The 115,343-nt window shown below is 43.7% G+C and carries 109 protein-coding genes, 1 pseudogene and 1 riboswitch (1 of these 111 cut by a window edge); of the genes and pseudogenes, 50 read left to right on the top strand and 60 right to left on the bottom strand.

The window, feature by feature from the left end; genetic code table 11:
- From FTD44_RS14555 to kbl, 22 genes are all read right to left on the bottom strand, one after another.
- Positions 1-436, bottom strand: the 5' portion of a protein-coding gene (locus FTD44_RS14555) for a K(+)-transporting ATPase subunit C (protein ID WP_222167119.1). 131 nt of this gene lie to the left of the window's left edge; 436 of the gene's 567 nt are visible here — the first part of the coding sequence; it begins with the start codon at positions 434-436; its stop codon lies beyond the left edge, outside the window.
- Between the two features lie 18 nt (positions 437-454).
- Positions 455-2,497, bottom strand: coding sequence for a potassium-transporting ATPase subunit KdpB (gene kdpB / locus FTD44_RS14550; RefSeq protein ID WP_222167118.1), 2,043 nt, complete (start codon positions 2,495-2,497; stop codon positions 455-457).
- A gap of 46 nt (positions 2,498-2,543) precedes the next feature.
- Entirely contained in the window at positions 2,544-4,232 is a 1,689-nt protein-coding gene (kdpA, locus tag FTD44_RS14545) for a potassium-transporting ATPase subunit KdpA (RefSeq protein WP_222167117.1), read from the bottom strand.
- 42 nt (positions 4,233-4,274) lie between these two features.
- Entirely contained in the window at positions 4,275-4,325 is a 51-nt protein-coding gene (locus FTD44_RS16250) for a hypothetical protein (protein WP_394369746.1), read from the bottom strand.
- A gap of 128 nt (positions 4,326-4,453) precedes the next feature.
- A complete protein-coding gene (locus FTD44_RS14535; RefSeq protein ID WP_161971175.1) occupies positions 4,454-4,600 on the bottom strand; it encodes a hypothetical protein in 147 nt (48 codons plus the stop codon).
- A 179-nt stretch (positions 4,601-4,779) separates the two neighbouring features.
- Positions 4,780-6,120 carry a sigma-54-dependent transcriptional regulator gene (locus FTD44_RS14530; protein WP_222167116.1) on the bottom strand — a complete coding sequence of 447 codons (1,341 nt, stop codon included), beginning with the start codon at positions 6,118-6,120 and terminating at the stop codon, positions 4,780-4,782.
- A 222-nt stretch (positions 6,121-6,342) separates the two neighbouring features.
- Positions 6,343-6,909: a pentapeptide repeat-containing protein gene (locus tag FTD44_RS14525; protein ID WP_222167115.1), complete on the bottom strand. Its 567-nt coding sequence runs from the start codon at positions 6,907-6,909 to the stop codon at positions 6,343-6,345.
- A gap of 3 nt (positions 6,910-6,912) precedes the next feature.
- Positions 6,913-9,525, bottom strand: coding sequence for a DNA mismatch repair protein MutS (gene mutS, locus FTD44_RS14520; RefSeq protein WP_222167114.1), 2,613 nt, complete (start codon positions 9,523-9,525; stop codon positions 6,913-6,915).
- 228 nt (positions 9,526-9,753) lie between these two features.
- A complete protein-coding gene (locus FTD44_RS14515) occupies positions 9,754-10,509 on the bottom strand; it encodes a PPK2 family polyphosphate kinase (protein ID WP_129019491.1) in 756 nt (251 codons plus the stop codon).
- Positions 10,510-10,592: 83 nt separating this feature from the next.
- A complete protein-coding gene (locus FTD44_RS14510; protein WP_222167113.1) occupies positions 10,593-12,818 on the bottom strand; it encodes a hypothetical protein in 2,226 nt (741 codons plus the stop codon).
- Between the two features lie 237 nt (positions 12,819-13,055).
- On the bottom strand, positions 13,056-13,658 hold the full coding sequence (locus FTD44_RS14505; RefSeq protein ID WP_222167112.1) for a carboxypeptidase-like regulatory domain-containing protein: 603 nt from the start codon (positions 13,656-13,658) through the stop codon (positions 13,056-13,058).
- The gene (locus FTD44_RS14500) at positions 13,655-14,371 is read right to left on the bottom strand and encodes a peptidase associated/transthyretin-like domain-containing protein (RefSeq protein ID WP_222167111.1); all 717 of its coding nucleotides are present in this window, start codon (positions 14,369-14,371) and stop codon (positions 13,655-13,657) included. Before FTD44_RS14500 ends, FTD44_RS14505 begins: the two co-directional genes overlap by 4 nt.
- Positions 14,364-15,107, bottom strand: a complete 744-nt coding sequence (locus FTD44_RS14495; protein WP_222167110.1) for a carboxypeptidase-like regulatory domain-containing protein — start codon at positions 15,105-15,107, stop codon at positions 14,364-14,366. The genes FTD44_RS14500 and FTD44_RS14495 overlap by 8 nt, the downstream gene beginning before the upstream one ends.
- A gap of 80 nt (positions 15,108-15,187) precedes the next feature.
- Complete coding sequence (locus FTD44_RS14490) at positions 15,188-15,628, bottom strand: hypothetical protein (RefSeq protein ID WP_222167109.1); 441 nt, start codon at positions 15,626-15,628, stop codon at positions 15,188-15,190.
- A gap of 95 nt (positions 15,629-15,723) precedes the next feature.
- Positions 15,724-15,987, bottom strand: a complete 264-nt coding sequence (gene rpmA, locus FTD44_RS14485) for a 50S ribosomal protein L27 (protein ID WP_222167108.1) — start codon at positions 15,985-15,987, stop codon at positions 15,724-15,726.
- 50 nt (positions 15,988-16,037) lie between these two features.
- Positions 16,038-16,379, bottom strand: coding sequence for a 50S ribosomal protein L21 (gene rplU / locus FTD44_RS14480; protein ID WP_237559432.1), 342 nt, complete (start codon positions 16,377-16,379; stop codon positions 16,038-16,040).
- Between the two features lie 33 nt (positions 16,380-16,412).
- Entirely contained in the window at positions 16,413-17,450 is a 1,038-nt protein-coding gene (locus tag FTD44_RS14475) for a glycosyltransferase family 9 protein (RefSeq protein WP_222167107.1), read from the bottom strand.
- 82 nt (positions 17,451-17,532) lie between these two features.
- Positions 17,533-18,678 (bottom strand): PepSY-associated TM helix domain-containing protein, encoded by a 1,146-nt coding sequence (locus tag FTD44_RS14470; RefSeq protein ID WP_222167106.1) that lies wholly within the window; start codon positions 18,676-18,678, stop codon positions 17,533-17,535.
- Between the two features lie 2 nt (positions 18,679-18,680).
- Complete coding sequence (locus FTD44_RS14465) at positions 18,681-20,840, bottom strand: TonB-dependent siderophore receptor (RefSeq protein WP_222167105.1); 2,160 nt, start codon at positions 20,838-20,840, stop codon at positions 18,681-18,683.
- 279 nt (positions 20,841-21,119) lie between these two features.
- Positions 21,120-22,322, bottom strand: coding sequence for a thiolase family protein (locus FTD44_RS14460; RefSeq protein WP_222167104.1), 1,203 nt, complete (start codon positions 22,320-22,322; stop codon positions 21,120-21,122).
- A gap of 111 nt (positions 22,323-22,433) precedes the next feature.
- Positions 22,434-22,913, bottom strand: a complete 480-nt coding sequence (locus FTD44_RS14455) for a hypothetical protein (RefSeq protein ID WP_222167103.1) — start codon at positions 22,911-22,913, stop codon at positions 22,434-22,436.
- A gap of 4 nt (positions 22,914-22,917) precedes the next feature.
- On the bottom strand, positions 22,918-24,108 hold the full coding sequence (gene kbl / locus FTD44_RS14450; protein ID WP_222167102.1) for a glycine C-acetyltransferase: 1,191 nt from the start codon (positions 24,106-24,108) through the stop codon (positions 22,918-22,920).
- Positions 24,109-24,336: 228 nt separating this feature from the next.
- Between kbl and FTD44_RS14445 the strand changes: the two genes are divergently transcribed.
- On the top strand, positions 24,337-25,617 hold the full coding sequence (locus tag FTD44_RS14445; protein WP_222167101.1) for an OmpA family protein: 1,281 nt from the start codon (positions 24,337-24,339) through the stop codon (positions 25,615-25,617).
- Between the two features lie 62 nt (positions 25,618-25,679).
- Here the strand turns inward: FTD44_RS14445 and FTD44_RS14440 are convergent, their stop codons facing one another.
- Positions 25,680-26,153, bottom strand: a complete 474-nt coding sequence (locus tag FTD44_RS14440; RefSeq protein ID WP_222167100.1) for an LIC11966 family surface protein — start codon at positions 26,151-26,153, stop codon at positions 25,680-25,682.
- Positions 26,154-26,369: 216 nt separating this feature from the next.
- The gene (locus FTD44_RS14435) at positions 26,370-26,906 is read right to left on the bottom strand and encodes an LIC11966 family surface protein (protein WP_222167099.1); all 537 of its coding nucleotides are present in this window, start codon (positions 26,904-26,906) and stop codon (positions 26,370-26,372) included.
- Positions 26,907-27,022: 116 nt separating this feature from the next.
- Between FTD44_RS14435 and FTD44_RS14430 the strand changes: the two genes are divergently transcribed.
- Complete coding sequence (locus tag FTD44_RS14430) at positions 27,023-28,717, top strand: M23 family metallopeptidase (RefSeq protein WP_222167098.1); 1,695 nt, start codon at positions 27,023-27,025, stop codon at positions 28,715-28,717.
- An 8-nt stretch (positions 28,718-28,725) separates the two neighbouring features.
- On the opposite strand, the gene FTD44_RS14425 is transcribed toward FTD44_RS14430, so the two are convergent.
- From FTD44_RS14425 to FTD44_RS14405, 5 genes are all read right to left on the bottom strand, one after another.
- Positions 28,726-29,271: a hypothetical protein gene (locus FTD44_RS14425; RefSeq protein WP_222167097.1), complete on the bottom strand. Its 546-nt coding sequence runs from the start codon at positions 29,269-29,271 to the stop codon at positions 28,726-28,728.
- Between the two features lie 596 nt (positions 29,272-29,867).
- The gene (locus FTD44_RS14420) at positions 29,868-30,461 is read right to left on the bottom strand and encodes a hypothetical protein (protein ID WP_222167096.1); all 594 of its coding nucleotides are present in this window, start codon (positions 30,459-30,461) and stop codon (positions 29,868-29,870) included.
- 50 nt (positions 30,462-30,511) lie between these two features.
- Positions 30,512-31,120 carry a DUF4159 domain-containing protein gene (locus tag FTD44_RS14415; protein WP_222167095.1) on the bottom strand — a complete coding sequence of 203 codons (609 nt, stop codon included), beginning with the start codon at positions 31,118-31,120 and terminating at the stop codon, positions 30,512-30,514.
- A gap of 34 nt (positions 31,121-31,154) precedes the next feature.
- On the bottom strand, positions 31,155-31,871 hold the full coding sequence (locus FTD44_RS14410; RefSeq protein ID WP_222167094.1) for an RsmE family RNA methyltransferase: 717 nt from the start codon (positions 31,869-31,871) through the stop codon (positions 31,155-31,157).
- Positions 31,872-31,892: 21 nt separating this feature from the next.
- The gene (locus FTD44_RS14405) at positions 31,893-32,459 is read right to left on the bottom strand and encodes a hypothetical protein (RefSeq protein ID WP_222167093.1); all 567 of its coding nucleotides are present in this window, start codon (positions 32,457-32,459) and stop codon (positions 31,893-31,895) included.
- Positions 32,460-32,557: 98 nt separating this feature from the next.
- On the opposite strand from FTD44_RS14405, the gene FTD44_RS14400 reads away from it, so the two are divergent.
- Positions 32,558-33,277, top strand: a complete 720-nt coding sequence (locus tag FTD44_RS14400; RefSeq protein WP_222167092.1) for a DUF4476 domain-containing protein — start codon at positions 32,558-32,560, stop codon at positions 33,275-33,277.
- Between the two features lie 4 nt (positions 33,278-33,281).
- On the opposite strand, the gene FTD44_RS14395 is transcribed toward FTD44_RS14400, so the two are convergent.
- The 7 genes from FTD44_RS14395 to atpB form a co-directional block, all read right to left on the bottom strand.
- Positions 33,282-34,517 (bottom strand): BaiN/RdsA family NAD(P)/FAD-dependent oxidoreductase, encoded by a 1,236-nt coding sequence (locus FTD44_RS14395; protein WP_246625443.1) that lies wholly within the window; start codon positions 34,515-34,517, stop codon positions 33,282-33,284.
- Positions 34,518-34,537: 20 nt separating this feature from the next.
- Positions 34,538-35,833, bottom strand: a complete 1,296-nt coding sequence (gene hemL, locus FTD44_RS14390) for a glutamate-1-semialdehyde 2,1-aminomutase (RefSeq protein ID WP_222167091.1) — start codon at positions 35,831-35,833, stop codon at positions 34,538-34,540.
- A gap of 139 nt (positions 35,834-35,972) precedes the next feature.
- Positions 35,973-37,550 carry a F0F1 ATP synthase subunit alpha gene (atpA, locus tag FTD44_RS14385; RefSeq protein ID WP_222167090.1) on the bottom strand — a complete coding sequence of 526 codons (1,578 nt, stop codon included), beginning with the start codon at positions 37,548-37,550 and terminating at the stop codon, positions 35,973-35,975.
- Positions 37,551-37,604: 54 nt separating this feature from the next.
- Positions 37,605-38,165, bottom strand: a complete 561-nt coding sequence (gene atpH / locus FTD44_RS14380; RefSeq protein WP_222167089.1) for an ATP synthase F1 subunit delta — start codon at positions 38,163-38,165, stop codon at positions 37,605-37,607.
- A 26-nt stretch (positions 38,166-38,191) separates the two neighbouring features.
- A complete protein-coding gene (gene atpF / locus FTD44_RS14375) occupies positions 38,192-38,686 on the bottom strand; it encodes a F0F1 ATP synthase subunit B (protein ID WP_222167088.1) in 495 nt (164 codons plus the stop codon).
- Positions 38,687-38,814: 128 nt separating this feature from the next.
- Complete coding sequence (atpE, locus tag FTD44_RS14370) at positions 38,815-39,060, bottom strand: ATP synthase F0 subunit C (protein ID WP_129019520.1); 246 nt, start codon at positions 39,058-39,060, stop codon at positions 38,815-38,817.
- Positions 39,061-39,107: 47 nt separating this feature from the next.
- On the bottom strand, positions 39,108-40,301 hold the full coding sequence (gene atpB, locus FTD44_RS16110) for a F0F1 ATP synthase subunit A (RefSeq protein WP_222167087.1): 1,194 nt from the start codon (positions 40,299-40,301) through the stop codon (positions 39,108-39,110).
- A 353-nt stretch (positions 40,302-40,654) separates the two neighbouring features.
- On the opposite strand from atpB, the gene FTD44_RS14360 reads away from it, so the two are divergent.
- Entirely contained in the window at positions 40,655-44,119 is a 3,465-nt protein-coding gene (locus tag FTD44_RS14360; protein WP_222167086.1) for a BamA/TamA family outer membrane protein, read from the top strand.
- Between the two features lie 71 nt (positions 44,120-44,190).
- Here the strand turns inward: FTD44_RS14360 and FTD44_RS14355 are convergent, their stop codons facing one another.
- From FTD44_RS14355 to FTD44_RS14345, 3 genes are all read right to left on the bottom strand, one after another.
- Positions 44,191-44,886 (bottom strand): YjjG family noncanonical pyrimidine nucleotidase, encoded by a 696-nt coding sequence (locus FTD44_RS14355; RefSeq protein WP_222167085.1) that lies wholly within the window; start codon positions 44,884-44,886, stop codon positions 44,191-44,193.
- 13 nt (positions 44,887-44,899) lie between these two features.
- The gene (locus tag FTD44_RS14350) at positions 44,900-45,205 is read right to left on the bottom strand and encodes a DUF4286 family protein (protein ID WP_222167084.1); all 306 of its coding nucleotides are present in this window, start codon (positions 45,203-45,205) and stop codon (positions 44,900-44,902) included.
- Positions 45,206-45,324: 119 nt separating this feature from the next.
- Positions 45,325-45,759, bottom strand: a complete 435-nt coding sequence (locus FTD44_RS14345; RefSeq protein ID WP_222167083.1) for an Hsp20/alpha crystallin family protein — start codon at positions 45,757-45,759, stop codon at positions 45,325-45,327.
- A 405-nt stretch (positions 45,760-46,164) separates the two neighbouring features.
- Between FTD44_RS14345 and FTD44_RS14340 the strand changes: the two genes are divergently transcribed.
- Together FTD44_RS14340 and FTD44_RS14335 are read left to right on the top strand one after the other, a co-directional pair.
- A complete protein-coding gene (locus FTD44_RS14340; protein ID WP_222167082.1) occupies positions 46,165-48,159 on the top strand; it encodes a hypothetical protein in 1,995 nt (664 codons plus the stop codon).
- A gap of 49 nt (positions 48,160-48,208) precedes the next feature.
- Positions 48,209-48,835 (top strand): carbonic anhydrase, encoded by a 627-nt coding sequence (locus FTD44_RS14335; RefSeq protein WP_222167081.1) that lies wholly within the window; start codon positions 48,209-48,211, stop codon positions 48,833-48,835.
- Between the two features lie 77 nt (positions 48,836-48,912).
- Here FTD44_RS14335 and FTD44_RS14330 read toward each other — a convergent pair whose 3' ends face one another.
- Together FTD44_RS14330 and FTD44_RS14325 are read right to left on the bottom strand one after the other, a co-directional pair.
- A complete protein-coding gene (locus FTD44_RS14330; protein WP_222167080.1) occupies positions 48,913-50,010 on the bottom strand; it encodes a DUF4476 domain-containing protein in 1,098 nt (365 codons plus the stop codon).
- 9 nt (positions 50,011-50,019) lie between these two features.
- The gene (locus FTD44_RS14325; protein ID WP_222167079.1) at positions 50,020-50,520 is read right to left on the bottom strand and encodes a biotin/lipoyl-containing protein; all 501 of its coding nucleotides are present in this window, start codon (positions 50,518-50,520) and stop codon (positions 50,020-50,022) included.
- A 132-nt stretch (positions 50,521-50,652) separates the two neighbouring features.
- Here FTD44_RS14325 and FTD44_RS14320 point away from each other — a divergent pair, with 132 nt between their 5' ends.
- The 10 genes from FTD44_RS14320 to aspS all read left to right on the top strand — a co-directional run bounded on the left by FTD44_RS14320 (position 50,653) and on the right by aspS (position 59,597).
- A complete protein-coding gene (locus FTD44_RS14320) occupies positions 50,653-51,744 on the top strand; it encodes a class I SAM-dependent methyltransferase (protein WP_222167078.1) in 1,092 nt (363 codons plus the stop codon).
- A gap of 38 nt (positions 51,745-51,782) precedes the next feature.
- Positions 51,783-53,015, top strand: a complete 1,233-nt coding sequence (locus tag FTD44_RS14315; RefSeq protein ID WP_222167077.1) for an NAD(P)/FAD-dependent oxidoreductase — start codon at positions 51,783-51,785, stop codon at positions 53,013-53,015.
- 6 nt (positions 53,016-53,021) lie between these two features.
- Positions 53,022-53,615 (top strand): hypothetical protein, encoded by a 594-nt coding sequence (locus tag FTD44_RS14310; protein WP_222167076.1) that lies wholly within the window; start codon positions 53,022-53,024, stop codon positions 53,613-53,615.
- The gene (locus tag FTD44_RS14305; RefSeq protein ID WP_222167075.1) at positions 53,615-53,950 is read left to right on the top strand and encodes an MGMT family protein; all 336 of its coding nucleotides are present in this window, start codon (positions 53,615-53,617) and stop codon (positions 53,948-53,950) included. The genes FTD44_RS14310 and FTD44_RS14305 overlap by 1 nt, the downstream gene beginning before the upstream one ends.
- 111 nt (positions 53,951-54,061) lie before the next feature.
- Positions 54,062-54,238, top strand: a complete 177-nt coding sequence (locus tag FTD44_RS14300; protein ID WP_222167074.1) for a hypothetical protein — start codon at positions 54,062-54,064, stop codon at positions 54,236-54,238.
- Positions 54,239-54,272: 34 nt separating this feature from the next.
- Positions 54,273-54,872, top strand: a complete 600-nt coding sequence (locus tag FTD44_RS14295; RefSeq protein ID WP_222167073.1) for a hypothetical protein — start codon at positions 54,273-54,275, stop codon at positions 54,870-54,872.
- Positions 54,873-54,946: 74 nt separating this feature from the next.
- A complete protein-coding gene (locus tag FTD44_RS14290; RefSeq protein WP_129019533.1) occupies positions 54,947-55,165 on the top strand; it encodes a hypothetical protein in 219 nt (72 codons plus the stop codon).
- A gap of 149 nt (positions 55,166-55,314) precedes the next feature.
- On the top strand, positions 55,315-56,982 hold the full coding sequence (locus FTD44_RS14285) for a glutamine--tRNA ligase/YqeY domain fusion protein (protein WP_222167072.1): 1,668 nt from the start codon (positions 55,315-55,317) through the stop codon (positions 56,980-56,982).
- Between the two features lie 70 nt (positions 56,983-57,052).
- Positions 57,053-57,781: a 3-oxoacyl-ACP reductase FabG gene (gene fabG / locus FTD44_RS14280; protein ID WP_222167071.1), complete on the top strand. Its 729-nt coding sequence runs from the start codon at positions 57,053-57,055 to the stop codon at positions 57,779-57,781.
- A gap of 46 nt (positions 57,782-57,827) precedes the next feature.
- A complete protein-coding gene (gene aspS, locus FTD44_RS14275; RefSeq protein ID WP_222167070.1) occupies positions 57,828-59,597 on the top strand; it encodes an aspartate--tRNA ligase in 1,770 nt (589 codons plus the stop codon).
- A 162-nt stretch (positions 59,598-59,759) separates the two neighbouring features.
- Here aspS and FTD44_RS14270 read toward each other — a convergent pair whose 3' ends face one another.
- Together FTD44_RS14270 and FTD44_RS14265 are read right to left on the bottom strand one after the other, a co-directional pair.
- Positions 59,760-61,034, bottom strand: coding sequence for a hypothetical protein (locus tag FTD44_RS14270; RefSeq protein WP_222167069.1), 1,275 nt, complete (start codon positions 61,032-61,034; stop codon positions 59,760-59,762).
- 146 nt (positions 61,035-61,180) lie between these two features.
- On the bottom strand, positions 61,181-61,867 hold the full coding sequence (locus FTD44_RS14265; protein WP_222167068.1) for a hypothetical protein: 687 nt from the start codon (positions 61,865-61,867) through the stop codon (positions 61,181-61,183).
- A gap of 295 nt (positions 61,868-62,162) precedes the next feature.
- Here FTD44_RS14265 and kwaA point away from each other — a divergent pair, with 295 nt between their 5' ends.
- Together kwaA and kwaB are read left to right on the top strand one after the other, a co-directional pair.
- Entirely contained in the window at positions 62,163-62,747 is a 585-nt protein-coding gene (gene kwaA, locus FTD44_RS14260; RefSeq protein WP_222167067.1) for an anti-phage protein KwaA, read from the top strand.
- Positions 62,740-63,717 carry an anti-phage protein KwaB gene (kwaB, locus tag FTD44_RS14255; protein WP_222167066.1) on the top strand — a complete coding sequence of 326 codons (978 nt, stop codon included), beginning with the start codon at positions 62,740-62,742 and terminating at the stop codon, positions 63,715-63,717. Before kwaA ends, kwaB begins: the two co-directional genes overlap by 8 nt.
- 229 nt (positions 63,718-63,946) lie before the next feature.
- On the opposite strand, the gene FTD44_RS14250 is transcribed toward kwaB, so the two are convergent.
- Positions 63,947-64,504, bottom strand: a complete 558-nt coding sequence (locus FTD44_RS14250) for a hypothetical protein (RefSeq protein ID WP_222167065.1) — start codon at positions 64,502-64,504, stop codon at positions 63,947-63,949.
- Between the two features lie 640 nt (positions 64,505-65,144).
- Here FTD44_RS14250 and FTD44_RS14245 point away from each other — a divergent pair.
- From FTD44_RS14245 to FTD44_RS14235, 3 genes are all read left to right on the top strand, one after another.
- Positions 65,145-65,384: a DUF4287 domain-containing protein gene (locus FTD44_RS14245; protein WP_222167064.1), complete on the top strand. Its 240-nt coding sequence runs from the start codon at positions 65,145-65,147 to the stop codon at positions 65,382-65,384.
- A gap of 4 nt (positions 65,385-65,388) precedes the next feature.
- Entirely contained in the window at positions 65,389-66,087 is a 699-nt protein-coding gene (locus tag FTD44_RS14240) for a hypothetical protein (RefSeq protein ID WP_222167063.1), read from the top strand.
- Between the two features lie 848 nt (positions 66,088-66,935).
- Positions 66,936-68,381, top strand: coding sequence for a hypothetical protein (locus FTD44_RS14235; protein ID WP_222167062.1), 1,446 nt, complete (start codon positions 66,936-66,938; stop codon positions 68,379-68,381).
- 45 nt (positions 68,382-68,426) lie between these two features.
- Here FTD44_RS14235 and FTD44_RS14230 read toward each other — a convergent pair whose 3' ends face one another.
- Positions 68,427-68,840: an NUDIX hydrolase gene (locus FTD44_RS14230; protein WP_222167061.1), complete on the bottom strand. Its 414-nt coding sequence runs from the start codon at positions 68,838-68,840 to the stop codon at positions 68,427-68,429.
- A 213-nt stretch (positions 68,841-69,053) separates the two neighbouring features.
- Positions 69,054-69,198, top strand: a riboswitch (cobalamin riboswitch).
- A gap of 120 nt (positions 69,199-69,318) precedes the next feature.
- Here FTD44_RS14230 and FTD44_RS14225 point away from each other — a divergent pair.
- The 8 genes from FTD44_RS14225 (at position 69,319) to FTD44_RS14190 (ending at position 74,660) form a co-directional block, all read left to right on the top strand.
- Positions 69,319-70,293, top strand: coding sequence for a ribonucleotide-diphosphate reductase subunit beta (locus tag FTD44_RS14225; protein ID WP_222167060.1), 975 nt, complete (start codon positions 69,319-69,321; stop codon positions 70,291-70,293).
- 23 nt (positions 70,294-70,316) lie between these two features.
- Complete coding sequence (locus tag FTD44_RS14220; protein ID WP_222167059.1) at positions 70,317-70,709, top strand: acyl-CoA thioesterase; 393 nt, start codon at positions 70,317-70,319, stop codon at positions 70,707-70,709.
- 3 nt (positions 70,710-70,712) lie between these two features.
- A complete protein-coding gene (locus FTD44_RS14215) occupies positions 70,713-72,359 on the top strand; it encodes a ribonucleoside-diphosphate reductase subunit alpha (protein ID WP_222167058.1) in 1,647 nt (548 codons plus the stop codon).
- Positions 72,360-72,479: 120 nt separating this feature from the next.
- On the top strand, positions 72,480-73,073 hold the full coding sequence (locus FTD44_RS14210; protein WP_237559435.1) for a TetR/AcrR family transcriptional regulator: 594 nt from the start codon (positions 72,480-72,482) through the stop codon (positions 73,071-73,073).
- A gap of 68 nt (positions 73,074-73,141) precedes the next feature.
- Entirely contained in the window at positions 73,142-73,600 is a 459-nt protein-coding gene (locus FTD44_RS14205; protein ID WP_222167057.1) for a hypothetical protein, read from the top strand.
- A 3-nt stretch (positions 73,601-73,603) separates the two neighbouring features.
- The gene (locus tag FTD44_RS14200; RefSeq protein ID WP_222167056.1) at positions 73,604-73,909 is read left to right on the top strand and encodes a DUF3817 domain-containing protein; all 306 of its coding nucleotides are present in this window, start codon (positions 73,604-73,606) and stop codon (positions 73,907-73,909) included.
- Positions 73,906-74,274, top strand: a complete 369-nt coding sequence (locus FTD44_RS14195; RefSeq protein WP_246625441.1) for a rhodanese-like domain-containing protein — start codon at positions 73,906-73,908, stop codon at positions 74,272-74,274. Before FTD44_RS14200 ends, FTD44_RS14195 begins: the two co-directional genes overlap by 4 nt.
- A gap of 65 nt (positions 74,275-74,339) precedes the next feature.
- Positions 74,340-74,660: a hypothetical protein gene (locus FTD44_RS14190; protein ID WP_222167055.1), complete on the top strand. Its 321-nt coding sequence runs from the start codon at positions 74,340-74,342 to the stop codon at positions 74,658-74,660.
- A gap of 72 nt (positions 74,661-74,732) precedes the next feature.
- Here the strand turns inward: FTD44_RS14190 and tyrS are convergent, their stop codons facing one another.
- Entirely contained in the window at positions 74,733-76,016 is a 1,284-nt protein-coding gene (tyrS, locus tag FTD44_RS14185) for a tyrosine--tRNA ligase (RefSeq protein ID WP_222167054.1), read from the bottom strand.
- A 152-nt stretch (positions 76,017-76,168) separates the two neighbouring features.
- Between tyrS and FTD44_RS14180 the strand changes: the two genes are divergently transcribed.
- The 3 genes and pseudogenes from FTD44_RS14180 to rnr form a co-directional block, all read left to right on the top strand.
- Positions 76,169-77,359 (top strand): putative type IX sorting system protein PorV2, encoded by a 1,191-nt coding sequence (locus FTD44_RS14180; RefSeq protein ID WP_222167053.1) that lies wholly within the window; start codon positions 76,169-76,171, stop codon positions 77,357-77,359.
- A 12-nt stretch (positions 77,360-77,371) separates the two neighbouring features.
- Positions 77,372-82,384: a putative type IX secretion system sortase PorU2 gene (gene porU2, locus FTD44_RS14175; RefSeq protein WP_222167052.1), complete on the top strand. Its 5,013-nt coding sequence runs from the start codon at positions 77,372-77,374 to the stop codon at positions 82,382-82,384.
- 72 nt (positions 82,385-82,456) lie between these two features.
- A pseudogene (gene rnr, locus FTD44_RS14170) lies at positions 82,457-84,583 on the top strand (ribonuclease R); the annotation flags it as partial.
- 76 nt (positions 84,584-84,659) lie between these two features.
- Here rnr and FTD44_RS14165 read toward each other — a convergent pair.
- The 3 genes from FTD44_RS14165 to FTD44_RS14155 all read right to left on the bottom strand — a co-directional run bounded on the left by FTD44_RS14165 (position 84,660) and on the right by FTD44_RS14155 (position 87,808).
- Positions 84,660-84,848, bottom strand: coding sequence for a hypothetical protein (locus FTD44_RS14165; RefSeq protein ID WP_129019560.1), 189 nt, complete (start codon positions 84,846-84,848; stop codon positions 84,660-84,662).
- 102 nt (positions 84,849-84,950) lie between these two features.
- Positions 84,951-87,212 carry a zinc-dependent metalloprotease gene (locus FTD44_RS14160; RefSeq protein WP_222167050.1) on the bottom strand — a complete coding sequence of 754 codons (2,262 nt, stop codon included), beginning with the start codon at positions 87,210-87,212 and terminating at the stop codon, positions 84,951-84,953.
- A 26-nt stretch (positions 87,213-87,238) separates the two neighbouring features.
- A complete protein-coding gene (locus FTD44_RS14155) occupies positions 87,239-87,808 on the bottom strand; it encodes a hypothetical protein (protein ID WP_222167049.1) in 570 nt (189 codons plus the stop codon).
- Positions 87,809-88,013: 205 nt separating this feature from the next.
- On the opposite strand from FTD44_RS14155, the gene pheT reads away from it, so the two are divergent.
- The 6 genes from pheT (at position 88,014) to groL (ending at position 94,208) form a co-directional block, all read left to right on the top strand.
- On the top strand, positions 88,014-90,422 hold the full coding sequence (gene pheT, locus FTD44_RS14150; protein WP_222167048.1) for a phenylalanine--tRNA ligase subunit beta: 2,409 nt from the start codon (positions 88,014-88,016) through the stop codon (positions 90,420-90,422).
- Positions 90,423-90,441: 19 nt separating this feature from the next.
- Positions 90,442-90,696: a hypothetical protein gene (locus tag FTD44_RS14145; protein ID WP_222167047.1), complete on the top strand. Its 255-nt coding sequence runs from the start codon at positions 90,442-90,444 to the stop codon at positions 90,694-90,696.
- A 5-nt stretch (positions 90,697-90,701) separates the two neighbouring features.
- Positions 90,702-91,220 (top strand): DUF6452 family protein, encoded by a 519-nt coding sequence (locus FTD44_RS14140; RefSeq protein WP_222167046.1) that lies wholly within the window; start codon positions 90,702-90,704, stop codon positions 91,218-91,220.
- The gene (locus FTD44_RS14135; protein WP_222167045.1) at positions 91,220-92,005 is read left to right on the top strand and encodes a DUF6048 family protein; all 786 of its coding nucleotides are present in this window, start codon (positions 91,220-91,222) and stop codon (positions 92,003-92,005) included. The genes FTD44_RS14140 and FTD44_RS14135 overlap by 1 nt, the downstream gene beginning before the upstream one ends.
- A gap of 207 nt (positions 92,006-92,212) precedes the next feature.
- Entirely contained in the window at positions 92,213-92,500 is a 288-nt protein-coding gene (locus tag FTD44_RS14130) for a co-chaperone GroES (RefSeq protein WP_129019567.1), read from the top strand.
- A gap of 76 nt (positions 92,501-92,576) precedes the next feature.
- Positions 92,577-94,208 carry a chaperonin GroEL gene (gene groL, locus FTD44_RS14125; protein WP_222167044.1) on the top strand — a complete coding sequence of 544 codons (1,632 nt, stop codon included), beginning with the start codon at positions 92,577-92,579 and terminating at the stop codon, positions 94,206-94,208.
- Between the two features lie 55 nt (positions 94,209-94,263).
- Here the strand turns inward: groL and FTD44_RS14120 are convergent, their stop codons facing one another.
- A complete protein-coding gene (locus FTD44_RS14120; RefSeq protein ID WP_222167043.1) occupies positions 94,264-95,235 on the bottom strand; it encodes a c-type cytochrome in 972 nt (323 codons plus the stop codon).
- A 106-nt stretch (positions 95,236-95,341) separates the two neighbouring features.
- On the opposite strand from FTD44_RS14120, the gene FTD44_RS14115 reads away from it, so the two are divergent.
- Positions 95,342-96,592: a nucleoside permease gene (locus FTD44_RS14115; RefSeq protein ID WP_222167042.1), complete on the top strand. Its 1,251-nt coding sequence runs from the start codon at positions 95,342-95,344 to the stop codon at positions 96,590-96,592.
- A 19-nt stretch (positions 96,593-96,611) separates the two neighbouring features.
- The gene (locus FTD44_RS14110) at positions 96,612-97,250 is read left to right on the top strand and encodes an HD domain-containing protein (protein WP_222167041.1); all 639 of its coding nucleotides are present in this window, start codon (positions 96,612-96,614) and stop codon (positions 97,248-97,250) included.
- Positions 97,251-97,254: 4 nt separating this feature from the next.
- Here FTD44_RS14110 and FTD44_RS14105 read toward each other — a convergent pair whose 3' ends face one another.
- Together FTD44_RS14105 and FTD44_RS14100 are read right to left on the bottom strand one after the other, a co-directional pair.
- The gene (locus FTD44_RS14105; RefSeq protein ID WP_222167040.1) at positions 97,255-98,469 is read right to left on the bottom strand and encodes an anthranilate synthase component I family protein; all 1,215 of its coding nucleotides are present in this window, start codon (positions 98,467-98,469) and stop codon (positions 97,255-97,257) included.
- Positions 98,470-98,544: 75 nt separating this feature from the next.
- Positions 98,545-98,964 carry a hypothetical protein gene (locus FTD44_RS14100; protein ID WP_222167039.1) on the bottom strand — a complete coding sequence of 140 codons (420 nt, stop codon included), beginning with the start codon at positions 98,962-98,964 and terminating at the stop codon, positions 98,545-98,547.
- Between the two features lie 306 nt (positions 98,965-99,270).
- On the opposite strand from FTD44_RS14100, the gene FTD44_RS14095 reads away from it, so the two are divergent.
- The 3 genes from FTD44_RS14095 (at position 99,271) to FTD44_RS14085 (ending at position 102,649) form a co-directional block, all read left to right on the top strand.
- The gene (locus FTD44_RS14095) at positions 99,271-99,639 is read left to right on the top strand and encodes a T9SS type A sorting domain-containing protein (protein ID WP_222167038.1); all 369 of its coding nucleotides are present in this window, start codon (positions 99,271-99,273) and stop codon (positions 99,637-99,639) included.
- Between the two features lie 125 nt (positions 99,640-99,764).
- Positions 99,765-102,011 (top strand): RelA/SpoT family protein, encoded by a 2,247-nt coding sequence (locus tag FTD44_RS14090; protein ID WP_222167037.1) that lies wholly within the window; start codon positions 99,765-99,767, stop codon positions 102,009-102,011.
- Positions 102,012-102,016: 5 nt separating this feature from the next.
- On the top strand, positions 102,017-102,649 hold the full coding sequence (locus tag FTD44_RS14085; RefSeq protein ID WP_222167036.1) for a WbqC family protein: 633 nt from the start codon (positions 102,017-102,019) through the stop codon (positions 102,647-102,649).
- Between the two features lie 47 nt (positions 102,650-102,696).
- On the opposite strand, the gene FTD44_RS14080 is transcribed toward FTD44_RS14085, so the two are convergent.
- Entirely contained in the window at positions 102,697-103,980 is a 1,284-nt protein-coding gene (locus FTD44_RS14080; protein ID WP_222167035.1) for a hemolysin family protein, read from the bottom strand.
- A 159-nt stretch (positions 103,981-104,139) separates the two neighbouring features.
- On the opposite strand from FTD44_RS14080, the gene nusB reads away from it, so the two are divergent.
- The gene (nusB, locus tag FTD44_RS14075) at positions 104,140-105,084 is read left to right on the top strand and encodes a transcription antitermination factor NusB (RefSeq protein ID WP_222167034.1); all 945 of its coding nucleotides are present in this window, start codon (positions 104,140-104,142) and stop codon (positions 105,082-105,084) included.
- Between the two features lie 38 nt (positions 105,085-105,122).
- Complete coding sequence (locus tag FTD44_RS14070) at positions 105,123-105,608, top strand: hypothetical protein (RefSeq protein ID WP_222167033.1); 486 nt, start codon at positions 105,123-105,125, stop codon at positions 105,606-105,608.
- 355 nt (positions 105,609-105,963) lie between these two features.
- Here FTD44_RS14070 and FTD44_RS14065 read toward each other — a convergent pair whose 3' ends face one another.
- The 7 genes from FTD44_RS14065 to FTD44_RS14035 all read right to left on the bottom strand — a co-directional run bounded on the left by FTD44_RS14065 (position 105,964) and on the right by FTD44_RS14035 (position 110,258).
- Entirely contained in the window at positions 105,964-107,526 is a 1,563-nt protein-coding gene (locus tag FTD44_RS14065; RefSeq protein ID WP_222167032.1) for a M20/M25/M40 family metallo-hydrolase, read from the bottom strand.
- A 100-nt stretch (positions 107,527-107,626) separates the two neighbouring features.
- The gene (locus FTD44_RS14060; protein WP_222167031.1) at positions 107,627-107,872 is read right to left on the bottom strand and encodes a DUF6576 domain-containing protein; all 246 of its coding nucleotides are present in this window, start codon (positions 107,870-107,872) and stop codon (positions 107,627-107,629) included.
- Positions 107,873-108,008: 136 nt separating this feature from the next.
- Positions 108,009-108,179: a DUF4295 domain-containing protein gene (locus tag FTD44_RS14055; RefSeq protein ID WP_129019582.1), complete on the bottom strand. Its 171-nt coding sequence runs from the start codon at positions 108,177-108,179 to the stop codon at positions 108,009-108,011.
- Between the two features lie 45 nt (positions 108,180-108,224).
- Positions 108,225-108,407, bottom strand: a complete 183-nt coding sequence (rpmG, locus tag FTD44_RS14050) for a 50S ribosomal protein L33 (protein WP_129019583.1) — start codon at positions 108,405-108,407, stop codon at positions 108,225-108,227.
- Between the two features lie 32 nt (positions 108,408-108,439).
- The gene (gene rpmB / locus FTD44_RS14045) at positions 108,440-108,676 is read right to left on the bottom strand and encodes a 50S ribosomal protein L28 (RefSeq protein WP_129019584.1); all 237 of its coding nucleotides are present in this window, start codon (positions 108,674-108,676) and stop codon (positions 108,440-108,442) included.
- Positions 108,677-108,771: 95 nt separating this feature from the next.
- Positions 108,772-109,506 (bottom strand): bacillithiol biosynthesis deacetylase BshB1, encoded by a 735-nt coding sequence (gene bshB1, locus FTD44_RS14040; protein WP_222167030.1) that lies wholly within the window; start codon positions 109,504-109,506, stop codon positions 108,772-108,774.
- A 98-nt stretch (positions 109,507-109,604) separates the two neighbouring features.
- Positions 109,605-110,258: a DUF4294 domain-containing protein gene (locus FTD44_RS14035; protein WP_222167029.1), complete on the bottom strand. Its 654-nt coding sequence runs from the start codon at positions 110,256-110,258 to the stop codon at positions 109,605-109,607.
- A 177-nt stretch (positions 110,259-110,435) separates the two neighbouring features.
- On the opposite strand from FTD44_RS14035, the gene upp reads away from it, so the two are divergent.
- The 5 genes from upp to FTD44_RS14010 all read left to right on the top strand — a co-directional run bounded on the left by upp (position 110,436) and on the right by FTD44_RS14010 (position 115,260).
- Positions 110,436-111,089: a uracil phosphoribosyltransferase gene (gene upp / locus FTD44_RS14030; protein ID WP_129019587.1), complete on the top strand. Its 654-nt coding sequence runs from the start codon at positions 110,436-110,438 to the stop codon at positions 111,087-111,089.
- Between the two features lie 141 nt (positions 111,090-111,230).
- On the top strand, positions 111,231-112,286 hold the full coding sequence (locus tag FTD44_RS14025; RefSeq protein WP_222167028.1) for a PorP/SprF family type IX secretion system membrane protein: 1,056 nt from the start codon (positions 111,231-111,233) through the stop codon (positions 112,284-112,286).
- An 80-nt stretch (positions 112,287-112,366) separates the two neighbouring features.
- Positions 112,367-114,091 (top strand): M3 family oligoendopeptidase, encoded by a 1,725-nt coding sequence (locus FTD44_RS14020; RefSeq protein WP_222167027.1) that lies wholly within the window; start codon positions 112,367-112,369, stop codon positions 114,089-114,091.
- Between the two features lie 117 nt (positions 114,092-114,208).
- Positions 114,209-114,541: a PadR family transcriptional regulator gene (locus FTD44_RS14015; RefSeq protein WP_222167026.1), complete on the top strand. Its 333-nt coding sequence runs from the start codon at positions 114,209-114,211 to the stop codon at positions 114,539-114,541.
- Entirely contained in the window at positions 114,541-115,260 is a 720-nt protein-coding gene (locus tag FTD44_RS14010; RefSeq protein ID WP_222167025.1) for a hypothetical protein, read from the top strand. Before FTD44_RS14015 ends, FTD44_RS14010 begins: the two co-directional genes overlap by 1 nt.
- The last annotated feature ends 83 nt before the right edge of the window (positions 115,261-115,343 follow it).

Raw genomic sequence — 115,343 nt, 5'->3', positions numbered from 1 at the left:
TTCGTTTCGCGGCAATGCGGGGCACCTGTATTACAGCTGATGCGACAGAGATATCAGGATCTAATCCGCTGCCACTGGCGGTAACAAGATCAGCCGGAATATCATGCTTTTGCACACCCGGATTATACTTCAGGAAGGTATCTATTCTTCCCTGCACGATGTCCAGGTATTCAGGATTAGAAGGGCCTTTGTTGCTGCCGCCTGAGCCCGCGGCATTGTACCCTACAGCAGACGGACGGCCCTGGAAGTATTGCACTTCTGTAAAGGACTGACCTATGTTTCGATAATAATTGCGGCCCTGTGCAGTTATCTGTACCCCTTTGCCCTGTCCGGGAGCCATTTTGCCGAGGAGCCAGATACTTAAAGGATATAATACGGCACATACAATCAGCAGTACAATCGTGAGTCTTAAGGCCGGAAAAAAATATGTTTTCATGATATTAATGATAAAAAATTACAGGAATAGGGATACGAGCAGGTCTATCAGTTTGATACCGATAAAGGGAACAATAATCCCGCCCAGTCCGTAGATAAAAAGGTTTCTGCGTAATAAGGCTGATGCCCCGATCGGCTTATAGGCCACGCCTTTCAGCGCCAGTGGAATGAGCATAGGTATGATTATAGCATTGAAGATTACGGCAGAGAGTATGGCACTCTGTGGACTATGCAGCTGCATAATATTCAGGTGTTGCAATGCAGGAATAGCCGTAATAAACAGTGCCGGGATGATGGCAAAATACTTGGCTACATCATTGGCAATACTGAAGGTGGTTAAGGTACCGCGGGTCATGAGCAATTGCTTACCGATCTCTACTACTTCGATCAGTTTCGTAGGATCATTATCGAGGTCTACCATATTCCCGGCTTCTTTCGCCGCCTGGGTGCCACTGTTCATGGCTACGCCCACATCGGCCTGAGCCAGTGCCGGTGCATCATTGGTTCCATCGCCCATCATCGCCACCAGTCGGCCTGCCGCCTGTTCTTTTTTGATGTAGTTCATTTTATCTTCCGGTTTGGCCTCTGCGATGAAATCATCCACTCCGGCTTTTGCTGCAATGAATTTTGCTGTCAGCGGATTATCACCGGTAACCATTACTGTCTTGATTCCCATTTTACGCAAACGTTCAAAACGCTCCTGTATACCCGGTTTGATGATATCCTGCAATTCGATTACCCCCATTACCACGTTGTTTTCGGCTACTACTAATGGCGTACCGCCATTAGCGGCAATATGATTTACCCGTTCCTGGATCTCGGTCGGGAAGGGGTTTCCGGCTTGCATACAGATATTGCGAATGGCATCGGTAGCTCCTTTTCTGATCCTGTTGGTCCCGAAATTAATTCCGGAACTTCGGGTCTCTGCGGTGAAACCTACAAACTCAGGATGTTCAATTCCATATTGCAGAGGGTCTTTTCCGGCCAGCTCCAGTATAGATTTCCCTTCTGGTGTTTCATCGGCCATAGAACTCAAAACAGCAGCGCGGATCAGGGCTTCTTCCCCAATACCCGGAGCAGTATAAAAGTGCGTGGCCTTGCGGTTACCGATCGTAATGGTACCGGTTTTATCCAGTAGCAACACATCCACATCTCCGGCAGTTTCTACGGCACGGCCGCTTTTGGTAATCACATTGGCCCGCAAAGCACGGTCCATACCTGCTATACCAATGGCAGAGAGTAAACCACCGATCGTAGTCGGTATGAGGCAGACAAATAATGCGATAAAAGAGGCAATCGTGATCGGGGCTTGCGCATAGTCCGCAAAGGGTTTCAGGGTTACGGTTACAATGATAAATACCAGGGTAAAACCTGCCAGTAAAATGGTTAACGCAATTTCATTGGGTGTTTTCTGACGGGATGCTCCCTCTACCAGGGCAATCATTTTATCCAGAAAGCTTTCTCCGGGTGCTGCGGTCACTTTCACCATGATTTTATCTGAAAGTACTTTAGTACCACCGGTTACAGAACTTTTATCCCCGCCCGATTCACGGATTACGGGTGCAGATTCTCCGGTTATGGCGCTTTCATCAATAGTGGCAAGACCTTTAATGATCTCTCCGTCTGCAGGAATAATATCTCCGGCTTCGCAGAGAAATACATCTCCTTTTTTGAGTTGAGAAGAGGGAATGATTTTTACTTCATTGACAAAGATCTCCCCTACGGGTTGCACCCATTTGGCGGGTGTTTCTTCCCTTGTTTTTTTCAGACTGTCGGCCTGAGCCTTACCCCGGGCTTCTGCTATCGCTTCTGCGAAATTGGCAAACAGGAGGGTCAGGAATAAAACAAAGAATACGATGGCATTGTAGGCCAGGCTTCCCTGGGTATTATTCCCGGAAAGAATCCATATGCAGACCAGCAGCATGACTGCAGTACCGATCTCTACGGTAAACATTACCGGGTTACGCAGGAGTGTTTTAGGATTCAGCTTACGGAAAGCCGCTTTGAAAGCGGGTCCCAGTAAGGCTGCCTGGAATAATCCTTTATGTTGCGCGGTGTTCATGACGCTCGATTTAAATAGTATAATGATGAATAATTGCAGGTGTTCATTAAGGCATGGAGAAATGCTCGGCCAGCGGACCCAAAGCCAGTGTAGGAAAGAAGGACAATGCGGTGATGATCACAATAACGGCGAAGACCATCATACCAAATGTTCCGGTATCAGTACGCAGGGTACCATTTCCTTCAGGTATGTATTTCTTCTCTGCAAGCATGCCGGCAATCGCAACCGGACCTATGATAGGCAGGAAGCGGCCCAGCAGCAATACTATACCGGTCGCTATATTCCACCAGGGTGTATTATCTCCCAGCCCTTCAAACCCGCTGCCATTATTGGCTGCAGAGGAGGTAAATTCATACAGGATCTCGCTGAATCCGTGGTAGCCGGGATTGGCTACAGTGGCCCTTCCCAATGCAGGCATAGAGACCGTTAATGCGGTACCGGCAAGAATCAGCAGCGGATGCAGCAGGGCGATAATCATCGCGATTTTCATTTCGCGTGCTTCTATTTTCTTACCTAAAAATTCCGGTGTACGCCCTACCATTAGCCCGCTGATAAATACGGCCAGTATGATAAAGATGAAAAAGTTGAGCAGACCTACACCGCAGCCTCCGTAAAAGGCATTGATCATCATAGCCAGCATTTCATTCATACCGGAAAGCGGCATGGTACTATCATGCATGGCATTGACAGAGCCTGTGGAAATTACGGTAGTCACAATACTCCAGAAGCCACTGGCAGCGGCGCCGAAGCGGACTTCCTTACCTTCCATAGCCCCCATTGTACTGTTCAGGCCTCTGGCAGTCAATGCAGGATTCCCATTCATTTCCTGCACTACATTGGGTATCGCCAGCAGGAGAAAACCGATGGTCATTACGCCAAAGATCATCCAGGAAAGACGTCTGCGTTGTATAAAATACCCGAATGCAAAGATCATGGCGAGCGGTATAATCATCTGTCCCACCATCTCTGCCATATTGGTCAGGTAATTAGGGTTCTCTAACGGGTGTGCAGAGTTGGCTGCAAAGAAGCCTCCGCCATTGGTTCCGACATGTTTAATGCCTACAAAAGCGGCGGCAGGACCGGTAGAGACCGCTACGCTATCTCCCTGCAGACCGATCATTTCCTGCTTTCCTTCAAAGGTCATGGGTGTACCGTTGAAGAGTACAACTATAGCAAGGATGGAAGATAAGGGTAATAATATGCGGGTACAGGAACGGACAAAATAGGTATAAAAATTACCGAGCTGTGTGGTACTGCGGGCTTTAAAAGCTTTGAACAGTACTACTACTGCGGCCATGCCGGTAGTGGCACTGACAAACTGCAGGAACATCAGCCACATCTGGCTCAGGTAGCTCACCCCACTCTCTCCGGAGTAGTGCTGCAGGTTACAGTTGACCACAAAAGATATGCTGGTATTAAAGGCCAGATCGGCCGGCATATTGGGGTTATGGTCCGGGTTGAGGGGCAGCCATTGCTGGCACATCAGGATAACCATACTCATCAGTACCCAGATCAGGTTGATGGTGAGCATGACCATCATATGCTGCTTCCAGTTCATTTCCCGCCTGGCATCAATGCCGCTGATGCGGTACAGGAGCCGGTCCAGGGGATTAAAGAGAAAATCCATCTTCGTTTTTTCTCCGGCATATACCCTGGCTATGTATTTGCCCAGGGGCAGGGCGAGTAAAAGTGCGATCAGGAAGGTCGCGAGTATACCCATTATTTCAGTGTTCATAATTCAGGGGTTAAAGCAGCTAATGCTTATATCGTAATAATGTTAGAATCGTTCGGGTTTCAGCAATACATAACAGATGTATGCGAAGACCAGCAGGGATAAGATGAATAATGCGATCATCATGGTATTATATTTTTTCAAAAAAGCTAATGGCCTTAAACAGCAAGGCGAAGCAGAGGAGCAGACTCAGGAATAAAACCGGGCTAAGCATATAATGAATTTCAGGTGGAGAAAATTTGTGTGATCAATCCCAGTACAAATACCAGGCACCAGGCCAGGGCTATAATCCCTGCAAATGCATCTGCTGCGGGACCGGGTTTTAAAGGCCTGCGTTTTACCGCAGGAATAGAGTGTTTGACATGAATCATGTATTGTATTGTGTTTAGTACACTACAGTACATGCCAATACAATGCCAATAGCATTAAACAAAACACAAATAACTGAAAATCAATTTATTATAATTTTTCAGTCGATACAAACAATAAAAGAGCCTATCAAAATGATAGGCTCTTTCTCAGAATGAGATTGTTATACGGTAAAAGAAATCTAGGAGATCTTGTATTCTTCTATTTTACGGTAAAGGGTTGCAATACCGATGCCGAGCAGTCGGGCCGCTTCGGCCTTATTACCTTTAGTATGCTGCAATACTTTACGGATGTGCATTTCTTCTACATGACACAGTGCAAAACCGGATACTGATTTTGTTGCTGCTGTAGTGCTGTGTACAATTTCGTAGGGTAAGGTTGCGGCATCTAATACATCACTATCGGCAAGGATCACACTGCGCTCGATCACGTTTTTCAGTTCGCGGATATTTCCTTTCCATTGGTGCTGTTCCAATGCCTGTATATATGCTTCAGACAAACGGATGGTCCGTTTATTGATCTTGGCGGCAAAGGTTTCTGCATAGTGCGTAGCGATCTGTCCGATATCTTTCCTGCGCTCCTGAAGAGACGGTAATGGAATGGCAAATACCGACAGGCGGTAATAAAGGTCGGAGCGAAAAGTGCCTTCCTCAGCTGCCTGTTCCAGGTTACGGTTGGTTGCGGCGATAATGCGCACCGATACTTTAGTTGGGCTGGTATCTCCGACTTTAATAAACGTGCCGGTCTCCAGTACGCGTAATAGTTTGGCTTGCAGTGCAAGTTCCATCTCCCCTATTTCATCCAGGAAGAGCGTGCCCTGGTCAGCAGCTTCGAATAAGCCTTTCTTGTCTTTGAGTGCACCGGTAAAGGCTCCGGCCTTATATCCGAACAATTCGCTTTCCAGCAATTCTTTTCCGAATGCAGCACAGTTGATGGCTACAAATGGTTTATCACGGCGATCACTGTTGTAATGAATGGCCTGTGCAAAGACTTCTTTACCTGTGCCGGTTTCTCCGAGCAGTAGAACGGTAGTGTCGGTCTGAGAGACTTTTCGGGCCAGAGATATGGCATCGGCAATCTGTTTTGAGCTACCCAATATACTGTCAAAGGAATACTTCTTCCCTACCTGTGCCTCCAGCTGCTGCACGCGTTTGGCCAGTGCAACTTTATCCAGGGCTTTATTGACTAATGGTATGATACGATGCTGATCATCCCCTTTGGTAATATAATCAAATGCTCCGTTTTTGATCGCCTGCACCCCATCCGGTATATTGCCATAGGCAGTAAGCAGGATGACTTCAACCAGCGGGTATTGTTGCTTTATTTGTTCGCACAAAGCCACACCACTGGCATCGGGTAGCTTTACATCGCAAAGGATGACGTCAATATCGGCATGTGCCAGTTTATGCAGACCGCTCTTCGCATCACCTGCCTGCAGTACATTCATGCCTTCCAGGCCCAGTATACGGGCCATTAATTGTCTTACTTTTTCTTCGTCGTCTATAATGAGGAGGCTTGCCATTGCGGGAGATTAACGGCACAAATGTAAGCGGAAATTATATTGCAACATGCAAAAGCAAAAAGTTAAAAGTCTGAAAAAGGTGCCCTATGCTACTGATCTTTAGTGTTTCGAATGCCACTAAGGGAATGGCATACAATTGCCCGGAACAACCTCAGGTAGAAATGAATAGGCGCGAATATTCTTTCGGAACACTCGCGCCAGAAAAATATGTATACTTTATACTTAGCGGATCTTAATCTTGTATACTGCCAGTAGTCCGGGTAGATTATGCATGCTGAACACCGCATTTTTCAGCTGGTTCTTATTCGGATCCATAGCAATATTAATAGAGCTGCTCAGGTCTGCTTTCTCCAGGTTGGTCTGTTCAAAATGAGCCATGCGCAGGTCACAATCCCGGAATACAGAGCCTTTGAAATCGGCCCCGGTAAAGTCTGCCTCTGCCAGCGAGCAGGAGGTAAAATTAGTTTGCGGCAATTTCGTTTTGTAGAAGGATGTATGGTCCATAATACATTGTTCAAATGCGAGCGTCATCCCTATCGGGCTGCAGGATTCGAAATGCAGACCCAGCAATTTGCAGGACTCGAACTTTACTTTATGCAATACGGTTTGCACCAGTGTAGCCATACTCAGGTTGCAGGAGATAAATGTGCAATCGATAAACTTATAACCGTTCAATACCGCATTGCTGAACTCGCAGGAGCGGAAGGTGCAACCCTCATACTCGCCCTGCGGTATAACGCGCCAGTCAAATGTTTCCTGCTCGTAAATTTTATTGCTGAAATAATCCATTGCTTAATCCTGGTATACTTTTATGACGTTCTTCAATTCGTTCAGTTTCATCAATGCCTCTACCGGTGTGAGGGTATTGATATCGGTTTCAAACAAGAGCTCTTTGATCCTGTTGAGATCGGTAGACAGGCCATCGAAGATATTCAGCTGGAAGGTATCAGTATGAATCTGCTTCATCTTTTTACCCATTCCATTGTCTTTATTCTTCTCTTCCAGGATAGCCAGTATTTCATCGGCACGCTTGGTCAGGCCATTAGGCATACCGGCCATTTTAGCCACCTGTATACCAAAGCTATGACGGCTGCCGCCTGGCGCCAGCTTGCGCAGGAAGATAACCTTATTGCCCGTTTCTTTATGGGTGATGTGGTAGTTCTTTACGCCCTCCAGCTTATGTTCCAGCTCATTCAACTCATGATAGTGGGTTGCGAAAATCGTTTTTGCTTTGTTCGGATGCTGCTGTATAAATTCTACAATAGACCAGGCAATGGAAATACCATCGTAGGTACTGGTGCCCCGGCCAATCTCATCTAAGAGCACCAGGCTGCGGGTACTGAGGTTGTTGATAATACTTGCGGTCTCATTCATCTCCACCATAAAGGTCGACTCTCCCCCACTCAGGTTATCGGAGGCACCTACTCGCGTAAAGATTTTATCGGTCAGGCCGATAACGGCTTTGCCTGCAGGCACAAAACTACCCATATGTGCCATCAGCGTAATCAGGGCGGTCTGGCGCAGTAAGGCCGACTTACCACTCATATTGGGACCGGTAAGGATAATGATTTGTTGCGTCTCTTTATCGAGCAATACATCATTGTGTACATACTCTTCGCCCGGCGGCAAATGCTGCTCTATCACAGGGTGACGACCGGCTTTGATGTCCAGTACGGCGCTGTCTTCCATTTCGGGACGCACATAATTATGGCGTTTCGCAATAGTAGCCAGTGATTGCAGACAATCGATCTGTGCAATGATCTGCGCATTATGCTGCATGGTCTTTAAAGACAATTGTAATTTATCCAGCAGGAATTCATACAACTGCGATTCCAGTGCCAGTATTTTCTCTTCGGCACCTAATATCTTTTCTTCGTACGCTTTCAGTTCAGGTGTAATATAGCGCTCGGCATTGGCCAGCGTTTGCTTACGGATCCACTCTGCAGGTACTTTATCTTTATGCGTATTGGTCACTTCGAGGTAATAACCGAATACGTTATTGAAGGCAATTTTAAGGGAAGGGATGCCGGTTTTTGCGCTCTCTGTTTCCTGTATCTGTGCCAGGTACTCCTTGCCATGAAAGGCAATCTGGCGCAGGTTATCCAGTTCTTCATGCAGGCCATCACAGATTACATTTCCTTTCTGTATCGATACTGCAGGATCTTCTTTGATATACTCTTTGATGATGTCCTGTACGGATTGTGTTTCCTGTACAGACGACAGCAACTGTTGCACAGCAACACTCTGCTCTTGTTCTGCCAATGCTTTAATGGCATCGGTATGATGCAGGCTGCGGGCGAGCTGCACAACTTCACGCGGATTGATTTTTTTCAGGGGCACTTTGGCTACCAGGCGCTCAATATCTCCTATAGATTTGAGGTGCTGGCGAATCTCGTTATTCAGGTCTGTAGCAGTAAATAAAGCTTCGACCATATTATGGCGCTGACGAATCTGTTGCAGGTCTACCAAAGGGAATATCAGCCAGCGTTTGAGCATACGTGCCCCCATTGGGGTGATGGTCTCATCTATACTACCCAGGAGTGTATACCCGTTCTCTGACGGACTTTGCAATAATTCGAGATTACGTATGGTAAAGCGGTCCATCCATAAAAAGGCAGCGGCATTGATCTGCTGCAGCGTAGTAAGGTGCTGCAGGTGCGGATGTTCCGTATCTTTAAAATAGTGGAATGCGGCTCCGGCGGCAATGATTGCCGGTTGCCAGTCTTCTACTCCAAATCCTTTCAGGGACTGGGTTTCGAAATGCTTGGTCAGCAATTCATATGCATAATGATGCTGAAATATCCAATCTTCCAGCGCATAGGAATAGTACTTCTGATCCAGTTCTTCTCTGTATATTTTCTGCTTGCCTTTAGCGATCAGTACTTCTGAGGGCTGGAAACTTTGCAGGAGCTTGTCCATATACTCCAGATTGCCCTGGGCCACAAAACACTCTCCTGTAGAAATATCTATAAAGGCAATGCCGGAATCTTTATCGTCGATATGTACGGCAGCCAGAAAGTTGTTGGTCTTGTTATCCAGCAAGCGGTCATTGGTAGCAACACCCGGTGTAACCAGTTCTGTTACGCCGCGCTTTACAATACCCTTTACCGTTTTAGGATCTTCGAGCTGATCGCAGATGGCTACACGATAACCGGCCTTTACCAGCTTATGCAGGTAAGTGTCCAGCGCATGATGGGGAAAGCCTGCTAACTCTATAAAAGTTGCAGAACCATTTGCTCTTTTGGTAAGGGTTATACCCAATACTTTTGCAGCCACTACTGCATCGGAACCAAAAGTCTCATAAAAGTCTCCTACACGGAACAATAAAATAGCATCGGGATACCGGCTTTTAATCTCTCCGTGCTGTTTCATCAGCGGGGTTTCGCTTGCTGTTTTCTTTGCCATAATACGCTAACAAAAATACTATTTTGCTTACGGAATACGGGCTTAATTATACACATTTGTGCATATTCCTTTTTGTTTATTAAGGTCTTTTCCAGTGGTAGAAAATCCCTGTCCATATTGCAATCAGCGAACAGCCACATCAGGACACGATTACCCTTTGCCATAGCATCCTGAGAGGCCTGAGAGGCCTGAGAGGCCTGACAGAGCCGATTATATATAATCGCATTCCTATTTTTTCAATCCCGGATATTGCATTTTCAGGTCCTTCAGGGTCTTATGAATGATACTGGCTACAGTATGGCTTTTGTACCAGTTCTGATCGGAAGGGATGATATGCCAGGGCACATCATTGCAATGTGCAAATACGTCTTCATAATAATTCATATAGCGCTTCCAGCTTTGCGACTCTACAATATCATTGGCATTGTACTTCCACATTTTACTGGGCGCACTCATTCTTTCTTTCAGGCGGATCAATTGTTCCTCAGGCGATATATGCAGGTAAAACTTCAGGATTACAGTATTGTTATGCTCCTGCAACAGGGATTCAAAATGATTGATGGCTTTCATGCGTTTTGTGGCCAGCTCATCATCGCACCAGCCATGTACACGGGTTACCAGTACATCTTCGTAATGAGAGCGGTTGAATACATGTATCATGCCCCTGCCCGGTACTTTATTATGGATGCGCCAGAGGAAATCGTGCGATAATTCTTCTTCTGTAGGCACTTTAAAGGAATGCACCACTACACCGCTTGGATTGACATAGTTAAACACATCGCGTACCAGACCATCTTTACCGCTCGCATCCATACCCTGGATAATGATGAGCAGGCTGTGCTGATGCTCGGCATAGAGCAGGTTCTGCAATTCTTCTATCTCTTCCAGTATCTTAAACAGTTCCTTCTTGGTCTGATCTTTGCTGAGCCCTTCCGGAGCGCGTGTACTGATTTTGGAGAGCCTGATTTTATTGCTTTTAGCCATGGTATATTTTTCTCAGAAAGGTACAAAAAAAAGGTTCTGAATGCGAGACTCAGAACCTTTTTGTTTTGTTATTTAAAATGAGATTAACCTTCCTGGCTCAACTCCATCTTGCGGTAGGCTTTAATGAAGATCGCACCCAGGTTGCGGTTTGGTGGAATGTAATCACTGAACAGGTCTTTATCTCCTACAGATTTGGCAGAAAATTCTGTACCCAGGTTCTTCCACATCGCCAGCCAGTCTACATTCTCGCCTTTCAGTATGGGCGCATTCAGTTCTCTGATGATCGGCTCATTGATACGATAAGAACCTACCTGTTTGGTAGAAATAATATTGGCATCCGGTGCCTTGTCCAGTACATTGGCCAGGTTATGGAACCCGCCACAGGAGCCCAGCATCACGATTTTCACCTTTGGTGTCAGGTTCTTCAGAGAACCATCCAGGTGATAGCTGTGGCCGCGGTGGATGACAATGGTCGGATAGATCTCGTTGGCATCCAGGTAAGCGTATAATTTGTTTTGCGCCTCTTCATCCTTAGGCTCTTCCAGGGGACGATTGGCATAGATCACTGTTGGTTTACCTACAAGTGATGTAATCGTAATCCAGTCCGGATTGGACTCATCTATTTTCCAGTTTTTACTACGGAAATTGGTCAGGAAGCTGCCGTATGAAATCTTACCGTCTTCATCTCCGTAGAAGAATACCTGCTGTATTACTTTACCGTCTTTATCAACCAGGGAATTGTAATCTACAAAATTGATCGGCGGGATCTCGCTTACGCTTTCCTGCAGCTGTCCTGCATCGGAAGCATTATTAAAAATCGTACCCAGCAGACCGTATACGATCACCCCTTTTTCGCGATTATCTGCAGGGATGGATTTGTCTTTATATACGCGCTCGTAGTTGGACTTTACTTCGTCTTTCAGGAAGGTAATCAGCTCCGGGTTATTCAGGCTACCGAATGCATCGGCCACATCTACGGCATCGGCCAGTTCTTTACGGCCGCCATTCTCCAGGTTAGCTACAAAAGAGCGCATCAGTGTTGTTTTCTGATCCTCTGTCATGCTGGTCAGGAAGGTAGATAATGTATTATACCCCGCTGCCATACGGATAAAGGTACGGAAGTGAGACATGCGCACTTTCTCCAGCAGTTCATAACTTGAAGTTGTACCCATTTTAGCCATCATACGCTTAAAGATACCCAGGTAAGAGCTGGTATAAATTTCGTTGGTCTGACCGCCCAGGAGCATAAAGTAATACTCAGAAGGGTTAAAACCTTCTACAGACTTGAATCGCACTGCATCTGCCTTTTCATGCAATTCATTTACCGTACGCACATATTTCAGTGCGCGATAAGCAATCTCTTCATCTATAGCTACTTCAGACCAGGCTTTGCCAGATGTCTTCAGTTCTACCAGGCTTTTGAAATAAGCATCATCATTTTGCGCGATCTGATCGATCTGTGCAATGGTTTTGCTCCCGTCATTGATCTGGTTCAGGAAGGGCAATACTTTAAAAGGCTTCTTGGACTGGTCTACAATCTTTACAATCGTTTGTACCAGCTGATCCTTATTACGACGAATTACATTGGTATATTTTGAGGTAGGTGCTGCATAGCTCATAATGGTGCTTGGCGCCACTCTTGCTGCTGCTGCAATTACCGGATCGGCATATGATTCGCGGGAGAACTCGTTCAGGCGCTTGATCATCATTTCCGGCTGCTCTACTCCTATTTTTTCATACAGGAATGCCTTAGCCTCTGTGTTGTTTTCCAGCAGATCCAGATTCTCCAGTGTGTATATATTGGGATTAGCTTTTACAAACTCCAGTGCCTTACCTGCGACCTCTGCATTCATCAGCTCTTCGAAGTTTTTCATCAGGCGTTTATAATAGATCACATCCGGATCACCGCCCGTATAGGTACGGAAGCCATTGAGCCTGTCGGCCAATGCTCTTTCGTAGCGGATTTTATTGGCATGACTTGCCGTAGAATTTTCTATTTTGATCAGCAGTAATGGGGCATCTACCAGGAATGTCTGCGTCAGTACTTTAGACTTTACCGCGTCTTCCATAAATACTACTTTATCGGTAGCCCCATCTTTCGCATCAATACCTCTGATGGCCTGAGTTACCTTGCCGGCAAACATCTGGCGGTTCATTGGGATTGGTGCTATTAAGGTATCAATAACTGCAGGTTCATCTTTTTTCTTGTCTTTTTTCTTCTTGTCTTTGTCGGCAGCTACGGCAGGATGACTGGCTGCGGCAAACAGCAGGCAAAGGCCGATAGCTGATAAAGATTTTATATTAGGCATATATTCAGGAGTAATGTGAACTGTAAGCTGTAAAAATATCGTAATTCATACGTTTTACATCATAACAGGTTCATATTTTTCACTTTATTAACACCGGTGAGCCTTTCTGCTTCCAATCGGCATAATTGGCTTTGATCCAAGAATTCAATTCAATTTTACTCGCAGTCCTTGCAAAAAGATACGGGATCGGATAGGCATTCATAAAGGCTGCAACTTGTTCTGCATCCTTAAGACCGGTCAGTTGCTGCACAAGGGCTCTGTTATAAATAAATGCTTTAAACTGCTCTTGCTCCCAGGCATTAAACTGATCCTGGAATTTATATGCTTTCTTGCCCTTCCCGACCTTTTTCTCCAGTACACGGGATAACACACCCGGAAAAGTAAGATACGCTGTGGGCCTACTGCTGTCATAATGGTAAACATGGAATCGGGCTTAACGGAAATCATATCCGGACGGCGCGATAATATTTTCTCATATGCCTCCCTCCTGGAGATCGAATCACGCTGGTATACCGACAGTGCGGTTACACTAACTTCATCCAGTTCGGTCACCTGCTTTTTTAAATATATGGTCAGGCGTTCATCCGGCAATACTTTCAACTTCACCACCTTAGTCTGGAAGCCCAGTAACCTGACCTGTATCTCCTCTCCCGGCCTGGCATGTATTTCATAAAATCCTTTTGCCGAACTGACTGTTACATCCTGGGTTTTCAGATTCCGGATTTCGGCCCCTGCGAGTGCAGAGTCATTATCGAGTAATTTAATAAACCCCTTGATGTTCTGAGCTTTTACAGTACACAGGGTAAAGCAACACAACAGTAAAAGCAGTAGTCTTCTCATCTCTTGCTGCTTGTATAGTCCAGGTAATTGGCTTTTATCCAGCTTTTCAGTTCTGTTTCTTTTGCGGTCCTGGCCATCTGGACAGGTATCGGATAGGTATTCATGAAATAAGCACAACTATCGCCCTTCAAGCCCGTAATGCTTGCTACCAGCTCAGGAGTGTAGACTGTCTCTACAAACTTCTGTTCTTCCCATTTTGCAAAATTCTTCTGGAATTTCCATTTCTGCCGGGTCTTCGGCACCAGGTATTGCACCCAGGAGGAGAGGGGATTGGTAATGAGTATACCTACAGGTGTAATCACGACTTCAGCCTTATCTTTTTTACGGGCCAATGTAGGCCGGTACAGACTATCGCGGTACAGGGAGTCCCGCTGATAAGGGGTGAGTGCAGTTACATCTACCTCTGCCAGTGTGCCAATGCTGTACTGCACAATAATTCTCTGGTAAGAACTGAACATCTCTTCAGTTACCGTAAATACAGTTGATTCTACACCCAGGCGATTAATTTTGATGCGGTCTCCGGCTTTGGCTTCCAGGTTGAAAGCACCTTTTGCACCGGCCTGTGTGGCCATGTCTGTACGCAGATTGGTAAGGGTTACATAGGGTACCGGTTCTGATCTTTCCAGGTCCATTACTACCCCGCTCAGGGTTTTCTGTGCTCCTGCCTGAAGGGCTAGAAACAGTAGTATAATCAAAAGGAATAATCTATTCATCTTTCAATGCAGGTTGTGGGGTTACAGCGGGTATATGCGGTCCTTTTTTCCATTCGAGATAGTTATACTTGATCCACATCTTCAGTTCCAGTTCTGTGGCTGCACGGGCAAAGTCCGCGGGTATCGGGTAGGCATTCATAAAGTAGGCAAGCGTATCGCCGGTAAGCGGAACCACTGTGGCTACAAACTCTTTACTGTACCGTATATCTATAAATTTCTGGTTTTCCCAACCGGTATAATTCAGCTGAAAGTTTCGACGTTGCTTGGCTTTGCGCGATACCTTCTGTGCCAGAAAGCTCATCGGGTGAAAAACGGCTGCTCCTCCCGATACCCACTCCCTGGACAAGGCCTGCCCGTACAGGTTTCGGCGGGCAATAGAGTCTTTCTGGTATGGCGTCAGTCCGCTCACGACCACTTCGGAAAGCATGTTGCTAAAGGGTTCCAGGTATATATTGCGGAAGAAATCTCCTTTTTGTGTTGCAGGTATTTTCAGCCCAACATCCTGGTAGCCCAACAGGCGTACGCTTACAGAGTCTCCGGGCCGGACAGAGAGCCGGTACATCCCTTTGGCATCACTGATACTTACCGAACCGGAATTATTATTCGTGACTACAGCGCCTTCAATACCCAGACCTTCGTCATATACAGTACCATACATATGTTGCGCAAACGCGCCGGTGCTGTTACAAATAGCCAGTAGCAACACAAGGGTGTAAATCAGGTATCGGAGGGTCATATAATACATATAACGTACAAAATGCAAAAAAAATGCTATCCTGTTGCAGGATAGCATTTAAAAAAATGTAAAATTTAAAATTATTTCTTTTTCGCTACAGCTTTTTTAGGAGCGACTGCTTTTTTAGGAGCTGCTGCTTTCTTTGCTACGGCTTTTTTGGGAGCTGCTGCCTTCTTAGGTGCTGCTGCTTTTTTTGGTGCTGCTGCTTTCTTAGGAGCGGCGGCTTTTTTAGCTACAGCTTTCTTAGGAGCTGCTGCTTTTTTTGGTGCTACGGCCTTCTTAGGAGCCGCTGCTTTTTTAGCTACCGCTTTCTTAGGAGCGGCGGCTTTTTTAGCTACAGCCTTCTTAGGTGCTGCTGCTTTTTTAGCTACGGCTTTCTTAGGAGCCGCTGCTTTTTTGGGAGCTGCTGCCTTCTTAGGCGCTGCCGCTTTTTTAGCTACGGCTTTCTTAGGAGCCGCTGCTTTTTTCGGCGCAGCCTTCTTAGGCGCTGCTGCACTTGCAGTTTTTTTAGTAGTTGCCATACTTACAATTTTTGTGGGTTAGAAATAAAAAAAGTTCGACTTTTATATATTAAGTTCAAATATATGGCAATTATATTATTTAAGCAAATTTATGCTTAAGCTTCTGCAACCACTTCGCTAACAGATACCAAAGTTTTAGTTCTGGTTTTTCTGAATTCAACGATACCGTCGGTTAAAGCGTAGATAGTGAAATCTTTACCCAGACCTACGTTAGTACCAGGGTGGTATTGAGTACCACGTTGACGCAGAATGATGTTACCAGAGATGGCTGGTTGACCACCGAAAATTTTAACGCCTAAACGTTTGCTGCGAGAGTCGCGACCATTTTTTACGCTACCTTCACCTTTCTTATGTGCCATTGCTTAAGTTCTTTTAAATGTTAATACAAGTGTAGAAACCGGATCGCAAATTAAGCGATATCCAGGATCTTGATTTTAGTCAGCGATTGACGGTGACCGTTTAATTTTTGATATCCTTTACGGCGTTTTTTCTTGAAAATCAAGACTTTATCGCCTTTCTCATGACTAACGATTTCTGCTTTGATTACAGATTTAACCGCACTACCTACAGTAATATTACCTTCGGTTCCTGTCATTAAGACATCAGAAAATTCTACTTTATCGCCTTCGTTTCCGATAAGACGGTGTACATAAAGTTCATCGTTTTTAGCAACTCTGAACTGCTGTCCTGCTATTGTTACAACTGCAAACATGCTCCAAAAATTTTGCGCAAAATTAAACAAATATTTCATATCAACAAATTATTTTTGCATAAATCTGTTGATTTAATCTTTCCAGAACGACTGCACATCCGCTATAAGTTGTGCCACATCTATCTGGTTCATACAATTAAAATGTTTTTTCGGACATTGGTGAAATCCGATCTTACTGCAGGGACGGCAGGAAAGCCCGTTTACTTCCGATATGGTAAATAATGGACTTACCGTCGTCTGCAGGTTATTAGCCCCATAATAGGGAAACATTCCCAACCAGGGGGTGGTATTGCCCCACAAAGTTACCATTTTTTTCTGAAAGGCAGCTCCTATATGCATTAAACCTGTATCATTAGTCACCACTACCCTCGCCTTACGCACCAGATCGGCCGATTCTACAAGGTTGAATTTACCGCAGGCATCATATACTTTTACCGGGTCTACGGTCTTAATTTCCGCAGCCAGCGCTGCATCATCAGGGCCACCCAGCAATATAACCGGGTACGGACAGTCTTCAATAAATGCCCTCCATTTATCTGCAGGGAATTGTTTGGTTTCGAAAGATCCTCCGATCACACAGGCTACATAGCCCATCCAGTGCCCCATAGGAATATCTTCTCTTTTAGTCTCCTGTTCCGGCGCAATAAAGAAATCCAGCCCCAGGCCATCATTCACGACATTGAGGGGCTTTACAGCCTCGAAATAGCGCTCTACAATACTATTCGGCGGCAAAGTATTCCATTTAAAATTGGTATACAACCATTTCTGTACATTCAGTTTCGGGAAGGTATAGGTCCGGCGTACATTCAGGGCTTTCTTGACCCTAAGCGTGCGCAGGTTATGGTGCAGGTCAATTACCACGTCAAAATCTAGGGCTTTCAGCTCTGCAATATTCTGCTGCAGATCCTCGGACAATACATGGATATGGTCAATGTGCGGATTGCCCGCCAGTACACTCTTAAATTGTTTTTTAACCAAATAATGCAGTTCAGCATCGGGATACCTGCGCTTTACACTGCGTATAACCGGCGTGGTAAGCACTATATCTCCGATAGAAGAAAAGCGGATAATGAGTATTTTCTGAATGGGTCTGGACCGGGAAGCCTTCATAATCTGGTAAAAAAGAAGACAAAAGAAGCATAAAAAAACAGAATAGCCAAAAGACTATTCTGTTCCTGTTTTTGTTTGTTGTTTATTGACGAGCCTTTGCAGGCACGGTTTTCTTTTGTTTCTTTTTCCGGCCGATATATATCATGACTCCGGAAACGGGCAATGTTGCGATCAGCAGGCTCATGAAAAAGGCGAGCAACTTGCCGGGTATGCCCCAGATGCCTCCGGTATGGATATCATAGTTCATCCGCATTACTTTATCAGCCACCTTAGCATCTTTCTGGCGGCCGTAAACATGACCTACAGATAGTTCTGCTCCGCTGTACTGATCAAAGAAGCGGTAATCGGTTTTCCAGTACGTGCCAACCTCTGAATTGGTAGCGACTTCCATACTCGCACTGTCGCTGGCTGGTGGATGAAACTCTGCCGTGGCTATAGCCGGCTGGTTAAGGAATATTTTTCCGTACAGCTGATCGATCATAGGCGCATCACCCGATACCTGTCGGTTCTTTGCCGAAAGCGGCTCTTCATAAACCAGGCTTTTCTCCCCACCCATTATGGTATAATAGCCGTAGGCAAACCAGCGGAAACCCCATACCAATCCGGTAATTACAAAAACAAGGGCTACAAAAGAGGCATAGAAGCCTACAATATTGTGCAGGTCATAATTCTTGCGGCGCCACTTAGTGCTCTCTTTCCAGCGGAACCATACTCTTTGTTTCCAGGCAGCCCTGTTTTTCGGAAACCATAGAATGATACCGGAAATAACCATCACGAAAAAAATGAGGGTAAATATGGCTACAACCGGCTGACCAATAGTTGGGGGCAACCAGAGATAAAAGTGTCCGTCCAGTATAAAGCGGAAGAATCCTGCATTGCGGTCTACCACCTTCAATACTTCACCTGAATAGGGATTCAGGTATACGGCATAGTAATAGGTAGGTTCGTAATGGTAAAAGGTCGCTTCTACAGCACGGTCTTTAGCAAAATACTTCAGGGAGTGCAGGTCCTTGCCCGGTAATTGTGCCTGAGCAATGGGCAGGAGCTCTGTAGGTAATTTATACGCTTTATCTTCCTTCGCCACAAAGCGATATGGCTGCGTAGCATCCTGTATTTCTTCCTGGAAGGCATAAATGCACCCGGTAATGGCTATTATAAAAACTACAAGCCCGGATAATAATCCGAGCCATAAATGTAGTTTACGTATGAGTTTTTTGAATGGGCTCATTATTAGAATTTAAAGCTTACGCCCAGAGATAATGATCTGAGTTTTTGTGGTGTAACGGTAGACCAGCCTGCAAAATAGTGCTCGTTGGTCAGGTTATCCATTTTCAGATTCAGGGTATATCTTGGTGCATTATAAGCTATAGAAGCATTCATCACCACATAGCTTGGCAAGGTGAAGCTTCCTGTTGTAAATCTGTTCAGGGTATTGTACTCGCTTGCATAGTTAAGACCGAAACCTACAGAGAAGTGTTTCAGTTTACCTTCAGGCACTACATAGGTAGCCCAGAAGTTCAGCAGACTCTGCGGACCTGCATCTTCAGGACGTAATCCCAGATAGCCTGCCCCTTCTGTTTCTTTGGTTACTTTACTGTCATTGTAGCTATACCCGGCAATGATGTTCATACCTGCGATCGGATGTGCCAGTACACTGAATTCTACACCTTTACTGTATACCTCACCACCCTGGATGGAGTTGTTTACATTAGTGGGATCAGACATTACTTTGTTGCTTACACGGATATCGTAATAGCTCGCCGTCAGGGATACTTTCTGATCGAACAGGTTGGTTTTTACACCGAATTCCATCTGATTAGCCTGCTCCGGACTGAAGATCTTCATGTGTTTATTAGTACCATCCAGGTTGGCCACCTCAACAGGGTCTACGTTTACGAAACCATTCATATAGTTACCAAAGATCGATACTTTGTCCAGTACCGGTTGGTACACTAAACCAAATTTAGGAGACAGTGTAGTCTGATTTTTGATTTCTTCTGAGCTATATGCTGTAGGCATACCATTGAAGTTATCTACACGCAGACTCAGCATAGCTGCTAACTTCGGAGTGAAGTTGATGACGTCAGAAAAGTAAGCACTCAGGATGCGGGTATTTACGCTGGATACGGCTTCTGCTGAAGACAATAATGCGTTATCTACTGCAGGTGTAGTCAGGATAGCGCTGTCGATCTGGTTTTTCAGCGATACGGTACCATAACCTATCCAGCCGGTGCTGCTGTTGCGGATCTGCTTCTGCATATAATCCACACCCACTACTAAACGATTGCGTACGCTACCGATGTTGAAATCGCCCATAAAGTTCTGCTGAACGCCGGTTGCATTGGTAGAGCCATTACGACGGGAAATGTAGCGGGTAAACTCATCCCCGTTAGCGGCATCCCACAGGTATTGATAATAACCATTACTCTGGGTATTGCTGCGGGAAACGACGGTCTGCGATTTCCATTGTTTAGAGAATTCATACAACATCTGGGATTGCATACCGAAAGTCGGGGTTTTGATCGTCAGGTCGTTGCTGGTATATGATTTCTTATAGTTCGCTTCGAAAATGTCCATGCTATTGAAGGACAGCTGGCTGTAACGGCTCAGGAATACCATAGGGGCATTGGCGCTGGCACCGTTTTTAAATTCGGTGTTTACCAGGAAGGTCAGTTTATCGCTGGCAACGATCTTAACCGAAGGTGCGATAAAGAATGACTGGCTAAACCCTGCATCCTGGAAAGTATTTTCATACTGATAAGCGGTATTCAAACGTACAAATACGTTTTTGCCCACCGGAGCGTTCACATCTGCAGTGAAACGGCTCAGGCCATAGCTACCGGTAATATAGGACAATTCACCCCCAAATCTCTCGTATGGCTTTTTAGTATTTACATTGATCAGACCACCGTAAGAAATCAGATTACCACCGTATAATGTACCGGAAGGCCCTTTTACGACTTCGATATTCTCAACATTGGCCGGATCCAGACCACCGTTGGTAATGCTAGGCATCCCATTAACCAGAGAAGGTTGTACGGCAAAACCTCTCAAACTATAAAATTCAGCACCATCACCGCCACGACCAGTAGATTCCCATAAACGCATCACCCCTGTTGCATTTTTCAGTGCATCATTCATATTGGTTACCAGCTGATCTTTCAGTAAGGTCTTCGGAATGGTATTGTACACTTGTGGGTTTTCGAGATCTTTCAGGTCCAGCTTACCTACCGTTCTGCTTTCTGTAACACGGTAGCGATCCTGCGATACTTCTACCTCATCCAGTAAATGTTGTTTTACGGTATCCTGTGTTTCAGGAGCGACTTGTTGCTGTGCCTGTACAGCGATGGTGGTCATCGCCATACCCAGTGTTAGTGAAGTTACTTTCATTCTTAATGTATATATAGTTGTTATTCCGCCGCGAAATTATCGAGTACCGGAATGCCTCATAGTATAAAATCAGGAATGAAAATTATCAATTCGGGAATATCCTATGCTTATTTTACATTAAAATGACACCCTGTATGGATTGCCTATTGTTTATTATTCAAATTTATATTAAGGACGGTTATAAACACTTTCGCCAGTAGGCAGATCAATCCAAAATAGCAAGAGCTGCAGGAATATCCTGCAGCTCTTGCTATGCTTATCGTATTATTTTGTAACAGATTAATCTACTAATTCATACACAATCGCAGATCCCTGCCCTACTCCGATACACATGGTAGCCAGGCCGTATTTTACTTTTCTGCGTTTCATTTCGTGTAATAAGGTAGCCGTAATACGGGCACCACTACAACCTAAAGGATGGCCCAGTGCAATAGCACCGCCATTTACATTTACAATCTCAGGATTGATCTTCAGATCACGAACCACAGCCAGGGACTGTGACGCGAATGCTTCATTCAGCTCAGCCAGGCCAATGTCTTCAATCTTAAGACCCGCGCGCTGCAATGCTTTTTCTGTAGCCGGTACAGGACCGATACCCATTACTGCCGGGTCTACACCTGCTATAGCACGACCGATGATTTTTGCCAGTGGCTTCAAACCATATTTTTTCACTGCGTCTTCAGAAGCCAGCAATAAAGCTGCTGCTCCGTCATTGATCCCGCTGCTGTTCCCTGCAGTAACAGAACCTTCTTTAATGAAGGCTGGTTTTAATTCTGCCAGTTTTTCTTTCGGAGACAAGCGTGGATGCTCATCTTTATCGAATACCGCAGTCTTACCTTTTCCTAAATCTATAGTAACCGGAACCAGTTCATCGGCAAATTTACCTGCCTCATGCGCTTTCTGGTATTTCTCCTGGCTTTCGAAGGCAAACTGATCCTGCTCTTCACGGCTGATGTTCCATTGTTTGGCAACATTCTCCGCTGTTTCTCCCATTGTATACGGATGATACAATGCAGATAATTTCTTATTGATAAAACGCCAGCCCATAGTCGTATCAAACATCTGCTGGTTACGGCCGAATGCACCATCCGCTTTACCGATTACATAAGGGGCACGGCTCATGCTCTCTACCCCACCGGCAATGTATAATTCACCATCACCACACTGAATGGCACGGCTGGCATCCATAATGGATTGCAGACCGGAAGCACACAGACGGTTTACGGTATTCCCCCCAACGGTAATCGGCAGGCCGGCCAGTAAGGCAGACATGCGCGCTACGTTACGGTTATCTTCTCCGGATTGGTTAGCCGCTCCGGCAATCACATCTTCAATAGCATTTACATCGATTGAAGGGTTACGGGCAATCAGTGCTTTAATGACATCCGCCAGCAAATCATCCGGGCGAACAGCTGCCAGTGTACCACCATATTTACCAATCGGGGTACGCACTGCATCTACTATATATACGTTCTGAGACATTTCTATTTATTTTGAATTTATTATTTTTAAAAATTACCAGTTGTCGTTGGCTGCAGCTTTATCTTTTGTTGCAGCAGCTAATAAAGCTATTGCAAGTAATATTTTTTTTCATTAGTTCTTGATATATGCACTAAAATGGTTCTGCAGCACCTGGTCCAGCTCCTGCATGCGTTGGGTGCCGATCAGCAGTTTTTGTCCGTTTGTAAACTCCAGCTGCAGTCCCTGATTCCCTTTTACATTATAAGCCTTACCGTACTTACTGCCCATACCTTTTATACCCCAGCCACCGTATTCACTTATCGGGCTGTACTGACGCACGTAGGCTTTGTCAATATCTGCCCATGAAAATGTCTTTGGTTTAGGCAATAATGGAAAATAGTATACGGTAATCGCTTCAGTAGTGATCACCGTACGCATGGATACCAAAAGGATCAGGCTGAAAATAGCAATCGACAGCAACAGTGGCCACCAGTCATACCATGCCTGTGCTTCTTTTGAAAGTGTAACCACTTCCAGAACCAGTACAGGTACAATTCCGGCATAAAGCCACCATTGTGTAAAACGCTGTTTCTCGTCAAATAGCGGATTCATAATCTTATTTAATTACCCCCAGCTCTCTGCCCACTTTAGTGAAGGCAGCGATTGCTGTATCCAGGTGGTGGCGATCATGCGCAGCAGAAATCTGCACACGGATACGGGCCAGCCCTTTAGGTACAACCGGGAAGAAGAAGCCGATTACATAAATGCCTTCTTCCAGCAGTTTGGCCGCAAATTGTTGTGCCAGTACTGCATCATATAACATAATTGGAGCAATAGGGTGTGTGCCCGGCTTGATATCAAAACCGGCAGCAGTCATTTGCTCACGGAAGTACATTGTATTATTTTCCAGCTTATCGCGCAGCTCAGTTGTTTCGCTCAGCATATCCAGTACTGCAATAGAGGCACCTACTACTGATGGCGCTACTGTATTGGAGAACAGATATGGACGACTACGCTGACGCAGCATTTCAATTACCTCTTTTTTACCTGAAGTAAAACCACCGGATGCTCCACCCAGCGCTTTACCCAGCGTACCGGTAATAATATCTACACGGCCCATTACACCTTTCAGTTCATGCACCCCACGGCCGGTTTTACCCATAAAGCCTGAAGAGTGGCTTTCATCAATCATTACGATTGCATCATATTTATCGGCCAGGTCACAGATCTCATCCAAAGGAGCCAGGGTACCATCCATAGAGAATACGGAATCCGTAACGATAAAGCGGGTACGGGCATCTTTATGCGCGATCAGCTGTGCTTCCAGCTCAGCCATATCACAGTTTTTATAACGGGCTCTTTTAGCTTTACACAGGCGCACACCATCAATGATAGAGGCATGGTTCAGCTCATCAGAGATGATCACATCTTCTTCGTTCAGTAAAGGTTCAAACACACCGCCATTGGCATCGAAACAAGCTACGTACAAGATCGTGTCTTCAGTACCCAGGAAAGTTGCCAGTTTAGCTTCCAGCTCTTTATGAATGTCCTGTGTACCGCAGATAAAGCGTACAGAACTCATACCATAACCACGCTCATCGATGGTTTTCTTTGCTGCTTCTACTACCTTAGGGTCAGACGAAAGTCCTAAATAGTTATTGGCACAAAAGTTCAGCACTTTTTTGCCGTTCACCATGATCTCCGCACCTTGTACGGAATCAATTCTTCTTTCATTTTTAAACAAACCGGAAGTCTGGATATCGGACAATTCGTTTTGTAATCTGGAGTAGAATGCGCTGCTCGCCATAATGTATCTGGTATTTATTTGTTTGATTCGATTTAAAAGGCAAATCTAATAAATATCATGCAACCGGAAGCATTATATATACGCTTTAGATAAAATGCTGCACGACAACAAATTAAACTTAATTAACATATCATTAATCTCAATCATTATAACTTTCAGGTAAAAAACAGTTGCTTTGTTGTGTAACAAAATCCAAACCTTATTTTAAAACACTAAAAACCAGACAAAATGAACATTTTAGACATCGTAAAAAACTACCTTCCCGGCAACCTTGCCGCACAACTTTCCGCTAGCACCGGAGAAAACGAAACGGGCATTTCCAATGTGATTAAAGCCGCTATACCTGCGGTACTCAGTGGGCTGATCAACAAATCGTCCTCCGACTCCGGCGGCGTGCTGGACCTGGTCAAAAAAGCTGCAAACAGTGGTATACTATCCAACCTTGGTGGCCTGGCCGGCCGTAACGAGGTGACAACCGGCGGCGGATTTAATATCTGGTCTGCACTGCGTTCTTTATTTGGCGACAAACTGGAAGATATTATCAGTATGCTTGCAGGATTCGGAGGGGTAAAAACGAGTACAGCAGAACAGGCCCTGGGCGCGACTTCTGCTGCGGCATTAGGTGCAGTAGGAAAATATGCGGAAGATAAAAATATGGATGCTGCTGGTCTCTCCTCTTTCCTGGCGAGTCAGAAAGGCATTATCAGTTCCCTGGTTCCGGCCGGATTTGATTTCAGCAAAATCGGTTCCTGGTTGGGCATCGGTAGTCTGGGTACCGCAGCAGCAGCGGCGGTCAGCGAATTTACTGCTCCTCCTGCAGAACCTATTTCATATGCTGCCGCTACACAAAAGAAAGGCGGCAATAACTGGCTTGTTCCACTGGTGATCCTGGCTGCACTGGGCGGACTGATCTGGTGGATGACCAAAGATGGTTGTAACAAATCAACTACTGTAAGCAATACCAGCATGGATACAACGGTGACTACTGTTGCAGCTGATACCAATGCCGGTGCAACAACAACTGTTTCTGCCAAAGAAAGTGTGGTACTGACCCTGCCAAGCGGCGCCACTATCAATGCCTACAAAGGTGGTATTGAAGATCAGTTGATCCAGTTTATACAATCTGATGAATATAAAAATGCTGCCGATGATGAGGCGCTGAAAAATCGCTGGTTCAATTTCGATAACCTGAACTTTGAATTCGGCACCACAAAAATTACGGACAGCTCTAAAGTGCAGCTGAATAATATTGTGGCCATCCTGAAAGAATTCAAACAGGCCAATATTAAAATCGGAGCCTATACAGATAAGAAAGGCGATGATGCTGCTAACCTGAAGCTATCACAAGGTCGTGCTGATGCTGTAAAAGCTGCATTGGACAAAGCCGGTGTAAGCAGCCAGCTTAAAGGAGCAGAAGGTTACGGTGAAAAATTTGCAGCGGTTCCTGAAACAGAAAGTGATGAGGCCCGTGCTATTGACCGTAAAGTTGCGGTAAGACTGGTTAAGTAAGATTACTAACATACAATGAAAAGGCCCGGGTAAAACCCGGGCCTTTTCATTGTATGTATTTATTAATTAAGCTCTGCGCCATTCGCTTTGGCAAAGGCCTCTTGTGCCGATAAAAATTGTGCTTCCAGGGCCTTTATCCTGTTCATAATCTCTTCACGCCTGGCATCTGCAAGCGCTATGTCTGCCCCTACAGCTTTTTTACTCATCTTCACCGCAATGATTTCTTCATAGTCTTTTGCAAAAGCCGTTTTACAATATTGAATCATGTTTTTAAAGTGGGCTTTAAACCCTTTATCAACACCATTGACCTTCAGCTTGTCGACATTGGTCAGACAGACATCTGCATAGGCAACCAGCCCAGCTCTCCTGGCCTGCGCCAGAGCACTGTCATTCTTTGTCTTAGTCATCAGCTTCATTTGATCCATAAATCTTCGCTGCTCTCCTACAATGGCATCATTATATTCCTTTATATTCATTGGGCCGGAACAGGAGGCCAGGGTAATCGCACATAGTACAGGTAGAATAGTTTTTTTCATTTTTTCCGGTTTAATGTAGTGTTTGATTTCTCTGTAAAATTACCTGTTTACAGTATGTGTTGCATCTTCCCCGGCTACAATTTTATTAGTTTAGCACAACAAACCCATAGAAAGTCATTTATATATTAAATATTGATTTTTAAGCCTCGCAAAATGGACATAATTACAAAGAGGCCCGGATATATCCGGGCCTCTTTGTAATTATGTGTACCTGTTTTAATTTTCAGTTTCGCTATTGATCTTGTTGATCTGTTGCTGCAGTTCATTTTCCTGCACCTTCATATCATGCGCTTTGGCAAAGGCCATTTGTGCATCCTGGAATTCCTTGTCCACAGCACTTTCTGCAGTAGAGATTGCGTCTACTTTCTCCTGTACGCGCTGTGCATCGGATGCTTTTGCATTTTTATTAAAAGAAATCGCAATGATCTCTGTATAATCTTCCGACATTGTCTTTTTATAGAATTGCAGCAGTTTCTGATAACTGGCTTTCAACCCTTTATCATCTCCGCTATAAGAAAGTGTATGTGCATTTTTGATTGCAGCATCAACTATAGTAACCAGTTCTGCACGTTTTTGCTGTGCGTGCAGGCTATCTGAAGTCTGCATCACATTCACCAGTTCAAAAACGCTTTTAATAATCTTGCTTTGCTCTTCCACAATTTTATTATTGTAGTCTGTGGCCTTTTTCGAATCCAGGAAAGAGCAGGAAGCTACTGAAATCGCAGCGATGCATATAAGTGCAATCTTTTTCATTTTGTTATGTTTTAAAGTATTTAGATATATAATAGGGGTTAAATTTAGTGGATTAGGGAATACTTTGCAAATTAAATTACACTTACATTTGCTTTAACCTAAAAAAATCCGACATAATGAAAAACACGTGCCTGCTCTTCCTGTTGCTGTGGGGAAATATGAAAACCACTGCCCAGGACGCAGTACCTAAAGACTATTTTGCCAATCCATTAAAGATCCCGATGCAATTAGCCGGCAGCTTTGCCGAATGCCGCCCTAATCATTTTCATACCGGCATTGACCTCAAGACCAACAATCAGGAAAACCTTCCTGTACTCGCTGCTGCAGATGGCTTTATCAGCCGCATTTCCGTATCTCATGCAGGTTATGGCTATTGCCTGTACATGCAACACCCGAATGGCTATACCACTGTATACGGTCATCTGAACAAGTATATGCCCGAGGTAATGGCCTATGTAAAACAGCAACAGTATAAGCAACAGAAGTGGAATGTAGACCTGCAACTGAACAGCAAACAATTTGTATATAAAAAGGGTGCTCAGATCGCGTACAGCGGCAATACCGGTGGTTCAACAGCTCCTCACCTGCATTTCGAAATCAGGAATACCCGGACTGAACTGGTTATGGATCCGCTTTTATTCGGATTGCCCATCAAGGACAATATTGCTCCCAAAGCCGGTACACTGGCTTTTTATGATGCAGATAATTATTATGAGGCCTCTCCCCTGTTAGTATCCATAAAACCTCCGGTAAAAAAGAAGGGCGCAGCACCCGTCATTGATGTAGTCACGGTTCCTTATGCGCAAACGATGATCGGTATTGATGCCAAAGATTATATCAACGGCAGCAGTAACTGGCTGGGCATATCTTTCATGCAGCTATATTTCGATGAACGGCCTGTGGCTACGATACACAATACAGAACTGAACTTCGATAATAACCGAGCAGTGAATGCATATGCCGATTTCCGAACTTATTCCAACAAAGGGATATGGATGCATGGCCTGTACAAACTGCCCAATAACCCACTCGATGTCTATTCAGGTATGGTCAAAAATGGCTTGCTGGACATAGGTGACGGTAAGGTACATAACATCAAAATTGTGATACAGGATGCCTTCGGTAATACGACAACGGTAAACAAGCAAATTCAATACAAGGTCAAAGCGGGAGCAGTAGCCTGCCGCGGGCGGTTCAATGCCGGACAGCGACATTACTACAAGCATTACACCGGCAATATGTATTGTAACCTGCCTGCAAAAGTATTTTATGATGATGTATGCTTCACCGTAAAAGAAGTGCTGATGCCCGGCCAGTACTCCAGTCAGTTTGAAATACTGCGCCAGGCAGTACCCGCACATGATTATTTTGAACTGGGCCTGAAACTAATGAAGCCGGTGCCGGCAGCGCTCAGAGGCAAACTGATCTTTATGCACAAAATTCCTAAATCTAACCTGCCCGGCAGCAACAGCCAGGAAGCTCAGGCGGCAGAATGGAAAGATGGTTTTGCTATGGCTAAGGTCAGGAGCTTCGGTAGCTATAGTGTAGGCATTGATACTACTGCTCCGAAGATAGTACGGCTGAATGCAACGCAGAAGCAGTCTATACAATTCACCGTAACAGAAGAGAAAACTTCGATAGCCGCTGTGAAGGGCTATATCAATAACCAATGGGTTTGTTTTTCCAGGAAGGGCAATACTTATACGTATATACCGGATGAATACTGCCCTGCCGGAAAAAGTACAATCAGGCTTGTAGCTACAGATGAGAATGGTAATGAGTCGGTGTACTCAAGTACCTTTATGAAATAAAACAGCTATTACCTTTTGGTACGATGTATTTTAGGTTTCACTCTTGAAGGCGCTTTTACAGGAGTATCCGGGATGGCAATCAATCCTTGTATCACCGGTGGCGGCGCAACAGTATCTTTAACTGGTTTTGGACCGAGCGGTTTAGGACAGACGATCTTACCCATGACCATCGGATGCAAAGTATCTACCTGTGCTGTTTCAGGTGTCTGTGGCACTTGCTTGCCTGTTTTTTGTTGTGCATAACCACAAGAGGCAAACACAAATAACAGGGCTACCGTCGCGGCAATCTTTTTCCAATATGGCAATGCAGAACTTGCAATCACTGGTATTACTTCCAGGTGTGTATCTTCCGGCAATGCCGCCATCTGATCTACGCGCAAACGACCACAGGTGCTTTTATTTTGTTGTAAGTATTGCAGGATATCTTCTGTTTCCCAATTTGTAAAATCTACAACGGTTTTGCAACATTGTGCACAATGGCGACCGGTGAGATCAGGTGTCATGGCATTCCAGTCTTCATGACAAGGCTCGGCTATCTGCATCTGTGTATTCATAATTCTGTTCTTTAACCATATGATGCTGCCTTTTTATTTATTCCATAAAAGTTGGAAAAAAAATATGACTATTCGCATATTGACAACTATTTTGTTCGTCCTTTGGGCCGGTAACAGAATGATCAAATTGTCTTTGTGCTCATGAAGACAATTGCAGAGTATCACCATTTTGTACCGTTACACAAGCTTTGATCATTACCTTTCGAGAACCTCAGGGTAAGATACGTTCAGTTGCTGAGGCTCCGAAGCGCCAAGCAAAATGGCTATAGTTCTGATGAAAACAATATGTAATCCGTATAGAACAGATCGCTGAACCGGCCTTATAAATCCGGCGTTAAGAAAATCATTGGCTCGGTCGATCAAGTCGAAAACCACTGTCTGAGCGCAGCGAGTCTGGTTTGCGACCGGCCGACACATTGATTTTTAGCCAAGGATTTATACAGCCTTGATTTTTTGGCGCTACCTTTTGCATCAAGACAAAAGGTAGCAATATGTATAAATGGAAACTAAAAGAACAATCTAAGTCTTTATTCCTAAAAGCGAATACCCAGTATAAATTATTTCAGCCTAAGAAACAAAATACAACCAGGCAACAGTTATTCAGGGAAAGGGCCCATTTTTGAAGTATCAGTTGAGGGAGGCGGAGGAGCGGCCACCACTTCCGGCGGATCCGGAATCGAAATACCCCCCTGCACATAAGATTCATTGGGATAGACCACTTCAGCTGGTTTCGGCGGAGTAACCGGTCTGGGGAGGGCTTGTATGGAAGGCCCCTCTGGTACGGCTGGCGGCGGTATAGCCATCAGTTCTCCTACAATAGGCACTACAGCAGTATCTGTCTGTACTGCCGCAGTATGAACAGGTTCAGCCGCTGGATTGTTGCAAGAGGCAAATACAAACAACAACGCAATGACAGCAGCCATTTTCTTTATGTAAGACAGAGGGGATGCGGAGATCAGGGGAACGAGCTCCAGCCCCGGCTGTTGTACCGGAGTGAGCAACTGCTCTTTCCGCAGGCGACCACAGGCATTTGTATGTTGGCGCAGATAATGAAGAATATCTTCTGCTTCCCAACTCGTAAAATCGATTACTGTTTTACAGCAATGATCACAATGTCTCCCGCGGTCATTGGGGATCATTGCACTCCAGTCTTCATGACAGGGCTCGGCAATATACAGTTGCGTACTCATAGAATATGCTTTATTCTATAGAGCTGCATTTGCAATATTTCCACAAAAAATTATTGTGTGAATACGTACTGGAGAATGTTGGCACCCATTTGCAGTGCCTGCAAACGCTTCTCGGGGCTATCTTTATGCACTTCGGGATCTTCCCATCCGTCTCCCAGATCGCAGTCGTAGGAATAGAAACAGACCAGCCTGCCCTTATAGATCAGGCCATAGCCCTTTGGCTGTTTTCCATCATGCTCATGTATTTTAGGCAGCCCATTGGGAAACTGAAACTTCTGATGGTAAATAGGATGTGTAAACGGCAGTTCTACAAAGCTGAGTTCCGGGAATACTTTCTTCATCTCCGGGCGCACATAGGGGTCCAGCCCATAGTTATCATCTATATGCAGGAAACCTCCGGACTCCAGGTACAACCTCAGGTTGCGGGCTTCTTCATCTGTAAAGAAGATGCGTCCGTGACCGGTTGTATGCAGCATAGCATAGTTAAATATATCGGAGCTGCCCACAGCTACCTGCGCTTCGCGGGTATCCAGTTTTGTGCCAAGATTCTGGTTGCAGAATGCGGTAAGATTTTTAATTGCTGTAGGGTTGGCATACCAGTCTCCCCCGCCTCCGTAAACCAGGAGGCCGATACGCAATTGCTGCGCCAGTGCAGGCATACTGCAACATATTGTGAGGCACAAGGCCAGTATTCTAACCATAGTTTACGGCATTAAATATAGTGCATGCATATAAGCCGGCGGTTTCTGTTCTCAGCCGGTTTTGCCCAAGGCTTACCGGTTCCAGTCCTGCTTCCAGGCACAGGCTGATCTCTGCCGGTGTAAAATCGCCTTCCGGCCCGATCAGCATCAGGGTATCCTTACCTGCTTTCAGATGGGTAATATAAGACTTGCGTTCTTCGGTATCGATACAGTGGGCAATAAAACGCTGAGCTGTTGTAGTACTTTGCTGCAACAGTGCTTTCAGTTTTATCGAATCATGCAGCTGCGGCAGATAACATTGCTGAGACTGAAGCATTGCCGAAATCAGGATGCCTTGCAGGCGCTCCATCTTCAACTTATCCTTTTCTGTACGATCGGTGATGATAGGGTATATTTGTTCAATACCCATCTCCATCGCTTTCTCCAGCAACCATTCATTACGGCTGTTGTTTTTGGTAAAGGCAATACCCAATGCAAAGGCTACGGGGCGTGCCGGCAACTGTTCTACTTTAGTACAATGCACCATACAATGCTTACGTTCCGCCACGGTAATCACGGCTTCAATACGCAACCCTTTTCCATTGGTCAGTAATAGAGGCGCGCCTTCTTTCATACGCAATACCTGTACACAATGCTTGGAGGTCGCTTCATCCAGCGTATAGGCACCTTCCTTTGCGGGCAGATTTTCCTGGTAAAAAAACGGTAACATGAATAGGACTAATTTTCCGGCTTATTGAAACTTATACGTAATCACAACTTCTTTAGGATCGGACAGGAATGACTTTTCAGACTCCTGGATCACGATCTTATCTTTTACATAGTACGACAATTTCTGCTCCTTGGCATGAAAGCGGCCATTGTCGGCTGTTTCAATATAAATCATGCTGATCTTACGGGAAACATTATCATAGTTAATGGTAAACTTCTTTACAAAGAGATCCGGTTCCTTGGCCGTATAAGTCAGTACCGAAGCCTCCAGTATATTATCATCGAACTGGTTAAAATCATACCGCTCGAAGAACTTATTGTCACTGATATCGGCATCACAGAATATTTTGAAAACCGTATTCCAGTCTACCTTATCATAGCCTACCAGGCTTGAGTCTTTTTTACCATTTACAATGGTTGTTTTCTCAAACATATACGGCTGACCTTTGTACAGCTCGTACTGATCTGCTACAAACTGCTTTACGGAAAAGTAGGACTTATCCGGATCATAAGGCTCTTCTTCCTTCTTACATGCACTAAACGTAAGGCTGGCAAAGGAGCAGAGCAATAAAAGATATTTGTATGACATGGTGCAAATGTATGAAATACTAAAATGAATCAATATAAAATCGAAAACTGTATGTAACTTTTCATGGTTTTTACAGTCAAACATCAAATTTATTGAAAATGAAAAATATCACAGCACTGTTTTTGCTTCTTTTTCAAAGCCTGTTTGCCATTGCCCAGAATAACAAAAGCAACAGAAGTACTTTAAATATACATTTGAGCGACGGCGCTCCACTAATCGTTACCATAAACGACCGCAGTTTCAAAAAGGTAAATACACTTATTACGATTGCTGACCTGCCCCGTAAGCGCCACAATATACAGGTATATAAATTCAGGGCTTATGCAGACGGACAAGGCGGTAAAGCTGAACTGATGTACAGCGGCAATTTCAAAATAGACCCGGGATATACTTATGACTGTATTGTGGATGTAAACACGCGTAAGTTGTATATCAAAAAAATGACACCGGATATGAACAGTTATGTACCACCTCCCGCAGCACCGGCACCGGATTTCCGTAAAGATGTGCCCCTGGGCGCAAGCGGAGGCAAACAACTTGCCCCTGGCCTGTTCGAATTGAATAAGAAAATGGAAGCGGTAAAAGAGGATACTAAAAAATTACAGCTGGCTCAGGATTACATCGGCATGCATATGATCAACACTTCAGACTTACGCCAGATTGTTTCCTGGATTATGTTTGATGACAATAAAATGAAATTACTGAAAACAGCTTACCCATCTGTACAGGATAAGGAATTATATGCCGGGCTGAAGGATATCTTTACTATGCCGGCAACACAAAAAGAATTTGAGGACTACGCCCGTAGCCTGAAATAAAGACTTAAGATGCTGCAATGCTCTGGGCAGCGATAAAACCCGTTGTCCAGGCATTCTGAAAGTTAAACCCTCCGGTCACTCCATCGATATTAAGAATTTCTCCGGCGAAGTATATACCCTTTTGCAGTTTACTCTCCATCGTATTGCTATCCACTTCAGACAAGTCTATGCCTCCTGCAGTGACGAATTCTTCTTTAAAAGTCGTTTTACCTTTTACTTCAAATTCGGCGGCAGCAATATTTTTAACGAACCGGTTAAAGTCCTTTGCCGGAAGATCACCCCAACGCATATCAGCAGCTATACTGCTTTCCTGCATCATATACTCCCAGAGTCTTGCGGGTAAGCCAAGCCCTTGTGTATTCATCACTTTTTGTTGCGGATGCATCTGACGATACTCCAGCAGGTGCTGGCGCAGGGTTTCTTCATTGAACTGATTCAGCCAGTTGACCTGTATTTTAAACTGGTACTGCTGCTCTGCAAGATACAATGCACTATAAGCACTCAATTTCAGTACCGCAGGGCCACTCAGCCCCCAATGGGTTATCAGCAAAGGCCCGGATTGTTGCAGCTTAGTGCCATTGATGCGCACCTGTGCATCCGGCACACTCAGTCCCATAAATTGTGTAATCGGGTGTTTGGGAATATTGAAGGTAAACAGAGAGGGAACCGGCGGATTGATCTGATGTCCTAAAGGCTTGAGCCATTCAAACATATCCAGCTTAGGAAAACCACCGCTGGCAATCACTACTACGTCGGCAAATAGGGCCTCTCTTCCTTGTAATTGTATGGTATAGCCACCATCCGCAGCAGGACTTACCGACTGTACGGCATGCTGCATGCGCAGATCGACACCTTGCCGCTGCACTTCCTGCATCAGGCAATCAATGATGGTCTGCGACTCATCGGTGACCGGAAACATACGGTTATCGGCCTCCGTCTTCAGCACTACGCCACGCTGACGAAACCAGGCTATAGTATCCGGTACAAAAAAATGATGGAAGGTTTTCTTTACAAATTTTTCGCCGCGGGGATACTTTTTTGACATTGCCGCAATGCTGTCGGCATTATGTGTAACGTTGCAACGACCGCCACCACTGACTTTCACCTTGCTCAGCCATTTATTACTTTTCTCCAGCAGGATTACTTTCTGTCCCGGGCGATGCGGAATATTAGCCGCACAGAAAAAACCGGCGGCACCGCCGCCGATAATCACAATAGTTTTATGTGCGCTCTTATTCAAGAATAGTCCAGATGTAAATATTAGGCTAATAATTCTGCCAGGCTTTCTTTAGCACAGGCAATTGTTTTGTCCAGATCTGCATAAGTCAATGCATTGTTCAGGAACCAGCTTTCATATGCAGAAGGCGGAAGGTACACTCCTCTCTTCAGCATAGCATGAAAGAATTTATTGAAAAAGGCAATATCAGATGCTGCAGATGTAGCAAAATCGATTACCGGTTGTTTAGAGAAATGAATGCTGATCATACTGCCCATCTGGTTGATCACATAATCTACCCCGCTTGCCTTCAGCACTTCGTCCAGTCCGTTGCGCAGGTATATCGTTTTTTCTTCCAGTTCGTTATAGTATTCCGGATGCGATTTCAGTTGGTTTAGTAAGGCATACCCTGCAGCCATAGCCAGCGGGTTACCACTTAAGGTTCCGGCCTGGTACACATTACCCAATGGGGCAATATGCTCCATGATCTCACGCTTACCACCAAATGCACCTACCGGCATACCGGCACCGATCACTTTACCGTAGGTTACCAGGTCGGCATCAATACCCAGGCGCTCCTGGGCACCACCTGCTCCCATACGGAAACCGGTCATCACCTCATCAAAGATCAGTATAATACCTTCCTGGGTACAGATTTCACGTAACCCTTTTATAAAGTCTTCCTTTGGAAGAATACAACCCATATTACCCGCAATCGGTTCGATAATGATCGCTGCAATTTCATTTTTATGTGCTGCTACAAGTTCTTGTACTGCAGCCAGGTCATTATATGGTGCAGTAAGCGTATCATTGGCAATACCGGCAGTTACTCCAGGTACATTCTGGATACCGAATGTCGCCACACCACTACCCGCTTTAACCAGAAACATATCGGCATGTCCGTGATAGCAGCCTTCAAATTTGATAAATTTATTCTTGCCGGTATAGCCACGGGCGAGGCGTATGGCCGACATACAGGCTTCAGTACCGCTGTTCACCATACGAATCAGGTCTACATTTTTAGTCATAGAAATGATCAGTTCTGCCATCTCTATTTCCAGCAGGGTTGGCGCACCGAACGAAGTAGAGTCACCGGCTTTTTCTTTTATAGCCGAGATCACCGGTTCATAAGCATGTCCCAGGATCATTGGTCCCCAGGAAGCAATGTAATCGATATACGATTGTCCATCTTCATCATACAGGTAAGCACCGCTGGCCTTTCTGATAAACAGTGGTGTGCCGCCCACACTTTTGAATGCTCTTACCGGTGAGTTCACGCCACCCGGTATACTTTGCTGTGCTCTTTCGAATAATGATTTAGAAGAAGTGTATTCGTACATGATTTATTGTTTTGCTTTTTCCGGCTGCGAAATTACGATTTAAAACGAGGATGGTCAAGGAAAATACGGGAATATGCAGTTCTTAAAAACAAAAGCGCTCTGTCATAAGACAGAGCGCTTTTTATATCATTACAGATAATTATTTGTATTGAGGAATTAAGCCTTTAGCTAATTCAACCATTTGGTTGATACCATCTTCAGGTAAGTTTCCTTTTTTGAATTCAGCCAGAACGTTAGGCAGTTTGCTTTGCATTTCCAGCATGAACTGGTCTTCAAATGCTCTGATGTTCTTAACTGCAACTTCTCTTAACAGGTTGTTGGTACCTAAGTAGATGATTGCAACTTGCTTCTCTACAGAATACGGGCTGAACTGTGCTTGTTTCAGGATTTCCACGTTACGTGCACCTTTATCAATTACGTTTTTAGTAGCCGCATCCAGGTCACCACCGAATTTAGAGAATGCTTCCATCTCACGGTAAAGAGCCTGATCCAGTTTCAGTGTACCGGCAACTTTCTTCATAGATTTGATCTGAGCAGAACCACCTACACGGCTTACAGAGATACCTACGTTGATCGCTGGACGGATACCAGACAGGAATAAGTTAGTTTCCAGGAAGATCTGACCATCAGTGATCGAAATTACGTTGGTAGGGATGTATGCAGATACGTCACCAGCCTGAGTTTCGATAATTGGTAATGCAGTCAGTGAACCACCACCTTTTACCAGGTGTTTGATTGACTCTGGTAAGTCGTTCATGTTCTTAACGATGTTGTCATCATTAATTACTTTCGCAGCTCTTTCCAGTAAGCGGGAGTGTAAGTAGAATACGTCACCAGGGTAAGCCTCACGACCCGGCGGACGACGTAACAGCAGAGATACCTCACGGTAAGCTACCGCTTGTTTTGACAGATCATCATATACAACCAGTGCAGGACGACCAGTATCACGGAAGAACTCCCCGATAGCGGCACCAGCGAATGGAGCATAGAACTGTAATGGAGCAGGATCAGCAGCAGAAGCAGATACGATAGTTGTATAAGCCATTGCACCATGTGCTTCCAGAGTGTTCATTACTGCAGCTACAGTAGATGCTTTCTGACCGATAGCTACATAAATACAATATACTGGTTGACCAGCTTCGAAAAATTCTTTTTGGTTGATGATGGTATCCAGACAGATAGCAGTTTTACCAGTCTGACGGTCACCGATAACCAGCTCACGCTGACCACGACCGATAGGAATCATCGCATCAACAGATTTCAAACCAGTTTGCAGTGGTTCTTTAACCGGCTCACGGAACAAAACACCAGGCGCTTTACGCTCGATAGGCATTTCATATAATTCACCTTTCAGAGGACCTTTACCATCGATAGGCTCACCCAGGGTGTTTACCACACGGCCAACCATACCTTCACCTACTTTGATAGATGCGATACGACCAGTACGACGTACAGTAGAACCTTCTTTGATTGATTCGCTTTCACCCATCAATACCACACCCACGTTATCTTCTTCCAGGTTCAGTGCGATAGCTTTTGTACCGTCTTCAAACTCCACCAATTCCCCTTGGCGCACACCACCAAGACCATAAACGCGTGCAATACCATCACCAATTTGTAATACGGTACCCACTTCTTCTAGGTCAGCAGAGCTGTTAAAGTTGCTCAATTGTTGGCGCAAGATCGCCGATATTTCGTCCGGTTTGATTTCAACCATTGTTATGAATATTTAATAATGATTTAAAGATTTTATGTTGTTTGTTACTTGAAATTAAATATCAGCAACAAATGCATTTTTGGTAAATTGATTTCTGATATCTGTAAGATCTCTGGAGATACTCATATCGAAATATTTATCACCCACCTGCAGTTTAAAACCACCAATGATCGCTGGATCAATAATTGTTTTATATACCAGTTTATCATTACCCAGGCTTCTTTTGATCTGAGCAGATAACACTTCCATCGTTACTGTATCCATAGGATAAGCAGTAGTGATATGAACGGTTTGGATATTATTTAATTCCTGATATTGAGCTTCGAAGGCATTAGTCATTTCTGCCAGGTTCGCTTCTCTACCTTTCTTCACCAACAGGTTTATGAAAGCGTTAGTCAGCGTGCTTATTTTGCCGGCGAAAATAGACTCGAGTACAGCCGATTTCTTATCACCTTTTACTAAAGGACTTTGTAAGAGCATCTGTAAATCGCGGGAATGCCCGATAGCATTCTGCAAAGTCTTCATATCACTCAATACCGCTTCCACATTATTTTGTTCTTTTGCAAGATCCAATAATGATTTAGCATATCTTGAAGCGAGACGTGGATTAGGCATTTACGGGTAATTTGAATGATTTAAAATTAGTTCAATTTGATTTCTTCAGCTAACATTCTGATGTAATCTGCCTGAGAGTCAGCAGCATCAAGTTTCTTACGCAGTACTTTTTCTGCAACAGCAACAGCCATGTTACCGATTTCGTTTTTCACTTCAGTCAGTGCAGCGTTTTTCTTCAGTTCGATCTGAACGCGTGCATCTTCCATGATTTTATTAGCTTCAGCTTTCGCCTGCTCTTTAGCTTCGTTGATGATTTTATCCTTAGCATCTTTAGCTTCTTTCAGCATGATAGAACGCTCTTCACGAGCTTCCTGCAACAGACGTTGATTATCTGCCTGCATTTCAGCCATTTCTAATCTTACTTTTTCAGCAGAAGCAATAGAGTTTGCAATACCGGTTTCACGCTCATTCAGCGTTTTCAGAATTGGCTTCCACGCAAATTTTTTCAGGATGAACAGAACGATTAAGAATGCTACCAATGTCCATACGAAGAGACCTAAAGCTGGTGTGATTAATCCCATTGTTGATTATATTGTAATGATTAGAGATACTTGTTTTTGATTTTTTTTTTAATGCTTAAATAAATTACGCCCTCTGCCCTTCGCGTCGGGCGTAATTTAATCTTTTGTGTTAGCGTTGCAGCAATGGATTACATTACTACAGCCAGCAGACCAGCGATTACACCGAACAGGGCAACACCCTCGATGAATGCAGCAGTCAGGATCATGCTAGAACGGATGTCACCAGCAGCTTCAGGTTGGCGAGCGATAGACTCAACCGCACCTTTACCGATTTGACCAATACCGATACCAGCTGCTAAAGCCGCGATACCTGCACCAATAGCACCTAATCCAGCGCTTTCTCCTGCTAACATTACAGTGTTCAATAAAGACATTGTATATATATTTAAGTGATTAAAAAACTTGTTTATGAAAATTTTGATTACAGTACTAATTCGTTCTCGCTATGTGCATGATCAATTCCGTGCTCGTGTGCATCATGATGACCTTCTTCTACCGCCTGGCCGATAAATACCGCTGTCAGGTTAGTGAAGATGAATGCCTGAATAGCTGCTACCAGTAATTCCAGACAGAACATGAAGATAGAGAATGCAATTGATACTGGTGCAAAACCCCAACCTGCTGCCTGATTCATAGCTCCGAAAATGAAGATCATAGAGATTACACTCAGGATAATGATGTGACCCGCCAGGATGTTTGCGAAAAGACGTATAGTTAAGGCAATCGGTTTAATGAACAGAGAGATGATCTCGATAACTACCAGTAATATTTTAGCTGGCAATGGAACTCCTGGAGGATTGAATAAGTGACCCCAGAAATGCTTGTTGGCACTGAACAGGATTACGATGAACGACACCAGGGATAAAGCTGCAGTTGCTGCGATATTACCGGTAAAGTTTGCTCCGGAAGGAATCAGACCTAATAAGTTGTTGATCCAGATGAAGAAGAATACAGTCAATAATAATGGCATGAAGCGCATGTATTTGTGACCCAGGTTTGGTTTAGCTACCTCGTCTCTTACAAATGTGATCAATGGTTCGATCGCATTCTGTAAGCCACTTGGCGCTTTCATAGCTCCGTTCTTCTTATATTTATTAGCTACAGTCAGCATGATCACTAATAACAGTGTCACAGACAGTAACATAGAGAATACATTCTTAGTAATAGAGAAATCTTTGATCGCAGCGCCGTCCAGAGAAATGATCTTGCCGGTTTTGCTTTCCAGAGCAGCCAGCTCTTCTTCAGTTGCACCAGCTTCTTTACGCTCATGGATAAAGTGCTCGGTAACCAGCTGATATCCTTCGTGTGCTACATGACCATGCTCCAGATTAGAAGACATGAACATATTCAGTCCTTTCTCAGGATGATAGATAATAACAGGCAAAGGCATAGAAACCGGGTGCTCATTGATATCCATTACGTGCCAGTCATATGCATCGCTGATGTGACCGAAAATAATCTCTTTAATATTCAGTTTTCCTTTTTCCTCATGATGAGCTTCTGCCGCAGCAGGGGCTTCCGCATGTTGTGTTGCTTCCTCTTGTGCAAAAGTGGTTCCAAATGCACTAAAACCAAGCATCAAAGTAGCCAGAAACAGTTTAGATTTTTTTAACACGTTTTCGAAATTTTGTGCAAAGATAAGGGTTTTGGTTTCAAAACAAACAGAATAAATAAAAATTATCGCATATAGAATTTAATATCTATTTCAAGCTGAGCAACACTATGCTACAAAACAACATTTTCAAATATTATATCTTTTTTCGCATATAACAATCTGCAATACGGCAGTACCCGCATTATATGATTTTTCCGGCCCGAAATGCCTGTTCCTCAGGACTTAAGACATACCAGATCAGATGATCTGAGCGCGGCGATTTTCCTATAATAATTGTCGCTTACTATTATATTTAACAATATTTGTGTAAATTCGAAGCCAGTTCACCTATTACATTGGACTCAAAGAGCTTTATGAGAAATAGAATCTATGCTTTCTCTGGTTTTATGCTGCTAAACCTGTCTGTCGCTATACAAGGACATACCCAGACCAATATTGAACTATTTGGTCAGAACAGGATTCAGGGGAAAAGTTTCAACTGGAAGTATTACGAAACCACCCGCTTCAAAGTATACCATTATGACCGGGCAGGCACCGACCTGGCCAGGTATGTTGCAGAACAGCTGGAACAGGACCTTAGCGCCATTGAAAAGCAAATGGGCAATCTTTTTCCAGGCCAGTTAAATGTAATGGTGTACAATAGCTATGACGATTTTCAGCAGACGAATATCGGGCTTACATCCAACAATAATATACATAATAATACCGCAGGCCGGGTAAACCTGGTAGATGATAAGCTTGTTATCTACTTTACCGGCAAGCACAGCGACCTCAAGCATCAGCTGCGCTCGGCCCTGTCCGGCATTATATTGGCCAAGACTACTTTTGGCGATAACCTGATTGATGCCTTAAAGAATTCCCTGATCCTGGACCTGCCCAAATGGTTTACAGAGGGATACCTGGATTATGTGGTAGATGGCTGGGACACCCGCTCTAATAATGAATGGAAAACGCTGGTGAACACAGGCAAGCGGGTAAAATTTGAAGAATTGGCCCGTAAATACCCTCAACTCTCCGGCAAAGCGTTCTGGAAATACCTGATTGATAAATACGGTACTAAAGAGGTGCAGGACTTTATCTTCCTTACCCAGAACGATACAAAGATCAATAAGGCGGTTAAAGCACTGACGGGGATGAAGATCGTACCGAACTTTGACTCACTGGTCGCTTATTACCAGGCTGCATACACTGCCGATCTGCAATTACAGACCGACGTTACAGCAGAGGCGGCTTTGCTGAATATCGAGAACAACGATGATCAGCGCAGGATCTCTAATGTAAAAGTATCGCCCCGCGGTTATGACGTGGCCTATGTTTCCTGGAAGAATGGTATGTATGATGTATACCTGGAAAGCACCCGCACGATAGAAGGCGCCAAAACAAAACTGAAATCAAATATTGTCAGCGGCGGATACATCAATCATAACGAAAGTGATGACCCGGACTACCCTATCCTGGCCTGGAGCAATACCGGCTATAAACTGGGTATTGTATATAAAAAATACGGAATAATCTATCTGAAGGTTTATGATGCGGTTAAGGCGAAGATCGACATGTTCCGCATCTCCAGCCAGAAGTTTGACCGGGTTCTCAGCTTCACTTTTATGGAGGATGATGATATGATCATTATGTCTGCGATCAAAAACGGACAAAGTGATCTGTTTGAATACCGCCTGAAAAGAGGCCGTGTCAACCAGTTGACCAATGATGTATATGATGACCTGGAACCGAACTTTGTAAGCGGGGGCTCCCGTAAAGGTATTGTTTTCCTCTCCAATCGTCCGGAGCCATTCATTAATATCCAACCCTTACCGAACGAATTGCCTACGGGCAACCTGAAAGGGTACTTTTATAATGCTACGACACAGAGCTATGAGCTGATGCCCCTCACGCCTAATGAACAGGCCGAGGTGCGCCAGATCATTCCATACGGACAGGATAACTTTGCTTACCTGACCAATGCAAATGGTATCATTAACCGAAACGTTATTTCCTTTACCAGAGATGAGCGTAATCGCGATGTTGCCTATAGCATTCCTGCTACTGATGGTAATTACAATATCATGTACCAGCAGTATAACCCTGCCAGTAAGAGCATTGCAGATGTAATCAAGACGCCTGATGGTGTTAAAGTATACTTCCGCAGCATAGAACTGCCTTCACCATTCGGCGATCTGCGTCCTGCTAACAGAACCCAGTCAAGCCTGGTAGAGGAACCATTCCTGAGCAATACCAAGAGTAATGTAATCATTAAAGACAACCGCAGCAGCAATGCCGGCAGTAAGAGAGACCGTCAGTCCAGCCACAACAAAGAAGTTGCAGCTGATGGCCTGAATATACAGGAAGGCAATAACCTGCAAAGCCGTTTCAATAACAGGAGAAGGAGATCGAATACTCAATATCAAAGTGGCGCAGACAGCAGTGCAGTAACCAATCCTGTACGTCCTGAATCCAGCGAATTTGCACAGAAACTGGCCGGTGGCAGCAGCACTGTCGTTACTGATACGCAAAAGCAGAAGCATATTGTGTATGTCGACAGTACCTATATCAAACTCAAATCCAGACAATACAAGCCAAGTTTCAAAACAGACTTTTACAGCCTGCGATTGGACAATAATATTCTCTTTACCCGTTATCAGAATTTTACAGGAACCCTTACTACCCCATCTCTGGGCGGTATGATTTCGGCGAGCGTATATGATAAGATGGAAAACTACCGCTTTACAGGTGGTATGCGCATTCCTCTGGGCATAAACGGTTCTGCCTATTTCGTGCAGTTCGACAACTTCAAACGCAGAGTAGACTGGGGCTTCACTTATTACCGTGAGGCTAAAAACCAGCAGGTAAACCTGGTGGCAACCACTTCTGCAGGACGGGAGATCTTTACACTGCCGATCAAACCAATGGTTAATATTATCCAGGGCTATGCCAATTATCCGCTGGACAAAACGAAAAGTATACGCCTGAACCTTGGGCTGAGACAGGATCGTACTATTTTAAGAACGGTAAACCCGATCAGTACTGTTATTCCGGACGAAGATAAATACTACATCACCTCAAGAGCGGAATATGTGCATGATGACACCAGGGCTATTCTGCCGAATATCTATGATGGTCTGCGCATGAAATTATTTGCAGAATACCTGTATAAATTTCATGACGATAACGTGTACACGACCAGTGAACAGCCTCGTCCGAAATCAGGTGGGTTTTATAATTTCGGATTTGATATCCGTTATTACAAACCGGTATATAAAAACATGATCTTCGCGGTACGTACTGCAGGTGCGCACTCCGGCGGAAATGAAAAGATATTGTATATGCTGGGCGGTGTAGATAATGCCCTCAATGCCAAGCTGGACAACTACCCTATTCCATCAAGCCAGTTTGCATTCCAGAGCCTGGCAACCAGTATGAGGGGCTATAACCAGAATGCACGTAATGGCAATACTTATATGGTAGTCAGTGCAGAATTAAGAATGCCGGTATTTGAAACATTGTTCCGTAAGCCGGTACAGGCCAGCATCTGGAAGAATCTGCAAGCAATCGCCTTTGTAGATGCCGGTAGTGCATGGCAGTACTTACTTCCTAGCCGCGATGACCAACGCAGCAGAGCCGCAACTTTTATTTCTCCCAACAATCCTAACTCACCGGGTAATATAACCCTTACCATCAATAATGCGGGTAATAACTCTGTAGGATTAGGTTATGGCTTAGGACTGAGAACTATGGTGTACGGCTACTTTGTACGATTTGACGGTGCCATGAACCTGGACAATAAATTTACCTACCATCTGGCACTGGGATTTGATTTCTAAAATTTCTAAGTACTATACATAAAAAAGGAGCGATATCATATCGCTCCTTTTTTATGTATAAGTAGGTATTATTATAAAATCCCTTTCAGTTCGCTGAGGCAGGATATCTCGAAAGTAGGTTGCTCATTATGCACCACTTGTTCCGGATTGAAATATACCTGGTCCATACCAAATGACTGTGCACCCAGCACATCTGCTTCCAGACTGTCTCCGATCATGATCGAGCTCTCTTTATCAGCCATCGCAAGCGATAAGGCATAGGTAAAGATAGGCGCATGCGGTTTCAGGCTATTGCTCGTTTCCGAAGTGATGACATGAGAAAAATAATTACCAATGCCGGTAGCATTCAGCTTCTTCCATTGTGTATCTTCAAACCCATTTGTGATCAGGTTCATATCGTACGACTTCTCCTTACAATAGTCCAGTATCTCTAATGCATGCGGGAATAGGCTTTGCTGGTAAGGCAGCATATCCATATACACTGCGCTTAAGTCTCTGGCAAGCCGCTCATCGCCGATCTTAAATTCAATCAGGGTAAGCCACATACGCTTCCACTTCAGATCTTCTCTGCCGATAAAGCCATTGCGGTAACGGGCCCAGAGCCTGTCGTTATGTGCTTTGAACCGCTGATGAAAAGAAGTCAGAGAATCGACTCCGCGATCAGCCAGATTATGCTCATGATAGATATGCTCCAGTGTATTAAAGGAGTTCTGCTCAAAATCCCAGAGGGTATGATCCAGGTCGAAGAATATCGTTTTATATCCCATGTAGTTATGTGGTCTAGTGAATGATCTCCATGATGGTTCTGAAAGAGATAAATGCATTGCCGAAACGCTGATGTCCTAACTCTCTCAGGCGATCATCCTGTTCACTCATAAAAGTATCATAGTTCTCCGTAGTGTCACAGTAAAATTGTGTTACGTACATTAAGCCTTCTTCATCATCATTATCTTTCAGCTTGCAGAAACGGTACTCGCCAAACAAACCAGTTGCCATCATTTCTTTGATCCATGTTTCTTTCATCCATTGCAGCCATTCCTTTTCAATCTCGTGCATTACCTTAGTTGTAATATTCAGTATCAGCATTCTTTTTTTTCGCGCAAAGATAAGCATTAGTTGCCTGATGCCTGTGTGATAAAAACCATGCAGCATACAGGCTTACCTGTATGCTGCATGGGCATATTGTTTCTTTACTTTCGATCAGCTTATTGGATCGAAATTTCGATCTGTGCTGGTTTTACCGGCTCTTTCTTAGGCAATGCAATGCGCAGGATGCCATTCTCATAGCTGGCATTAATTTTCGTTGCATCTACTTTCTCTCCCAGTGTAAAGCTTCTTTTAAAAGAGCGGATACCGAATTCACTTCTCAGTAATTTACCGGTAGTATCTTTAGCAGGCTCATGCTTTTCATAAGAGATGGTCAGCATATTATCCACTACATTCAACTTGATATCTTCTTTTGCCACGCCTGCCGCCATTACTTCAATATAGAAGCTGTTGTCCTGCTCAGAAATATTTACAGGAGGTTGCATTGTTGCCTGTCCGTGATCATCTCTGAATACATTATTGAATCTTCCATCAAACATAGAATCGATTAATTCACCAAAGTTTTTTACCGGGTTTGCATTTACTGTTTTCATAATTATCTTGTTTTTTAATGTTTTAAATAATGAAGTATACAGGGTCTAGAACAAGTATAATACCAACAATAAAAACAAGACATTTTGACACTTAAATTAATCAACTAGAGACAAAATGTCCGAATAAGGGTACAAAATTGCATTTCATCCTGTCAAAACCTAAATAATCGGTTAAAAAAATTGCCCATTTCCCCAAAAAACATTTCATAATTCCATTTATTTTTATGAAATTTGCAGTACTTACGATGGGTTAGTAAGTAAAGTTCGAAGGGCTGTTGTTTAATTACAACAGCCTTTTTTTATGCCCGAATCCTAGTCCGGAACACCGCTATTCTACAGCTGTATAAAGATGCAGCAATTAAAATTCTAGCCCGTATCTTTACCTGATATACGCTTATCAACACTATGACCTGGCTTTACTGGACGATCGCTATACTATTCGGACTGCTGCTTGCAGTGCTGACCTACAGAAAAGATAAACATAAAGACATTCCCGTAAAATGGCTGCCCGCTACGCTGCGTTTTTTCATCGGCAGTATGACCGCTTTATTGTTACTCGCTCCGGCATTTCCCGGGCTGAGCAATAGCGAAGAGCGACCGCACATTATATGGCTGCAGGACATATCATCTTCTACACAACAATCATTAGGACAATACGCCGGCAGCTTCAAACAGAAAGAACAGAAAGTTATCGAGCAACTCTCTGCAAAGTACACTGTAAACACCTACGGCTTCGGCAACAGGCTGATCAAGGACAGTATTTATACTTACACAGAAAAGGCAACCGATATTGCCACTGCACTTACCGATATTGCTAACCAGAACCAGGACAAAAATATTGGAGCGATCATCATCGCATCAGACGGGATATATAACCAGGGCGCTAATCCTGCATTTGTACAATTGCCCAATCCCATACCGGTATATACCATTGCACTGGGCGACAGCACTACTCCTAAAGATGCGCGCATAGAAGCCATACACGCCAATAAGATCGCTACATTAAACAGCACTATAGAAATATTTGCCGATATCGTCATTACCGGACTGGATGGCACACAAGCCAATATCACCCTAAGTCAGAATAATAAATCGATCGCCACACAAACAGTAAGCATACATAATAACAGCTACACCGGTAGCATCAGCTTCAGCACTACTGCACAGCCTGCAGGTGTACAACGATACACCATCAGCATCGCACCTATTACAGGAGAACGCAACCTGCAGAACAATAGCCTATCTACGATCATTGAAGTCACAGAGAAGAAAGGTCGTATTTTATTACTGGCTGCTGCTCCGCATCCCGACATTGCTACGATACATACTGCACTGAAAAATTCCGGACAATATACCGTAGACCTTTCCACCAACGGCAGTATACCCGGCGATCTAAACAGCTACCAGGCAGCGATCGCATACCAGTACTACCCTGCCTCAGGCTTGGGTGATCTTCCGGTATGGTACATACTAGGCACACAAAACAATGCAGATATTTTAAGAAAGGTCAATGCACTGACCGGCAATCTGAATCCGGCGGCACGTGCCCTGAACCCTGCATTAAATGCGGGATTCAACCTGTACACCTTGCCGGCAACCGCAAGACAAAGCATTCCTAAAATGCCTCCGCTTAATGGTGTGGGGCTTACTTTGAAATCAGGCAATAACAGCATCATCAATGATGCCAGCGGCAGCAGTATATGGAGCTACCACCAAGGTAATCCATCTTACAGCATCCTGAACGGAGAGGGTTTATGGAGATGGAATATATATGAATACAAGAACTTCCACAACCAGCAAACCACTACAGAACTGGTACGCCAGACGATCAACTTTTTACAGGCAGCAAAAGATGATAAACCTTTCAGACTGATCCTTCCGAAGAACAACCTCACGGACAATGAGCCATTGATTATACTGGCAGAATTACGTAACCCTAATGGCACATTGAATAACGTTCCTGAAGCGACACTCAGCCTGAAAAACCTGAGCAATACACTGACCTACAATTTCGAAAAAGCAGGCAACAGCTATCGCATCAATGCAGGGCTGCTGGCCGCAGGCACTTATAATCTTACTGCAAAAGTAAGCCTGAACGGGAAGACATATGAAGACGTTGCCTTATGCTATGTCTCCGACATTCCCCTGGAAGCCTTACGCACACAGGCCGACTATCCGCTGATGCACCAACTGGCCCGCCAGCATGGAGGTGCATTCTTTACCCAATACAATTTTGAAAAACTAACCGATAGCCTGCTGGCGAACCAGCAGATACAAACAAAGATCCATAGCAGAATAGAAGACAAACCTCTGGTCGATTACAAATGGCTGTTCTTCCTGATCATTGCCCTTGCCGCTACTGAATGGTTCCTTAGAAAACTTTGGGGCATGACGGCTTAACAAACCAATTGCACCTTATCTTTACAATAAACAAAAAAACATAGCGAAAATGAACATTGAGCAACTGTTTAAAAATAACCGAGAGTGGATCGAAAATAAACTCCGCAGCGACTCTCAGTATTTCGAAAAGCTGGCTGCCGGCCAGCAACCTAAAATATTATATATCGGCTGTTCCGATAGTCGTGTAACCGTAGAAGAGATCCTGGGACTGGAACCAGGAGAAGCATTTGTACACCGCAATGTAGCCAACCTGGTCAACAATGTGGACCTGAATGTAATGTCGGTAATCAACTACGCACTGGACCACCTGAATGTAGACCATGTAGTGATTTGCGGCCACTACAATTGTGGCGGTGTAAAAGCGGCTATGCAATCGGTAGACCTGGGCATATTAAACCCATGGCTGCGCAACATTCGTGATGTGTATCGTATGCACATGGACGAACTGAATGCGATCAGCGATGAAGCGAAGCGTTATGACCGCCTGGTAGAACTGAATGTGGAAGAACAATGCGTAAACGTTCTGAAGACAGCAGCAGTACAACGTGGCGTACGCAACCGTGGCGTTACCGTTCATGGCTGGGTGTTTGACCTGCGCAATGGTATGGTAAAAGACCTGCAAATTGACTTCCATACCAAACTGGAAAAGATCAGAGAGATCTTCCGACTGGACTAATGTATCCGGACTGTATACATAAATAATAAAGGTGCTGCGATGCAGCACCTTTATTATTTATGTATCTCAACATTTGGTTATTGTCCTATCACTTCTTTGGCAAATCGCTGTTTCAGATAATTAGTATTAAACAGTTTCAATAATTGCTCATACTGATCTGCATCGATCACCTTTGGCTTTAATACACGCGCAGCTTCATAACGAGAAGATTGCGAGGAGAATGTTGAAGCTGTTATCCAAACCTGCTGCGTAGTGAAACAGTAGTTCTTACCGTACTTCATTATATAAGCCAGACGCGTTTCCTCGTCCGTCCGGTTTTTCAGCTGTTGCATAAAATTATCAAATGCAACTTCTGTCATTGCCTCAGCACAATTAGCCGATCCCGAGCGGTTTGGCTTAGCAGGAACCTCTGCCACTACCGGCACATCAGCATTAGTATTATTATTTTCCCTTTCCTCTTCTCTTCTGTTCCTCCTGCGGTTATTATTTTCATTTTGGGCAGCCTCTTGTTTTTGCTGCATTTCAAAACTCAGAAAGCGTTCATCTTTATCTTTCGGTGCCGGAACCTGTTCCTTTACCACTACCGGTGCAGTCGCTTCCACCTCCGGTTCTGTAACAACCACCTCTTCTTCCTTAACCGGTTTCTCTTTCTTAGGCTTTACAACCTTAGGCTTTTTCTGTGGCTTCTCTGAAGGGAAGTCAGGCAAAGCATCGCCTGTAGCCTGCTCCGGCGCTGTTGTCGGTACAGCCGCAACCGGCGTATTGCCTGCTACCAGTTCCTGCAGATCCTTATTCGGATCTGTCATGATATCATCTTCCAGCTTATTGCCGGCAGTAACATAATGCCCGCTGTTCAAGTCATACAAGGCAAACTTTGTATTATCTATCTTTTTCAGCACAAAAGCGCGCTGGCTGGACTCAGGAATATTCAGGATAAACTTCTGGGTAGGGTATGCATTTTGCTGAAACAAAACATCCAGGTGCAGAGGACCCGGTGCAAGGCCGTTGAGAATAACAAAATTCTTACTGTAACGTGCCTGCATCTCTCCCTCCATCTTAATGTAGATCGGGGTCTGTTTATCTCCCTGTATATATACAAAGGCATCATTCTTATCCTGGGCCAGGAGCAAACCCTGACTCAGTAACATGCTGCCGAACAGTAATAATTTTTTCATTCCGGTATTTTATGCCAGTTCAATCAATACTTCTCCCTTCTCTACAGCCTGGCGTTCTTCAATCTTAATGGCTTTGACTACGGCATCGCCGGGAGCTTTAAATACATTTTCCATTTTCATGGCTTCCAGGATCAGCACAGGCTCACCCTTCTTGATCGCTTGTCCTTCGGTAACCAGTACTTTCAGGATCAGACCAGGCATAGGTGCCTTGATCGGTTCTACCTTCTGCATTTTAGATACATCCAGACCCATTTTGGCCAGCAACTGATCAATCGGTTCCTGAATCTTGATTTCATACAGGTTATTATTCACCCGTATACTCATTGTTTTCTTGGTGCGGTCTACCGCTTCCACACTGGCCACATAACTTTTGTTATCGGCGATGATGGTAAAACTGCCGTTAGCAAGTGCTACGGCATCCCAGTTAACCGGTTGATTATTGATCTTGATTTCGTCCTGCTCTATAGAAACCTCACGCGACGCTGTCTCGGAGAATTGGATGTTGTACATATACTGTCTTGCAAAAATTAAAAACTACACAAAAGTAAGTTATTCTGCCATTCCCGCAAACAACAAGACTTTTTACTTTGCCGTAATAATTTTACTTTTGATGTCTTCATTAAAACCACTATCCAAAAAACTATGGACATTCAAACCCAAAAGAAAGAGCCCATGTTTGCTACTGATAATATTAAAGCCCTGGATGCACTGGATCGTGCACATATGATCGCTTTTGCACCTTATGTATGGGAAGCCTCGAAGCTGCTGATCGAAAAAGGTGTATTGACTGTTGTAGACCAGAGTGGTGCCAATGGAATCACACTGGAAGAGATCGTACCACAAACCGAGTTATCGCACTATGCGGTAAGGGTATTGCTGGAAGCAGGACTGGGCATAGGCCTGGTATATCGTAAAGAAGATCGCTTTATACTGGCCAAAACGGGTTATTTCCTGTTGAAAAACGAAATGACCCGTGTCAACTATGAGTTTATGAGGGATGTATGTGCCGAAGGTGCAAGCTCTCTGGAAGCTTCTTTGCAGAATGAGAAACCAGAAGGCCTTAAAGTATTTGGCGACTGGAGTACTTTATATGAAGGACTGTCTGTGTTCCCGGAACCGGCAAAAGGCAGCTGGCTGGCATTTGATCACTATTATTCCGACAATACATTTGATGTAGCGCTGGACATGGTATTTGCCTCCAACCCTAAAAAGATCCTTGACATTGGTGGCAATACCGGTAAATGGTCGCTGCAAAGCCTGCAACATAATCCGCAGGTAGAAATGGGTATTGTAGACCTGCCGGGCCAACTGGCTATGGCGGAAAAGAATATAGATGCAGCCGGATTCAAAGGCCGTGTACAATATTATAACCACAATGTGCTGGACAATAGCCTGAGCCTGCCGGAAGGATATGACATCATCTGGATGAGCCAGTTCCTGGACTGCTTTTCAGATGCAGAGATCATCGGTATCCTGAAGAAATGCCACAAGGCAGCAGGACCGGAAACACGCATTTTCATCAACGAAACCTTCTGGGACAGACAAAAATTCGAGACCTCAGCATTTGCGCTGCAAATGACTTCATTATACTTTACCACTATGGCAAACGGCAACAGCCAGATGTATGATAGTGCGGTATTTTATAAACTGATCGATGAGGCTGGTTTTGACATCATCGCAACCAATGATAATATCGGTTTGAGCCATACAATACTCGAACTTCGTAAGAAATAATTTTCTCCATTTCTGTAGAACAAAACAAATTATTAGAAATGATACAAACCGACGTACTGGTTATCGGTGCCGGACCTGCAGGTACAGTTGCAGCCTCTATTATAAAGAATGCAGGATACAATGTTGAGATTGTAGAAAAAATGCAGTTTCCCCGTTTTGTAATCGGCGAGAGCTTACTGCCCCGCTGCCTGGAAGCATTGGAGGAAGCGGGTTTCATGCCGGCGCTGAAAGAAAAGCAGTTTCAGGAGAAATGGGGTGCCAAATTTGTTAAAGATGGGGCCATATGTGACTTCACCTTTAACGAACAGCATTCAGATGGTTATAAGTATGCCTGGCAGATGCCCCGTGCTGATTTTGACAGCACCCTGGCAGATGAGTGTGAGCGCAAAGGCATACCGGTACATTACCTGAGCGAAGTGATCGATATCAAGATCGACGAGCAGGGACACAGCATTACAACGATTCAGAAAGAAGATGGCACTACCTTCCAGGTAGCGGCTAAATTTATAGTGGATGGCAGCGGCTATGGCCGCGTGATCCCGCGTATGTTCAACCTGGACAAACCGGCACAGCTGCCTACCCGCAAAACGATATTCTGCCATATGGAAGATCCGCGCAGGATGACGGTAGAGGAGCCGAACCGCATCGTGATCTATGCACAGGATACTGATTGCTGGATCTGGACTATTCCTTTTGCAACCGGCGTAACCTCTGTAGGCTTTGTGGCCCTGCCTGAGTATTTTGACCAATACGGCAGCGATGAAGATATCGTAACAAAATTCAGGAAAATGATCGAGGCAGAACCTAATCTGCGCGAGCGTTTCAGAGATGTGGAATGGAAATTTGAACCGCGTATCCTCCAAGGCTGGAGTGCGACCTCCACCACATTCTTCGGAAAAGGATTCGTGCTGACGGGCAATGTAACTGAATTCCTGGACCCGATCTTCTCTTCAGGCGTAACCCTGGCTACGGTATCTTCTCAGAAAGCGGCTAACCTGGTGATCAAACACCTGAAAGGCGAAAACGTAGACTGGGAAAATGAGTATATGAGATATATGGAGAAAGGTGTAGATGTATTCCGTACCTATGTAAAATCATGGTACACCGGCGACCTGTACAAAATCTTCTTTGCAGACAATAAGAACCAGGATGTGAAAGCCCAGATCTGTTCTGTGCTGGCCGGTTATGTGTGGGATGATACCAATCCTTTCGTTAAAAATCATGAGCGCTCGGTAAGTGCATTAGTCAACTTCCTCGAGCATAATAAATAATCGTCAATGTTGTATATCCATCATGTCGTTTCACTAAGTAAAGATGCGCTCATTGCAGACGGGCAGGTATTGCACCAGCTGCAGGGCGATAGCTTTAGTGAAACGATCACAACATTATACCGCAGTCTGGGCATCAGCTATCCTAAATTCTTTAAGATGGACCTCCTGTCCAAAGCTGCCTTTCTCGCTACGGAAGTACTGGTGCAAACCCTGGGTGATATCGAAGATAAAGACCGGGTGGCTACAGTATTAACCACCAGCAACGGCTGTATGGATGTGGATGAGAAGTTTGAAGCTTCCCGTACAGAACTGGCTTCCCCTGCCCTGTTTGTCTATACATTACCCAATATTATGCTGGGTGAAATCTGTATACGCAACCAGTTTAAAGGAGAGCAGATGTGCACCCTTTCTGAGCAGTTAGATATTCCCTTCACTGCATTTTACGTTACCGACTTATTACAACAGCGCAATACATCTGCCTGTCTCTGCGGCTTTGCCGAGGCTTATGGAGATCAGCTGGATGTACGCCTGATCTGGGTCTCAGCCGAACCTAAAGGGGAACCGTTTACCCCTGAACAATTAAGTCGTATCTTCAACTGATGGACACTTTAGCACAATACCAGGCTATATATGATATCGTACGGCTTATCCCGTATGGCAGAGTATGCAGTTATGGTGTTATCGCAAAATGTGTCGGTTACGGCTGTACCGCCCGCATTGTAGGCCGTGCCATGTTCAACAGCCATAACCTGCCCGATGTACCCGCACACCGTGTGGTCAACAGTGCCGGTAAACTGACCGGTCGTTTTCATTTTGACACCCCTACGGAGATGGAAGATCGCCTGAAAGCAGAGGGAATTTCTATAAAAAATGATAAAATTGTAGATTTTCGCACTGTTTTCTGGGATCCGGACACCCTTGCGGCAGAGTTTTAAGAAAACGATAGTATTTGCCTCTGTACCTTTATATCAGTTTTCAAAGGTGCGGCAATGGACTACTTTCGGATTGATATGATAACACAGACTTTCGGGCGGATTTACCTCTACGTGAAACATCGTAATCCCGTCAAAAGGCGAAAAATTTTAATTGAAGAATACAACGGATCTTATCACGTAGTAGGCAGGGAGGCTATACTCTGGACCTCTGCCCTATTCCTCGTGATCGTGGTGCTGATAGCGGTTATCATGACGGTTTCCACTACACTGGAGACGTATGCAGAATAATGTTTACTATCTTGCAGCATAACAAGGGCATCAAATGAACATTAAACACGGCATTCTGTCTACGCTTGCAGGCATACTTCTCAGCACTTTTAGTTTTGCACAACAACATACAAAGGATTACCTGGGCATCAAAGGCCCGGTACAGCTTGCAGCCATATCTTATCAACTCGTATGGTCTTCCCACCCTATGGCTAACTATTTCAAACAGGAATACCTGCCTAAGGGCGATACCCTGGAGCATTTCAAAAAACTGGTTCTTGTTGAGGTACTTATCGGACCTAAGAGCATAAAAAGTGCCGTGGCAAAGAAAATTGCAGAACTGGACAAGCTCAAGGAAACAAACCCGATAGTAAAATATGAAGTCTTTGAAAAAGACGGAGAAATCATTCTGGACTTCCTGCTTTGCGAACTGACACCAGACGGAGAACACCTGGAGATGATGGAACGCAATGTGTACCGGTATAAAAGCACTAAAGATGCTGCAGGTAAAGACATCATCGTGCTTTTTGCAGCCAGCGAAAGGGCCTACGGTGACGATATTATGCCCTTCCTGCAAAAGCTGAAGGTGCAGAGGGAATTACTGTTCAATGCAGTCGGTGCCTATCCCATTCCGGCCATAAACATTAAGGAATAGTGTTCTGCCAAAAACGTTATAGTTTACCTAAACAATTTCCCCGAAAGTAGATTTCTTCCTATCTTTGATGCATTATGTTTCTGAAGATATTAATTTTTTTAATCGTAATCAGCCTTATCGCACGTTTCGTGCTGCGTTTCTTACTGCCTATAATGCAGGTAACCCGTGCTGCCCGACAGCAGATGCAGGATATGCAGCAGCATATGAATGCGATGAACAACCAGCGTGCCGAAAAGCAAAAGCCCAATCAAAGACTGGATGGTGAATTTATTGATTACGAAGAAGTCAAATAGCACTCACCCACCTTTTTTATAGCAGATTTGCCCGGCCCCTGAGCCGGGCATTTTTATATCCTGCATAAATTATCTCCCATTATTTTATCAGCTAGGCTGCATTAGGTATATTTGCAGCGTTATGTAACATTTTATAACAAAACATTACCATGAGCGAAGAACGTTCTCTGAATTTTATAGAAGAAATTATTGAAAAAGACCTGGAAGCCGGAACCCACGAAGGCCGTGTACACACACGCTTCCCACCCGAGCCTAACGGTTATTTACATATAGGTCATGCCAAATCGATCTGCCTGAACTTTGGCCTGGCTAAAAAATATAACGGCAAGTGCAACCTGCGCTTCGACGATACCAACCCTGTAACCGAAGATACCGAGTATGTAGAGAGCATCATGAATGATGTGCGCTGGCTGGGCTTCGACTGGGATGAACTGCATTATACCTCCGACTATTTCGATCAATTACATGACTTTGCGGTAGACCTGATCAAAAAAGGACTGGCTTATGTAGACGATTCTACCTCGGAAGAGATCGCTGCCACAAAAGGCAATATTGACCGTCCGGGTACGAACAGCCCATTCCGCGACAGAACGGTTGCTGAAAACCTGCAACTGTTTACGGAAATGCGGGAAGGTAAATATGCCGATGGTGAGAAAGTATTGCGTGCCAAAATAGATATGGCGCATCCGAATATGCTGCTGCGCGATCCGATCATTTACCGGATCAAACATGCACATCACCACCGTACCGGTGATAAATGGTGCATCTATCCGATGTATGATTTTGCACACGGACAAAGTGATAGTATTGAAAAGATTACTCACTCGATCTGTACCCTGGAGTTTATCCACCACAGACCATTATATGACTGGTGTATTGATAAGCTGGGAATCTTCCCTTCACATCAATACGAGTTTGCCCGCCTGAACCTGAATTATACGGTGATGAGCAAGCGTAAACTGCTGCAACTGGTAAACGAAAAACAAGTGAATGGCTGGAACGATCCGCGTATGCCTACCATCAGTGGTATGCGCCGCAGAGGATATACACCGGAGAGCATTCGCAAGTTTGCAGAAACCATCGGTGTGGCGAAGCGTGAAAACCTGATCGACATAGGCCTGCTGGAATTCTGTGTGCGCGAGCACCTGAATAAAGTAGCCCTGCGCCGTATGGCAGTACTGGACCCGATCAAACTGATCATCACCAATTATCCGGAAGGACAAACCGAGACACTGAGTGCAGAGAATAACCCTGAGGATGAAAACGGCGGTCACCGTCCGATCAGCTTCAGTAATACTTTATGGATCGAGCGTGATGACTTTATGGAGAACCCTCCGGCCAAGTACTTCCGCCTGGGCGTAGGACTGAAATCCCGCCTGAAGCATGCGTATATCGTGGAATGTACCGGTTTCAAAAAAGACGAAAACGGAAATGTAACGGAAATATATTGTACTTATTTCCCGGAAAGCAAGAGCGGTAGCGATACCAGCGGCATTAAGGTAAAAGGTACCATGCACTGGGTAGATGCCAACACTGCAGAGACTGCGGAGATTCGCCTATATGACCGCCTGTTCAAGGTGGAAAACCCGGCTACTGAAGAAGGAGATTTTAAAGATTATATCAATACAGATTCTTTAAGCACAATCTCTAAAGCTTATATCGAACCGGCACTGAAAGATGCTACCCTTGCGGACCGTTTCCAGTTCCTGCGTATCGGTTATTTTGCTTTAGATACAGACAGTACTGCTGACCATATCGTGTTCAACAAAACAGTAGGTCTGAAAGACAGCTGGAGCAAAGAACAAAAGAAAGGATAAACCTGATTATGAATACACCGATTGAAGGAAGCCCAGCTTGCTTCAATCGGTAATACATCTACAGACAAATATGAAGTATGCATTAGTTACCGGAGGCTCAAGAGGCATAGGACGCGCAGTTTGCGTAGCCCTGGCGCAATTGGGTTACCCGGTGATCATCAATTACAAAGGGAATGTAACCGCAGCTGAAGAGACTGCGGAACTGGTAAAGGCTGCCGGACAGGAAGCTGTTTTATTACCCTTCGATGTAGCGAAAAAAGAAGACGTAACCGCTGCTCTGGGTGGCTGGATAGAAGCTAATAAAGGCAATACCATAGAAGTACTGGTCAATAATGCAGGCATCCGTAATGATGTGCTCATGGCCTTTATGGAAGATGAGCAATGGCGCTCGGTACTGGATACCAGCCTCGAAGGTATGTACAATGTAACCCGTACGATTATGCAACCTTTGCTGATGAACCGTTTCGGCCGCATCATCAATATTGTATCGCTGAGCGGGCTGAAAGGTATGCCGGGACAGGTGAACTATTCTGCAGCTAAAGCAGGCATCATTGGTGCGACCAAGGCTTTGGCACAGGAGATTGCTAAGCGTAATATTACGGTTAATGCGATTGCTCCAGGCTTCGTTGCTTCGGATATGACCAGCGACCTGAATGAAAAAGAACTGTCTGCCATGATTCCGATGAACCGTTTCGGTAAACCGGAGGAAGTGGCGGCACTGGTAAAATTCCTGGCGTCTAAAGATGCAGGATACATTACCGGTCAGGTAATCTCCATCAACGGTGGGTTGTATACCTAAACTGATTTGTCTTTAATACTATAAAATAATTTTACAACATATTATAATGTATCGTTCGCACAATTGCGGGGAACTCCGCGCTACACATATCAATGAGGAAGTAAGCCTGAGCGGCTGGGTGCAGATCGCCCGTAAATTCGGAAGCATCACTTTCGTAGACCTGCGTGACCGTTATGGTATCACCCAGCTATACTTTAATGAGGCCATGACTGCACAGCTGAACGAGAACCCACTGGGCCGCGAATACGTGATCCAGGCAAAAGGCAAGGTGATCGAGCGCAGCAGCAAGAACCCTAAATTACCAACCGGTGATATTGAAATTGAAGTAACGGAATATACCATCCTGAACAAATCTGCGGTACCGCCATTCACCATCGAAGAAGAAACTGATGGTGGTGACGAGCTGCGTATGAAATACCGCTACCTGGATCTGCGTCGCCCTACCCTGCGCCGTAACCTGGAGCTGCGTTACCAGGTAAACCGTGCTGCCCGTAACTACCTGCATGAGCAAGGATTTATGGATATCGAAACACCATTCCTGATCAAATCTACCCCGGAAGGTGCCCGTGACTTCATCGTACCATCACGTATGAACGAAGGTCAGTTTTATGCCCTGCCGCAAAGCCCGCAGACCTTTAAGCAATTGCTGATGGTGAGCGGTTATGATAAATACTACCAGGTGGTAAAATGTTTCCGTGATGAGGATCTGCGTGCAGACCGCCAGCCGGAATTTACCCAGATCGACTGTGAAATGAGCTTCGTAGAACAGGAAGATATCCTGCAAACCTTCGAAGGCATGTTCAAGCATATCTTTAAAGAAATTAAAGGACTGGAGATCAACGATGCATTTCCGCGCATGACCTGGCACGAATCTATGCGTGACTATGGTAATGACAAGCCGGATATCCGTTTCGGAATGAAGATCCAGAACCTGAAAGTCAGCAATACCGTACATTGTGAAGCCCTGAACGGTGTAGACTTCAAGGTAACTAATGAGGCGGAAAGTATCTTAGCCATCTGCGTGCCTAATGGTGCAGAGTATACGCGTAAACAAACTGATGAACTGACGGAGTGGGTTAAACGCCCACAGATCGGCATGACCGGGTTGTTGTTCATCAAATGTAATACCGACGGTACTTATAAGAGTTCTGTTGACAAATTCTTCGACGAAGATCGTCAGAAAGCGATTGCAGAATCCTGTGGCGCTCAGGCAGGAGATATCATCCTGATGCTGGCCGGCGGTGAAGACCGTACCCGTGCCGCTATGGCCACCCTGCGCCTGGAAATGGGCGAAAGACTGGGTCTGCGCAATCCGGAAGAGTTTGCTCCGCTGTGGGTTTTAGACTTCCCGTTGTTTGAACATAACGAAGAAGATAACCGCTGGTATGCCAAGCACCATCCGTTCACCGCACCGAAACCAGAGCATATTGAACTGATGAACGATCAGAGCCGTTTTGGCGAGATCAATGCCAATGCCTACGATATCGTACTGAACGGTACGGAGATCGGTGGTGGCTCTATCCGTATCTATCAGAGAGAATTGCAGGAGAAAATGTTTGCCGCTTTAGGCATGAGCAAAGAAGAAAGCCAGGAGCAATTTGGCTTCTTATTAGGTGCCTTCGAGTACGGTGCGCCTCCACACGGCGGACTGGCATTCGGTTTCGACCGTCTGTGTGCCCTGCTGGGTGGTGAAGAAAGCATCCGTGATTTTATTGCTTTCCCTAAAAACAACTCCGGACGTGATGTGATGCTGGATGCTCCGGCACATGTAGAGCCTAAGCAACTGGATGAACTGAAATTGAAGGTAAATCTGTAAGGAAATACTTCACATAAAGTCATTCCGAGTGAAATACGGGGAATCCCGCGTAATACGTCATTCCGAGTGAAACATAGTGCAATCGAGGAATCTCCTCCATTGTATAACATAAAAAAGAGCAGCGCACTTATTCTGATAAGTGCGCTGCTCTTTTTTTCTTTTTTATGAACCTTGACCAGGCACCAGATCTGTATAGACCTGTACCGTTGTCTTTCCCTGTACATAAGTAACATTAGCACTCATCTCATCCAGGATCTCCTGATACAATCGATCATCTGATACTGCGCGAATGCGGGTAATGATATTTTGCAATGTAGTAGCCTGAGGAGCAGTAATAAATATACTGTTATCATCCAGTACATCAGGACTGATTAACTTTCGCGCTAATGGATAAATAGTACTTTCCATAACACCCACCACTTCTACTGCGTCAGCAACAGATAAGTGCTGTGTAAAAATGTATCCTACATATTCCAGGTCTTCTGTAAAGTGTATTCCATAGCTGGATTGACTTAATACATAATCCCGAAAGTGAACCGTCGCATTCATCACATTATTATTTGTTGCAGCAGCAATCTGGTAGGCCACTTTTCCGCCACAGGTCTCCCCTATGGTTTTATCCTCATCACAAAAAGCGATTTCTGACGGGAAGGCATCAGAACAATGACCATTTCCCGTTACTTTACACTCATCTATAGTACATTTTCTATTTCCTGCATGTTCCGGCTCAGTAAACTTTCTCATAATCGCATTACTGTACTCCAATGTAGACAATCCTTTTAATTCATTGCTTATCTGGTGTTGAAAAGAGTTAGTCCTTGTACCTATTCTTGCTTGTTTATAACTGCTCTGTCTATAAATAATCCTCACGGCATATCCCAGGTTTGTTTTTCTTCCATTCAGGATTTGAGCCAAATCATTACGCTGATCCATATAAAGTTTCCAGATTTTTGAGTCAAACTGAGGAAGATGCACAAAGTCGTTACCCTTTCTCTGGAATACCTGTGTATACATATAGCCTTTATCATCAGTGGTCAATAAAAGGAAGCCATAAATCAAATCATTATCTAAGCGGTATGGTGTGGAATCGCTATTATAATAAGTAATAATTCCTAACAGATTATCCGGGTTATGTATTTCTGAAATTCCAAAACTATTTAATATCTGTACCATTTCTTTTGGTGTAGTACTTTCTTCAGCCCAGGCATATATACATGCATCCGGGCGATTCCTATATTCATTCATATCCAAAAAACTGACCGTTTTACTTAATTTGTTCGGAAAAGTAATCTGCTTCTGTATATGCGACTTTAGTACGGTTGGCCCGTATCCACATTGTCCGGGCTGGGCCTCTTTACTACAGGAATAAAAGGTAACCATTCCTGCACATAGCAGCAGTACGGACAAAGCGATGATGATTAGTTTTGCTTTTTTCATAGGTCTGAAATATTTGGTTTGATTAAAGCAGTAAAACTAAAACCATCTGTTTTCAACCTGTCTTTGAGTCGCACTAACTTTTGTACTGTTTTTTCACCGTATTATCCCATTAACATTTCAATGCCATACTTTGGTTTGGTTTGACATCACTGGTCCGGAGACAAAGGCATTTCTGTTACGGTAGCAAGTGTATCTAAGGCCTTATCGATCGCCTCCTGCAACAGATCTGTTTCAAGTCCTCTACGGGCTTCTTTGTATGTCGATTCTTTAAATCCAATATTTACGGAATAACCCAGGTCTGTTTTCCTGCCGCTTAAGACCTTCGCTATATCATCCTGCATCTTGCAATACAGTCTCCAGATTTTGGCATCGAATGCTCTAAGGTGGTCAAAGTGTGCGCCGTTTCTCCGGAACAGCTGCGTGTACATATACCCCTGCTCATCATTGGTAATCACCAATATACCGTATATATTTTCTGCTTTTAAACTGTACGCAACCTCATCCCTGTTGCAATAGAGAATCGTGCACAGCAAATGCGCTTTATTATTGATATTCCTAATACCGAAGCCGTTTAAGAGCCGCTCCATCTCTGCCGGTGTAGTAGTTTCCTTAGCCCAGCTGTACACACAGGCCTGCGGCCGTTTCCTGAAATCTGCGGTGTCCAGGAAGTTGATAGTTCGGTGTATATTACCCGGGAAGGTGATCTGCCGCTGCGCCTGCGGCTGTAGTACCGCTGTAGATGGCCGATGCTTTTTAAACATATAAAAGGAGCAGCATTCTGCGCATAAGAGCAGTGCCGACAAGGCAATGATGGCTTGTTTTCTTCTTTTCATAGGCTTGAAGTTTGGCATTAGTAAGGCAGTAAAGGTAAAGCCCATCTATTGCTATTTGTCCTTAATGCAAGCTAACTTTTGTATTGTTTTTGTAGGATAACGAAAAAGTGAATCCCTTATGTATAGGCAATTACATTTACTCACACTTTAGGGACCTGTTTTATTCTGGAGAAAGTCAAGGGGAAAAAGACGGAAGGTAAAAGGGTGAATGATATCATTGATAACCAATTACCGGAAGTTAATTTTACTTTACATAACAAGTAACAATAATGATCCAAAAAATTATCTATATTCTATGATTAGAAAAATTGGGCTCTTCTTTTTATCATTATGGTTGTTATTTGTTTTAATTATAATAATAACAGCTAAAATACCAATTTGCTTTTCAAAAGACTGTTCATTTGTTGGATTTTCAACTCTATTAAAAACAAATACTATCCCTGCAATTTGCTTGCTTGCCTTAATAATTGGATGTATTTCTTATTCTGATTTTGCTTTTAAAATGAAAGGAACCCCAGAACTTTCTTTTAAAATAATTGCAATTGAAAATATAGATTATGAACACTTAACTTTTTTAACTACATATATTATTCCACTTGTTTGTTTTCAATTCGAAAACATAAGGTATGTAATTGTTTTCTTTATCCTTCTTCTCGCTATCGGCTCAATATATATCAGAACAGATATATTTTATGCAAATCCCACATTAGCAATACTTCAATTCAAGATTTATAAAGTAGATGGGGAATTTAGAAATGGAGAAAATAGACAAAATAAAATAATAATTAGTAGAAATAAATTAACAGAAAACGATCGAGTAAAATACTTTAAACTCGATGAGCGAATTTATTACGCATATAAAGTAAAGCAAAATGAATAAACAAGAATTAGATATCGCCCTCGAATTTGTAAATAACCCTGAAGGAGAACTGCAAATCATATTTTATGCTAACATTAATAATATTGAAGAACCTCAAAAGCTAGATATTAAAGGCGATGATTTACCGATATTAAAAAACATATTCCTTGATGCAATACAAAATTTTGTCATTTCAAAGGATGATTATGCTGTATTACAACTGTCAACTGCTGACGAAAGGGGAAGATGCTTTTATCAATATGATTTAGAAGTGCCACAAGAATTACAAATGTTACAGGAAGTTATTGGAAATGATAATTTGCAAACCTTTAATTTTAATTCTCATCAATTATCAGATATCAATTCTCTTATTGTTGTTATTGCTGATGATTCTAACGAGGTAACGCTGTATAAAAAACTCTCTTCAGTTGAAGTTATTGGAAGAGGTGGTTACCTTTTTATGAAACATAATCAACGACTTGAAAGATTTGAAGATCAGCTATTAAGAATTACACCCAAATTCCAATTAATGAGGGTTGCGGGTGAAATTATTATAATTGACTTAAACGCTATTGAGAGAAGTTTTGGCTTTTATGATATTATCACAAGAGAGGCAGCCATTAGCTTAAGTGTGATTAGTGAAATGCAGCTAATTAATAACATTACAGCACTTGAGGAACTTGTAAACAACATAAGCTTCGCTAGGAAACTAACAAAAGTAGCTAGGAACTCACCTGTGATCAAAAATAATATACCAAATGCAAACATTATTGAATTTGCAAAGACTCATCCTTTTACTAGAAATAGGATGAGATATAATGAAGAAGGAACACAGTTTCTTTTAGACACTCGAGTATCTAAAGATTTGTTAATCAAAATTTTGAATGACGACCTACTAACATCTGAACTAACAAAGTTATACTATGATAGTTTGGCGAAAGATGATATATCTGTTGAAGACAATACACAAATAGAAAATGGTGGGGAATAATGTAAAGTTAGATATCACTACCCCACTAGCTCCTATGCTTAGTGCGAGTCACAAATATAATTCAACAATAGATAAAGGAGTCTCCCGGCTCCTTTATCTATTCAACTATTCCTCCATACCCTCCTCCGGGTTTTGCTCAAAGCGGCTGCCCAGGTTCTGGATCATGCGTGCAGACCTGTATTCCCGCTCCAGGGCAGTATCGGAAAACAGGTTCATAAGGCTGTCGATCTTATACAGGCAGAGGCGCAGACTGCGCAATCTGCTCTGGTATATGCTCCTGATTGTACGTCTTGCGCTCCACAATCGTGGTACGCGGTCGGCTGATCTGTTGCTCAAACGCATTGTTCAGTTCGTTCAGATTGTTCAGATCGGTTTCTGTAATAAAGTAAGGCTGCAATTGTGCGGCCAGTGCCTGAAGGCGGGTGTAAACATCCCGTAGTTTAGACAGGGTAAGGTTATCGGGTCGCTGGATTAAAGCTGTCCGGGAGATCCTTAACTGATCATGCAATGCCGGATTATTGGTATCCAGTGCATAAACGCTGGCCCTTTTCGCCAGATTCACCGCCAGTTGCACAGCCCGGACTTCGGTGTCCAGTTTATGCTCCGTAACACCTGTTGAGCGTAGCTCTGCTCCTTTAGCAGCTGTAGACAGCTCGCTGACCAGCTGTGTAAACATTTCGACATTCTGGACAAAAACCGGGACAGCCCACCAGGTTGTCTTGTAAGTGTCCAGCACCTGCTGTACCGAACGGCACATCGACAGAAAATTGACTTCTTTCTGATTCATAGCATTTTAGTTTAATGATTTACAATAGGTATCGCAAAGGTTTTGCTACTCAAATATAAGTATCAAAAAAACCTTACAATGCAGTACTGTAAACGATTTCATTATTTTCTTACAGCATATTGACTATCAGCATTTTCTTCTTGATTTATTTTCATCAACCAACTAAATTATTGCCTGTGCATAGTTATGTTACCTGCCAGCAGTATGAATAAATATGATTACAGCATGGATTATTTGACAGCCAGAGTGGATTATGACACAGACAGAACGAATTATGTTACCAGCAGTATGCATTATGATGCTGACAGAAGAAAATATTTTATGAACAGAACAGATTATGATACCATCAGAACGAATTATTATGTAGTCAGAGTGAGTTATGATGCAGTCAGAAGGAAAATCTGTCGGAGCAGTACCGAATTGTTATTACTACCTCCTCCCCACTCCGGCACACCCTTTATAAAGGGGTGAAACACCCGGCGTAGCCCCTGCCCGAACAGCTTACCTTTGTAAGGCATTAAATTGCAAGTGTACAGATGAGCTGTATTCAATGAAGAGAGGGTCATCATCTCCGGGCATTCCGGAGATGATGATTTTTTTATGCGCATTTGTGTCGGTACAATTCAAAAAATGTATTAATATGCATCAGTATAAATCATTAAGTATGAAACAGGACTACTGGAATGTGAGCAATGAGCAGGTGATCGAGAAAACGGGAAAGGAGATCGCAACATGGATCGGGATACTGGATGCCTTTCAGGCAAAGGACAAAAAGTCGAATGATGTGGTAGCGCATCTGCAACAGGAATATAATGTGCCCCGCTACTGGGCCAGAACTTTAACGACCTTGTATCTGAAACAGGAAGAAAACCCAAAATAATCGCATGAAGAAAGGAATATTATACCTACTGGCATTGTGTGCACTATTCAGTTTTACACAGCAAAATGAAACCAAAATTAAGTACAACGGCTGGACTTCTCATAACCTGCATGGGAAGGTCAAAGAATTGCGCCTCACTTCCTATCCGGCAGATGCCAAAGGCCGCAAATTATCGGAGCAAGCGGAGGGCCACAAACATCAATTTGTTTTTTCGGAGCAAGGTGATGAGTTACAGTATAACATCTATGATGCCTCCGGCAAACTGCTGGCGAAGTCTGTACCCTCTTACATCAATGGGCGCATTGGCAATACAACGAATACGGATATGGCCACCGGGCAGGAGGAGCAATGGGTTATATTCAGCTATTTGCTGGATTTTTATGCGCAGGAAGCACACTGTTATATCAATAATAACCTGCAGAAAAAACTGTACAACCAGGTTAATGCAATGGGCCATTTGACGCATACCCGCGTTGTGGATAACAATGACCGATCGACGTACTTACGCGGCATGAAATATGATGCCCAGGAAAACCTGGTCGCCGCCTCCGATACATTCAAAGTATTAAATAATAAGGACAGTATTATACAGACGACTTATCACTACATGCAATCAGACAGCAATCATAACTGGACACTGAGACTGGACCATGTAAACGGCAAGACAATGATCACGGAGCGGCAGATTGTGTATTATAAATAACGCATTATCAACCATAAAAGAGCATAGCCCCGGCCTTCGGCCGGGGCTATGCTCTTTTATGGTATGTATATTTCCCCCTTTAAGAACGGGAGAAATACCCTTGACAGAGGTAGGGTTGAAGAAGTATTTTTATTGTACAATATTATCCATAAAAAACAGAATAATTATGGATTGAATCAGAAGGAGTGTTTTGCAATGAGTACTATTTAACCTTCAAAATCACTTTTTATGAAGAAACTAATCTTCTTTGTCTCGATTTCTCTAATCGCATTTTCTGCTTTTACTCAAACTCCCAAAAAACACTTTATGGTAGCTTTGTATTTAAACGCCAGGTCTTTCAATACCAATACAAAAGGGATGGCAATATACATACCTTAAAATTATCAACCCTAACACAGCCTAATCCTATTGCAGATATTGACACGGAAAATTTCTACGAACAGAATTCTTTTTAAATGCAGTGACAACCGTTGATTCTAGTAAAAAGGCAAAAGAGACATCTGATTTTTTAAAAAATGCAGGAGATGAAATTATAGATACTATTGCTCTGCTTCCAAATTACATTGCGGGACTTAAAAACATTCAAAATAGCAGAATAACATGGCAAGGATATATTTGAAGGTGCATCAAAAACAGATAGGTACAGTGTAACGGAATTACTATCAATATATAAAGCCTTCCTACAAAATGTTTCAGAACCCCAGGCAAGTAAAGAAATACCATTTCCTGAATTTAAAGAAGAAGAATTTAAAGAAATTTTCCGGAATGAACTAGCGGACTTATATTTAAAAAATAATACACCATTTGAAAAATTAAGTACCGATGTAGATCATAAGGCTTTAGAAATTATGTATGAGATCAAAGCGAGAGCAGAATTTCAGGACGATGAACCCGTCACTGCATATATAACTCTAAAGAGAAAATTCATCGATATAAATATCGAGGTCCCCTATAGGAAAACAAACCAAAGCATAACCTCTGGTCAAAAAAGTAACGGTATTAAATCAAATTGTTGTTCTAAAAAAAGATGTAAATGTGTCAAGGAAACAGCCAATGCCGCTTTATTTATTCCAGTAAAATTTGAGATCAAAAATGTCACTGTTGAGTTTGAAGATGGAGGTATAAAAAACATCTTTGCAGACCTTTTACCTGTTGTAAATGAATACACGCAAGTATATGGCACTAATACAATCAGGTTTCGCAATAATAAACCTATAAGCATTACCGGAAAGTTTGACCCAGACCGATTTAGCCTTATGAGGATATACTCTGGAAATACAAGAGAATTAATAAATACACTTTATAAAAAAGCTACACAAAATATTCCTGATTCTTCATTTGTAGAGAGTGACTTTATAAACAGCAAATCCCACAACGCTTACTTTATGCTGAGTAATATACTTGATTATAAAGTTGTTTCAGAAACCGACAATGAAGACTATAGCCCCACTAATTGCAAAGTAGAATTAAGTGAGCCTAACTCCATTGTAGAGCTAAAAAAAGAAAAGCGTTCTCGAATACTAACAGCGAGAGCATACACAGACTTTAGAGGCTTGAGCGATAATGAACCAAATGGATTAGTACAAATTGAAGTGTCAAAAAAAATAAATATACTTACCGGAAAAGTTGAGCCATTAAGTGAAATAGTTAACGAGAATGGCATATATGGTGGAATGTTTGCTTTTATAGAACCACGATTATCTCTAAACAAAATTGAAGAAAACAATAGGTATTTATATTTGGATTCATTTGATTTGGATAAGAACAAGAGTTTGGTAGACAGTACAAATCACTTCACATTAAATCCATTGAAAGTACTGCAGTATCAGCAATGGAGTTTTGGCATGGATCTAAATCTGTTTAAACTTAATCTTCAAAATAGAAAACTAAATTTTCAACTTAATGGAAATTTTGCTTATGGCTCCACTCCTGTTGCTGATTCTTTAAAAATCATTCAAGGAACGATAACACAACTACAAAGTCAGAATATCTCTAGAGTCAATACAACTTCTTACGGATTCGGAATCATGTGTGAAATTAAACCAGACTCAAGATATGGCTTATCGTTTGGGTATGATCGCAGGTGGATTGATATATCTAACAAACGATTTGAGTATAATGATATGTTTGCTAATGCTTATAATACTGTCTGGTTCAATGTTTTTTTTAAAATTAATACTGATTCCAAAATGTTCTGGAGATTTAGACGCAACTGGCTACTTGAAAATAATAAATACAATTTTTATCAGATTCAGCTTGGCTATGAACTGGACATCTTTAAAGCATCCAATTAGCAAAGTGTAAAAAGAGGTCTGACAATTAAATTGCCAGACCTCTTTTTACACTTTATTCTCCAACATCCTCCCCACCACCTTATCGATCGGCAGGCTCAGCTTTGATTCCAGGCTTTCATTGATCGGATGAAAATATAAAATACCGGTATCGGAATGTGCAGGTATCTCCTGCCCTTCTTCCAGCTCTACGATATAATAAATGCTGATGATCTGGGTATCGTCCATCATAGACTTCTGGAAGAAATCGGTGGTATAGAAATGGGTACAGTGTTTGATGCGTAAACACAACTCCTCTTCAAATTCACGGTGTATACACTCAATCGCGCCTTCTCCGTAATCCAGTCCCCCTCCCGGGAATTTCACAAAATGATGCTTGCCGTATTGTTCCTCGCTCAACAGTACCTCCTGCTGTTCGTTGATCACGATTCCGTATACCCGAACGTTAAATAATGTGCTCATAATATATGTTCCAAAGGTATCAAAAAATACGGTTCTGCCACCTACTGCCCAGCCAGTAAAGGCTTTGAGACCGGGGCTATGTCCAAAACAGCCCCTGCACTTATCCAGCATGCGTAAAGTCAATACAGGCCTACCTTTCCCAACATTATCAACACGCTGTGCATATCTCCTTTCTTAAAATAAAGTACGGGATATTACCTTTGGAAACCGAAAGGTTCTTAATGGGTATTAAACATTTAGTATGTAACCGCATACCGAACTGAAACCAGGGGAATCGTGTGTAACTCACGAGCTGTAGCGCAACTGTAAATACACTGTGTGTATAAGCCAGGATGCCTGTTTAATACCAACGATTTTTGCTTTCGCTTAAAAGCAAGTCTGCCACTCTGTGTATGCCGCTCTGGCCATACACCAGTACGCTGACCCTGCTTTTTGCGATATAAAACATAATAAACTGTTCACGTAAAAAGTAAACGCTATGAGTATTTTCGACTTCAGACAAAATTATAAGCCTTTCGAATATCCGGAGGTGCTGCAATTTACCGATGCGATCAACAAATCCTTCTGGGTACACTCAGAGGTTGACTTTACCGCAGATCTCCAGGACTTCCACTCTCACCTGAACTTTGCTGAGCAACAGGCCATCAAGAAAAGCCTGCTAGCGATCGCACAGATCGAGGTAAGTGTAAAAACCTTCTGGGGTAACCTGTACCTGCACTTGCCTAAACCGGAATTTAACGGACTGGGCAGTACTTTTGCAGAATGTGAATTCCGCCACTCTGAAGCCTACTCCCGCCTGCTGGAAGTGCTAGGCTACAGCAGTGAGTTTGAAAAGATACTGGACATTCCGGCCATCAAAAAACGTATCCAGTACCTGGGCGCAGCTTTGAAAAATGCAAAAAGCGATGAGCCTCAGGAATACATTACTTCACTGGTATTATTTACCATCCTGATCGAAAATGTATCTTTATTCAGCCAGTTCGCGATCATCCTGTACTTTACCCGTTTCAAAGGATACATGAAGAATACCAGCAACATCATTGCATGGACTTCTGTAGATGAGCAATTGCATGCGAATGCGGGTATCTACATCATCAACCAGATCAAAAAAGAATTCCCTGAATACCTGGATACGATCAAAGAAGCGCAGATACAGGAGATTGTGAAAGAATCGCTGTTGATCGAATCAGAAATCCTGGACTGGATTTTCGAAGACGGCGACCTGGAAAAGATCAGCAAAAATGATATCCTGAACTTTATGAAATACCGTATTGACGATAGCTTGGCAAAAATCGGCCTGTCTAAAATCTATAATATTTCTGAAGCGGAATATATGCCGATGCAGTGGTTTGAAGAAGAAGTGTTTGCCAATAGCCTGGACGATTTCTTTGCAAAACGCCCGGTAGACTACACCAAACACGATAAGAGTATAACTGCAATGGACCTGTTCTAATCCTAATTCAACGATCCCATAAGATGAACTTAAGTATAGAAGAAAGAATCAAGAATGCGGAAACCCGCATCTTTAAAGTGGTTTTCCCGAATACAACCAATCACTACAACACCTTATTCGGTGGTACGGCCATGCATATGATGGATGAAGTAGCCTTTATTGCAGCTACCCGTTTCAGCCGTAAAAGAATGGTGACGATCTCCTCCAGCCAGATCGATTTCAAGGAATCTATTCCTGCCGATACGATCATAGAACTGGTGGGCCGCATTACCGAGATTGGTAATACCAGCCTTAAGGTATCGGTAGAGATTTTCCAGGAAACCATGTTCAGCGAAGAACGCAAAAAATCGATCAGCGGTATGTTTACCTTCGTAGCGATCGACGAAAATAAAAAGCCCATTAAAATATTAGATTAAGATATGGAAAGATTATGGTGGCTCAATGAAGAAAGTGAGCAAATATTAAACAGAGGCTACTTACTGAAAGGTGAAACCGTAGAGGGTGCTATTGACCGTATTGCCGGTGCAGCAGCACAGCGCCTGTACAAACCGGAATATAAAGAAGGTTTTAAGGAGCTGATCGAGAAAGGCTGGATGAGCCTGAGCTCTCCGATCTGGGCCAATATGGGTACCGAAAGGGGCTTACCGATTTCCTGCTTTAATGTACATATCCCGGACCATATCGAAGGTATTACCCATAAACTGGGCGAGGTGATCATGCAGACCAAGATCGGCGGTGGTACCTCCGGCTATTTCGGCGGACTGCGTGCCCGTGGTACTGCGGTAACCGATAATGGTAAAAGTAGCGGTGCGGTTTCTTTCATGAAACTGTTCGATACGGCTATGGATACGATCTCTCAGGGTGGCGTACGCCGCGGGGCTTTTGCTGCCTACCTGGATATCGACCATCCGGATGTAGAAGAATTTTTAAACATTAAGAACATTGGCCACCCGATTCAGAACCTGTTCTTCGCGGTATGTATTCCGGATTACTGGATGCAGGAAATGATCGACGGTGATATGCAGAAGCGTGAGATCTGGGCTAAAGTCCTGGAATCGCGCCAGCAGAAAGGTTTACCATACCTGTTCTTCTCCGATAATGTAAACCGTAACAAGCCGCAGGTATACAAAGACCTGAGCCTGCAGATCAATGCCAGTAACCTGTGTTCTGAGATTGCCCTGCCGTCTACAATCGACGAATCATTTATCTGCTGCCTGTCTTCCATGAACCTGGAGCTGTATGATGAATGGAAAGATACAGAAGCGGTAAAAATGGCCATCTTCTTCCTGGATGCGGTATTGCAGGAGTTTATCGTAAAAACAGAAGACAATTATTACCTGGCTGCAGCGAACCGCTTTGCCAAAAGACACCGTGCCCTGGGCCTTGGTGTGCTGGGCTGGCACTCATACCTGCAGAAAAACCGTATTCCTTTTGAAGGGCTGCGCGCCAAACAACTGACCAACGAGATCTTTAAACATATCCACGAAAAATCGGAAAAAGCAACGGCGGAGCTGAGCTATATCTACGGCGAACCGGAAATTCTGAAAGGATATGGAAGAAGAAATACTACCCTGCTGGCGATTGCGCCTACGACTTCATCTTCGGCGATCCTGGGCCAGTGCTCTCCGGGCATTGAACCATTCAGCAGTAACTATTACAAAGCTGGTCTGTCGAAAGGTAACTTCATGCGTAAGAACAAGTACCTGAAAGCTTTGCTGGAAGAGAAAGGTCTGGATAATGAAGAAATCTGGAGAGGCATCATGCTGAACAATGGTAGTGTACAGCATATTACAGAGCTGACACAACAGGAAAAAGATGTATTCAAAACATTCAAAGAAATATCTCAACTGGAGATCATTCAGCAGGCATCTATCCGCCAGGGCTTTATAGACCAGGCACAGAGTCTGAACCTGAACATCCCATCCAATATGCCGATCAAAGATGTAAACCGCCTGATGATCGAGGCATGGAAACTGGGTGTTAAAACGCTGTATTACCAACGTAGCCAGAGCGTATCGAAAGAACTGGTGAACAATCTGGTTACCTGCAGCAGTTGTGAATCGTAAACACTTATGAATGCCATAACGGAAAAATGCTCATCTCTGTATGAGCATTTTTTATGCCCTCAATTCTGTGTAAAGCTGTAAATTACACTTCCGCTTACACCAGAGCATAACGCAAAAATCATGATGAAAAAAGCGGCAGCCACCCGGCTGCATATCCTTCAGAAGGCATTTGAACTGATCTATACCAGGGGTTATCAGACCACAAGTATAGATGATATACTGGCGACAACACAGGTCACTAAAGGGGCCTTTTATTACCATTTCAAAAATAAAGATGAAATGGGCGAAGCAATCGTGAACGAGATCCTGAAACCCACACTCACAGAGGGTTTCATTGGTCCGTTTAAACATGCCGCAGACCCACTGAATACCATATATGATATGATGCATGGACTGCTGATGGAAAATGATTTTCTGAAAGTAGAATATGGCTGCCCTGCAGCTAACCTGACCCAGGAAATGACACCGTGGAACAAAGATTTCAGCAAGGCGTTAAATGAACTGAACCAGCAATGGCAAAAGGTAATGATTGATTCCCTGAATGAAGGCAAGAAAAAAGGCATTGTCCGTAAGGATGTAAATGCCCGCCAGGTAACACTCTTCGTTATGTCTGGCTATTGGGGTATTCGTAATTTCGGCAAATTGGAGAACAGTAAATCGGTATATCTTCCTTATCTGAAGGAGCTAAAAAACTATCTCAATATGCTGAGGTAATTTTTTTGACACAAAACATACTAATTGGTATGTTTTTTAATTTACCTTTGCCCTGTCAACTGAAAATCATGTATCAGACACTTACTGTTTATCACTCTTTGCTCCGCTGGCTGGTATTGCTGAGCCTTATTCTCTCACTGATTACTGCCTGTACCGGTTTATGGAAACAGCGCAACTTTGGCAAAACGGATAATGCTATTCGCCACTGGACCGCTACCATTGCGCATATACAGCTAATTGCCGGTATATTGCTCTATGCACAAAGCCCTATAACCCGATTTTTCCGGGAGCATAACGCAGAGGCCAGGCAGCAGTTCGACATTACCTTTTTCAGTCTGATACACGCAATACTTATGCTGATCGCGATTATACTCATCACCATAGGTTCATCGCTGTCCAAAAGGCAGAACAGCGACCGGAATAAATTCCGTACCATGGCTTTGTGGTATGCACTTGCCTTACTGATTATTTTTATCGCCATTCCCTGGCCCTTTTCTCCCTTTGCCACCAGACCATATATCAGATAAATTATGCTTGTATCCTTATTTAAAACGAAGATCGGCAGGCTGCGCATCATTGCATTCCTGGAGGGAATCTCCCTTATCCTGCTGTTGTTTATTGCCATGCCACTGAAATACCTGTTCCAGTATCCGCAACCGGTACAACTCATGGGCTCTGTACACGGCGCCTTATTCCTGCTCTTTGTATTCAATACTGTAAGCACAGGTATAGAACAACGCTGGCGCTTCCGGACTACTACCTGGAAGGTACTGCTGGCCTGCATTATCCCATTCGGAACCTTTTATATAGACCGTCAGATTTTACGTAAACAATGAAAGCTATAATTATTATTACCAGTACATTGTTGCTGATCTATGCTGGTTACCGAACCTATCGCTATGCGACCATGACTAAAGGTCTGGACCAATTAATCGAGCGCGGGGCTGTAATACTCGATGTGCGCACACCACAGGAGTATGCGACCGGACATATTGAAGGCTCGGTCAATATATCGCTGGGAACGATACGCGAACGCTATACAGAATTAGATACTGCCAAAACATATATTACTGTATGCTCGCACGGATTAAGGAGTGTAAAAGTGCAGCAACTCTTAGAAGAAAGGGGCTTTAAGCATGTATATAATGGTGGTGCCTGGGCGGATCTGGAACAGGTGATTAAAGCTGCTATCGCAAAATAAATGTGCTCTACTGTAGTATCGTTTTATGCAGAATTGATATACTTTTGTGATCATACTCAGCAAATATGAATGCAATAGAGACATACGAACAGATCGGACAATCTGTACCCAATGCTGTATCCAGCCAGATGTTTGGTAAGCCTTGTTTTAAAATTGAAGGGAAAGCATTTGCCAGCTTTTTCCAGGAGGCAATGGTTTTTAAACTGACTGGAACCATACGGGAAGAGGCACAGCAACTGGAAGGTGCATTGCTGTTCGACCCTTCCGGCAAGGGCCGCCCGATGAAAGAATGGATACAGGTACCTTTTGCACATAAAGACAGATGGCCCGAATTGGCCGCAATTGCGGCACAATATGTAAGAAGCCAGAAAACAAGAATGCAATAACAATCAGCATAACATTTACTAAAAAAGGGACTGATCTTCGATCAGTCCCTTTTTTAGTAAAGTGCATTTGTATTATTCAAACACAGCCAGGTAATATTGTTTCTTACCTTTCTGGAACAATACATATTTATCATTCAGTAACTGAGTAGCCTCCAGGCGTGCTTCAATACCCTGAATTTTATTTTTATTCATACTCACCCCACCGCTTTGCAGCATCTTACGGGCTTCTCCTTTAGAAGGGAAGATACCGCTTTCCGCAAAGAAAGTGATCAGGTCTATACCCTCTCCTTCCAATGCCGCTTTGCTATAAGTTACCTGTGGTACACCATCCATCACTTCCAGCAATTGCTGCTCGCTTAATGCGGTCAGCGCTTCTTCCGTAGCTTTCCCAAACAAGATCTCTGTAGCCTGCTGTGCAAACTCCAGGTCTTCTTTAGAGTGTACCATAGTGGTCACTTCCTCAGCCAGACGTTTTTGCAACAGACGCAGGTGCGGTGCGGTCTCATGCTCTGCAATCAGGGCATTGATCTCTGCAACCGGGATGAACGTAAATATTCTGATCAGGTTCTTCGCATCATCATCAGTTACATTCAACCAGTATTGATAGAATACATATGGTGATGTTTTATTACGATCCAGCCAGATGTTTCCGCTTTCGGTTTTACCAAACTTACCTCCATCCGCTTTTTTCAGCAACGGACAGGTAAAGGCAAAAGCTTCGCCCTGAGCTTTGCGGCGAATAAACTCTGTACCCGTAACGATATTACCCCACTGATCACCACCACCGAACTGCAGTTTTACGCCCTGTGTTGTATACAGGTGAAAGAAGTCATAACCCTGAATCAACTGGTAGGTAAACTCTGTAAAAGACAGGCCGTACTCCAGGCGCTTTTGTACAGAATCTTTAGCCAGCATATAATTCACGGTAATATGCTTGCCCACATCGCGGATAAAATCCAGGAAGGAGAATTTGCCGATCCAGTCATTATTATTCACGATCTCTGCCTTATTAGCCAGGTGCTCATCAAAGTCAATGAACTTCTCCAGCTGCTTACGGATGCCGGCAATATTCTTTTCGATGGTTGCTTCATCCAGCAGGTTACGCTCCGCCGATTTACCGGTCGGGTCACCAATCATGCCGGTGGCCCCACCGATCAATGCGATAGGCTTATGTCCTGCCAGCTGCATGTGCTTTAATAATATAATGGGCAACATGCTTCCTATATGCAGACTGTCGGCAGTCGGGTCAAAGCCCACATAACCGCTGACCAGTTCTTTCTCTAATAATTCTTCTGTACCAGGAATCATATCCTGCAGCAATCCACGCTCCCGTAATTCCGGAATAAAGTTCTTCATTGTTAAACATTAAGGTTCGCAAATTTATTGAGAAATATCGGAACCGTCAACACGTTCTTGTAGTAAATGAATTACATTTTGTTAGTATATAACTCGTAATTTTTTTAGTATTTTTGTCGTTAAGTACTCAAACCTCAAGCATCAGAAAGGAAATGAAAATAAGAAATTTACACATTTTATCATTTATAACATGTTTTCCCCTAGCCATTAATGCACAATCTCGTATTTATGTGAATGAGTACCTGAACATCGGTGTAGGAGCAAGAGGATTAAGCATGGGTGGTGCACAATCTGCCGCTACCGGCGATGTATATTCTACCTACTGGAACCCTGCCGGACTGGCCAATATGCAGAATGATGCGGAACTGGGCCTGATGCATGCCGAATATTTTGGTGGTATATCGAAATATGATTTCGGTGCACTGGCCATGAAACTGAAAGATAAAAAACGCATGATCGGTATATCCTTCATACGTTTTGCCACAGATAATATCCCCTACACACTTGATTATGTACAGCCTGATGGCTCTTTTGATGATAGTAAGCTGAAGGCGATCTCGGCAGGTGATTATGCCTTTACCTTCAGTTATGCACAGCAACTGGACTGGTTTAAGCATAAAAAGAATACTGAAGCAAGCCTGGGTGCCAATGCCAAAGTACTCTACCGTAATGTGGGCAGTATGGCTAATGCATGGGGTGCCGGCCTGGACCTGGGTCTGAAGATCCGCTCCGGCCAGTGGCAGTTCGGGGTGATGGCGAGAGATATAACGACTACTATTACTTCCTGGAGTTTCCATCTTACCGAAAAGGAAAAAGAAGTGTTCAGCAAAACCGGCAATGAAATTCCGATCAAATCCTATGAGGTGATGAACCCGAGATTGAATATCGGGTTCGGCTATCACTTCCTGAAGCCGAAGAAAGATTTTCAGTTGTATACAGAACTGGGGGCAGACCTTACTACCGATGGTAAAAGGCAGGCGTTGATCAGTGGTAAACCGATCAGCATAGACCCGAGACTGGGACTGGAAGCTTCTTATAAAAATACAATCTTCCTGCGCGGGGGTATCAGTAATATGTACCAGACCGGCGACAATACCGATACGACTAATAGAAATAAGTACTTTGTATTTCAACCGGCAATCGGTGTAGGGTTCAAGATCAAACAATTGCATATTGACTATGCTTTTACCAGCCTGAATATGCAGGACAACCCTTTATATTCTCATGTTGTTTCTCTGAAACTGAATTTTAATAAACAGAAAAAGAATACGGCAAACCCGCAGGATGTACCTGTTGTACCCCAACCTGCGCCTGAACCATCTTCTACACCTGTTAAACCTTAATTCCTGCACACCATGCAATTTAATATCTACAAAAAACTAAAACAATTGCTGCCGGCTTCGTTTGCGGCGGTAATACTACTCTCCGGGTACGGCGCCTATGCCCAGCCTTACGGGAATGAATGGATCAATTATAACCAGACCTATTTTAAAGTTAAAGTTGGAGAAAACGGTATTTACCGCATACCCTATGCTGCCTTACAAAGCTATGGTATGGGTAGTGTACAGGGTACACAATTCTCAGTATTCCGCGAGGGGGTACAAGTACCGGTATATGTGAGCAGTAACGGTGCCTTAGGCAGCAATGACTATATAGAGTTCTATGGCACGAAGGCCAATGGCAAGATGGACACAGAACTGTATAACAATCCGGGCGACCAGCCTGATGTGGATGTCAACGGTATTTCTGATACGGCGTATTACTTTATTACCTTCAACACTACTGGTAATAATGCCCGCCTGACGCTGAACAATAATGTAATGCCAGGCACTCCGCCGGCTGCAGAACCTTATTGTATGACTACAGCCTTACCGACCACGTCTTTGCGCAGTAGCTTTGCCCAGGGAGAATCTTATTATACAGGCACAGAGCTAGTCTATTACTATTCAGCTAAAAATGATAAAGGTGAAGGTTGGGGCATTACCTCATTTGCACCACTTAATCTTACCTATAATACACCAAATATCTATACCGGTGCCAGCTCTATTTTACAGACGGTAACCTTATGGAATTCCAAATTGAACGGCAATAACCTGCAGTATTACATTAACGGGACCATGGTATTAGACACCTCGGGCCTGGCACCTTACACGCTTGTACGGAGAAACTTCAATATCAACAGTGCTTCCCTGAACAACAGTAATACCATTACGGTTTCCAATATTCAGCAATATGGCTTTACCGTACAGAAGGCGGGACTATACTATCCACGCACATTCAACTTCGGATCGGTATCCAGCCTTAATTTTGATGTAGCCGCCAACAATGCGGTACAATTGCTCACCTTAACCAATACCAGCAGCAATACGCATTACGTATTTGACCAGGCCACCAACAATATTTACCACATCAATGGTTCCGGCACAGTTAATGTTGTATTACCGGCAACTGGTGGCAACAGCAGAAGTATTTATTATGCTCAGGCACCTAAAACAATCACCACACTGATCCCGGTTACGTTTAAGAATTATACCCAAAGTGCTAACCAGGGTAATTATCTTATCCTTACAGATAAGGCTTATATAAACATGCCGAACAGTGCTATTGCAGATTATAAATCTTATCGTGGTTCTGCAGCCGGTGGCGCTTTCCAGGCGGTAGTCATAGAAGCCAATGATCTTTATGACCAGTTCGGCTATGGTTATGAATATAACGGACTGTCTATAAAACGATTCCTGAAATACGCCCAAAGCAGCAGCAGCTGGAGCAATAAGCCGGAGTATATGCTTATTATCGGCAAGGGAATCAGTTATGAATACATAAGAGATTATGTATCTAATCCTGCCACTTACTCATATCCTATGGTCCCTACACTAGGAACACCGGGATCGGATAACCTGTTGGCGGAAATCGGCTACAGTAATATCCCATCAATTGCCATAGGCAGGATTTCTGTACAGAATAATACTGAAATTGCGAATTACCTGGAGAAGGTAAAATCTTACGAAGAAGCCATCAAAACGCCTGCTGTCCCTAACCTCACCAATAGTTTATGGAAAAAGAAAGGACTCCATATTGCCGGTTCACAGGGCGTTACTTTACAAGCAGAATTGTACGCAGGCCTGAATGCCTGTAAAGCGATTATCGAAGATACCCTTACCGGTGCAACAATCATCACAACAGGAAAAAGCTCTACAGATGTTATAGAGAACGCCAGTGCCCAGATCGATTCGCTGATGAGATCAGGAGTACAATACGTTAACTTTTTCGGCCATGCATCGGCCAGTGGATTTGATTATAACCTGAATAACCCTGAGAATACCAATTCAAAACCTCGCTTCCCGGTGTTTATGGCACATGGCTGTGATATTGCGAATATTTTCACGCCAAGTACGACGAGGACAATCAGTGAGCGCTATATTGATGTGCCTAATGGTGGCTCTATTGCTATGATTGCCTGCGATAACTTCGGATGGACCAGCTACCTGGCTAATTATATGAGGGGGATGTACCAGAATTTTGCGTATAAAAATTACGGCAAAACGCTGGGCCAGCAATACCGTAGCAATATTGAAAATCTGCAGAATGTAAATCCCGGCAATATTTTCACCTCTATTCACTCGCAGAATATGTTGCTGCAAGGTGATCCGGGCTTATCTGTATACAATCCTGACAAACCGGACTACTATGTAGACGAATCGCTTTTATCCAGCAACCCGGCTATTGTCAATACAACTATCGATACATTTACCCTGAGGGCAACAGTATATAACCTCGGAAAAGCGATCAATGATTCTGTATATGTATACCTGACCCATACGAAAGTAGGTTCTTCTGTAGTGCTGTTCCAGGACTCCATAAAAGTAAAGATCCTGAATCAGCAACAACTGTCGTTCAATGTGCCTGTCAATCCACTTACTGATGTTGGCCTGAACAATTATACCATACGCATCAATAAAAATGAGGTCTATGATGAGATTTCATTTGCCAACAATAGCGCTACTCTGCAACTGTATATTTCTGAAAACAACCTTACCCCCGTATATCCCTACAACTTTTCCATCGTACATCAGCAGAATATTGAGCTGAAGGCCTCTACCCTCAATCCATTCCTGCATGAGACACGTTTTATCATGGAACTGGATACTACAGAGCGATTCAACAGTCCGATGAAGCAGACTAAGAATGTTACAAGTATGGGTGGTGTAATCAAGTGGACGGTTCCCTTCCAGATGGCAGACAGTACAGTGTATTACTGGCGCACGACCATTGACACCTTAATTAATGGACAGTATGTATGGAACAATAGTTCATTCATCTACCTGGCCAATGGTTCTGATGGATGGAACCAGTCGCATTACTATCAGTATGCCAAAAACACAAGAGTAGGACTGGACTTAACAGAAGCTAATCCTCAGTTTGAATTCGGAGCCAAGGATAATAATTTACGAGTATTAAACCAGGTATTCGGTTTTAGTTCGACATATAGCTCAAACTTCCTGAATAATATCAACCTGGGTAATGCCGGTTGTGTATTTGAAGGAGGGGTACAATTTGTACTGATCAGTCCGCTCACAGCTACCGCAACAGTCAATACAGGTCAGTATCCGGGCAGCACTCCAGTATGTTTAAACCGTATGTATCATATCGAGTTCCCGACTACGACTGCTCAGGGGCGTAAAAGTGCAATGGATTTTATCCAGAGTATACCGGACGGGACTTATGTAATGATGAAATCAATTATGACGACAACCTCTGGAGAAACGTATATTGATACCTGGATGAACGATACACTCACCTATGGTAGCGGACAGTCTTTGTACCATAAAGTAAAAAGCCTGGGTTTCACAGAAATCGACCAATTTACAAGTCGTAAGCCTTTTATATTTTTTGGCCGTAAGGGCTATCAGGCATTTGTTCCATCGCAGGTGGTCGGTGCTCTGCCCGATTCCAAAATTGATATTGACCGCGATTTCAATTCGTACGATGATAATGGTAATATGAACAGTGTAGTGATCGGACCTGCCAAGTCATGGACGAAACTGCTGTGGCAGATAAAATCGAGAGATAACCACCTGGACTATGACAGTAATTCTGTAAATGTATATGGACTCTCCGGACCGGATTTTGCAACAGAGACCTTATTATTTTCTACTATGAATATGGATACTTCCCTTAGCGGTATCGATGCTGCACAGTACAAAAAGCTGCGTATGGAATGGTATACCAAGGATAGTACCTTGTCTACCCCTTCTGATCTGCGCTACTGGCGTGTACTGTATACACCTTTACCAGAGGCAGCATTGAATCAGCTGGTAGCCATGGAATTCAAAGATTCTATTCAGCAGGGAGAGCAACTGTCTCTGAAACTGGGTATTGAGAATATCAGTCATCTGCCGATGGATAGCATGCTGGTACGATACAAACTTATTGATGCCAGCAACGTAACCCATACTCTGGCTTCGGTACGGTACAAACCTTTAGCAGCAGGCGATACGCTGGTAGCCCAGTTCCAGTACAACCCTTCAGCTTATTCCGGTAAAAATGTATTGTATGTTGAGGCGAATCCTGATCAGGACCAGCCGGAAGAATATCATCCGAACAACCTGGGCTATCTTCCATTCAAAGTGCAGTCAGACCTGATCAACCCGATCATGGATGTAACCTTTGACGGGGTACACATCCTGAATAAAGATATAGTGTCGGCCCGACCGCTGATCCGTATTTTACTGAAGGATGAAAACAAACATAACCTGATCAATGATACGGCATTGATCCAATTGAGTATGAATAGTGAAACGGACCCGACTTTTGTAACCATTCCGTTTGATGGTACAATCTGTAAGTTCATTCCTGCGGAAAGCAATGGTAAGAATGAGGCCTATATTGAATACAGACCAACACTGGCGGACAATACTTATACTATCCAGGTGGCGGCCAAAGATAAAGCCGGCAACACGGTTGGGGCAACCAACAAGAAATATGAAATCGGATTCGTGGTGTTTAACAAACCAACCATCACCAATGTGCTGAACTATCCTAACCCGTTCTCTACAGCAACACAATTTGTGTTTACCATGACCGGCTCAGAGATACCAAGCCAGTTCAAAATCCAGATTATTTCGGTTACCGGTAAAGTTGTAAAAGAGATCACGAAGTCTGAACTGGGCAACCTCCATATCGGCAGAAATATCACTGATTACCGATGGGACGGAAGAGACCAGTATGGTCAATTGCTGGGTAATGGCGTGTACCTGTACCGTGTAATCACCAACAATAGTCAGGGAGAGGATATTGAACTGAACAAAAATAATGCAGTAGATAAGTTCTTCAAGAACGGTTACGGGAAACTGTATATAATGCGTTAATAAAAAAGGCCATCCTCTGATGGTCTTTTTTTATTAAATTTAGACTGTACCTTTACCCCGGAGGACAATACACAAGTAAAACGAATAATTATGGCGAAGAAGAATCAAGCTAAATCGAAATATATACCGAAAAAACAGAAAAAATCTCCATTGGCCGGACGCAAAGTTTCCGGTAAACTGGAAGTAGTCAAATCCGGAATGGGATTTGTAATAGTAGAGGGATGGGATAAAGACATCTTCATCCGTAGTAATGACATGAAAACCGCAATTGACGGAGATATCGTTGAAGTAATTGTCGAAAAAATAAGCAGCAGCGGCAGACCGGAAGGAAAAGTAATTGATGTGCTGAAGCGCGGACAAAACGAATTCACCGGCATACTGGAAGTATCTGAGAACTTCGGGTTCCTGATACCGGATAAAAACAATGTGAACTTTGATATTTTCATCCCTTCGAAATACATGAAGGGCGGAAAAACCGGCGATAAAGCAGTTGTAAAAATCATTGACTGGAGCGGATCTAACAAAAACCCACAGGGTGAAGTAGTGGAGCTGCTGACCGGAGAAAGAGATAACCAGATCGCGATGAAGGAAATCCTGCTGGACAATGGATTCCAGTTGCGTTTTTCGGACGAAGCGATGAAAGAAAGTGAAGCGATGCCCGATATACTGCCGGAAGAGGAAATCGCCCGCAGAAAAGATTGCAGGGATATCTTTACCATCACCATCGACCCGGTTGATGCCAAAGACTTTGATGATGCCATCTCTTTCCGCAAATTGAAAAACGGCTCATTCGAGCTGGGGGTACACATCGCCGATGTAAGCCACTATGTACGCCCTAACACTGCACTGGATAAGGAAGCTTATGAAAGAGCAACATCTGTTTATCTCCCGGATCGCGTATTGCCGATGCTGCCGGAACATATTTCCAATGTGCTCTGCTCTCTGCGCCCGCACGAGGATAAATTTACCTTCTCGGCGATCTTCCAGATCAACGAACAGGGAGAAGTGAAACAATACTGGGTTGGCCGTACCGTGATTCACTCCAATCATAGATTTACCTATGAAGAAGCGCAACAGATCATCGAAACAGACCAGGGCGAATATGCTGAGGAAGTGCTGACCATGCACCGTATAGCGCAGAACCTGCGGGCAGAACGCTTTACCAAAGGAGCCATCAATTTCTCCTCCCAGGAAATCCGCTTCAAACTGGATGAACAGGGAGTGCCTATTGGTATCATTATAAAAGAAAGCAAAGAAGCTAATCAGCTGATTGAGGAATTTATGCTGCTGGCCAACAGAACGGTGGCTGCATATGTTGGAAAACGCGAGGTAAACCACGCCCCTATCCCATTCCCATATCGTATACACGATGTTCCGAATGAAGATAAACTGGCAAACTTTGCCCAGTTTTCAGCACGATTCGGCTACAAGTTAAACCTGAATAATCCGGATACTATTGCCAGTTCGTTCAACCAGATGCTGAAAGATGTACACGGTAAACCGGAACAGCATATCCTGGAGCAATTAGGTATCCGCACCATGTCAAAAGCCATTTACTCCAGTGAGAATATTGGGCACTACGGATTGGGCTTTGAAGATTACTGTCACTTCACCTCTCCCATACGTCGTTACCCGGATGTAATGGTACATCGTATCGTACAGGAGGTTATTGACAATGAAGTGAAACCAGATAAAACAATGGAAGCCAAATGTGCCCATTGCTCTGAGCGTGAACGTAAAGCAATGGAGGCCGAAAGAACTGCTGATAAATATAAACAGGTAGAGTTTATGAGCAAACATATCGGCGATGTATTTGAAGCGCTGATCAGTGGGGTATCTACTATTGGATTCTGGGCTGAGACGATTGAGCATAAATGTGAGGGTATGATCTCAGTTGCCGATCTTACAGAGTGGGATGACTTTACATTTATAGAAAGTGATTATGCACTGGTGGGTCAGCATACCAATCAACGTTTCCGTATAGGTGACCGAATCAATATACAGGTAGTAAGAGCCGACCTGGAAAGAAAGCAGATCGACTTTGCTTACGTAGCTGATCCTTCTCAAAAGCCAAGGGTTCCTAAGGAGACGAAGGATGGCGGAGCTATAGCGAAGGCAGGCAGAAATGCCAGGCCATCTAAAAGTGCACCTCCGAAAGCTAAGAAAGCGGCTAAAAAACCAAAAAAGGACAAAGAATAAATCTCACATAAAAAGCGCGCCGGACGATATCGTCCGGCGCGCTTTTTATGTATTAAACTGCTTTTTTTGAAAAAGCTTAGGATTTTGAAGCAAAGCTTGGAAGCTTGTCTTTAATATCCTGCGGCAATTTATCTTTAATACGACTGCCTGCATTACGTACTGTTTCTTTCACTTTGTCTTTATCTTCTTTTTTCATCCCCCAGATCCAGTAAGCTGCTGCGGCCAGGCCTAATGCCAGTAATCCGCCTCTTTTTCCGTTTGCCATAACAAAAATGTTTTAAGATGAATAAATAGTTTTTCGTAACGAATGTAACCCATTTATCTCAATTAAGAACCTTTCATTATGTGAAATAATCATTAAAAGCAATTATCTCAGTACCAGTTTCTGGTTATATACTGCTCCGGTTGTATTCACAAAACGAATGTAGTATACGCCTTTACCTAAGTGACCTACCGGCACTGTTTTGCTGGCCTGTTGTCTACTCAGCTCTTCTGTCCAGATCGTTTGGCCCAGCATATTCATTAACTGGATGGTACCATTACCGGCTTCTTTATTTAAGCTAATGGTTACCTGATCTGTAGCAGGATTAGGATAAATACTGATGCCTTCTGCGGTTGCCAGTTCCTTGATTGCGGTTGTACCCCCGGTATCAATAGTCGGCACTGCAGTTGCGGTATTACCGATCACCACATTTCTGCGGGATACAGAGAAGAAAATATTATTGCTTGCTTTAATTTTTACCCTTGCTGTAGTACTGGTGATATCCGGGATATTAACCAGCGCACTTCCCGTATTCGGTACATTTTGTGCCAGCACAATAGGATACGTTCTGCCGGTATCTACAGATAAGTAGATATTCACAGTAGAACAGTTAATCGGTGCACTGCCGGTATGCGCCTGATCCCAATAGATTGTCGTCGCACTGTTTTTGATGATACTGTCGTTCGTATTAGGATAAATAATCGCAAATGGTCTTGGCGTTGCAATTACATTGATATTATTGTTCTGATCAGAAACATTTACTGCTCCCCATCCGTCTTTTACCTCTCTGGCTATGAATTTAAAATTATAGCTGCGGGCACCATTCGACAGGCGATGTCCTTTTCCGGAAACAATACCGGATTTCAGGATAGCGTAGCTAGGGAAAGTACGGGTAGTAGCGGTATCAGGAAATATGCTTCTAAAAACAGGGCCTGTTGTAAAATCAGAACCCAGGTTTTCATTCTCCTGGTAGTTACCTAAGTTATATTGCTCGATGGTATACGTGAGCGCACTGTTTGTATTTCCCGGAGTTACCGTTGGAAAATCAAACTCGAACGGTGTCATGTATGGAATATTATATACAGTGGCAGCATCTACCGTAAAGTCAGGGGCTGAAATACCGGTTGCGGCGGTACCACAGGTAGAAGCCGAACCATTAGCCAGACTGATCGCAATCTCATTAAGACTGGCACTGTGAAAGTAAGCATCACTATTAGACTGCAGGTTATTGGTCGTACCACAAATACCCGCATAAGCCATAATGGTAGCACCACTACCCGGCTCATATGCTGTGGACTGATTTTCGGTACCACTACAAATATTAAAGGTATGGTTAGCACCAAACTGATGCCCCATCTCATGTGCTACATAATCTACATCATAAGGATCGCCAACAGGGTTTGCACTGCCGGTTACACCTCTTGCTTTAAAGTTGCTGCGGCACACCCCTTCCAGCATAGCAATACCGCCGCCGCCGGTACTGAAGATGTGTCCGATATCGTAACTGTTATTGCTGATTTTAGCAGCTGTATTATTTTGGTTTTGTGATAATAACTGGTCACCGTTATTATTAGCCGTAAACGGATCTGTAGCAGGATCTGTATAGATTAGCGTATCATTATTCGGGATAAATTGCATGGTCACCGCCAGCTCTCTTTCATAAATGCCGTTTACACGGTTCATAGAAGTCGTCATGGCAGAAAATACTGCTGCTTTGGTCGGATTGGCTCCGGCAACAGCAACGGCATATTCGCCGGTACAGCTTAATGCCAGGCGGTATGTTTTGCGGGTAGCACCATTTGTACGCAGCGCCGTCACGCCGCTATTCGCTTCCTCTACCCTTATCGGTTCCGCACCGGCAACCAGGGAAGATTCTGCTGCGGTATTTACACAAGGCATAATCACCTGTCTTTTGGCATCAGCCTTATAAAAAGCTGCATAGCCATTAGTGCTCCCTTCTGTAGGATTGATCAGGAAAGTACGTGCGCCGTCATACACCATTACGTGCAAGCCGAATGTATTATAATCCAACTTAGCACTGATACCCTTACTATTGGCTACAACAGCATCAAAGGTTTGCACATCAGGAAACCTGGCCTGCAATGCCTCCGGAATCAAGCTGTTTTTCCATACCAGCAATTCCATTCTGCCCCCGTCCGGAGTAGGAATTGTCATACTTACGGCCTGCTCTTTAGAAGTACCTGCCTTTTGCAGCGTTTGCAGTAATGCATGCTGGTCAACGGTAAATCCATAAGAAGGAATATCCATATTCCGTGCGGTCATGGACGTAGCCCAGAACTGATCCTGAGCATTAAGGGCAACACAAAAGCTACCCAGTAAAATACCGGTTAAAAGTATTTTTTTCATTCTTTTAATTGTTGTTTATTTATTATTCATTTACTTGTTTCTGACTTTTCTCCATTTTCAAAAGGGCTTTTAGTTTCGTTTGTGTTGTTCTTGTTGTATAGTAAGTAGTAGACGCTTCCATTTGTAGCTTCCCATGGTGAAAGCAGGAAGGTTTTGTTCTGATAGGTAATCATGGCTGTCATATACTGCCCGTCGTAGTTAAGGCGTATATGAGCCAGGTTAGTAGTAGTGTTTCCTGAGAGGTTATAGAGGTTGGGGTATTTTTTGCGGAGCTCTGCTGAGAGTATCCCCGCATCTTTAGTAGTAAATGTTTGTGGCCCGATAGATTCGGGTAAGGGTATGGTAAATGCCTGTACCTGTTCTGCCTGCTGAAAAGCAGTAAAAAAACGATTGATTGCCGTAGGGTCTATATGATAAACCTCATAAGCCGACGGTAATTTATGGTTGCGCCAGGTAGGCATCAGATGTACACCATCAGCCCGCTTCCATTCGGAAGCAGTAAAGCCGGTGCTCTTCTGCGCAGTACCTGTATGTTGCGCCATGCTTTTCTGATGCGATTGTGCCGTACTGCAAGATTGCAGTAACACTCCCGTCATACTCAAAGTCATTAGCACTACCCCATTATTCATCCTTCAAATATACATATCTTAAAAAAAGGTAAAAAATTATTAACAAACACATTTTCGATTTTAACATCTTTTTGAATAGGGCAAAGCCCGCAATTTGATTTAACCGCTGTTATCTGCACGATAATTATTACCTTTGACACCTTATTATAACGCGTATTTTTTCTGAAAACATATGGAGATTTCATACAACTGGTTATCACAATATTTACCCAAACCTGTAGCAATAGACGAATTAAGCAACATCCTGACCAGTATTGGCCTGGAAGTAGAAGGAATTGAGAAAGCAGAAGCCGTAAAAGGCAGCCTGGAAGGATTAGTGATCGGTAAGGTATTAACCCGCGAGCAGCATCCGAATGCAGATAAACTGAGCCTGACTACGGTAGACCTGGGTAATGGTAATATTGTACCGATTGTATGTGGTGCACCTAATGTAGCTGCAGGTCAGCATGTGGTCGTTGCCCCCGTAGGTGCAATGGTTCACCCAACAGAAGGAGAAGCATTCCAGATCAAGAAAGCAAAGATCCGCGGAGAAGTAAGTGAAGGTATGATCTGTGCCGAAGATGAGATCGGTCTGGGTACCGGCCATGCAGGTATTATGGTATTGCCGGAAGATGCTCCTGTAGGTCAAGCTGCGGCGGCATACTTCAACATTTCTGCTGCTGATCAGACGATTTCTATTGGCTTAACGCCGAACAGAACCGATGCGATGAGCCACCTGGGTGTAGCACGCGATGTATGTGCTTACCTGACTCACCATACCGGTACCTTACACGAAACCGTATACCCTGCGGTAAGTATTCCGGAGACTACTGCGGTAACCTTACCAATAGCGATCAGTATTGAAGATACGGTGGCCTGTCCGAGATATATGGGCATTACCCTCTCCGGTGTTACAGTGGCTCCGTCTCCGGAGTGGTTACAATTAAACTTAAAAGCAATCGGCGTACGTCCGATCAATAATATTGTCGATATCACCAACTTTGTACTGCATGAATTAGGACAGCCTTTACATGCATTTGACTACAAAGCCATCAGCGGTGCCCGCATCATTGTACAGAAGCTGGCTGAGAACACACCGTTCATGGCGTTGGATGATAAAGAGCGCAAGCTGCGCAGCGAAGACCTGGTGATCTGTGATGCAGAAAAAGGACTTTGTATTGCCGGTGTATTCGGTGGTGCCGGTTCGGGTATTACAGATGCCACTACAGAGGTATTCCTGGAGAGTGCCTATTTCGATCCGAAAACAATCCGTCGTACCTCTATGCACCATGGACTGAGAACTGATGCGGCTACCCATTTCGAAAAAGGAGTAGATATGCAGATGGTTCCGGTTGCCCTGAAACGCGCGGTACAACTGATCCTGGAAATTGCCGGTGGTCAGGTTGCCGGTCCGGTACAGGACATCTACCCTGCTGTGCTGGAACCCAGAAAGATAACGGCCAGCTATAATTTCATCAATACCCTCTGCGGCAAAACATTTGCCCCGGAAGTAACTGATAATATTCTGAAAGCCTTAGGCTTTGAAAAAACGAAACAAGATGGCGATACTTTTGAAGTTATTGCCCCTACCAATAAAGCCGATGTACACCAGGCTGCTGACCTGGCAGAAGAGGTGCTGCGTATAGATGGACTGGACAATGTTCCGGTGCAGAACCAGATCTCTATGTCTTTAAACAAGCGCCCGGAGCCGGCTGACCGTAAATGGAAGGAGAAGATCGCAAATCATTTATGCCATATCGGGATGAATGAGATCATCACCAACTCTATTACCAACAGCAACTATTATCCTGAATATACTAACCTGGTAAAAATGCTGAACAACCTTTCCAGCGAACTGGACGTTATGCGTCCGGAACTGATGGAAAGCGGCCTTGAGGTACTGTCTTACAACATCAACCGTAAGCAGCAGGACCTGATGCTGTTTGAACTGGGCAATGTATATGCGCAATCTGAAGTGGGTAAATATAGCCAAACAGCTAAGTTAGGTATATGGATTACCGGCAACAGTGCTCCGCAACACTGGCAGGGCAAGGCTGTAGCCAGCTCTGTGTATACTGCAAAAGGCATAGTAGCACAATTATTAGCCATCAGTGGTATACAGAAATTCCAGGAAGCAGTAACAGACCAGCAGATCGAATGGCGCCGTGGCAAAACGGTGCTGGCAAAAGCGATTGCTGTTGATGCGAAACGCTTAAAAGAATTTGACATCAAACAAGCGGTATATTATATCGAGGCTGATATTAAAAACTGGGTAGAGGCTGCTGAGACCGCTAAGATCAAGTATAGCGAATTACCGAAATTCCCGGCAATGAAACGTGACCTGGCACTCGTAATAGACAAAGCTGTAAGCTACGACCAGGTGGCTAAAATTGCACAAGGCCAGAAATGGGATGCATACAAAGGATTTGAATTATTCGACATCTTCGAAAGTGAGAAACTGGGCGCTGATAAGAAATCTATGGCATTGAGCTTTATGTTCCAGCTGAATGACAGAACCCTTACAGACGAGGAAGTGGACGATATGATGAAAAAATTAATTCAGCAATACGAAAAAGAAATCGGAGCGACCATTCGTTTATAAAACACACGTTTAATTCGGTATGATGTTATATCAACTACAGGAGAAACTGAGTGTATTGATAAAGCAATATAATTTTGTAAAGCAACAATCAGAGCAGTTAAGCGAAAAAGTTGTTGCACTTGAAGACATCGTTGCACTCCAGAAAGAAAGATTAAAAGAGCTGGAAGAAGAGCTGATGATTAAAAGAATGGGCGATAACGGAGATCAGCAGGCACTCATCAAGTATATAGACAGTATTATCCGTGAAATAGATAATACCATTAAAAAACTGTAAGCATATTGAAAACAATCTTACCTGTACTGTTATGCCTTATGGCTCTGGCTTCCTGCAACCCGGACAGCCAGGAGTGTTATGTACCTAAAACGGTTACAGCCCAGATAGGATTTACCATTATCGATACCATATTTGCCAAGGATCAGTTGGGTAGGGACAGTATATATGTCAGTGTCAGGGACACCCCGCTAAACTACCCTTCTATGCTGTCTCTCGGCAATGATACGGTAATCAGGTTTATGGGTGTGTATAAAGGAACACAGTTACCGGTGATGTTCAATCCCGAAACGGACAGTATACGCTACCGCTTCCAGCCAGATTCGACACAGCAGATTTTTGATACAGTTACCTTACATTACGATCACAATTACCACTTCATCTCCAATGCATGTGGGTATACCTATTACTATAATATCAATCGTGTAAAGATTACGCATCACCTGCTGGACTCTGTTCGTATTGCCACACCTTCGGTAACACAGAGCGCACAGGACAAACATGTTATTCTTTACTTTATAGACTAATGCCAGACCATCTAATGTCCATACGTCATATCTTACTGCTGACAAGTCTGTGTACCGCAATGGGACTACAGGCGGCCGCACAGGAGCAAAAAACAGATAGCCTGACTACGGTTAAGGATACACTGACGGCACCTGCTATAGCGAAAGACAGCAAAACAACGGTTAAGGACAGTACTGCTGTAGGTAAGAAAAAGCGAGCACCGTTTGAGCGGCAGTTTAGGTTAGGCGTTGATATTTACCACCCGATTGCCAGCCTGGCCTATCATAATCGCTACGGCCTGGAACTGATGGCTGACTATACTTTCAGAGAAGATAAGTACCTGGTGCTGGAAGCCGGTTATGGCGGAGGCAATATCGACTACGATTACCTTAAGTACAATACAAAAAATACATTTATCAAACTGGGTGTGGATGTATCCATGTTTGACAAACTGGACAATAAGGACTGGGACATTATTTTTGTTGGCTTCCGATACGGACTGGGCATTGGCCAGAGAGGTCCGGCAACATTTACCGTAACCAATCCGTTTGGTGGCATCAAAGAAGATGAGACTCCGGCCAGAAACTACTGGGCACATTGGGGTGAGATTACAGCAGGCATGCGTTTCGAACTGCTGCCCCGCTTTTTTGCCGGCTGGAATGTGCGGGCAAAATTCTTCCTCAACGCCAATACATTTGACGGAACAGTAGCTCCCAATTATATCGCAGGCTATGGGACAGGCGATAAATCAACCTCATTTGACTTTAATTTCTACTGCGCTTATGCGATCAGGTGGTATAAATAATTAAAATAATATGTGTCAAAAAAGCACTTGCCTATCATTTCGGCAGGTGCTTTTTCGCTTTCCAGGCAGCACAAAAAGCATCAGACTGACAAAATAGGCAAATTGAGGCAATGGCAGTATTTTTGCAGGATTATGAACATCCGGCTAGTTCCGGATATATTCAGCAAGAAACAATTTCAAAATTAATTTATAAAAATCCATAATTCGATGGCAAAGAAACAACAAGCAAGCATTACGCCGTTGCACGACAGAGTAATTATTAAACCAGCAGCAGCCGAAACTAAAACTGCAGGTGGAATCATCATTCCTGATACAGCAAAAGAAAAACCACAACGTGGTACCGTAATCGCTGCCGGTCCTGGTAAAAAAGACGAGCCGGTAACTGTAAAAGCCGGTGATGAGGTATTATACAGCAAATATGCAGGTACTGAAATCAACATCGATGGTGAAGAATTGTTGATCATGCGTGAAAGCGATCTGTTAGCGATCATCTAATCGCAACACCCTTTTGTAAGCAATATGCTTACAGCTTTTCATTAAATTATTATTTTAAAAAATTTCAACTGATACAATGGCAAAACAGATTTTCTTCGATATCGAAGCAAGAAATAAAATGAAGAAAGGCGTTGACATCCTGGCCGACGCAGTAAAAGTAACTTTAGGACCTAAAGGTCGTAATGTTGTGATTGAGAAAAAATTCGGTGCTCCTGCCGTAACTAAAGACGGTGTATCTGTAGCGAAAGAAATCGAGCTGGAAGATGCAATTGAAAACATGGGTGCACAAATGGTGCGTGAAGTAGCGTCTAAAACTGCTGATATCGCAGGTGACGGTACTACTACTGCTACTGTTCTGGCTCAGGCTATTATCGCTGAAGGTCTGAAAAACGTGGCTGCCGGTGCTAACCCTATGGATCTGAAACGTGGTATAGACAAAGCAGTTGTTGCTATTGTTGACAACCTGAAAAAACAATCTCAGAAAGTAGGTAACGATAACAAAAAAATCGAGCAGGTTGCTACGATCTCTGCTAATAACGATAACAAAATCGGTGCCCTGATTGCGGAAGCAATGAGTAAAGTAGGTAACGAAGGTGTAATCACTGTAGAAGAATCTAAAAACACAGACACTACTGTAGAAGTAGTAGAAGGTATGCAGTTCGATCGTGGTTACCTGAACCCTTACTTCGTAACCAATACTGAAAAAATGCAGGTAGAAATGAGTAATCCTTACATCCTGATCTTCGACAAAAAGATCTCTATGATGAAGGATATCCTGTCTATCCTGGAAAAAGTGGTACAAAGCGGCCGTCCTTTACTGATCATCGCTGAAGATGTAGAAGGTGAAGCACTGTCTACTTTAGTGGTAAACAAACTGCGTGGTTCTCTGAAAATCGCTGCTGTTAAAGCTCCTGGCTTTGGCGACAGAAGAAAAGAAATGCTGCAGGATATCGCAGTATTAACCGGTGGTATCGTGATCAGCGAAGAGCAGGGTTACAAACTGGAGAATGCTGATATGAGCTTCTTAGGTTCTGCTGAGACGATCACTGTAGATAAAGACAACACTACTATCGTAGGTGGTAAAGGTAAAAAAGCAGACATCACTGCACGCGTAAGCCAAATCAAATCTCAGCTGGCAGTAAGCACATCTGATTACGATAAAGAAAAAATGCAGGAGCGCCTGGCTAAATTAGCTGGTGGTGTAGCGGTATTATACGTAGGTGCAGCAACTGAAGTGGAAATGAAAGAGAAAAAAGACCGCGTTGATGATGCACTGCATGCAACCCGTGCTGCGGTTGAAGAAGGTATCGTTCCTGGTGGTGGTACTGCATTTATCCGTGCGGTAGAAGCCCTGGAAAAAATGAAAGGTGATAACAACGACGAGACTACCGGTATCCAGATCATCCGTTCTGCACTGGAAGCTCCAATCCGTACTATCGTTTCTAACGCTGGTCTGGAAGCTTCTGTTATCGTTCAGGAAATCAAGAAAGGTAAAGCTGACTTTGGTTTCAATGCACGTACTGAGCAGTTCGAAAAATTATTATCTGCAGGGGTAATTGATCCTACTAAAGTAAGCCGCGTAGCTTTAGAAAACGCTGCTTCTATCGCAGGTATGTTACTGACTACTGAATGTGTAATCGCTGATAAACCAGAACCAAAATCTGCTGCTCCGGCTATGCCAGGCGGTGGTATGGATATGGGTTATTAATCATAACATATACAATCAATATAGAAAGCGCCCCGCATGCGGGGCGCTTTCCTTTTTATAAACTGTTCAGGTAGGCAATCAGTTTGTCCACCTCTTTAGGAGGCATATAGGGGAAGGCTGTCATGGCAGTCTTATTCCACTGATTAAAGGTAGCTACTGCTTCAGGATCACCGGCAGCGATCATTGCAGCCGGATTCTTTATCCATTTGCGTACCCATGCTTCCGAATGTCTCGTCAATACACCCTTCATTGCCGGGCCAGTAGCATCTTTAAAAGGATGATGACAGGAAGCACAATTTACAATAAAGATCTGCTCTCCCGTCATATTAGCCGCACGCCATTGCATCTGCTTATACAAGTCCGGGCTATTGATCGTCTGTATGGCTTTCTTTCCCTTTGCATGAACAGTGGTATATATCAGCCCACCCGATATGGTATCATAATACTGAACAGTATACTTGCCCGGTATCGACCGATCATAAACCGTTTGTTCCGACAGTATATCATTTACATAAGTCTTCCAGGTGCCACTGTTATGCCCATTGGTATAAGACCGGTACTCCCGGAATGTTTGCCCCCCACGTTCAAACGTTAAAAAGCCGTCACCATGTTCTTTATCATTTACAAATGTCTGCTTATATACGGTATCTCCGCTTTGTTGGAGATAGAACCATAAACCTTCTTTTTTATCTGCGAGATACCTTCCTTTTTCCCATAACTGTCCTCCTTCATAAAGATTGTAGTATATACCGTCCTTCTGATAATCGTTATAGATGGTTACGGCTGCTGTATCTCCATTTGCATAAAAGGAGATGTATTTTCCCAGAGGTACAAAATCAAATGTATCCTTTACCTGTTCATAAGTACTTTTAATCCCGTTCCAGTAGGTCTCCTTTACAAAGCAGTTACAGCGTTTATCCAGGTATACCTTCTCCCGGTAATCCGTCTCCTGCTGATCCCCTCTTGTAAAAGAAGACAGCAGTACGGCACCGCCTGAAACCATTATCAATAGTACTTTAAACTTCATAAATATGTAATTATGATCTCCCCGAAAGTACACATTAAATTAATAATGCACATCTCAAATTTATCGTACATTAGCAGCCGGTTTTTTCATTATCGGAGGCAGTAGAATGAGCATAAAATTAAAATTAACAGTCCTTAGTTTTTTCCAGTTTTTCGTATGGGGCGCCTGGTTGATCACGATTGCCAATTATTGGTTCGGCACCCGCAACTGGGATGGTACACAGTTTGGACTGATCTTTTCCACCATGGGTATTGCCTCTCTGTTCATGCCCACACTAATGGGCATTGTAGCGGATAAATGGATCAATGCAGAAAAGCTCTACGGTCTGTTGCAGCTATTATATGCCGGTACCCTTTTCTGCCTGCCTATGGTCAATGATCCCGGGACATTTTTCTGGATCATGCTGCTGGCCATGTGCTTCTATATGCCTACACTGGCTTTGTCCAATTCAATAGCTTATACACTGCTGAAGTCATCCGGGAAATTTGATGTGGTCAAAGACTTTCCGCCGATCCGTGTATTCGGTACTGTAGGCTTTATCATAGCCATGTGGATCACCAATCTGACGGGCAATAAGGCCTCCGCTAACCAGTTCTATATTGCCGGTACTGCTGCTGCCCTGCTTGGTTTATACGCGTTCTTTCTCCCTGCCTGTCCGCCAACCAAAACCATTAAGTCTACCCAGAAGTGGACCGAAATGCTCGGCCTGAACGCCTTTAAGCTTTTTGCCAATTCCAAGATGGCCATGTTCTTTATCTTCTCCATGTTCCTGGGTGCAGCTTTGCAGCTGACCAATGCTTATGGAGATCTGTTTATAGATGACTTTAAAAAAGTACCGGCCTATGCCGATTCTATGGTGGTCAAGTACTCAACTATTATCATGTCCATTTCGCAGATATCAGAAACCGTATTTATCCTAGCCATCCCGTTTTTCCTCAAGCGCTTCGGGATCAAACAGGTGATGCTCATCAGCATGATCGCATGGGTGCTGCGTTTCGCACTATTTGCCTTTGGCGATCCGCATGATGGTTTATGGATGATTATCTTATCTTGCATCGTTTACGGCATGGCATTCGACTTCTTCAATATTTCCGGCTCTCTGTTTGTGGAAACGAATACAGACAAGCAGATCCGCTCTTCTGCACAGGGTTTGTTTATGATGATGACCAATGGCATAGGTGCCGTATTCGGCAGCCTTACCAGCGGCTACCTTATCCAGCATTACTTTACCCTGCCGGATGGCGGTAAGATGTGGCAGGAAATATGGCTTTCCTTTGCCGCTTATGCTGCTGTTATTGCCATCCTGTTTGCCCTTTTCTTCCGGCATAAACACGAACCTGCAGCCGTAAAACACTAATCTAAAATCTTATTACGAAATGATCGATCAGGCAATAGCATTGGTACAACAAACACTGGATGGCGCGGAAGCAGGCCATGACTGGTTTCACATCGAAAGGGTATGGAAGCTGAGCATGCATATTGCGCAACAGCATCCTGAAGCCAATGCTGAAGTAGTTGCATTGGGTGCTTTGTTACATGATATTGCTGATGCTAAATTCCATAACGGAGATGAGCAATTAGGGCCGCAGATTGCCTCCCAATTCCTGCAGGAGCAGGGCGCAACACCGGAACTGATCGACCAGGTGGTATATATTATCCGCAATATTTCTTTCAAGAACAGGAATGAGGTCAGCCACTACCCTATTGAGTTACAGATTGTACAGGATGCAGATCGCCTGGATGCAATCGGGGCCATAGGTATTGCCCGTACCTTTAATTTCGGCGGATATAAAAATAATCCGATGCATGATCCTAAACAGGAGCCGCGCACCGATATGAATAAAGAAGTGTATAAAAAATCTAATGGTACCACCATTAATCACTTCTATGAAAAGCTGTTACTCCTGAAAGATATGATGCATACCGAAACAGCCCGAAAGCTCGCTGAAGAAAGGCATCAGCTGATGCTCACTTTTCTCGATGCATTTTATAAAGAGTGGAATGTAGCCCTGTAAGCGGCTATCCTTTGAAGATTCGTTCCAGGGCAAGTGCTTTCAACTGCACCTCTGCCCATTCCTTTTCCGGAATACTGTCTATAGTGATGGCACCACCAGTATGGTAAGACAGGCGCCCCGTTTGCTCATTGTACAATAAACTACGGATCACTACATTAAAATCAAAATCCCCGGCTGGTGTTATATAGCCTACCGCACCGGAATAAAGTTCTCTTTTAGAGTGTTCTGTCTCTTCTATAATCTGCATCACCATATGCTTGGGTGCTCCTGTCATACTCCCCATAGGAAAGGCATCCAGCAATACCTCTGCAATACCAGCATGCTGATCCATAGTTCCCTTAATCGTAGAGACCATGGTATGTACCGTAGGAAAAGTTTGCACTCCAAACAGTTCTACGGCCTCAATAGTGCCCGTCTTACTGTGTTTGGCCAGGTCATTGCGCATCAGGTCTGCAATCATTATATTCTCGGCACGTTCCTTCTCATCCGCTACCAGCTCTAATTTCAGCGCCGCATCCTCTTCAGGCGTAGCACCTCTGCGTATCGTTCCTTTCATCGGCTGTGCGATAATCGTATCGCCTCGTTTATACAGAAAACGCTCCGGGCTGCTGCTCATCAGCCAGTGTTTTTCCTGCCTGTACAAGCAGGAAAACGGTGCCGGATTTTGCTGATTTAAAGTATGGTATACCTGCAATGCCGGCAAATGATCAATCTTCGCAGCGGCACCCACACAGAGATTCAATTCATAGCAATCTCCGTCAACAATATGTTGCTGCACGGACTGCACTGCAGCGATGTACTCCTCTTTCGAAAAATTGCGCATGAAATCCGTCTCCGGAATATCGGTTGGTATATGTGCAGTCTCTGCTGTAACCTGCTGCCATAGCGCTTCGGGCAGCTCCTGTTCTGATTCTATAATCAGCTCCAGGCTACCATAAGGAATGTACATTACTATACCCGGCCTGAAAAAAGAGAGCAGGTCATTATCAAAATAAGCGGGTAATGAACTTTTCAGCCTCGGGTATAACTGATTTTTCAGATCGTAGTTCAGGTGACCGAATACCCAATGCTTACCGGCAGCGGCTTTCAGTGATGCGGCATCAGTATACATTTCTGTGGCCTGAGCACCAACGAGCAGTTCAAAGCGGTTATACAGTCCCTCGTAGGCATTATTATCCAGGTACGCAAAAATGCTGAATCGATTAACCCAATTCAGCATTTTCGTTTTAATATCTTTTATTGGAAAAGATGATATGTCTATTGTGTGTTGATAACGCAACGGCAATATTTTTAATTAAAAATCATCGTCGTCAAAATCATCAAAATCATCATTCAGAAAGCCTAAGTCCTCATCGAAGTCAAAGCTGTCATCGTCATCATCTTTAGAAGATTTCTTTTTACCGGTGGATGATTTTTTAGATTTAGGCATTTCAAACTCTTCAAAATCAGGATCACTGAATTCATCTTCTTCCTTGTAGAAATCATCTTCTGTATCCTCATCCGTGTCATCATCGTCGTCCTCATCATCATTAGCTTTCTTAGTAGATTTGGAAGCAACCTTCTTTTTAGGGGTCTCGTCCAGATCTTCTTCGTCTAAATCATCATCGTCATCAGCCTTTTTCGCTGCAGTAGACTTCTTCACGGCAGCTTTTTTAGGTGCTGCTGCTTTCTTGGCAGTACTTTTCTTACCAGGATTAGAATTACTAGTGGTCATTTTTCAATACAATTTTTTACATTAAATCCGCAGTACAAATTTCTTTATTAGTTGCGATATTTCAAAAGCAAATTTTGCTCGTTTTCCTAAAATTACCAAATAAGAAACATAATTTTTTTTATTCCATTTAACCTTTCTGTTCTATACCAGTCTCATACTTAGTGCACAACGAAAATGGTTCGCTTCTTATTGTTAGCATTTTGATAAAAACCAAAAATCGAGTCACTTATTTTGTTTTATCTGAGAAAATAAAATATCTTTGTTACAAGACTTGAATTATATCATAAAAATATTACACTATATTATATGAAACTTCTTTATAAAATCTTTTTACTCGCTATGCTTCCTCTGGGATTTGTAGCACAAGACGTAAGTGCTCAGAATGTTGAGCAGCAGCGCACCTTAAGTGTTAGTGACCGTAAAATGACCGCGTATCCAATCCCGGCTAATAATACGGTTTACTTCAAAATAAGCACCTCATTACGCAATGAAGCTAAAACTGTAGAACTGATGAATGTTATCGGTAAAACCGTTGCAGTTCAAAACGTAAGCAGCGAAGGCAGCGATATCGTTTTCGGTGGTTTAAGCCAGTTTCCGGAAGGTATCTATATCGGGGTGATGAAAAATGCCGATGGCAAAATTATTCAAACCACTAAACTAATGATTCAACATTAGTTTTCTCAATATATTTATAAACGGGAGCTGTTTACAGCTTCCGTTTTTTTTATGTAACTTAGAGACAACTAAAAACCTTCGCAAATACTATTGCGATTACCTATTTTTGACTTTTATTTATCAGTATGGCGAGTTCGATTTTATACAAGAAAATTGATGAAGAACAAGAAAAGAAATTTATTCTCCGCGAATACAGGGCTTTATTAAAAGCACTGAAGGAACGTATTAAAAAAGGAGACCGCAAACTACTGCGCAGGGCTTTTGAATTAGCCGCTGATGCGCATAAGGAAATGCGGCGTAAATCAGGGGAACCTTATATACTCCACCCCCTGGCCGTAGCGCGTATTACAGTAGAAGAAATCGGTCTGGGTGTTACTTCAGCAATCTGTGCCCTGCTACATGATGTGGTAGAGGATACAGAAATCACCCTGGACGATATCAGCCAGGAGTTTGGTAGTGTTTATGCCCGCATTATTGACGGGCTGACGAAGATCAGCAATGTAGTAGACTTCAAAAACGGAGTTTCTATGCAGGCCGAGAACTTCAGAAAGATATTACTGACCCTTGCGGAAGATCCGAGAGTAATCCTGATCAAACTGGCGGACAGGCTGCACAACATGCGTACCCTGACCAGTATGGCCAGGGATAAGCAAATGAAAATTGCTTCCGAAACCTCGTTTATCTATGCCCCGCTGGCACATAGACTGGGATTGTACGAGATCAAATCTGAACTGGAGGATCTCAGTCTGAAATATACGCAGCCGGATGTATATATTGACATTGTACGCAAGCTGAGTGAAACGAAAAATAACCGTGCCAAGTATATCCGTGAATTCATCAAACCAGTAAAGCAGGAACTGGATGATCATAATTTCAAGTTTGAAATTTATGGCCGCCCTAAAGCCGTGCACTCTATCTGGAACAAGATGAAGAATAAGAATGTTGCCTTTGAAGAGGTATTTGACCTTTTCGCCATTCGTATTATTCTCGATTCGCCGAGGGAGCAGGAAAAAGAAGATTGCTGGAGGGTTTACTCCATCATCACCAATTTCTATCGCCCCAGCCCTGAACGCCTGAGGGACTGGATTTCCGTACCGAAAGGTAATGGCTATGAGGCCTTGCACACAACGGTAATGGGACCTTCGGGTAAATGGGTAGAAGTACAGATCCGTACCAAGAGGATGAATGAAATTGCGGAAAAAGGTCTGGCGGCGCACTGGAAATATAAAGAAGGTACCCAAAGCGAAAGTAAGCTGGATGCCTTCCTGAAACATATCGGTGAAATCCTGAACAATTCAGAAGCCGATTCACTGGATTTCCTGCAGGATTTCAAATTGGATCTGTTTACAGAAGAGATATATGTTTATACACCGAAAGGAGATATGCGCGTATTGCCTAAAGGTGCTACGGCGCTGGATCTTGCATTTGATATTCACTCTGCATTAGGTGCACGTTGTATCGGGGCTAAGGTGAACTTTAAACTGGTGCCTTTAAGTTATGTACTGAAGAGCGGCGACCAGGTGGAGATTATTACCTCTTCAAAACAAAAGCCTTCGGAAGACTGGTTAAAATTTGTGGTTACGGGTAAATCCAAATCAAGGATCAAGTATTACCTGAGGGAAGAAAAACGTACGATTGCGGAAGATGGTAAGGCGATTCTGGAACGTAAGCTCCACTCCTTGAACCTGGAACCGAATACGCATAATATCAACGAGATCACGAACTTCTTCAAGTTCCCTTCACCGCTGGATATGTACTATGCAGTAGCGGTAAGCAGTATTGATCTTAAAATACTGAAGACCTTTACGATCAACGGTGACAAATTCTATCAGCCGGCCAAAGAGACCATAACACAGCCGGAGCATAAAGAACAGGAAGGCAAACCTTCTTTACAGAAAGGTGCTGAGCTGGTGATCTTCGGAGAGAGTTCAGATAAGATCCTCTACAAACTGGCTACCTGTTGTCAGCCGATACCGGGCGATGATGTATTTGGTTTTGTAACTTCTGGCGAAGGGCTTAAAGTACACCGCTACGACTGTCCTAATGCACAGAGCCTGCTGGCTAATTATGCACATCGCATCGTGAAGATCAAGTGGGCCAAAAACAAGGAGATATCTTTCCTTACCGGTATTCGTATTATCGGGCTGGACGATGTGGGTATTGTACAGGGTATTACGCATGTTATTACAACAGAGATGCGCCTCAACATCCGCTCGATCAGTATCGATTCCCAGGATGGGGTATTTGACGGTACCATTAAGGTATTCGTAAAAGATAAAGAAGAACTGGATACCCTTTGTACCAACATTGAACGTATTGAAGGTGTACAAAAAGTATTAAGACTGGAAGCTGACTCTGCAGCAGAATCATAAATTACATGACCCAAACTGATTATTTATACAAACAGGTAGTGGCTGCGCCACTACCCTTTCCTCCTGTAAGCTGGTGGCAAGAGGCCCTGAAAGCCCCGGTGCTCATCCTGGATGTGAAAGAACATTACCAGAAAATGTCTTATCGTAACCGCTATTACCTGGCCGATAAGAAAGGAAAATCCTTACTCAGTATTCCATTAAGCAGTGGCCGCAACCAGAGAATTCCTATGCAATCAGTGGGCATTTCCTATGCAGAACCCTGGCAGAAGGTACACTGGCGCACCATACAGACCTTACTGGGCAATGCCCCTTTTTTTGAATACATTGATTACCAGCTGTTCCCGTTTTTTGAAGAGGAGACGGCCAATCTCTGTGACTGGAATATTGCGACCATACAATGGGCCAACAGATTTCTGGGCAGTCCGCTGGAGATAAGGCTGAGCAGTGAGTATATTGAAACGTACGATGCCGACACCCTGGATATCAGGGATACCATACATCCTAAAAATATACCAGACGCGGCACAGCGGCCTTATTACCAGGTGTTCTCTGAAGATGCCGGTTTCCTGCCGGATTGTTCTATCCTGGATCTTATCTGCTGCGAGGGAAAGTATGCCACACATATTTTAAAGCGATAAAAAAATAGGGGCCGCAATATGCGGCCCCTATTTTTTATAATGCTTCCTTACGAATGTAGTATTTTCAATTTGACGGTTTCTATACGGGTTTGTGTAGCCAGTAGGATCTCAAATTCAAATTTATTAATGATGATCCGTGTATGCTGTTTCGGAATGGTAGTATAGTTCTTGATGATGTAACCGGAGAGTGTTTCTGTGTCTTTATCATCCAGGTCAATATCATATTTCTGTTTCAGGTAATCCAGCTTCAGGCGGCCTGAAAAAAGGTACTCATTTTCCGCGATCTGGCTTTCAGTGTATTCCTCAATATCATATTCATCCTTAATATCGCCGAAGATCTCTTCCAGCACATCTTCCATCGTCACAAAACCTGCGGTACCACCAAATTCATCTACTACCCAGGCAATACTTTTTCTTTCCTTGGTAAATAAGTGAATGAGATCAATCGCATTCATCGTCTGTGGAACGGTAGGAATACTATGCAGTATTTCGCGCACTCCGGATGGATTTTTGCCCAATTCCAGGTGATGCACATAGCCGATAACAGAATCGATATCCTTTTCATAAATAATGATCTTGGACAACTTAGACCGCACAAATGCATCACGTACAGACTGTGTTGGGCTACTTACATCCATTGCCAGTATCTCATTGCGCGGGATCAGGCATTTACGCACTTTTACTTGTGTCAGTTGCAATACTTTTTCGAACAGCTCTTTGTTCAGGGTATCATCATCATTATGTCCGTGTATGGAATTGCGCAGGAAAAGGTTAGGATCAGCCCGTTCAAAAACGGCCTGTCTCTTATTCGTCTTGATATTAAACAGGTATTTCAGGATTACTTCTGAAAAGCTGATAAAGAAGCCTGCAATCGGATTGGTAAAACGGGTCACAAAATTAACAAATGGTGCCCAGGCTGCCATCTTGCTTTCCGGATTGCTTTCAAACCCTCTTTTGGCAATAAAACTAATGCCCAGCAGGATCAGCGATGAGGCCAGCATCCAGTCCAGGATCAGCTGGGTGTATTCAAATTCTCTCAGTACTTCCGGCAGCGTCTTCATCAGGTACCCGGACAGATAATGCAGGGAAAGGCAAAATCCGATCAGGGATACATAAAACCCGATAATAGTTGCCCCCCAGAAGCGTTCCGGGAACTCAAAAAAGTTGCCCAGCAAAATACCGGTACGGGTATGCTGCTTGCGCTTCAGTTCAATCGTTAATCTGTTCGCTGCGAAAAAAGCAAATTCCAGTCCGGCGAATACAATAATAAATATCAGGAAAAACAGTAAGAGAGCACTGGAAATAACGATAAAGGTTTGCATTACGGTCATACGTTATTATTTCATAAATCTTGGTCAACAAATTACATTATGCGTAAAGATAACGGATAATTTGGTATGTAGCGCGTCAAAATTATGGGTATAAAATATGAATTATCCATATTTTCAGTGATTAAATTGTACCTTTGCTCTCCATTTTTAATTTTCCCAATGATAAGTCGCAGAAATATCCGTGTTAAAGTAATGCAGGCCCTTTATGCCCTGGAATCGTTTGATGCATTTGACCTGAAAGATGCAGAAGCTCAACGTAAGAAAGGCTTGCAATTGCTGACGGAAAAATTTGTTAATGCCGCTGAATTGTTCAACGTTTCGATGTTGTACCTGGCACGCATTGCACAATACGCAGAAACGGATTCCCGCCAGCGTTCTTCTAAATACCTGCCGACAGAAGCGGATATGAACGTAAACACTAAGCTCGCAGGGAACCTTTATCTCTGGGATATGCTGGAGAATGCTACCTTCCAAGAGCGCATCAGCGAAGATAAACTGGATCAGAAGGTGGAAATGGACCGGGTTAAGAAAACGTACCAGCACCTGTGTACTACTGAAAAGTACCTGAGCTATATCCAGAATGATGACCGCACTGCTGCAGAAGATAAAGCAATGCTGTACTTTATATGGAAGGAAGAAATGGCCCACAACGAGGACTTCCAGGAGTATATGACCGATACATTTGACGGTTGGGAAGATGATAAGGATATGGTGATGATGCTGGTAGATAACTTTTTCAAAAGTCCGAAGAGCGTTAATTTCCTGCAATTCATATCCGGAGAAAAGAATGAATATGCACGCAGCCTGATGACGACCGTATTGGAAAGAGATCAGGTACTGATGGAACTCATCGAGCCTAAACTGAACAACTGGGATGCGGACCGTGTAGCGACGATTGATCTTATCCTGCTGAAGATGGGCGTATGTGAATTCTTATACTTCCCTACTATCCCTACTAAAGTTACGATCAACGAGTATATTGAGGTCGCTAAAAACTACAGCACGCCTCAGAGCGGACAGTTTGTAAACGGTGTACTGGATAACCTGTTGAAAGAACTGAGCCAGGAAAATAAAATCAGAAAAATCGAACGTACGAAAAACTAATTGCAGCTTTTTATATCATTTTTGCTACTTTTATGACTATGAAAATATTGACAGGAGCTAAAATACTGGGTGTTATAAGCGTTTTGCATATCGGATTTACCTCATGTGATTCTGTTCAGCAGGATGCCAACAGGGGCTCCATTATACTGGGAGATCCGGCAACTATTGTAACGGAGACAGATACTCAATTCCTGGGTGATATCGTAATGGACCTGGAAGAAAAAGAACTGGCTCCTGCCCCGGCAACGGCAAAAGATACTTTTCATAATGTAGAAATGGCCAAACAACTGGCGGCTCAGCAAAAGAAAGATTCTGCTGCAGCACTGGCGGCCAGAGAAAAGCCACAGGCCAAGGAAGAAGCTCCTAAAAAACTGAGCAGAGCAGAACAGCGGGCTCAGAAGAGAAAGGAAGAGGAAGAAAAAAGGAAGGAGGAAGAAGCTGCTCGTAAGAAAAAGCACTCCAATACCCGAAAGTCAGGCAATAAAAAGATTGCACAGAAAGAGACTACAAGGAAAAGAAGATAATCGTATATAATAATAAAGCCCCGGTATACCGGGGCTTTATTATTATATACGATTGATTATCCGCTTACAGGAAACCAAGATTTACCTTTTTCCTCGAGTTCCTTTTTCTGGCTACCTTTTGCCTTGATGCAAAAGGTACCGCCAAAAAATCAAGGCTGTATAAATCCCTGGCTAAAAATCAATATGTCGGCCGGTCGCAAACGCAAACTCGCTGCGCTCAGACAGTGGTTTACGGCTTTATCGACCGAGCCAATGATTTTATTAACGCCGGATTTATAAGGCCTTTCGAGCGATCTGTTCTGTACGGATCGCTTATTGTTTTCATCACAGCGATAGTCAGGATATACTATTACGATTAAGGTCCTGTGCGTGTAGGCTCTTTAGGAGAAGGCCATTTTTTAGGAGCACCTGTTTTCATGTCCAGCGGCATAACAATCTGTTGTCTGCTCATCATTTCCGGCTCTTCACAGGCCATATACACCAGCATCGCTACCAGCATGGCATTATGCCTGATGTCTTCAAAAACGATCTTGTCATACGTGTCTCTCTGTGTATGCCAGGTATAATCGCGGTAATGCCAGTTTTTGGCAGAAAGGTAAAACGCCGGAATGCCGGAAGAGACAAAAGAAACATTATCCGAACCACCATTGTCCGGTGCACCCGGGTACTTCATAGCTAACTCCTTTTTAAATGTTTCCGGAATGTAGTTAAGCCATTTGTCAAAACAGGCATATGCATTCAGAAAGCCTTGTGTATTGATCTCTGCAATGCGGGCCGTTCCATTATCCTGATTCAGCACAAGGCTTATCTTGTCCTGCAGCTCTGGATGATCCTTGACAAAAGAGGCTGAGCCATTCAGTCCCTGCTCTTCCCCACCCCAGTGACCTACCAGGATGGTACGTTTGGGATTAGGGTAAACTTTTTTCAAAATGCGCATAGCTTCCATCATAGTCAGGACACCGGTTCCATTATCGGTGGCTCCTGTACCGGCATCCCAGGAGTCCAGGTGGGCCGATAGCACAACATACTGATCCGGATGTGCTGTGCCCTTCATTTCTGCAATAGTATTATAAGTAGGCACATCTTCGCCGAATGAAGATTCTGCGGTGATCTGCAGTTCCGGTACGGTACCATAAGTCAGGTAGCGGTACAGTAAATTATAATCTTCCAGTCCCAGTTCTACCGAAGGTATTTTCTTTGTTCTGGCAGAGAATACCCTTGTTACGCCCCAGCCTCCAGACCATGTATTGGCTATAATGCCGGCAGCACCGGCAGCTTCCAGCTGCACCGGTAAAGTACGGGATGTAAAGCCTGTCTTTTTAATACGATTCTGCCAGTTGCCGGTTAAAACACGTTGTGCATTTTTAAAACTGTCATAACGCTCGGCACTTACATTGGCTTGCCAGCTATCATCCGGACGGCCGGATAATTGTGGCTGTGCGATCATCACCAGCTTACCTTTGGCCTCTTTACGCATCCACTGATCGTACGATGCGGAGTCGGAAAGGTCCGGCAAGGCGATAACTTTGGCTTTGAGTGGCTTATTACCTGTCGATGGTGACCAGGCCATTTGCGTACCTTCCAGGTTGATCCTGCGGGGATACAACATATCGATATGGCTGATACCCCTCTGCCAGGAGCGCCAGGTGCCCCATTGCTCATTACGGGCATCGATGCCAAAACTGAGGTAGGAGTTCTTGACAAAAAGATGGGCTCTTTCCATTTCCCGGGTTCCGATCAGTCTCGGCCCTATTACATCCAGGAACTGATGTGCTCTTTCTTCCAGGCTTTTGTCAGTAGCACCTTCCTGCCATATGGCATTGATTACAGACTGGTGGGGATTGGTTTGCTGGGCATGCAAAGTAGTAGTGCATATTCCTGCTGTAGCGAGGAATATGAAGTGGTATAATTTTCTCATCAGTAATTTAATATTGCAAGCAATAAAAATAAACAATTTGAAAGAGAAACTAAAGTGTACAGCATTAAAAAAGACAGGAGTATCCTGTCTGAGTGTGTTTTTACCGGGAAAGTTGTTTTAATCGTTCTTTCTCCTTTGCGGAAAGGCTGTCTATGCCGTGACGATTAATCTTCTCCAGCAGGTGATCCAGTTCCTGGGTCTTCCGCTGCCGGTCAATATTATAATGATCGTCGATCGTCATACGTTGCTGCTCACCTTTGGTAAAGGGATTACGCTTCGTGCGTCTGCTGCGCACGAACCATATGACTAATGCTACCAGTAAGAGTATAGCAAACAATGATTCCATAGATGCAATATACAAAAAAAACATACCAGGGAAAGACCCGGGTATGATCAATATTTTGCGAAAAATTTGGTGCAGCATATGATTATACTGCACCAAACCAATATCTTATAAGACACCGTATAGCCGGTAATGCTAATTATTTTTTAGCAAAGTAATCGCTCACTTTATCTTTGTGAATGATTGCTTCTTTAAAAGTATAAGCACCTGATTTAGGACTGCGAACAGCTTTAATTACTTTAGTGTAATTTTTCGCATCCAGGTTAGCGTTAGGATCTTTCTTAATCGCGGTTTTCGCTGCTTTTGCCATTTTAATACGTTTTTAAGAATGATAGTAACCTATCAAACAAAATTATTATTTAATTTCTTTGTGTACAGTTACTTTTTTAAGAATCGGGTTGTATTTTTTCAACTCGATACGCTCAGGCGTATTTTTCTTATTCTTAACTGTGATATAACGACTTGTTCCCGCCATTCCAGAATTCTTATGCTCTGTGCACTCTAAAATAACCTGAACACGATTGCCTTTCTTAGCCATCTCAGTAAATATTTTTAAATTTTAATACTAAATTAGATTTCTACACCCTTAGCACGCAGATCTTTCACTACTGCTAAAAGTCCTTTTTTGTTAATTGTACGGATTGCATCAGATGATACTTTCAGCGTCACCCAACGATCCTCTTCTACTAAAAAGAAACGCTTAGTTTGCAAATTAGGCAAAAAACGACGTTTAGCTTTCTTGTTAGAGAAAGATACTTTGTGACCTGTAATAGGCTTTTTTCCGGTTACCTGACATACACGTGCCATATCTTACGAATATTTATTTTTTTGGACTGCAAAGGTGCGACTTTTATTTCACCCAGCCAAATTTTTTAAGAAAAAATATTAATTAATTTATGCTTTTAAGCAATCTCCGGATACAAAAGCTGGTCCAGATCAGCGATTCCGAGGTTTGTCTCGGAAATAAATCCTTCACCGTAGGTTGTCCCGATCCGTTTGCCCAGCAAAGCTGCTCTTTCTTTTATTTTATCCAGGAACTTTTCTGAAGAGATATATGTTACGGGTGCACCATCATCATCTTTGCTAAAGAACTGAGTACCATAGCATTTAACTGATTCCATTTTAGCTTCCATGCTCTCTGTAACATCTACAATAAAGGATGGCTCCAGGAAGCGGTCCTGTATATAATGGAATACCCGCTTGGGTCTCCAGGCTGCCTGCGGCTGTCCCTCCCAGGCTGTTTCAATCTTGATCAGACCACTGAGAAAGGCTGCATCGCGGATCAGTGTCGCTGCACGTCCATGATCGGGATGGCGGTCAGATGGTGCATTGGCCAGGATAATATCCGGCTGGTGCAGGCGAATCACCTGTACCAGTTTCAGTACATTTTCACGGCTGTGCTGAAAAAAGCCATCTTCCATTTGCAGATTATGACGCTGTGCGATACCCAGTACTTTCGATGCCGCTGCTGCTTCTGCATAGCGGGTATCTATTGTGCCCCGGGAACCCAGTTCACCTTCTGTAAGATCTACAATCGCGACCTGCTGCCCTTTACGGACATGATTATATAAAGTGCCTGCACAACCCAGTTCCACATCATCGGGATGGGCGCCAATGGCCATTACATGAATTTTCATGATGCAAAAATACGGTTAATTCATTATGTTGTACCTACAATGATTTAGTCGATAACAAAACATTAATGAATTAACCGTCAATAAGTTACTGTGAGCGATTATTTGGTTTTCATCTTCCGGATCTGTACTCCCGGAACCTGATTATAATAGTATTTAGATTCTATTTCCTGAACAATCGTTTCTATCTCCCGGTCGCGGTTATAAGGATCGTACTGTTCTTTAAGGTTATTATCGAAAAAGTAAGCGGCAGTCTGAGACAGGCGCGCATTCAGGCCTCCTTTCATCTCTTTAATAATGGAATAACAGTCTTTGCCGGTCTGACGGTTGATGAGCTTTACCAATATAACCCCTTGTGTAGTAGACATATTCTTCAGAGGGTCTTTAAATTTGGCATTCAGCTGACTTTCTACAGCCTTAAGGTATTTTTTACGGTCTCTACGACCGTCGGCCTTCATCATTTCGACATCTACATCGTTTAATATTTTGGCTGCGGCTATGGCATAGGGCCATACGGTCATTACATTATACCTGAGCCGGGCCATACGGTCTCTCTTGTTCTGATCCAGGTAAGTAGCCAGGGTCTGCACCTCTTCCAGGTAAAAATGGGGTAAAGTATCGCTACCCAGCACCACACCGTAAGTGATGATGGTATCGTTCACTCCACTCTTTTGCTGCGCTGCAGCGCGGAAGGAGCAACCCAGCATAAGCAGTACAGAACAGCATATGCCGGTTATTTTATAATGTGTGGTCATAGTACTCAGACTTAAAATGATCGTACAGAGTTACCTGTACGCAGATTGTATTGTAAAGTTATTAGAATATTTCTTTTCTGCAAGGTTTAAGCGGCCAAAGATATAACAGGAGCTTAATTTGCATAACTAGTGATAATTCCATATTTTGCAATTCAATATATAAAGGAAATCGGCTCAATGATCACGAACTTAAGTCTCCAGAACTCCCTACTCTCTCAATGGTTGCATGAGATCAGGTCTGTTAGTAAACAGGTCGATCGTATGCGTTTCCGGAGAAATACTGAGCGTATAGGGGAAATAATTGCTTATGAGATCAGCAAAGTGCTGGACTATAACCATACGGATACGACTACCCCACTGGGTAACAAACCGGTACAGACCATTTCGGAACAGCCGGTACTGGCTACTATATTAAGAGCCGGGGTACCACTGCACCAGGGATTGCTTAATTATTTTGACCATGCAGACAGTGCATTTATTGCTGCGTACCGCAAGCACAATAAGATTGACGGTACGTTTGAAATTGAACAGCATTATGTTACCTGCCCGGACCTGGACGGCAAAACCCTTATCATTGCAGATCCTATGCTGGCGACCGGCGCTTCGCTCATCCTGGCTATAGAAGGTCTTCTGGAATTCGGGCAACCGAAAAGTATCCATATTGCCAATGTAATTTCCTGCACGGAAGGTATAGAAAACGTACTGCGCAAATTCCCTGAAGCCCATATCTGGACAGGCGATATCGATGATGAGCTTACGGCAAAAGGGTACATCGTTCCCGGTCTCGGAGATGCCGGTGATTTGTGCTTTGGAAGTAAACTTCAATTTTAAAAAGCAGTAAAATATTTTTCTATATAATCGCTAGGAAAATTAAAGAAAAAGTTATAGTATTGTGAAGAAATTCCCTTATTTTTCGGGAACGGAATGAACAAGGAGATGTCCGATCTATCACCCCATAATATTCATAAATAGATGAAAAAAATTTTATGTAGCATATCCGCGGCTTTTTTATGTCTGAGCGCGGGGTCGTCATTTGCACAGGATTCCCATTTTACCCAGTACTTTGCCTCCCCATTAACACTTAACCCGGCACATACAGGTCTTACTACAGGTGACTATCGCGTAAGTGTTATTGGTAGATCACAGTGGTATACGGTTACGAATAATCCTTATATGACTGGTGCTTTATCTTATGACATGCCGATTCTGAAGGGTAAATTACCTGAAGGAGATGCAGCAGGTTTCGGATTACAGGTATTATACGACAAAGCCGGTTCCGGTGCCTTACAAAATATTACCAGTACTTTATCCCTGGCTTATCATAAAGCTTTGGGTGTTGAAAAAAATCACCGTATCTCTTTAGGGGTACAAGGTTCTCTGGTGCAGAAATCTATCCGTTTTGACAAGCTTGTCTTCGGTAATGAAATCGATTTCGGCAGATCTACTGTATACCTGCCTAATACTTCGGGTGAAGGGCTGCAAAACGCAGATCTGACCTACCCTGACTTTAATGCCGGTATCCTGTATTCTGGTCAGATCAATGAAAACACGATGTTATATGGTGGTTTCTCTTATTATCACTTAACTCGTCCTACAGAAAAATTCACCAGCCGTGCTACGGATGTGTCTGTTAAAATCAACTCCCGTTACACTGCCTATGTAGGTGGTGCACTGAACCTGAACTCTCATACTGTTGCTTACCTGAGCACTATGTATCAGCAACAAGGTACTGCATGGGAATACCTGATCGGTGGTGCGGTAGGTTTCATCCTGAACCCGTACAACGATGAGGATACTAAAAACACTACTTTATACCTGGGTGCATGGTACCGTTACGGTGATGCGATCGCTCCTTATGTAGGTTTCGAATGGTCTAACTGGCAGATGGGCTTCACTTATGATGTGAACGTTTCTAAATTCCAGCAGGCAACTAACGGACAGGGTGCGGTAGAATTCTCTGCTACCTACAACGGTATTATCGAGAAGATTGTAAGAAAGCGTTACAACTTCGCTTGTCCTAAGTTCTAAACCGATTTATTTTAAATAATTGATAAAAAACCATACGGCATGTATGGTTTTTTTATTTTTGTGCAAATTCAAATTTTTCTATGTCTCTGAACGCCCATATACAACCTGCTGCACGTATTTTTCTGCCACAGGATTTTAACATCACAACCTGGGAAGCGGTTGAACCTTATTTTGAACAATTAGTATCTGCATCTATCAGCAATAAAAGCCAGCTGGAGCAATGGTTACAGCAATGGAGTGAGCTGGAAGCGGTGATCAGTGAAGATGCCTGCTGGAGGCAGATCAAAATGACCTGCGATACAACCAATCCGGCACTGGAAGAAGCATTTAATTATTTCTGCCTGGAAATAGAACCAAAATTAAAACCTTATAACAACCGCCTGCAGCAAAAGCTGATGGATAGCCCTTTTACCAAAGAGCTGGATCAGGCCCAATACTTCCCGCTGCTGCGCCAGATCGAAAATGCACTGAGCCTGTACCGCGAGGAGAATGTGGCACTGGAAGCCCAACTGAGCGTACTGCAACAGCAATACGGGGTGATCTCTTCCAAAATGACCATCACGGTGAATGAACAGGTATATACCCTGCAACAGGCGGCTAAGTTCTTACAGGAGCCTGACCGTAAGCTGAGAGAAGAGGTATTTGTAAAGGTTAATGAAAGAAGAGGTGAAGACCGTGCCGAACTGGACAAACTCTTTGACCAGTTACTGGTATTACGCCAGCAGATTGCAGAAAATGCCGGTTTTGACAATTACAGAGATTACAAATTCAGGGCTTTAGGTCGCTTTGACTATACACCGGAAGATTGTTATAACTTCCATGAAGCGGTTAAAACACATATTCTACCCTTACAGGAACGCCTGCTCGAACACCGCAGAAAGCAACTGGGTCTTGAAGTATTAAGACCTTATGATGTGGATGCTGTTCCGGAAAATGAGCAACCACTGAAGCCATTTACCAATGGTACAGATATGCTGGACAAAAGCATTGAAGTGTTCAGCAAATTGCACCCTTACTTTGGGTCTTGTCTGCAGGTGATGCAAGATATGCAGCGCCTGGATCTGGATAGCCGCATTGGCAAGGCTCCGGGGGGCTATAACTGCCCGCTGGCCGAAACCGGTGTACCATTTATATTTATGAATGCCGTAGGTACCATCAATGATGTAATTACGATGATGCATGAAGGTGGCCATGCGATACATTCTTTCCAGTCGCACCACCTGCCCTTGAGTGCGTTTAAAGAATACCCGATGGAGATCGCAGAGCTGGCGAGCATGAGTATGGAACTGTTTTCTATGGATCACTGGGATATCTTTATGCCGGAAGCGAATGATCTGCTGAAGGCCAAACAGGAGGAACTGGAAAGGGTTATTGATGTATTGCCGTGGATTGCTACCATTGATAAATTCCAGCACTGGATCTATACCCATCCGGGCCATACTGTAGCGGAACGTACAGAAGCGTGGAAAAGTATCTTTATGGAGTTTGCACCGAAGAATATCGATCGCAGCGGGCTGGAACAGTATTTTGAAGCCAACTGGCAAAGACAGCTGCACTTATATGAAGTGCCATTCTACTATATCGAATATGGTATTGCACAACTGGGTGCAGTAGCGATGTGGAGACAATACAAAGCGAACCCGCAGGAGACCCTGCAACGCTACCTGGATGCACTGGCATTGGGTTATACCAAAACCTTACCGGAACTGTACGAGACTGCCGGTATCCGCTTTAGTTTTGATGCGGAGTATATCCAGGAATTAAAAGGATTCCTGGAAGGAGAACTGGCTGCAGTAGGTCTGTAGAAATGATATACTAATGTTGTTGCGCGCCCTATTTCAGGGCGCGCAATTTTTTGTTAAACACATACCTAAGTTACCAATGTATTCAATGATTAGGTATATTTGATTTCAAATAGGCTTATGAACAAACAATCTTTATATAAAGGATGCCTGGAGCCGATTGTCCTGCAGCTACTGGGCAGTCATAATCGTATGTATGGTTATGAAATAACGGTAAAGGTGAAAGAGTTGACCAAAGGGGCACTACAGATTACTGAGGGGGCACTCTACCCTTTGCTGCATCGCCTGGAAGGTGAAGGTGTACTCACTGCCGAAATGGAGCATGTGGGCAATCGTATGCGTAAGTATTACCGGCTGACGCCTGTAGGACAGGCGACCCGGAAAAACGCGTTAAATGAGCTGAACGACTTTATCGCTACCCTGCAATTATTTAATAAACCCGCAATTTCCTAATGATGCATCCTGAAACACAATCGCTTACCGAAACGGAACTGGATTACCTGTATCAATTCTGCCGGAAACACTATATCCGATACTATGATGTACAGGTAGAACTGGTCGATCACCTGGCCAATGCCACAGAAGCATTGATGCTGGAGCGACCGGAATTAAGCTTTACTGCAGCGGTCGACACGGTATACGCAGGATTTGACAAAACCGGTTTCCGTAAGATTATTGCTGCGAAAGAAGAAGCGTTGGAGCAGCAACATAAATTATATTACCGCAATACCTTCCGCTCCTATTTTACGACTTCACGCATACTCATGATGCTTTGTGCCTTTGCATTGATATGGAGTTTGCACCGCTTTACTGAAGGCCATACGGTACTCCGGGCCAGTGTTTTACTGGGCGTTGCCGGCACAGCATTGCTTTATGAAATTGGATTGCCCATATTCCTTCATTATGCTTACAAACGCCCAAAACAGGAGCTGATCAGCAGACAGGTACATCGTCCGTACTATTATTACCTTACGATATTCTGTTACCCTGAGTTGAAATTCGTTCTGAATTATTTCTGGGATCATGAGCGTTATCTGTATCTCGCAGACCATTACTTTATCCTGATCGGTTTGTTTTGTATGCTGGGAGTACTTCTGCAATTGGTACATCAGGAGGTCAGTAAGAAAATATACCGTAAAGCATTTGAAGATTATCCACTGGCTTATGCTTAAACATGTATAGAATTAAAAGTGTTGGGGGCCGGGCAGCCGGGGGCCCCCCCGTGTATAAAAAAAGTGACGTTGTGGACGGGGGC

This window comes from Edaphocola aurantiacus, from assembly GCF_019797745.1.
Lineage (GTDB): Bacteria > Bacteroidota > Bacteroidia > Chitinophagales > Chitinophagaceae > Edaphocola > Edaphocola aurantiacus.
This window is presented reverse-complemented; position numbering and strand designations above follow the sequence as displayed.

Bases quoted from the DNA above. Each gene is read 5' to 3' on its own strand.
- mutS (WP_222167114.1), bottom strand. From the start codon at position 9,525: ATGGCAAAGAAAACAGCAAGCGAAACCCCGCTGATGAAACAGCACGGA.
- FTD44_RS14465 (WP_222167105.1), bottom strand. From the start codon at position 20,840: ATGAAAGTAACTTCACTAACACTGGGTATGGCGATGACCACCATCGCT.
- FTD44_RS14200 (WP_222167056.1), top strand. From the start codon at position 73,604: ATGCTTGTATCCTTATTTAAAACGAAGATCGGCAGGCTGCGCATCATT.
- FTD44_RS14425 (WP_222167097.1), bottom strand. From the start codon at position 29,271: ATGAATACACAGATGCAGATAGCCGAGCCTTGTCATGAAGACTGGAAT.
- FTD44_RS14430 (WP_222167098.1), top strand. From the start codon at position 27,023: ATGAAAAACACGTGCCTGCTCTTCCTGTTGCTGTGGGGAAATATGAAA.
- FTD44_RS14025 (WP_222167028.1), top strand. From the start codon at position 111,231: ATGAAAAAAATTTTATGTAGCATATCCGCGGCTTTTTTATGTCTGAGC.
- FTD44_RS14475 (WP_222167107.1), bottom strand. From the start codon at position 17,450: ATGAAGGCTTCCCGGTCCAGACCCATTCAGAAAATACTCATTATCCGC.
- FTD44_RS14320 (WP_222167078.1), top strand. From the start codon at position 50,653: ATGGACATTCAAACCCAAAAGAAAGAGCCCATGTTTGCTACTGATAAT.
- FTD44_RS14315 (WP_222167077.1), top strand. From the start codon at position 51,783: ATGATACAAACCGACGTACTGGTTATCGGTGCCGGACCTGCAGGTACA.
- FTD44_RS14515 (WP_129019491.1), bottom strand. From the start codon at position 10,509: ATGGCTAAAAGCAATAAAATCAGGCTCTCCAAAATCAGTACACGCGCT.
- FTD44_RS14190 (WP_222167055.1), top strand. From the start codon at position 74,340: ATGAATGCAATAGAGACATACGAACAGATCGGACAATCTGTACCCAAT.
- FTD44_RS14180 (WP_222167053.1), top strand. From the start codon at position 76,169: ATGAAAATAAGAAATTTACACATTTTATCATTTATAACATGTTTTCCC.
- FTD44_RS14455 (WP_222167103.1), bottom strand. From the start codon at position 22,913: ATGAATCCGCTATTTGACGAGAAACAGCGTTTTACACAATGGTGGCTT.
- FTD44_RS14035 (WP_222167029.1), bottom strand. From the start codon at position 110,258: ATGACCACACATTATAAAATAACCGGCATATGCTGTTCTGTACTGCTT.
- FTD44_RS14535 (WP_161971175.1), bottom strand. From the start codon at position 4,600: ATGATTCATGTCAAACACTCTATTCCTGCGGTAAAACGCAGGCCTTTA.
- FTD44_RS14165 (WP_129019560.1), bottom strand. From the start codon at position 84,848: ATGGCAAACGGAAAAAGAGGCGGATTACTGGCATTAGGCCTGGCCGCA.
- FTD44_RS14355 (WP_222167085.1), bottom strand. From the start codon at position 44,886: ATGGGATATAAAACGATATTCTTCGACCTGGATCATACCCTCTGGGAT.
- FTD44_RS14310 (WP_222167076.1), top strand. From the start codon at position 53,022: ATGTTGTATATCCATCATGTCGTTTCACTAAGTAAAGATGCGCTCATT.
- FTD44_RS14235 (WP_222167062.1), top strand. From the start codon at position 66,936: ATGTATGAGATCAAAGCGAGAGCAGAATTTCAGGACGATGAACCCGTC.
- atpF (WP_222167088.1), bottom strand. From the start codon at position 38,686: ATGGGATTAATCACACCAGCTTTAGGTCTCTTCGTATGGACATTGGTA.
- FTD44_RS14115 (WP_222167042.1), top strand. From the start codon at position 95,342: ATGAGCATAAAATTAAAATTAACAGTCCTTAGTTTTTTCCAGTTTTTC.
- nusB (WP_222167034.1), top strand. From the start codon at position 104,140: ATGATAAGTCGCAGAAATATCCGTGTTAAAGTAATGCAGGCCCTTTAT.
- FTD44_RS14110 (WP_222167041.1), top strand. From the start codon at position 96,612: ATGATCGATCAGGCAATAGCATTGGTACAACAAACACTGGATGGCGCG.
- FTD44_RS14055 (WP_129019582.1), bottom strand. From the start codon at position 108,179: ATGGCAAAAGCAGCGAAAACCGCGATTAAGAAAGATCCTAACGCTAAC.
- FTD44_RS14070 (WP_222167033.1), top strand. From the start codon at position 105,123: ATGAAAATATTGACAGGAGCTAAAATACTGGGTGTTATAAGCGTTTTG.
- FTD44_RS14210 (WP_237559435.1), top strand. From the start codon at position 72,480: ATGATGAAAAAAGCGGCAGCCACCCGGCTGCATATCCTTCAGAAGGCA.
- rplU (WP_237559432.1), bottom strand. From the start codon at position 16,379: ATGAAATATTTGTTTAATTTTGCGCAAAATTTTTGGAGCATGTTTGCA.
- fabG (WP_222167071.1), top strand. From the start codon at position 57,053: ATGAAGTATGCATTAGTTACCGGAGGCTCAAGAGGCATAGGACGCGCA.
- tyrS (WP_222167054.1), bottom strand. From the start codon at position 76,016: ATGAAGAACTTTATTCCGGAATTACGGGAGCGTGGATTGCTGCAGGAT.
- FTD44_RS14250 (WP_222167065.1), bottom strand. From the start codon at position 64,504: ATGAATCAGAAAGAAGTCAATTTTCTGTCGATGTGCCGTTCGGTACAG.
- FTD44_RS14435 (WP_222167099.1), bottom strand. From the start codon at position 26,906: ATGAAAAAGATTGCACTTATATGCATCGCTGCGATTTCAGTAGCTTCC.
- kbl (WP_222167102.1), bottom strand. From the start codon at position 24,108: ATGGCGAGCAGCGCATTCTACTCCAGATTACAAAACGAATTGTCCGAT.
- atpA (WP_222167090.1), bottom strand. From the start codon at position 37,550: ATGGTTGAAATCAAACCGGACGAAATATCGGCGATCTTGCGCCAACAA.
- FTD44_RS14330 (WP_222167080.1), bottom strand. From the start codon at position 50,010: ATGAAAAAATTATTACTGTTCGGCAGCATGTTACTGAGTCAGGGTTTG.
- aspS (WP_222167070.1), top strand. From the start codon at position 57,828: ATGTATCGTTCGCACAATTGCGGGGAACTCCGCGCTACACATATCAAT.
- FTD44_RS14410 (WP_222167094.1), bottom strand. From the start codon at position 31,871: ATGTTACCGTTTTTTTACCAGGAAAATCTGCCCGCAAAGGAAGGTGCC.
- FTD44_RS14445 (WP_222167101.1), top strand. From the start codon at position 24,337: ATGAACATTTTAGACATCGTAAAAAACTACCTTCCCGGCAACCTTGCC.
- FTD44_RS14220 (WP_222167059.1), top strand. From the start codon at position 70,317: ATGAACTTAAGTATAGAAGAAAGAATCAAGAATGCGGAAACCCGCATC.
- FTD44_RS14105 (WP_222167040.1), bottom strand. From the start codon at position 98,469: ATGCTGAATTGGGTTAATCGATTCAGCATTTTTGCGTACCTGGATAAT.
- FTD44_RS14120 (WP_222167043.1), bottom strand. From the start codon at position 95,235: ATGAAGTTTAAAGTACTATTGATAATGGTTTCAGGCGGTGCCGTACTG.
- FTD44_RS14405 (WP_222167093.1), bottom strand. From the start codon at position 32,459: ATGTCATACAAATATCTTTTATTGCTCTGCTCCTTTGCCAGCCTTACG.
- FTD44_RS14095 (WP_222167038.1), top strand. From the start codon at position 99,271: ATGAAACTTCTTTATAAAATCTTTTTACTCGCTATGCTTCCTCTGGGA.
- FTD44_RS14440 (WP_222167100.1), bottom strand. From the start codon at position 26,153: ATGAAAAAAACTATTCTACCTGTACTATGTGCGATTACCCTGGCCTCC.
- kwaB (WP_222167066.1), top strand. From the start codon at position 62,740: ATGAATAAACAAGAATTAGATATCGCCCTCGAATTTGTAAATAACCCT.
- upp (WP_129019587.1), top strand. From the start codon at position 110,436: ATGATCACGAACTTAAGTCTCCAGAACTCCCTACTCTCTCAATGGTTG.
- porU2 (WP_222167052.1), top strand. From the start codon at position 77,372: ATGCAATTTAATATCTACAAAAAACTAAAACAATTGCTGCCGGCTTCG.
- bshB1 (WP_222167030.1), bottom strand. From the start codon at position 109,506: ATGAAAATTCATGTAATGGCCATTGGCGCCCATCCCGATGATGTGGAA.
- FTD44_RS14245 (WP_222167064.1), top strand. From the start codon at position 65,145: ATGCATCAGTATAAATCATTAAGTATGAAACAGGACTACTGGAATGTG.
- FTD44_RS14065 (WP_222167032.1), bottom strand. From the start codon at position 107,526: ATGAGAAAATTATACCACTTCATATTCCTCGCTACAGCAGGAATATGC.
- FTD44_RS14345 (WP_222167083.1), bottom strand. From the start codon at position 45,759: ATGAAAACAGTAAATGCAAACCCGGTAAAAAACTTTGGTGAATTAATC.
- FTD44_RS14285 (WP_222167072.1), top strand. From the start codon at position 55,315: ATGAGCGAAGAACGTTCTCTGAATTTTATAGAAGAAATTATTGAAAAA.
- FTD44_RS14460 (WP_222167104.1), bottom strand. From the start codon at position 22,322: ATGTCTCAGAACGTATATATAGTAGATGCAGTGCGTACCCCGATTGGT.
- FTD44_RS14145 (WP_222167047.1), top strand. From the start codon at position 90,442: ATGATGTTATATCAACTACAGGAGAAACTGAGTGTATTGATAAAGCAA.
- FTD44_RS14100 (WP_222167039.1), bottom strand. From the start codon at position 98,964: ATGACCACTAGTAATTCTAATCCTGGTAAGAAAAGTACTGCCAAGAAA.
- FTD44_RS14265 (WP_222167068.1), bottom strand. From the start codon at position 61,867: ATGAAAAGAAGAAAACAAGCCATCATTGCCTTGTCGGCACTGCTCTTA.
- FTD44_RS14080 (WP_222167035.1), bottom strand. From the start codon at position 103,980: ATGACCGTAATGCAAACCTTTATCGTTATTTCCAGTGCTCTCTTACTG.
- FTD44_RS14415 (WP_222167095.1), bottom strand. From the start codon at position 31,120: ATGCCTGCACTGGCGCAGCAATTGCGTATCGGCCTCCTGGTTTACGGA.
- kdpB (WP_222167118.1), bottom strand. From the start codon at position 2,497: ATGAACACCGCGCAACATAAAGGATTATTCCAGGCAGCCTTACTGGGA.
- rpmG (WP_129019583.1), bottom strand. From the start codon at position 108,407: ATGGCTAAGAAAGGCAATCGTGTTCAGGTTATTTTAGAGTGCACAGAG.
- FTD44_RS14135 (WP_222167045.1), top strand. From the start codon at position 91,220: ATGCCAGACCATCTAATGTCCATACGTCATATCTTACTGCTGACAAGT.
- FTD44_RS14160 (WP_222167050.1), bottom strand. From the start codon at position 87,212: ATGAAAAAAATACTTTTAACCGGTATTTTACTGGGTAGCTTTTGTGTT.
- atpH (WP_222167089.1), bottom strand. From the start codon at position 38,165: ATGCCTAATCCACGTCTCGCTTCAAGATATGCTAAATCATTATTGGAT.
- FTD44_RS14090 (WP_222167037.1), top strand. From the start codon at position 99,765: ATGGCGAGTTCGATTTTATACAAGAAAATTGATGAAGAACAAGAAAAG.
- FTD44_RS14525 (WP_222167115.1), bottom strand. From the start codon at position 6,909: ATGGATTATTTCAGCAATAAAATTTACGAGCAGGAAACATTTGACTGG.
- FTD44_RS14340 (WP_222167082.1), top strand. From the start codon at position 46,165: ATGACCTGGCTTTACTGGACGATCGCTATACTATTCGGACTGCTGCTT.
- pheT (WP_222167048.1), top strand. From the start codon at position 88,014: ATGGAGATTTCATACAACTGGTTATCACAATATTTACCCAAACCTGTA.
- rpmA (WP_222167108.1), bottom strand. From the start codon at position 15,987: ATGGCACATAAGAAAGGTGAAGGTAGCGTAAAAAATGGTCGCGACTCT.
- FTD44_RS14420 (WP_222167096.1), bottom strand. From the start codon at position 30,461: ATGAGTACGCAACTGTATATTGCCGAGCCCTGTCATGAAGACTGGAGT.
- FTD44_RS14270 (WP_222167069.1), bottom strand. From the start codon at position 61,034: ATGAAAAAAGCAAAACTAATCATCATCGCTTTGTCCGTACTGCTGCTA.
- FTD44_RS14225 (WP_222167060.1), top strand. From the start codon at position 69,319: ATGAGTATTTTCGACTTCAGACAAAATTATAAGCCTTTCGAATATCCG.
- kdpA (WP_222167117.1), bottom strand. From the start codon at position 4,232: ATGAACACTGAAATAATGGGTATACTCGCGACCTTCCTGATCGCACTT.
- groL (WP_222167044.1), top strand. From the start codon at position 92,577: ATGGCAAAACAGATTTTCTTCGATATCGAAGCAAGAAATAAAATGAAG.
- FTD44_RS14305 (WP_222167075.1), top strand. From the start codon at position 53,615: ATGGACACTTTAGCACAATACCAGGCTATATATGATATCGTACGGCTT.
- hemL (WP_222167091.1), bottom strand. From the start codon at position 35,833: ATGTACGAATACACTTCTTCTAAATCATTATTCGAAAGAGCACAGCAA.
- FTD44_RS14510 (WP_222167113.1), bottom strand. From the start codon at position 12,818: ATGCCTAATATAAAATCTTTATCAGCTATCGGCCTTTGCCTGCTGTTT.
- FTD44_RS14295 (WP_222167073.1), top strand. From the start codon at position 54,273: ATGAACATTAAACACGGCATTCTGTCTACGCTTGCAGGCATACTTCTC.
- FTD44_RS14495 (WP_222167110.1), bottom strand. From the start codon at position 15,107: ATGACCCTCCGATACCTGATTTACACCCTTGTGTTGCTACTGGCTATT.
- atpE (WP_129019520.1), bottom strand. From the start codon at position 39,060: ATGTCTTTATTGAACACTGTAATGTTAGCAGGAGAAAGCGCTGGATTA.
- FTD44_RS14500 (WP_222167111.1), bottom strand. From the start codon at position 14,371: ATGAATAGATTATTCCTTTTGATTATACTACTGTTTCTAGCCCTTCAG.
- FTD44_RS14020 (WP_222167027.1), top strand. From the start codon at position 112,367: ATGTCTCTGAACGCCCATATACAACCTGCTGCACGTATTTTTCTGCCA.
- FTD44_RS14205 (WP_222167057.1), top strand. From the start codon at position 73,142: ATGTATCAGACACTTACTGTTTATCACTCTTTGCTCCGCTGGCTGGTA.
- FTD44_RS14240 (WP_222167063.1), top strand. From the start codon at position 65,389: ATGAAGAAAGGAATATTATACCTACTGGCATTGTGTGCACTATTCAGT.
- FTD44_RS14290 (WP_129019533.1), top strand. From the start codon at position 54,947: ATGTTTCTGAAGATATTAATTTTTTTAATCGTAATCAGCCTTATCGCA.
- rpmB (WP_129019584.1), bottom strand. From the start codon at position 108,676: ATGGCACGTGTATGTCAGGTAACCGGAAAAAAGCCTATTACAGGTCAC.
- FTD44_RS14400 (WP_222167092.1), top strand. From the start codon at position 32,558: ATGAAAAATATCACAGCACTGTTTTTGCTTCTTTTTCAAAGCCTGTTT.
- FTD44_RS14490 (WP_222167109.1), bottom strand. From the start codon at position 15,628: ATGGCAACTACTAAAAAAACTGCAAGTGCAGCAGCGCCTAAGAAGGCT.
- FTD44_RS14130 (WP_129019567.1), top strand. From the start codon at position 92,213: ATGGCAAAGAAACAACAAGCAAGCATTACGCCGTTGCACGACAGAGTA.
- FTD44_RS14195 (WP_246625441.1), top strand. From the start codon at position 73,906: ATGAAAGCTATAATTATTATTACCAGTACATTGTTGCTGATCTATGCT.
- FTD44_RS14060 (WP_222167031.1), bottom strand. From the start codon at position 107,872: ATGGAATCATTGTTTGCTATACTCTTACTGGTAGCATTAGTCATATGG.
- FTD44_RS14360 (WP_222167086.1), top strand. From the start codon at position 40,655: ATGAGAAATAGAATCTATGCTTTCTCTGGTTTTATGCTGCTAAACCTG.
- FTD44_RS14230 (WP_222167061.1), bottom strand. From the start codon at position 68,840: ATGAGCACATTATTTAACGTTCGGGTATACGGAATCGTGATCAACGAA.
- FTD44_RS14325 (WP_222167079.1), bottom strand. From the start codon at position 50,520: ATGTACAACATCCAATTCTCCGAGACAGCGTCGCGTGAGGTTTCTATA.
- FTD44_RS14505 (WP_222167112.1), bottom strand. From the start codon at position 13,658: ATGAGAAGACTACTGCTTTTACTGTTGTGTTGCTTTACCCTGTGTACT.
- FTD44_RS14350 (WP_222167084.1), bottom strand. From the start codon at position 45,205: ATGCTGATACTGAATATTACAACTAAGGTAATGCACGAGATTGAAAAG.
- FTD44_RS14155 (WP_222167049.1), bottom strand. From the start codon at position 87,808: ATGACGGGAGTGTTACTGCAATCTTGCAGTACGGCACAATCGCATCAG.
- FTD44_RS14530 (WP_222167116.1), bottom strand. From the start codon at position 6,120: ATGGCAAGCCTCCTCATTATAGACGACGAAGAAAAAGTAAGACAATTA.
- FTD44_RS14335 (WP_222167081.1), top strand. From the start codon at position 48,209: ATGAACATTGAGCAACTGTTTAAAAATAACCGAGAGTGGATCGAAAAT.
- FTD44_RS14470 (WP_222167106.1), bottom strand. From the start codon at position 18,678: ATGAGCCCATTCAAAAAACTCATACGTAAACTACATTTATGGCTCGGA.
- FTD44_RS14215 (WP_222167058.1), top strand. From the start codon at position 70,713: ATGGAAAGATTATGGTGGCTCAATGAAGAAAGTGAGCAAATATTAAAC.
- FTD44_RS14010 (WP_222167025.1), top strand. From the start codon at position 114,541: ATGATGCATCCTGAAACACAATCGCTTACCGAAACGGAACTGGATTAC.
- kwaA (WP_222167067.1), top strand. From the start codon at position 62,163: ATGATTAGAAAAATTGGGCTCTTCTTTTTATCATTATGGTTGTTATTT.
- FTD44_RS14085 (WP_222167036.1), top strand. From the start codon at position 102,017: ATGACCCAAACTGATTATTTATACAAACAGGTAGTGGCTGCGCCACTA.
- FTD44_RS14015 (WP_222167026.1), top strand. From the start codon at position 114,209: ATGAACAAACAATCTTTATATAAAGGATGCCTGGAGCCGATTGTCCTG.